The organism is Flavilitoribacter nigricans DSM 23189 = NBRC 102662, from assembly GCF_002646595.1.
Classification (GTDB): Bacteria; Bacteroidota; Bacteroidia; order Chitinophagales; family Saprospiraceae; genus Flavilitoribacter; species Flavilitoribacter nigricans.
Genome location: NZ_PDUD01000021.1, coordinates 1 through 115,343 on the forward strand (window position 1 = coordinate 1; position 115,343 = coordinate 115,343).

Annotated in this window: 75 protein-coding genes (1 of these 75 running past the window's edge); 37 read left to right on the plus strand and 38 right to left on the minus strand. The window is 51.0% G+C overall.

From position 1 onward, the window contains the following. Window positions 1–31: 31 nt before the first annotated feature. The 6 genes from tnpA to CRP01_RS15515 all read right to left on the minus strand — a co-directional run bounded on the left by tnpA (window position 32) and on the right by CRP01_RS15515 (window position 5,861). Window positions 32–328, minus strand: a complete 297-nt coding sequence (tnpA, locus tag CRP01_RS15490) for an IS66 family insertion sequence element accessory protein TnpA (RefSeq protein WP_099150980.1) — start codon at window positions 326–328, stop codon at window positions 32–34. Between the two features lie 42 nt (window positions 329–370). Beyond that, complete coding sequence (locus tag CRP01_RS15495) at window positions 371–664, minus strand: recombinase family protein (protein WP_099150981.1); 294 nt, start codon at window positions 662–664, stop codon at window positions 371–373. A gap of 538 nt (window positions 665–1,202) precedes the next feature. Further along, window positions 1,203–1,652: a helix-turn-helix domain-containing protein gene (locus CRP01_RS15500; RefSeq protein ID WP_099150982.1), complete on the minus strand. Its 450-nt coding sequence runs from the start codon at window positions 1,650–1,652 to the stop codon at window positions 1,203–1,205. A 71-nt stretch (window positions 1,653–1,723) separates the two neighbouring features. Continuing rightward, window positions 1,724–4,438, minus strand: coding sequence for a sigma-54-dependent transcriptional regulator (locus CRP01_RS15505; RefSeq protein WP_170110388.1), 2,715 nt, complete (start codon window positions 4,436–4,438; stop codon window positions 1,724–1,726). Window positions 4,439–4,525: 87 nt separating this feature from the next. After that, window positions 4,526–4,885: a hypothetical protein gene (locus tag CRP01_RS15510; RefSeq protein ID WP_099150984.1), complete on the minus strand. Its 360-nt coding sequence runs from the start codon at window positions 4,883–4,885 to the stop codon at window positions 4,526–4,528. A 517-nt stretch (window positions 4,886–5,402) separates the two neighbouring features. Then, window positions 5,403–5,861, minus strand: a complete 459-nt coding sequence (locus CRP01_RS15515; protein WP_099150985.1) for a hypothetical protein — start codon at window positions 5,859–5,861, stop codon at window positions 5,403–5,405. Between the two features lie 164 nt (window positions 5,862–6,025). Here CRP01_RS15515 and CRP01_RS15520 point away from each other — a divergent pair, with 164 nt between their 5' ends. Together CRP01_RS15520 and CRP01_RS15525 are read left to right on the plus strand one after the other, a co-directional pair. After that, window positions 6,026–6,556, plus strand: a complete 531-nt coding sequence (locus CRP01_RS15520) for a hypothetical protein (protein WP_099150986.1) — start codon at window positions 6,026–6,028, stop codon at window positions 6,554–6,556. After that, a complete protein-coding gene (locus CRP01_RS15525; protein ID WP_099150987.1) occupies window positions 6,553–6,942 on the plus strand; it encodes a hypothetical protein in 390 nt (129 codons plus the stop codon). Before CRP01_RS15520 ends, CRP01_RS15525 begins: the two co-directional genes overlap by 4 nt. Before the next feature lie 292 nt (window positions 6,943–7,234). Here the strand turns inward: CRP01_RS15525 and CRP01_RS15530 are convergent, their stop codons facing one another. Then, window positions 7,235–8,758, minus strand: coding sequence for an alpha-amylase C-terminal beta-sheet domain-containing protein (locus CRP01_RS15530; protein ID WP_099150988.1), 1,524 nt, complete (start codon window positions 8,756–8,758; stop codon window positions 7,235–7,237). A 336-nt stretch (window positions 8,759–9,094) separates the two neighbouring features. Between CRP01_RS15530 and CRP01_RS15535 the strand changes: the two genes are divergently transcribed. From CRP01_RS15535 to CRP01_RS15545, 3 genes are read left to right on the plus strand one after another with little or no spacing between them, the layout of a single operon-like run. Further along, window positions 9,095–11,536 carry a hypothetical protein gene (locus CRP01_RS15535; protein WP_099150989.1) on the plus strand — a complete coding sequence of 814 codons (2,442 nt, stop codon included), beginning with the start codon at window positions 9,095–9,097 and terminating at the stop codon, window positions 11,534–11,536. Window positions 11,537–11,596: 60 nt separating this feature from the next. Beyond that, the gene (locus CRP01_RS15540) at window positions 11,597–12,427 is read left to right on the plus strand and encodes an HpcH/HpaI aldolase family protein (RefSeq protein ID WP_099150990.1); all 831 of its coding nucleotides are present in this window, start codon (window positions 11,597–11,599) and stop codon (window positions 12,425–12,427) included. 10 nt (window positions 12,428–12,437) lie between these two features. After that, complete coding sequence (locus CRP01_RS15545) at window positions 12,438–13,799, plus strand: FN3 domain-containing metallophosphoesterase family protein (protein ID WP_099150991.1); 1,362 nt, start codon at window positions 12,438–12,440, stop codon at window positions 13,797–13,799. Here CRP01_RS15545 and CRP01_RS15550 read toward each other — a convergent pair whose 3' ends face one another. Further along, complete coding sequence (locus CRP01_RS15550) at window positions 13,800–14,156, minus strand: winged helix-turn-helix transcriptional regulator (RefSeq protein WP_099150992.1); 357 nt, start codon at window positions 14,154–14,156, stop codon at window positions 13,800–13,802. Between the two features lie 127 nt (window positions 14,157–14,283). Here CRP01_RS15550 and CRP01_RS15555 point away from each other — a divergent pair, with 127 nt between their 5' ends. Further along, window positions 14,284–15,150, plus strand: coding sequence for an SDR family oxidoreductase (locus tag CRP01_RS15555; protein WP_099150993.1), 867 nt, complete (start codon window positions 14,284–14,286; stop codon window positions 15,148–15,150). A 101-nt stretch (window positions 15,151–15,251) separates the two neighbouring features. Here CRP01_RS15555 and CRP01_RS15560 read toward each other — a convergent pair whose 3' ends face one another. Then, window positions 15,252–15,962: a 3-keto-disaccharide hydrolase gene (locus CRP01_RS15560; protein WP_099150994.1), complete on the minus strand. Its 711-nt coding sequence runs from the start codon at window positions 15,960–15,962 to the stop codon at window positions 15,252–15,254. Window positions 15,963–16,241: 279 nt separating this feature from the next. Here CRP01_RS15560 and CRP01_RS15565 point away from each other — a divergent pair, with 279 nt between their 5' ends. Next, window positions 16,242–16,580 (plus strand): PadR family transcriptional regulator, encoded by a 339-nt coding sequence (locus CRP01_RS15565; protein WP_099150995.1) that lies wholly within the window; start codon window positions 16,242–16,244, stop codon window positions 16,578–16,580. Window positions 16,581–16,602: 22 nt separating this feature from the next. After that, the gene (locus CRP01_RS15570; protein ID WP_099150996.1) at window positions 16,603–17,292 is read left to right on the plus strand and encodes a hypothetical protein; all 690 of its coding nucleotides are present in this window, start codon (window positions 16,603–16,605) and stop codon (window positions 17,290–17,292) included. Window positions 17,293–17,298: 6 nt separating this feature from the next. Here CRP01_RS15570 and nudK read toward each other — a convergent pair whose 3' ends face one another. After that, complete coding sequence (gene nudK, locus CRP01_RS15575; protein WP_099150997.1) at window positions 17,299–17,877, minus strand: GDP-mannose pyrophosphatase NudK; 579 nt, start codon at window positions 17,875–17,877, stop codon at window positions 17,299–17,301. 251 nt (window positions 17,878–18,128) lie between these two features. Between nudK and CRP01_RS15580 the strand changes: the two genes are divergently transcribed. The 3 genes from CRP01_RS15580 to CRP01_RS15590 all read left to right on the plus strand — a co-directional run bounded on the left by CRP01_RS15580 (window position 18,129) and on the right by CRP01_RS15590 (window position 22,670). Further along, complete coding sequence (locus CRP01_RS15580; protein ID WP_099150998.1) at window positions 18,129–19,817, plus strand: amidohydrolase family protein; 1,689 nt, start codon at window positions 18,129–18,131, stop codon at window positions 19,815–19,817. Between the two features lie 125 nt (window positions 19,818–19,942). Continuing rightward, window positions 19,943–21,295, plus strand: coding sequence for an amidohydrolase (locus CRP01_RS15585; protein WP_099151205.1), 1,353 nt, complete (start codon window positions 19,943–19,945; stop codon window positions 21,293–21,295). Window positions 21,296–21,362: 67 nt separating this feature from the next. After that, complete coding sequence (locus tag CRP01_RS15590) at window positions 21,363–22,670, plus strand: amidohydrolase family protein (RefSeq protein ID WP_099150999.1); 1,308 nt, start codon at window positions 21,363–21,365, stop codon at window positions 22,668–22,670. Between the two features lie 96 nt (window positions 22,671–22,766). Here the strand turns inward: CRP01_RS15590 and CRP01_RS15595 are convergent, their stop codons facing one another. Beyond that, on the minus strand, window positions 22,767–23,999 hold the full coding sequence (locus tag CRP01_RS15595) for an ABC transporter permease (protein ID WP_099151000.1): 1,233 nt from the start codon (window positions 23,997–23,999) through the stop codon (window positions 22,767–22,769). 155 nt (window positions 24,000–24,154) lie between these two features. Between CRP01_RS15595 and CRP01_RS15600 the strand changes: the two genes are divergently transcribed. Then, window positions 24,155–24,739 carry a DUF6940 family protein gene (locus CRP01_RS15600; RefSeq protein WP_099151001.1) on the plus strand — a complete coding sequence of 195 codons (585 nt, stop codon included), beginning with the start codon at window positions 24,155–24,157 and terminating at the stop codon, window positions 24,737–24,739. A gap of 14 nt (window positions 24,740–24,753) precedes the next feature. On the opposite strand, the gene CRP01_RS15605 is transcribed toward CRP01_RS15600, so the two are convergent. Together CRP01_RS15605 and CRP01_RS15610 are read right to left on the minus strand one after the other, a co-directional pair. Continuing rightward, window positions 24,754–25,503 carry a LytR/AlgR family response regulator transcription factor gene (locus tag CRP01_RS15605; protein ID WP_099151002.1) on the minus strand — a complete coding sequence of 250 codons (750 nt, stop codon included), beginning with the start codon at window positions 25,501–25,503 and terminating at the stop codon, window positions 24,754–24,756. A gap of 5 nt (window positions 25,504–25,508) precedes the next feature. Next, window positions 25,509–28,667 carry a sensor histidine kinase gene (locus tag CRP01_RS15610; protein ID WP_099151003.1) on the minus strand — a complete coding sequence of 1,053 codons (3,159 nt, stop codon included), beginning with the start codon at window positions 28,665–28,667 and terminating at the stop codon, window positions 25,509–25,511. Between the two features lie 283 nt (window positions 28,668–28,950). Between CRP01_RS15610 and CRP01_RS15615 the strand changes: the two genes are divergently transcribed. The 5 genes from CRP01_RS15615 (at window position 28,951) to CRP01_RS15635 (ending at window position 33,211) form a co-directional block, all read left to right on the plus strand. Continuing rightward, entirely contained in the window at window positions 28,951–29,724 is a 774-nt protein-coding gene (locus CRP01_RS15615; RefSeq protein WP_099151004.1) for a methyltransferase domain-containing protein, read from the plus strand. Window positions 29,725–29,856: 132 nt separating this feature from the next. Then, a complete protein-coding gene (locus tag CRP01_RS15620) occupies window positions 29,857–30,657 on the plus strand; it encodes a LytR/AlgR family response regulator transcription factor (RefSeq protein ID WP_099151005.1) in 801 nt (266 codons plus the stop codon). A 69-nt stretch (window positions 30,658–30,726) separates the two neighbouring features. Then, a complete protein-coding gene (locus CRP01_RS15625; protein WP_099151006.1) occupies window positions 30,727–31,905 on the plus strand; it encodes a dioxygenase family protein in 1,179 nt (392 codons plus the stop codon). A 55-nt stretch (window positions 31,906–31,960) separates the two neighbouring features. Then, window positions 31,961–32,530 carry an AAA family ATPase gene (locus tag CRP01_RS15630; RefSeq protein ID WP_099151007.1) on the plus strand — a complete coding sequence of 190 codons (570 nt, stop codon included), beginning with the start codon at window positions 31,961–31,963 and terminating at the stop codon, window positions 32,528–32,530. Window positions 32,531–32,653: 123 nt separating this feature from the next. Further along, window positions 32,654–33,211 carry a hypothetical protein gene (locus tag CRP01_RS15635; RefSeq protein ID WP_099151008.1) on the plus strand — a complete coding sequence of 186 codons (558 nt, stop codon included), beginning with the start codon at window positions 32,654–32,656 and terminating at the stop codon, window positions 33,209–33,211. A gap of 27 nt (window positions 33,212–33,238) precedes the next feature. On the opposite strand, the gene CRP01_RS15640 is transcribed toward CRP01_RS15635, so the two are convergent. The 4 genes from CRP01_RS15640 to CRP01_RS15655 form a co-directional block, all read right to left on the minus strand. After that, window positions 33,239–34,825 (minus strand): DUF1501 domain-containing protein, encoded by a 1,587-nt coding sequence (locus CRP01_RS15640; RefSeq protein ID WP_099151009.1) that lies wholly within the window; start codon window positions 34,823–34,825, stop codon window positions 33,239–33,241. Between the two features lie 103 nt (window positions 34,826–34,928). Next, a complete protein-coding gene (locus CRP01_RS15645; RefSeq protein ID WP_099151010.1) occupies window positions 34,929–36,596 on the minus strand; it encodes a DUF1800 domain-containing protein in 1,668 nt (555 codons plus the stop codon). A 238-nt stretch (window positions 36,597–36,834) separates the two neighbouring features. Then, entirely contained in the window at window positions 36,835–37,938 is a 1,104-nt protein-coding gene (locus CRP01_RS15650) for an Ig-like domain-containing protein (RefSeq protein ID WP_099151011.1), read from the minus strand. Window positions 37,939–37,967: 29 nt separating this feature from the next. Then, window positions 37,968–39,125 carry a hypothetical protein gene (locus CRP01_RS15655; protein ID WP_099151012.1) on the minus strand — a complete coding sequence of 386 codons (1,158 nt, stop codon included), beginning with the start codon at window positions 39,123–39,125 and terminating at the stop codon, window positions 37,968–37,970. A 92-nt stretch (window positions 39,126–39,217) separates the two neighbouring features. On the opposite strand from CRP01_RS15655, the gene CRP01_RS15660 reads away from it, so the two are divergent. Then, entirely contained in the window at window positions 39,218–39,601 is a 384-nt protein-coding gene (locus CRP01_RS15660; RefSeq protein ID WP_099151013.1) for a DUF2237 family protein, read from the plus strand. A 79-nt stretch (window positions 39,602–39,680) separates the two neighbouring features. Here CRP01_RS15660 and CRP01_RS15665 read toward each other — a convergent pair whose 3' ends face one another. The 7 genes from CRP01_RS15665 to CRP01_RS15695 form a co-directional block, all read right to left on the minus strand. Continuing rightward, window positions 39,681–40,559 carry a 3-keto-disaccharide hydrolase gene (locus CRP01_RS15665; RefSeq protein ID WP_099151014.1) on the minus strand — a complete coding sequence of 293 codons (879 nt, stop codon included), beginning with the start codon at window positions 40,557–40,559 and terminating at the stop codon, window positions 39,681–39,683. Window positions 40,560–40,660: 101 nt separating this feature from the next. After that, window positions 40,661–41,662, minus strand: coding sequence for an alpha/beta hydrolase (locus CRP01_RS15670; RefSeq protein ID WP_099151015.1), 1,002 nt, complete (start codon window positions 41,660–41,662; stop codon window positions 40,661–40,663). Between the two features lie 10 nt (window positions 41,663–41,672). Then, entirely contained in the window at window positions 41,673–42,137 is a 465-nt protein-coding gene (locus CRP01_RS15675) for a hypothetical protein (protein ID WP_099151016.1), read from the minus strand. A 114-nt stretch (window positions 42,138–42,251) separates the two neighbouring features. After that, window positions 42,252–44,276, minus strand: a complete 2,025-nt coding sequence (locus tag CRP01_RS15680) for an OmpA family protein (protein WP_099151017.1) — start codon at window positions 44,274–44,276, stop codon at window positions 42,252–42,254. A gap of 67 nt (window positions 44,277–44,343) precedes the next feature. Further along, window positions 44,344–45,300: a PorP/SprF family type IX secretion system membrane protein gene (locus CRP01_RS15685; RefSeq protein ID WP_099151018.1), complete on the minus strand. Its 957-nt coding sequence runs from the start codon at window positions 45,298–45,300 to the stop codon at window positions 44,344–44,346. 47 nt (window positions 45,301–45,347) lie between these two features. Beyond that, a complete protein-coding gene (locus CRP01_RS15690) occupies window positions 45,348–52,520 on the minus strand; it encodes a T9SS type B sorting domain-containing protein (RefSeq protein ID WP_099151019.1) in 7,173 nt (2,390 codons plus the stop codon). Between the two features lie 421 nt (window positions 52,521–52,941). Continuing rightward, the gene (locus CRP01_RS15695) at window positions 52,942–54,525 is read right to left on the minus strand and encodes an amidohydrolase (RefSeq protein WP_099151020.1); all 1,584 of its coding nucleotides are present in this window, start codon (window positions 54,523–54,525) and stop codon (window positions 52,942–52,944) included. A 400-nt stretch (window positions 54,526–54,925) separates the two neighbouring features. Here CRP01_RS15695 and moaC point away from each other — a divergent pair, with 400 nt between their 5' ends. Both moaC and CRP01_RS15710 read left to right on the plus strand, forming a co-directional pair. Continuing rightward, window positions 54,926–55,405: a cyclic pyranopterin monophosphate synthase MoaC gene (gene moaC, locus CRP01_RS15705; RefSeq protein WP_099151022.1), complete on the plus strand. Its 480-nt coding sequence runs from the start codon at window positions 54,926–54,928 to the stop codon at window positions 55,403–55,405. Between the two features lie 25 nt (window positions 55,406–55,430). Beyond that, a complete protein-coding gene (locus CRP01_RS15710) occupies window positions 55,431–55,622 on the plus strand; it encodes a hypothetical protein (protein WP_099151023.1) in 192 nt (63 codons plus the stop codon). Between the two features lie 92 nt (window positions 55,623–55,714). Here the strand turns inward: CRP01_RS15710 and htpG are convergent, their stop codons facing one another. From htpG to CRP01_RS15730, 4 genes are all read right to left on the minus strand, one after another. Further along, window positions 55,715–57,595, minus strand: a complete 1,881-nt coding sequence (gene htpG, locus CRP01_RS15715; protein WP_099151024.1) for a molecular chaperone HtpG — start codon at window positions 57,593–57,595, stop codon at window positions 55,715–55,717. A 735-nt stretch (window positions 57,596–58,330) separates the two neighbouring features. Then, on the minus strand, window positions 58,331–59,950 hold the full coding sequence (locus CRP01_RS15720; protein ID WP_233752689.1) for a M28 family peptidase: 1,620 nt from the start codon (window positions 59,948–59,950) through the stop codon (window positions 58,331–58,333). 159 nt (window positions 59,951–60,109) lie between these two features. Continuing rightward, entirely contained in the window at window positions 60,110–60,550 is a 441-nt protein-coding gene (rpiB, locus tag CRP01_RS15725) for a ribose 5-phosphate isomerase B (RefSeq protein WP_099151025.1), read from the minus strand. Window positions 60,551–60,793: 243 nt separating this feature from the next. Further along, window positions 60,794–63,958, minus strand: coding sequence for a glycosyltransferase family 117 protein (locus CRP01_RS15730; protein WP_099151026.1), 3,165 nt, complete (start codon window positions 63,956–63,958; stop codon window positions 60,794–60,796). Window positions 63,959–64,207: 249 nt separating this feature from the next. Here CRP01_RS15730 and CRP01_RS42305 point away from each other — a divergent pair, with 249 nt between their 5' ends. From CRP01_RS42305 to CRP01_RS15740, 3 genes are all read left to right on the plus strand, one after another. Then, window positions 64,208–64,384: a hypothetical protein gene (locus CRP01_RS42305; protein ID WP_170110389.1), complete on the plus strand. Its 177-nt coding sequence runs from the start codon at window positions 64,208–64,210 to the stop codon at window positions 64,382–64,384. Window positions 64,385–64,800: 416 nt separating this feature from the next. Next, on the plus strand, window positions 64,801–68,133 hold the full coding sequence (locus CRP01_RS15735; protein ID WP_099151027.1) for a SusC/RagA family TonB-linked outer membrane protein: 3,333 nt from the start codon (window positions 64,801–64,803) through the stop codon (window positions 68,131–68,133). 18 nt (window positions 68,134–68,151) lie between these two features. Then, window positions 68,152–69,840, plus strand: a complete 1,689-nt coding sequence (locus CRP01_RS15740; RefSeq protein ID WP_099151028.1) for a SusD/RagB family nutrient-binding outer membrane lipoprotein — start codon at window positions 68,152–68,154, stop codon at window positions 69,838–69,840. A gap of 141 nt (window positions 69,841–69,981) precedes the next feature. On the opposite strand, the gene CRP01_RS15745 is transcribed toward CRP01_RS15740, so the two are convergent. The 4 genes from CRP01_RS15745 to CRP01_RS15760 all read right to left on the minus strand — a co-directional run bounded on the left by CRP01_RS15745 (window position 69,982) and on the right by CRP01_RS15760 (window position 75,345). After that, entirely contained in the window at window positions 69,982–71,169 is a 1,188-nt protein-coding gene (locus CRP01_RS15745; protein ID WP_099151029.1) for a CehA/McbA family metallohydrolase, read from the minus strand. 70 nt (window positions 71,170–71,239) lie between these two features. Then, the gene (locus tag CRP01_RS15750; RefSeq protein ID WP_099151030.1) at window positions 71,240–72,640 is read right to left on the minus strand and encodes a purple acid phosphatase family protein; all 1,401 of its coding nucleotides are present in this window, start codon (window positions 72,638–72,640) and stop codon (window positions 71,240–71,242) included. 204 nt (window positions 72,641–72,844) lie between these two features. Further along, window positions 72,845–73,690 (minus strand): glycerophosphodiester phosphodiesterase family protein, encoded by an 846-nt coding sequence (locus CRP01_RS15755; protein WP_099151031.1) that lies wholly within the window; start codon window positions 73,688–73,690, stop codon window positions 72,845–72,847. A 140-nt stretch (window positions 73,691–73,830) separates the two neighbouring features. Then, window positions 73,831–75,345: an alpha-isopropylmalate synthase regulatory domain-containing protein gene (locus CRP01_RS15760; RefSeq protein ID WP_222845746.1), complete on the minus strand. Its 1,515-nt coding sequence runs from the start codon at window positions 75,343–75,345 to the stop codon at window positions 73,831–73,833. A gap of 392 nt (window positions 75,346–75,737) precedes the next feature. Here CRP01_RS15760 and CRP01_RS15765 point away from each other — a divergent pair, with 392 nt between their 5' ends. The 6 genes from CRP01_RS15765 (at window position 75,738) to CRP01_RS15790 (ending at window position 83,828) form a co-directional block, all read left to right on the plus strand. Next, on the plus strand, window positions 75,738–77,441 hold the full coding sequence (locus tag CRP01_RS15765; protein WP_099151032.1) for a peptide MFS transporter: 1,704 nt from the start codon (window positions 75,738–75,740) through the stop codon (window positions 77,439–77,441). A 161-nt stretch (window positions 77,442–77,602) separates the two neighbouring features. Further along, a complete protein-coding gene (locus tag CRP01_RS15770; protein WP_099151033.1) occupies window positions 77,603–79,159 on the plus strand; it encodes a peptide MFS transporter in 1,557 nt (518 codons plus the stop codon). 399 nt (window positions 79,160–79,558) lie between these two features. Then, window positions 79,559–79,768, plus strand: a complete 210-nt coding sequence (locus CRP01_RS15775; protein WP_099151034.1) for a dodecin family protein — start codon at window positions 79,559–79,561, stop codon at window positions 79,766–79,768. Window positions 79,769–79,840: 72 nt separating this feature from the next. Beyond that, entirely contained in the window at window positions 79,841–80,857 is a 1,017-nt protein-coding gene (locus CRP01_RS15780; RefSeq protein WP_099151035.1) for an SPASM domain-containing protein, read from the plus strand. A 672-nt stretch (window positions 80,858–81,529) separates the two neighbouring features. After that, entirely contained in the window at window positions 81,530–82,477 is a 948-nt protein-coding gene (locus CRP01_RS15785) for a tetratricopeptide repeat protein (RefSeq protein WP_099151036.1), read from the plus strand. A 91-nt stretch (window positions 82,478–82,568) separates the two neighbouring features. Beyond that, a complete protein-coding gene (locus CRP01_RS15790; protein ID WP_099151037.1) occupies window positions 82,569–83,828 on the plus strand; it encodes a DUF4440 domain-containing protein in 1,260 nt (419 codons plus the stop codon). A gap of 145 nt (window positions 83,829–83,973) precedes the next feature. Here CRP01_RS15790 and CRP01_RS15795 read toward each other — a convergent pair whose 3' ends face one another. Both CRP01_RS15795 and CRP01_RS15800 read right to left on the minus strand, forming a co-directional pair. Next, window positions 83,974–86,235, minus strand: a complete 2,262-nt coding sequence (locus CRP01_RS15795; protein ID WP_099151038.1) for a S9 family peptidase — start codon at window positions 86,233–86,235, stop codon at window positions 83,974–83,976. An 87-nt stretch (window positions 86,236–86,322) separates the two neighbouring features. Beyond that, entirely contained in the window at window positions 86,323–86,679 is a 357-nt protein-coding gene (locus tag CRP01_RS15800) for a hypothetical protein (RefSeq protein WP_143473400.1), read from the minus strand. A 485-nt stretch (window positions 86,680–87,164) separates the two neighbouring features. Between CRP01_RS15800 and CRP01_RS15805 the strand changes: the two genes are divergently transcribed. Beyond that, window positions 87,165–87,884: a hypothetical protein gene (locus tag CRP01_RS15805; protein WP_099151040.1), complete on the plus strand. Its 720-nt coding sequence runs from the start codon at window positions 87,165–87,167 to the stop codon at window positions 87,882–87,884. Between the two features lie 171 nt (window positions 87,885–88,055). Here CRP01_RS15805 and CRP01_RS15810 read toward each other — a convergent pair whose 3' ends face one another. Both CRP01_RS15810 and CRP01_RS15815 read right to left on the minus strand, forming a co-directional pair. Next, window positions 88,056–88,574: a YdeI/OmpD-associated family protein gene (locus CRP01_RS15810; RefSeq protein WP_099151041.1), complete on the minus strand. Its 519-nt coding sequence runs from the start codon at window positions 88,572–88,574 to the stop codon at window positions 88,056–88,058. 45 nt (window positions 88,575–88,619) lie between these two features. Then, window positions 88,620–91,655, minus strand: a complete 3,036-nt coding sequence (locus CRP01_RS15815; protein WP_099151042.1) for a M1 family metallopeptidase — start codon at window positions 91,653–91,655, stop codon at window positions 88,620–88,622. On the opposite strand from CRP01_RS15815, the gene CRP01_RS15820 reads away from it, so the two are divergent. The 6 genes from CRP01_RS15820 to CRP01_RS15845 all read left to right on the plus strand — a co-directional run bounded on the left by CRP01_RS15820 (window position 91,654) and on the right by CRP01_RS15845 (window position 105,940). Further along, the gene (locus tag CRP01_RS15820; protein WP_099151043.1) at window positions 91,654–92,250 is read left to right on the plus strand and encodes a hypothetical protein; all 597 of its coding nucleotides are present in this window, start codon (window positions 91,654–91,656) and stop codon (window positions 92,248–92,250) included. The genes CRP01_RS15815 and CRP01_RS15820 overlap by 2 nt on opposite strands. A gap of 62 nt (window positions 92,251–92,312) precedes the next feature. Further along, the gene (locus CRP01_RS15825; protein ID WP_099151044.1) at window positions 92,313–92,789 is read left to right on the plus strand and encodes a transposase; all 477 of its coding nucleotides are present in this window, start codon (window positions 92,313–92,315) and stop codon (window positions 92,787–92,789) included. A 591-nt stretch (window positions 92,790–93,380) separates the two neighbouring features. After that, window positions 93,381–95,306 (plus strand): YgiQ family radical SAM protein, encoded by a 1,926-nt coding sequence (locus CRP01_RS15830; RefSeq protein WP_099151045.1) that lies wholly within the window; start codon window positions 93,381–93,383, stop codon window positions 95,304–95,306. A 70-nt stretch (window positions 95,307–95,376) separates the two neighbouring features. Beyond that, the gene (locus CRP01_RS15835; RefSeq protein ID WP_143473403.1) at window positions 95,377–99,531 is read left to right on the plus strand and encodes an ATP-binding protein; all 4,155 of its coding nucleotides are present in this window, start codon (window positions 95,377–95,379) and stop codon (window positions 99,529–99,531) included. A 373-nt stretch (window positions 99,532–99,904) separates the two neighbouring features. Beyond that, window positions 99,905–100,036: a hypothetical protein gene (locus CRP01_RS43180; protein WP_262510327.1), complete on the plus strand. Its 132-nt coding sequence runs from the start codon at window positions 99,905–99,907 to the stop codon at window positions 100,034–100,036. A gap of 90 nt (window positions 100,037–100,126) precedes the next feature. Then, complete coding sequence (locus tag CRP01_RS15845) at window positions 100,127–105,940, plus strand: T9SS type A sorting domain-containing protein (protein ID WP_143473404.1); 5,814 nt, start codon at window positions 100,127–100,129, stop codon at window positions 105,938–105,940. A gap of 98 nt (window positions 105,941–106,038) precedes the next feature. Here the strand turns inward: CRP01_RS15845 and CRP01_RS15850 are convergent, their stop codons facing one another. Next, complete coding sequence (locus tag CRP01_RS15850) at window positions 106,039–109,260, minus strand: hybrid sensor histidine kinase/response regulator transcription factor (RefSeq protein WP_099151048.1); 3,222 nt, start codon at window positions 109,258–109,260, stop codon at window positions 106,039–106,041. Between the two features lie 236 nt (window positions 109,261–109,496). After that, window positions 109,497–113,642 carry an ATP-binding protein gene (locus tag CRP01_RS15855; protein ID WP_143473405.1) on the minus strand — a complete coding sequence of 1,382 codons (4,146 nt, stop codon included), beginning with the start codon at window positions 113,640–113,642 and terminating at the stop codon, window positions 109,497–109,499. 406 nt (window positions 113,643–114,048) lie between these two features. Between CRP01_RS15855 and CRP01_RS15865 the strand changes: the two genes are divergently transcribed. Continuing rightward, window positions 114,049–115,343, plus strand: partial view of a T9SS type A sorting domain-containing protein gene (locus CRP01_RS15865; RefSeq protein WP_099151051.1) — the start only. 3,580 nt of this gene lie beyond the right edge of the window; only the first 1,295 of its 4,875 coding nucleotides appear in the window; its start codon is at window positions 114,049–114,051; the stop codon falls past the right edge of the window.

The following is a 115,343-nucleotide window of genomic DNA, read 5'->3' on the forward strand; positions in this document are numbered from 1 at the left end:
CCGACTGCCTGATCCGCCTTAATGCTATCAATCATTTCTTCTTGGCGTCTTGGGCCTGGTACTTTTTTATCATCTCATAGCCTTGTTGCAGTATATTATGGTTGATGCTCAGTTCAGCAAACATTTTTTTGAGACGGGCGTTCTCCTCCTCCAGTTCCTTCAATCGACGTTTATCCTCGTCCTGTTCGATAGCCAGATCCTTCTTCCATTTATAAAAAGTAGCTGGGCTGATCTGATGTTTTCGGCAAATTACTTCTACCGATTGACCGGCATCTTGTTCAGCCAGGATCGCCAGACGTTGAGATTCGGTAAAATCACTCTTACGCATCTGATAAGTTTTTTGAAAGTTAGATAATTTCTTGCTAACTCTCTACTCATTTTTGGTTGCGCGATTTGGGAAGAGCACACCTGCGCCTTTTTCCTCAATCTCATTGACCAGGTTGATCAGATCTCGGAGGGATCTGCCCATCCGGTCTAATTTCCAGGTAATAATCACATCACCTTCTCTGAGCTGATCGATCATCCGTCGGAGTTCCGGCCGCGCCGCTTTGGCACCACTGATCTTTTCCTGATAGATCTGTTTGCAACCTTCTTTCTGAAGTGCATCCAGTTGAAGAGAAAGATTCTGCTCTTTGGTGCTAACTCTGGCGTATCCGATCTTCATGAGTGTTTGCTAAAAAGGTTATGGCAGCAAAATACCATACGCTGATTTGAAAAACTAGTTTTTTGTACGAAACTTTCGGGAAAAAGTTCCGTAAATTATTGAAGAAGAAGTGTTTGAGAAAACCTCCGTTTTTTTTTGACGGGCAACTGAGAAGCGATAATGGTTATTTGTTTTAAAACATTTCAATAATCGGCAGTTACAATTCCATTTGATATATACCTTGTGCCAACTTGTGTAGATGTTATCATCAAAACAGTCTAATTAAAAAAAAGAAAGGAACAGTTAACGTTCCTTTCTTCGAAATCAGATACGGACTCTGATGGTAAGGATTTCGGCAACGGTTTAGGCCCCGTCAAATAGTTTGCCAAAATCTGAACTTTAAATTTTCTTTTCTTTTAGGTCATCCCCTAGAATAATTTTGGGCAATAATGACATCAAGGTTTATTTGTTTTCAGTTTTGCTACTGAGAGTTGCTTCTTATTTCTATGAAATAAGATTGACTTTAAAGGTTTCAGAACAAAGTTGAATAACCTAGGCTTTAATTTAAAAGTTCATGACTAGATAGCTCTACTTTATTCTTTAGCAGTTCTTCAAATTCCGATTTAAGGTTTTTCATATTAGAAATTTCCTCTTGAATTTTGATTTTGTCATCCTCTAATTTCCTTAACTGATTTTGCTTTTCTCTTGCTAGAAGAGCCTTGAAATAAATAGTCTTCAAGAAATCAAAGGTATCATGTAGTAACACAGAAAATTCATCCGATTCATCTTTCAAATCACCTTGAGCAATAAAAACAAGAAGATGTGGTGGAATTCTTAAACCATTCTTGGCAATGACTTCCAAATTCTCAAGATTTAGATTTCGTTCTCCTCGTTCGATCTGTGATAAAAAGCTTTGTGAAATCTTATTATCACACCTTTCAAGAAGTTGTTTCTGACTAAGACCTAAAGTTTTTCTAACTCTTACAATTGCCTTACCGATTTCGATCATGATCTTTTTTTTTGATTTGGAAAAAATTGGACTTTACGTAATTCTCCATCATCTGCAAGATGGTAGAAGAACTAAGCCCTAATTTGAAGGTCAAAGTTATCTTCTGATTTAAGAAATAAATCTAGAAATCTCGGCTTAAATTCTGAGATCGAAATAAACTTTTTGACCTGGTGATTGAAATAAGTTTCTTGAATTGCAACTTGAGAAATCCTCTCAAAGGAATCAAAAGATGCACTTATTTCATGTTTATACCTTAAAAGCAAAACTTCTTTCGTGAAAGAAATTTCCTTATTCTTTTTACTAACTTCAGCTTGAAGTATTTTTGAATCAACTGTTATCAAAGCCCGCTTATCCTGTATCTTAACAATCTTTTTTTCAAAAAATTCCCAAACTTTCTGTACACTGTATCTTCGATTTTTAGTAGGTCCATTTAAGAGTTTATTGATTATGATTGGATCACGACCACTAAGTCTTTTCTTGTTGAATGGTGTATTAAGTAGGCAATTCATCAAATTTAGCCGTCTAGAATTAAGTTCTTCCTCGATTTTATCAAAAACACACAAGCTCTTCCTAAAGGCCTCTACAGTTCTATTACTATTACTATATTGAATATGAATAGCAAAATTCGGATTCGATTGATTGGGAACTCCAAAAACGTGAGAGAATTTTGGAACGTTATCGCTTTTTTCTAGAATTTTTATCTCATTGTAATAATCAAACTTACTTTGTACTAACCAATCATTAAAAAACTCAAAAGCACATATCTTATCCTGATATATAGCAAATAAGTTGAGTTGATGAGTTTTATCAAAAATACAAATAGGAATGTTCAAAAAATTTTCCATTATCAGATTCACGGAATATATTCCATCCCATCGGGTCTTTCTATCTAAAAAATTTTTAACCAGAGTATTAAGTGAATTTTTTAAAGAAATTAACCTATTATGAACATGACTAATTACAAGCTTCTCTTTTCGTATTTTTAACAGCTGATGGTCATACCATTTAGCCGAAATACTCTGAATAATTTTTTTTAGCTCTGGCCAATTGAAGATTTTGAATGATTCCTTTTTTTGAAAAGTTGCAATTAGAGTTTTACAATTTTCAATTAGTTGATTGTTTCTAATATTCTTTGATACTCTATTCCCTATGCGCTGCTGATACCACCATTTGAGGACGGTTAAACTATGAGCACTAATATTATAAGCATAAGAATCGATTAGAATTGAGATTATCGCCCTTTCCCTATGCATTCTTTCCAGTTGATTAGAAATTTTATCAGAACGTATACTCTTAATCAGCGAAGAATTTGAATTAGAAAGAAAAGTTAAAGGATGTAATAAGAAATGGGGCTGATACACATCAAAATATCCTTCTATAACTGAAGATTTCAATTTTTTTGCTACGTCACTGTCTTGCTTTGTTTTTCTTAATTCCCGTACATTACCACTCCAGTCATATTCTGCTAGAAAGATTCTATTGACTTTATTAATAAAAAAATTCTGTAGCCTTTCCGAATGGTAATACCCACATAGTGGAATCTCAATGGGAAAAATATTTAACCTTTCATAGAGACCTTTCCGAAAGCGCCCTTCCGCTACTTCAGTTGGCATTATCTTATTGGTAGCGGTCAGCACTTGCACATCCAGCACGATATCCTGCTTGGCGTCCAGCGGCCAAATGGTTTTCTTTTGCAGAAACTGCAGCAGTTTGCCTTGGCTGTTGGGGTCTAGGTCGCCGATCTCGTCCAGAAAAACAATTCCCTGATTGGCCAGTTCCAAACGGCCGGTGCGGTCTTCCTTCAGATCGGTATAGCTACCCTTTTTTGCGCCGAATAACTCGGCTTCCAGCATCCTTTTCGCGATATTGGAAATAAAAATCTCTTCAAAGGGATGCTTGTGCCTTTGCGAACTATTGTAATGCAGCGAATGAGCAGCGATGCTCTTGCCAACACCAGTATCCCCAGTGATCATTACGGTAAGATCAGGTTTTTCGGCGGCGATTTTTAGAGACCTTCTCAGTCTTTCCATCTGTGGTGAACCACCAATTATCGGAAAATCCGGATGCTGGATAAACTCATGACGATCCTTTATCTCTTGCAGTTTCTTGTTTTCTTTTTCCAGTTCTTCGACCTTGCTCTTTAGATTGGCATCCCGTATCACCTGCTGGAAGGTGGCGTCCCAAACCTCATACTTGTAATCTCCCTTGTACAGGAAATTTTGAGCGCCCCGGTAAAGAGCCTCTACTGCGGTTTGGTAGTCGCTATTCCCGGTAACTACAATGATCGGAATACCTGGCCGCTTTTCCTGAATCTCGGGAATGAGATCCAAACCGATCTTCTCGCCGCTTTTTTCCAAGACCAAATCCAATAAAATAAGGTCAAAATGCTCCTTTGAATTTAGTTTTTCCCTTAGCTGCTTCACCCCGGCCGCTTCTTCAAAGTCATAATGTTTTCGAAAAGCAAAACTCAAGGCATGAATATATTCTAAGTCATCATCTATCAGCAAAATCGTAGTTTTTTGTTGCATCATGTTCTTAATATTCTTTTCATTTTTCACATCAATATGCGATTGTCTACCTTGAGGATTAATTAAACACCGTTCTTGTGGAAATTCACAGCAATCATCTGTTGAATCTATTCCAAGGGATGTAATACTGGATAAGAGATCCATTCCTGAACTAGTTAATAGAAATTTCAGATTTCTAATAATATTTCCACCTGTTCCGCCCAAGCCTATAAAAAGTGTAGGAGGTTCTAATCCATTTAAAAATACCTTGTTATTCATGCTCATAAGCTTTAGCTGATATTAACTTAACAGTATGTTCTTTAAAAACTTCTGCCTGGTAGAAAGCGATGGTTTAAACAATTTATTTCATTGCAGTAAGTGAGCTAATGCCTCATAAGTGGCAATTGCTTTTCCAATAATCTCCAATGCTTTGGCTATCGCCTGTAACGTATCTTCGTTCATATTTACAAGTGTATCATCATCGGGATTCTCATTTTCCGATAAAACCCCTCTAACTAGCTTCAATGTTTCAATTGTGATTTGACCTAATTGAAGCAATTCATCATGTGAAAATTCAATTAACTTGTCTTTCTCCTTAGGTAATTCATTTGGAAAGCCATTTTTGCTTAAAAAGTTTTCCCATTTTTCGATAAGCAAATCACAGCATTCGACGGGGCCTAAACCGTTGCCGAAATCCTTACCATCAGAGTCCGTATCTAAGTTCATAGGCAAGTAGGTTTTTATCTTTCGCCAATACCAGACAGAAATTTTCAAAGAACAAAAAAGCAATATAGTATATTGCAAATAGCAATTTATGTTATTACAAGGATAAATTCTTGTTTTAACTTTTTTTTAACAATTGTTAAAATATTGATTTGATCTTAAAAGCTCGCTAGTTCAAACTACGCCCTTTTAGGGAAAGAGATTTCAGTTGATACTCATCTTAAAGACGCATGAAAGGCGACTGGCCTCTGGGCTAGTCGTTTTCTTTAGTCGAATTTCATTCGATTCCAAACGTTTCATTTTATATGGCTAGGCTTCGAGTTGGATTGACAATGAGCCATTTAAACTTTTCTACTGGTATGCGCATCAATCCTTAATTGAATCTCGCTTCTGTATTTACTTCATTTGTCTTTCGGGTCTGCATTTGAGAACTTAGAAGGGCTGGCGTTCGCTGGTATAATAAAAGTTTAAATCACTTCAATAAATTAATTTTAGATTTTCACCGGATCTAATATCAGATTTATCTGATGACTACTCCAACCGAAAACCCACTCTCCACCACAAAATCAAAAAATCCAATCTCCACCATCAGCTGCAGGCCCTGGTCGGTAGGGTAGCCCTCTTTGATAAAAGTATAAGCCCTCCGGAACCAGGTCAAAGCCTCCTCCCGCATTGCTTTTTCGGCATAGATCATGCCGATCTCCATGAGTGTCACAGCACAGGTATATGTATCCCTTTCTGCCGGGAAGTTTTCCACCAGGATGGATTTGTAGTAAAGCGCACCGTCCAGATCTTCCGAATAGCCTTCGTGCGCATAAAGATATCGGGATAGCTCAAAGACGGCATTGATATCGCCGGCACGGGCCTGTTGCCAGTAGGGGCGAAGTCTCGGATCGATGAGGGTTGATTGAGCGCCTAGGGTTTGGTTACTTGCAGAATAGTTGTCATACTTTTTACTCCCTTTTTGGTTGATACTCAAACATTCCAATAGAAATAACTTAATCTGTAATATAAAAAAATAGGTAAACGTGTAAGCGTATTAGTTAATGAATTTATTTTTTGAACCAGAAAAGTTTGTATTTATTTTGTTATGTGCTAATTTTACTGATGTGACATAGATTTATCCCTTTTAAATAGCCCCATATGGTTCAAAAAATTTCTAAAGGGTTTTCAAAAAGTAAAGAACTTAGGAAAAAGACAAACCCCTTTATCATTTCCATAATATTTCTTTTTGGTGTCGCGATATATTTTGGATTACCACCATTTTTAGAAAAAGGTCAGGATGGGGGTTATATACTTTCCAGACAAAGGCAGGAGGATTTTGATAAAAAGCCATTGAAGTCAGAAAATGTAGAAGTGTACCGTTTGATTGCAGGCCTTAGGGGTAACTATCCATGTATCAATTGCAATAAGGGTATCCAGCAAATTCTTTTATTTCCAGGAGAGGTTTGGAAATATGGAATAAGCAGGAATGGACGAAAAAGATACAATGAGAACTTCTACTCGTCAAGTAATTTGGTTTATCAAACAATTACTATTACGGATATTTTGAGCGCTGAAAAACTTGAATTAGAATTGATAATAGGATATCCACTCTTGCCAGAATGCCAAAAAAGAATGAAATTGCAACAAATCTTTTTGAAACGACCTCCAGGAAATGCAATAGACAAATGACCACCATCCATCTCAACATACCGGGTATTGACGCACATGCTTTAAGCATCCACCTGCTGGTAGTCATTAAAAACTATATCGAAGGTAAAGAAGCCGGCAGCATTCCAGCCCAAAAAATGGAATACCTGGAAGCGATGGATCGTTCTTATCTCAAATTAGACCAGCTTAGCCAATGCCATGATGACGAAACACCCCAACCGCTTGCATTAACCACGGAAGAAGCCGAGGCTGTGATCCGCGCCTTTACCGATGCAGAATTCCAGGAGCTGGCATTGCGAGATGAATACTACCAAAAAAATTCCTATACCAGTTATTTTGGATTGATCTACGCTAAATACCTGAAGAAAATTTCTGAGGCTTATGTAGACGCCTTGGCGTCAGCCTGACTTGATCCATCTCAACGCGTCTCCACGACCTCCCCATCCACTGCTGCAGAGTAAAAAGTAGTGCCGATCGGACCGGGGCGGACCTGCCCATCGGCGCTCAGCCCCATTTCCGATTTTTTCCAAGCCGATTACGGCTTCAACGCAGGATCTTTACTGGATGCCGGTCCGAAGCAACTACACGCTACGGCCTCCGGGACCGCACCGAGTGCGGGGGGAAGGCCTGGATAATTCCGCGTTGCTGTACAAAGACACATCCACTTACGTGAACGTTGAGAAAGACACCGGAATTTCCTTAATTCAGATCCCCATCACTCACCTCAATACTTTCCGGCTCCCGGTATTCCGGTAGGGGGAAAGGGCTTTTCAGATTTGCCTGCCGCACCTCCGGATTACCCGGCAATTTCACCCAAACCTTCCAGCCATTACCAGCCGCATATTCCCGGTAATCCTGGTAGCCGGAATAATGGGGTTGCCAGTCGTCGTCACTGCCGCCGATACGGACGTAGAGGGCTTTGCCGTCCCGTCCTTCCACGAAAGCAGCATAGATGCCTTTTTCCCGGGCATTATCCTGCGTATGGATCTGGCTGCCGCTCGTCACGCCGGCCACCTTGCGGGCGTTGATCAACGCTTTGATCTTTTGCTGCAGATCGTTCCCCCAATCGAAATAGTGTTTCCAGAATACACTGGGCACGCCCGGATGGGTCAGCAGATAGGCGTAGGCCTGTTCGATCTGCCAGTTATTCGCAAAATTGTCCCGCTCGTGGTTTTGCTGAGGACTGCCGTCCTCATTAGTGCGATAGCCGGTATCGTGATTTTCGAGGAAGGTAACGGCCCGGTTGCGCCAGTCGTGATTATCCGTATTATCACCGATCAGGCCCGGACCATTGCCAAAGCCGTACCAGGCCGTGTAATTGCCTTTGTTGTCTTTGAGGGTGAAGAATGAAGAGAAATCAAAGACATTGCTGGCGGTGGTCAGGTCGCCTTCATTGGTGGCGGTATGCCAGACCCAGCCGCGCTGCTCGGCCTGTTTATCCCAATCGTACTCTCCAACCGAAAAGGTAGGTTGACTGGCGCGATTGTATACCCCGATCCAGCGGGCGTGGTAGCCGTGGACCATATCGTAGCGCCAGCCGCGGTAGCCGAAGGATTTTAGCTGTAATAAATAGCGGATCAGATCCCGGCGAACTTCGGGATTGGTATGGTCCAGGTCCCGGAAGGCGTTATAGGAGTAGGTAGTGCCCTGGTGTTGGGCGTAGGGAGTCGGCTTTTCCTCGGGAGCGCCCCGCTGGGCGACCGGTGTATTGTAGACTTCGGAATTGCTATTCAGAAAGGCTTCATCATCGCGGCAAATGGATTGGGTATCCCAGGCCGGATCGACAAAACCCGCCCAGCCGTTGGTCCCGTCCCGGTGATTGATCACGATGTCGGCGACGGGTTCTACGCCGTTGAGCAGCAGGGTTTCCAGCATGGCCCGGTGCAATTGCTGGTCGCCGTAACTATTATTCAGATTGAAATATTCTTTGGGGTTGTATCCGGCGCTGAGTCCTCCGGCGTAAGAAGGCGGTGGCAGCCAGATCAGATCGAAGCGGGCGTCCCGGATCGCCGGTGCATTTTCCTGGATGATCTGATACCATTTTTTGGTGCCGAACTCCGGAAAACGGTCCGTATGGCCGTGCCGGTAGGACTCCCAGTAAAAGCCCTGCAGTAAAACCCGGTCGTCATCAAAACCGGCCGGACTAAAACGCATTGGATCGGATACGAGATCGCAACCGATCATAGACACCAATAGGTGGATGAGAATGATAAAGTATTTCATGAAACTCCTCATTTAGATGATTGTACAAGAACAGCTCCGTTCTGCCAGGAAAATGTAGAAAAGGATTCGTTCGCCGGTGTATAATGGGGCAAACATTATCTAAGAAACTGCTTTTACCCCAAAAATGATTGGCGAAGCGAAAAATTTATCCGCTTTTATCATGAAGCCAGGTGATCGATTAGGGGATCGGATCCTTTATTAAGTGCTGAGTAGCGCGTACCCCAATCCCTGATTCCATACTTACTTATATCCGCATCGCTGGTAAAGACATTGGGGGATAGCGGACTTTAATTCGTCTATTAAATATTCTGCTAACGAACCCTTATCAGCTCGTTTATGCCTAACACCCTACACCTCCCCATTTTGGGGCTACTGCTCTGGTGGTCCACTGCCCTGAGCGCCCAGGATTCAACCAGCCCTTTGGATCTTTCTAAAGCATCGGTATACGTATCGCCCGTACAACGGGCCGATTGGCAAAAGGTAACGGCGGTCCTGCGGGATGAAGTCTCCCGGCGCAGTACGGTGCAATTGCCGGTACGCAATGCACTGGAAAGTAATGATGCTCCCCAAATTGTGCTGATCACGGAAGCTGAAAAAGCGAAATTACCGGACGACTGGTTACGGGAAATACGTACACTTTCCCCGATCGGGCCGGAAGGCTATCAGCTCTTCACCATACCTTGGGCCCGGAAAGTAGTACTGGTAGCCAACGATAAGAGAGGAGCCCTGTACGCGATGGGTAAACTATTGCGCAAGCTGGAAATTCATCCCGACCGACTGCTACTGTCAGGCCATCTAAAACTTTCCAGCACACCGCGCTACGAGATCCGGGGGCACCAGTTGGGGTATCGCCCGAAAACCAATGCTTACGACGCCTGGTCGGCCGACCAATTCGATCAATACATCCGTGAACTGGCGATCTTCGGTGCCAACAGCATTGAGATCATGCCGCCGCGGACCGATGATGATTTTACCAGCAGGCACATGCCGATCCCGGCCATCGAAATGATTGCGGCCCAATCGGCTGCCTGTGCGGATTACGATCTGGATGTCTGGATGTGGTATCCCAACATGGGGACGGATTACGAACATCCTGATTCTATCGCCAAGGAAATAGCAGAGCGGCACGAAGTATTTGCAGCCGTTCCCCGGCTGGACCATTTGTTCGTACCCGGTGGGGATCCCGGCGATCTGGCGCCGGATATCCTTTTTGCCTGGCTGGAACAGGTGGCTACGGTACTGCACCAGTACCATCCGGAAGCTAAGATCTGGGTCTCTCCGCAGGTGTTCCGACCAACCCGGCTCTGGCTGGGCTCCTTTTACCAACACATCAACCGGAAATACGACTGGCTGGGTGGGGTCGTGTTTGGCCCCTGGGTGAAAACTCCGTTGCCCGAGATCCGGCATCTGATCGATCCGGACATTCCGATCCGGCGTTATCCCGATATTACGCACAGTTTGAGTTCGCAGTATCCGATTCCGCACTGGGATCTTGCTTACGCCATTACGCTGGGACGCGAATGCATCAATCCGAGGCCGGAAGACCAGAAACGTATCCACAATGCTCTCGATGAATGGGGCAACGGCAGCCTGAGTTATTCGGAAGGTACCAATGATGATGTCAATAAATTCATCTGGAGTGATCAGGACTGGGATCCGGAAACTCCGGTGATCGAAACTTTACGGGATTACGCCCGCTTCTTCATTGGGCCGGATTACACGGAATCCGTAGCGCAGGGACTACTGTCATTGGAACGTAACCTGCGCGGCCCGCTATTGACAAACGAGCAGGTGGAAAAAAGTCTCTGGCAGTGGCAGGCCATGGAGGCCCGGGCCCCGCAAGCAGTGCGTTCCAATTTCCGTTTCCAAATGGGAGTCATTCGCGCCTATTTTGATGCCTATATCCAACAGCGACTGATCCGGGAAACCTACGTGGAAAATCTGGCCCGGCAGCAGTTGGGAGATTACGGTAGCAATGGGGTAAAGGAAGCTATAAATCGCTGCGAAGAAACCCTGGCCGAATATCGAAAACAACAGGGTGTTCACCCTTTCAAGGAAAAATGTGAACAAATGGCCGACGATTTATACGAAAGCATCGGTGCCCAGCTTACCGTGGAAAAGCACGGGGCGATGGGTGGTCGCGGTAATTTTATCGACAATATTGATAACCCACTGAATGATATCGCATATATCTATTCCGAGCTGAATAAGATCAAGGCACTTCGCACCACCGAAGCGCAAAGAGCTGCCATTGCGGCCCTGTTGCACCGGGAGAATCCGGGAGAAGGGGGCTGTTACGATAATTTTGGCGATCCGGCCAGTTGGGAGCGGGTGCTGGTGCGAACTCCGCTTACCGAGGATCCCGGTAATCTGAAAACTCCACGGGTAAGTTTTGGGGTCGGACTGATCGGAGAAGAGTGGGTACACGAAATTACGGCCACGGGTTTTTCCGGTCAGGCGACACCCCTGGCCTGGGCCAATCAGATCACTACCTTGTACGATCAACCTCTGGAAGTACTCTACGAAGATCTCGATCCGGAGAGCAGTTACCGCATCCGGGTGGCCTATACCGGGCGTTTTAAATCCCGGATGAAATTGACGGCCGACGGCCTACCGGTACACGATTTTATCCAAACCGGCACCCAGCCCCTGCACGAATTTGCTATTCCGGCCGAAGCAGTACAGGACGGGCAGGTCCTTTTCACCTGGACCTGCGGGGAGGCGGAGCGGGGCGCACAGGTATCGGAAGTGTGGATCATCAAAGCGCAAAAAGAATAAACGGTCCGAAAGTGATTGATCTACTGCAAACCGGAATTCCCTTAAACAAAGCCACCCATCATGAGTTTTCAACGCGATGATCTGAAGCGAAAACTACAGCAGGGCCGGAACGTCTACGGCACCTGCATCACGGTAAATGCGCCCCGCTGGCCCGAACTGGTGGCCGGCACTGCTCTGGACTTTGTATTTATCGATACCGAACACATCCCGCTCGAACGGATGGAACTGGCCCACATGTGCCGCACTTACCAGGCCTACGGGCTCACGCCCATCGTACGCATCCTGCAGCCGGATCCTTACCGGGCGGGGCAGGTGATCGACGATGGGGCGATCGGTGTCATTGCTCCTTATCTGGAACAGCCGGAACAGATCCGGGAGCTTGTTGGAGCCATCAAGTATCGGCCCTTAAAAGGGGAGCGGCTGGACGCCGTACTGCACGGCAGCGCTACCTTGCCCGCGGAAATGCAGACTTACCTGGAACGGCATAATTTCGGCAATCTGGTGATCGCTAATGTTGAAAGCGTCCCGGCATTGGAACGACTGGATGAACTGCTAACCGTCGACGGCCTGGACGGGGTTTTTATCGGCCCCCACGACCTGTCGATCAGCATGGGTATTCCGGAGCAGTACGATCACCCGGATTTTGTAGCAGCGGTAAAAACGATCATCCAGAAGGCACGAAAACATACGCTGGGGGTGGGCATTCATTTTTCCGAAACGCCCCAAAGGCAGATCGACTGGGTAAAAGAAGGTGTAAACATCGTCATCCACAGTTCGGATATGAGCCTGTTCAAACAACGACTGTTGACCGATATCGGAGCGATCCGGGCGGCGTCGGGTGATGGCGGCAACGGTTCGCAAAGCAATGATCCTGTAAACGAAGTCATATAAATGAGTAAGCATGTTTAAAAAAATTATCCTGGCCGCAGCGCTGATGGTCGGTGCACTGGCCTACGGCTTTCGGCCGCAACCGCAATTAGGGAACGATAAGTATCAGTACCCGCATCACATCAACATCGCCTGGGAAAGCGCTCCGGCGACGAGCCAGTCGGTCAACTGGCGAACGCATGAGTTGCAAAAGGAAAGTTTTGTGGAATACCTGGAAGCAACCGCCAGCCCCTTCTTTGCGGACCAGGTGCAGCGGATCCGGGCGGAAAGTGACGCCCATCCGGCGGACGATGGGGTGTGGAATTACCACAGTGTCAACATTACCGGCCTGCAGCCGAATACGCTCTATTCCTACCGGGTGGGCAACGGGAATTTCTGGTCCGAATGGTCTGAGTTCCGCACGGCTAGCGGAGATCCGGAGGAAACTTTTTCTTTCCTGTATTTTGGCGATGTGCAGCGGGATATCTTTTCCCTGGGGAGTCGTACTATTCGTCAGGCCGTATTGGCGCAGCCGGATGCCAAATTCCTGCTTTTCGGGGGCGATCTCGTACACCGGGGTGGCCTGAACAAAGAGAACTGGAACGAATTTTTCCCCACCGGCGGCTGGATCTTCCAAAATTATCCGATGCTGTCCACCCCCGGCAACCACGAGCATCTGAACGCAAAGAGCGGGATCGATATGTCCGAGCACTGGTATTATAACTTCACTTTTCCCCGCAATGGACCGGAAGGGCACGAAGAAGAGACTTTTTATGTGGATTACAACAACATCCGGGTGATCTCTCTCAATCTCAACCGGTATCGCTATCCGGAAGACCGGGCCGCCATCTTAGCTTGGACCGAGGAGCGACTGAAGGAGTTCAAAGGAGATTGGGTATTCATCACGCACCACCATGCCATGGATGCGTCGGCCCGTAACCGGAAACCCGGTATTCGATTCCCGGAATTCAAGGCGCTGTACGAAAAATACCAGGTGCCGCTGGTACTCACCGGGCATGAACACCTGTACGCCCGGGGCAGGATAGACCATCCGTCACCCATGTACGTGGTATCGGTGGCGGGGCCGTTCCAGAATGCCATTCAGTTTGGCGACTGGATAGAAAGGGCGGGCACTTCGCTGCAATTGTACCAGGAGATCGAGGTGAGTCCGGAGGCTGTTCACTATGTGGCCAAAACTGTAGTAGGAGAGGTGTACGATGAATTTACCATCAGCAGAGATGCCGGTGGTGATCTGCAATATACGGTCCATCCCGACCTGCACGCAGAATCGCTGCTCCCGCCGGCATCGTTTGAGGAACGTTATGATGCCGAACTGGTGGAATCCTGGGATGCAGATCTGAAAAATTACCTGAGTAAGAAAAGCACGGATAAGTAATCAGCCGATATTCCGGTCGCGATGATCGAGGCCCCATTCGATCATCGCTTCCAATACGTCGTGGAGCGACTGGCCCGATTCGGTCAGTTCGTACTCTACTTTTACGGGCATGGTATTGAAAACCGTTCTTTTCACGATACCGTTGGCCTCCAGATCTTTCAACTCTTTCGACAACATGCGCGGGGTAATCTTCGGGATCTCGTGACTGATCTCCTTAAATCTTTTCTTACCGAACAGCAACACGCCGATGATTGGCATTTTCCATTTTCCCTGGAAAACATTAAGGGCGTCATTGATGGCCAGCACATAAGTAGTGGAACATTTTTTGATATCAGACAGGCTGGGTCGAACGGTCATAATTGCGGTATTTATCCAGGCTGGTATACAAAAGTATAGCGCTATACTTTTGTATACTAATATACTTTTGATACCAAAGGTACCATAATTTTGACCCATCAGAAATATTAATCACAAAAAGAATAAAATGATATTAGTAACAGGAGCTACCGGTAATTTCGGTAGCGCAGCCATCGATCACTTACTGGATAAAGGTGTAGCCCCGGAAACCATCTCTGCCCTCGTGAGGGATACGGCCAAGGCGGAATCTCTGAAGGAAAAGGGAATTCATATTAAAGTTGGGAATTATGATGACCCCGCTTCTCTGGTCGCAGCCATGGAGGGAATGGAAAAATTATTACTGGTCTCCGGATCCGATGTGGGCAACCGCCTCGATCAGCATAAGAGAGCCATCGATGCGGCCAAAGCAGCCGGCGTCAAACACGTGGTGTACACCAGTTTTACCAGAAAGAACGAAACGGACAGTAACCCGCTGGGTATTTTGGGCGCTTCGCATATCGAAACGGATCGCTACCTGCAGGCCAGCGGACTGAATTACACCATCATGCTGAATTCGCTCTACGCGGACGTCCTTCCGATGTTCCTGGGCGAGCAGGTGCTGGAAAACGGTGTTTTCTACCCGGCGGGTGACGGTCAGGTTGCCTTTGTAACGAGAGATGACATGGCCGAAGCGGCCGCTGCGGTACTTACCACAGCTGGTCACGAAAATAAAGCCTATAAGATCGTCCATACCGAAAATTATACGTTCCAGGATGTGGCCGATTACCTCTCGGAGATCACCGGAAAAACCGTACCCTACCTCAAACCGGATATAGAAGTCTACCGGGAAGCGCTGACCAACGCCGGTGTTCCGGCGGAATATATCGGCATGTTCGTTGCTTTCGGAGAAGCGATCCAACAGGGCGAATTTGCGAGCAACGGATCGGACCTGGAATCGCTGCTGGGAAGAAAACCGACGGACCTGAAGACTTATCTGCAGACGGTCTACGGATAGTCAGCAGAATTTAATCTGGGCAAAACTGCAGCCCGTGAAAATTGAAAAGCGCAAGGGAAAACCATCTCTTGCGCTTTTTTTGCTGGACCATGAAGTTAGCCTCAGTTCAACTCCCGGATGCGAACGTTCCGAAACCAAACGGGGGCACCGGCGTGTTTGCCCTGCAATCCAATGTATCCTTTGGTTGGTAATTCGGCAAAAGGCGTACTCAACCATTCGGGAATGGGGCTGCCGTCGGGATTGGTAGTCGCGGAAGTCCATTTGCTCATATCCATATTAGTAACTTCCTGCCCGTTCAGTTCCACTTTGATCTGCTGATCGATGCAGGTGATGGTATAATGATTCCATTCTCCCGGCGGGTGGACGACTTGCTGTTCTTTGGCGGGCAGGTGACCGAAGATGGCGCCGCATTGCCAGTCTTTCGGAGATTCGGCCCATTGCTGGGCGTAGTCATCGGCGATCTGTACTTCTACGGAATTCGGGATCCAGTCCTCTTTATCCGTACAGTAGACGATGACCCCACTGTTGGTGCCCGGTGCATTTTTAAATTCCAGGTCCAGCACGAAATTATCGTATTCCCGGGTCGTCCAGATCGCCTGGTCTTCGCTGGCGGTGAGTTCACCGTTCTCGACAGTCCAGACATTTTCCTGAAACTCCGCGTTGGAGAGATCTGCGGAGAACAGCGGTTCCCAGCTTGCTTCGGGAGCGGCTTCCGGTGTTTCGGTTTCGGTTGCATCCGCCGGGGGAGGAGTGTTGTTGCATGCGCTTAGCAAGAGCAATAAAAGGAAGGTAAAAGGTAATCCAGATTTCATGTGCCTGTTTTTGAACAAGATACAAAACAATGCCCGGGCTGCGATGCAGTTGAGAAAAGCATGATGGAAAAAAGTTGTGATGCCTAAGAAATTTAGGTATATTTGTGATGCCTAAAAAACTTAGGTATGTATGGTAAGTGCCCGGGCAGTGATAACCTTTTTCAACCTATCGTATCCCGGCACCGAAATGTATGAACGTGGAAATGTGGAAACGTTGGGCAAGTTTTAAATGCCTGGCAAACTCAACCTTTCCACATTTCCACATTCGCACGTTGGACTATGGCAAACAATAAATTATACAAAGGTTCTTTATCCACCATCATCCTGCGCCTGCTGGAGGAGAACGAACGTATGTACGGCTACGAGATCTGCCAGAAGGTCAAGGAACTGACGGACGGGGAACTGATTGTTACCGAGGGCGCCCTGTACCCGGCTCTGCATAAACTGGAAGGTGACGGTTTCCTGAGGGTAGAGTATCAGGAAGTCGACGGCCGCACACGGAAGTATTACCTGCTGACAGAATCCGGGCTAAAAGAAACGGCCCATAAGATGGACGAATTACAGGCCTTTGTGCAGCAGATGCAACAATTGCTGGATCTCAAACCGGGAATAGGATAGCGCTCCCCAAAACGTGTTTTTGATGAAGACCAAAAAAATAAACGAAGAACAATTAACGGAACTGTTTGCTTTCATGCGCCGCAAACGCGTTCGCTACTACGACCTGCAGGTGGAACTGGTGGACCATTTCGCTTCGGCTATTGAAGATATCTGGCGGGAAGAGCCCCGTGTTTCTTTCGAAAGTGCGGTCGAGCGGGTTTACGGTAAATTCCCGATCACCGGATTCTGGTCGCTGATCGATCAGCAGACCCAGGCGATCCAGAAGGAAGCCTGGCGATGGGTGTTTCGCAGCTGGACAACCTATTTCCACTGGCCCAAAGTACTCCTCTCGATAGCGGTCCTTTTGGCGATCCGCTTATTGTTTTATTTGCCGATCCCTGCGGAATGGCTCATTTCCATCGGTTTTCTGCTGATTTTCGGCTGTGGGATCCGGACGATCTACTTCTCCAAAAAGGGGATGGTAAAAGACGGAAAGCGCTTCCTACGACTGGAAGCCACTTACGGGGTGATCGCCAATGTGATCAATGTGTTTAATTCGTGGTTTTACATTTACATGATTGGTTCTCATGACTTCACCCCGCTGGCCGACTGGGTGGCCTGGCTCCTGGCTTTTTTCTTTACCTATTCCGGTTTTTTCATGTATATCCTTTTCTTCCAGTTACCCAAAAGGGTAAAAGAAGATCTGCATCGATATTTTCCCCGCTATGTCTAGAGGGCTTTACTGGAAGTGGTGGATCTTCAGGTACTGTAGTAGCATGATGGTTTTTCCGTCCCGGATCTGGCCGTTTTCCAGCATGCGGTAGGCTTCATCAAAGGCGTATTCCAGTACTTCGATGTCTTCTTCTTCTTCATCCAACCCGCCGCCTTCGTGTAGTTTCATATCTTCCGTGTAGGCAGCCACGAAAAAATAGAGCAGCTCCGTCACCGATCCCGGCGACATATAGGCTTCAAAAACCTTTTCCACTTCGGAGATCTGATAGCCCGTCTCTTCTTCCGTTTCCCGCTTGATACAGGCTACCGGATCGGCTTCGTCCAGGATGCCCGCACAAGCCTCGATGAGCAGACCTTCCGGATTGCCGTTGATGAAAGTGGGCAGCCGGAACTGTCGGGTCAGGATCACACTGCGCTTCTGTTTATTGTACAGCAGGATCGCCGCGCCGTTGCCCCGGTCGTAGGCTTCCCGGGTCTGGGTATCCCGGCTTCCGTTAGCTTTCAGAATGCGGTAGGTGATCTTCCGGAGTACCGCCCAGTTTTGGGCAATGATGGTATTTTCGAGGATCTCGATATCGGTGTTCATAAATCTTATTTACAGGGATGGTTAAATGGCAATGTACAAAACCGGTCGCGACAATTATGGTAAATTTTATATTTTTGAGCGTGCTACATTGACAAAACACTTCTCTTCTTTAGGCGTGAGCCATTAGACATAACTAGAAAATCTGGATCCTGGAATGCCTTTTTCATTGGCTTGCCGGCTGGCTGTCGGCACGCAACAATGTAAGGCTGTGATGGTTATAACATTATTGCTCATAAATTTTTAATACTAGTATGAAAAAAAGTCGATTAATTGGGGGCCTGCTATTGCTGTGCTTCCTGCCGTTCCTAAGCTACGCGCAGGATGACCAGGAGATAGCCCCCGTCACCCGTACTTTTGTCCTGAAAAACGCGACCATCATTACCCAGCCGGGGCAGATGATCGAGAATGGACAGATCCTAATTAAAAACGGCCTGATCGAGGCCGTAGGCAAATCCGTATCCGTCCCATCCAATGCCAAGGTGATCGATGTGGATTCCATGTACATCTATCCGGGCTTTATCGAAGGCCTGTCCCGCACCGGTGTACCCCGTCCGAAAGACGAAGAGCGCCGGGAGATCAAAGATCCGGGCAATCCGCCGAACGACGCGGCCGGCATCCAGCCGGAACGTAGTGTAGTCGATCTGTTGTCTGCGGATGATTCCTCCATCGAAAGTATGCGTAAACTGGGCTTTACCGCCGCCCACGTAGTGCCGCACGGTAACATGCTGCCCGGTCAGGGAGCCATCATCCTACTGGGCGGAAGCAGTCCGGAGGAAATGGTGCTGGCGAGTAATACCTCGCTGTTCTCCCAGTTGGAGGGGGCCCGTCGTGTCTATCCGGCCACCACGATGGCGGTAATGTCCAAGTGGCGGGAATTGTACCAGCAGGCCAAACAGGCCCAGCAGCACGAAAAAAATTATAAGAACAATCCCCGCGGGATGACCCGCCCGTCCTACGATGGTACTTTGGAAGCCTTTTATCCGGTACTGGACCAGGAATTGCCGGTATTTTTTACGGCCGAAAGCGTCAAGGACGCCTACCGTGTACTGGCTCTCCAGGAGGAACTCGGCTTCCCGCTGGTACTGGCCGGACTGAAGCAGGGATTTTACATGACGGATGAACTGAAAGCCAAGGGCTTTCCGCTCCTGCTTTCGCTGGATATTCCGGAAAGCAAGGAAGAAAAGAAGAAAGAAGAAGGAGAGGAGGAAGATAAAGAAAAAGCTAAACCGGATCCGGAAAAAGAGGCCCTGAAAAAACGCCAGAAAGAAGCGATCGCCAAGCATCAGAGTCAGGCGGCTACTTTATCCGAAGCCGGACTGACTTTCGGATTCTCTACGCTGGAAGTAAAGAGTGGTGACGTGAAAAATAACCTGATGACCATGATCGAAAAGGGGATCAGCGAGGAAAAGGTACTGGCTTCCCTCACCACCATCCCGGCCAAAATGCTGGGAATGTCCGATATGTTGGGCACGCTGGAAAAAGGCAAGATCGCTAATCTTGTGATTACCGATAAGCCCTATTTTTCCAAAGAATCCAACGTGCGCTACGTGTTTGTAGACGGTGCGCCCTTTGAATACGAAGCCAAGAAACCCAAAAAGAAAGGAGATGCCAGCGCCAAAGTTTCGGCGGCCGGCGAATGGAGTTATACCATCAATATTCCCGGACAGGCGATGAGCGGGACCTTCAAGATCAAGCAGGACGGCGACGGCCAGATCAGTGGTACCATCACCAGTCCGGATGACGGCTCCGAAGGCGAGCTGCAGGAAGTGGTCCTTTCCGGTAATAACCTCAGCTTTTCCTTCCCCTACGATGCGGGTGGGCAGGCCATGAAAGTATCTTTCGACGTGATCATCGACGGAGACGAAGTGGAAGGTACGGTTACGGCCGGTAGCTTCGGAACTTTCGATGTAGAGGGCGAACGGATCGGTGTTCCGGACTAAAGACCACTGCAAAACAGTTTCCGGATAACCGCTAAGCTTGCTAAATATTGCAGCGCGGTTTATCCGAATTTTTGAAATCATCAAAACGGGCGATCATTTTCGCTTTTCAGATAAAAAAGATAATCATGAGATCAATCATATTGCTCTTGCTGTTCGGGATCATTGCCAGTTGGCTACCGGCACAGGAAGGCACACTACTCATCAAGAACGGGACGGTCCTTACCGTTACCAACGGAACTTTAGAAAATACCGACGTGTTGGTCGCGGACGGTAAGATCCGGCGGATCGGTAAAAGCCTGAGCGCTCCGGCCGGAACCCTCACCATCGATGCCACCGGCCAGTTCGTGATGCCGGGTATCATCGATGCCCATTCCCATTTGGCGCTGGACGGGGTCAACGAAGCGACCAATCCGGTTACCGCCGAAGTCTGGGTAGGTGACGCTCTGGATCCCCTGGACGTAGGGATCTACCGGGCGCTGGCCGGTGGAGTAACGGCCTCCCACGCCATGCACGGATCGGCCAATGCCATCGGCGGACAGTGCGAGACCATCAAACACCGCTACGGAGTCTACAATCCGAATGAACTGCGGATGGAAGGGGCTCCCCGGACCATCAAATTTGCTCTGGGTGAAAACCCCATGCGCGTACACGGTGAAGGGCGCAACATCATGCCCCGCACCCGGATGGGGGTGGAGCAGGTTTTCCGCAATGCCTTCTCGGAAGCTAAAGTCTATATGGCCGCGCAGGAAAAATACGAGCAGGAGCGTCGCTCCAACGCCAATGCCGTACCTCCCAAATACGATCGCCGGATGGAAACGCTGGCGGATATTCTCCGGGGCGATATCATCATCCACTGCCACTCTTACCGGGCGGATGAGATCGCTATGCTGATGGAAGTATGTAAGGATTTCGGTGTGGATCGGCTGTGTTTCCAGCACGTGAACGAAGGCTTCAAAGTAGCTCCCGAACTGGCCGATTTCGGTGCCGGCGCTTCGGTATTTGCCGACTGGTGGGCCTACAAATTTGAGGTATACTATTCCACCGCTTACAATGCGGCGATCCTCTCCAAGAACGGCGTGGTTACTTCGATCAATTCCGACGACAGTGAGCTCATTCGTCACCTTTACCACGAGGCCGCCAAAACCCAGCGTTACGGAGGCCTGAGCGACGACGAAGCGCTCGCCCTAATCACCATCAATCCGGCGAAACAATTGGGCATCGCCGAGCGGACCGGATCACTGGAAGTGGGTAAAGATGCGGATATCGCCATCTTCAGCGCCCATCCGCTTTCGGTATACGCTATTCCGCAAAAAACGATCGTAGACGGGGTGATCCGTTTCGACATTGAGAACGATCCGGATGATATGCGCTTAGATGTGAATCCGGCCGAGGACGTTCCGGCGGTGTACCTGCATACCGAAGAGATCGACAATTGCATGGAAGGTGTATTCGAGCAATTGTTCATGGGAGAAAAGTAAGAAGAGCCGGCTGCGGCCGGACCCAATTAGTCCATTTAATTAGGGACCATTTTAAAAAAAGAAAACAATGAAATCCATTATAAAAAATATAGGGATCAGCTTGCTGGCGCTACTGATGAGTCACCAGCTTCTGGCCCAACAGGTTTCCAAAGCCTCGACCGGTACCTTTGCGCTGACCAATGCAACCATCGAGACCGTGACCAACGGCACCGTTAAGGGCACATTGATCATCAGTGACGGCAAGATCGCCGATATCGGCGGTAATCTTCCGATCCCTAGCGGAGCTACGGAGATCGACTGTGCCGGTTTGACTATTTATCCCGGTCTGATCGACGGCGGTACCCGCCTCGGTCTGGCGGAAGTAGGCTCGGTGAGTCTGACGGAAGACTTCAATGAGATCGGTGACGCTACGCCGCAAATGCAGGCACTGACGGCCGTGAATCCTAACTCCGTAGCCATCCCCGTAACCCGGGTGAACGGCGTGACCACGGTGATCACCAAGCCAAGCGGCGGCGTTATGCCCGGCACGGCTTCCCTGATCCACCTGCTGGGATATACACCTAAGCAGATGTACGGAGACTTTCAGGCGGTAGTGATCAATTATCCGTCTTCCGGCCGTCGCGGACGTTTTGACCGTCGCTCGGATGAAGACATTAAAAAAGCCGAAGAGAAAGCCCTGAAAAAGCTCAATGATGTTTTCGATGAGGCCTACCTCTACCACCGGATCGATTCCGCAGCGGCCGGAAAAGCCGAAATGATGCCGGATTACAATCCGGCCCTCGCGGCCCTACTGCCGGTAGTGCGGAAAGAAATTCCCGTAATGGTCGAAGTGAATGCAGCTAAAGACATCCAGTCGGCTCTGCGTTGGGTAGAGGAAAAAGACCTGAATGTGATCTTCACCGGAGTTGCGGAAGGCTGGCGCGTGGCCGATGAGATCGCTGCGGCCAAGATCCCGGTGATCACCGGACCGGTACTTTCCCTGCCGACCCGGCAGTCGGATCGCTACAATCGCGCTTACACGAATGCCGCTGCGCTGCACAAGGCCGGTGTAAAGGTAGCGCTGCGTACCGATGATGCCGAAAATGTGCGCAACCTGCCCTTCAATGCGGGCTTTGCGGCTGCCTATGGCATGGGCAAAGAAGAAGCGCTGAAAGCCGTAACCATTGTACCGGCCGAAATTTTCGGACTGGATGATCAGATCGGCTCGCTGGAAAAAGGCAAGATCGCCAACCTGTTCGTCACGGACGGTGATCCTTTTGAGCCCAAAACTCAGATCAAACACCTGTTCATCAGCGGATACAATATACCGCTGGATAGCCGGCACATTCGTTTGTATAACGAGTTCCTGGATCGGGAACCGGGCCTGAGCAAGTAATTTTTCATAAACCGATAAGGATCTATCGCAAAGGTGGGGGCAATCCACGCCTTTGCGATAATCTATTTCTTCTCCGCTTTTTTATTCCACTCGCGATCACTCCCGTCGAATAGCATCTACCGGATCGAGTCTGGCCGCCCGCAGGGCCGGGTAAGTCCCGAAAATAATACCGATCAGCACCGCTACCAGAGCCACCACCAGCATGGTACCCACCGTAAAGGAAGCGGTGAAGGGAATTCCCAGGATCATTTTGACGATAGGTGCCGCCACGAGACTCATGAGGATGCCCAGGATCAGTCCCAGAAAGCTGCCCAGAGAAGATACCGTTATCGATTCCGCCAGGAATTGCAGGCTGATGTCTTTCCGTTTGGCGCCCATCGCTTTGCGCAAGCCAATTTCTTTGGTTCGTTCCGTAACCGAGATCAGCAATACGTTCATAACACCAATACCGCCGACCAGCACGGAGATACCGACGATCATGCCCATGATGAGCCGAAACAGCACAAAGCCCTGGGCCACCTGATCCACCCGGGTTTCGTTGATAATAAAATTCAGATCGTCGGTCTTGCCGGGAAAAACCGTCTGTAGAGCCGTACGCACACTGTCCCGCAGGGCGGGGACCTGCTCAACGTTCTGCGCCCGGAAAAGCAATTGCAACTGTTGCTGCTCAAAATAACTTTGGTCCAACAGAGTGATGGGGATGGCCGCCCGGGGTGGATCTTTCGGTCCTTCATTTTCCACCACGCCGATCACTTCCAGTTCGAAGTCATCCAGACGAAGGCGCAGACCCGGGAGACTGCTGTCCTCCTGATCGGGGCGGAGTTTATCGGCCAGAGTCTGATTGATGACAATGACCTTGGTACTATCCCGCACATCACCCGTGCTTAGGCTGCGGCCGGCAACCACTTTTTTCGGCTGGATCGTCATCGGCACGGGAGTAGCGCGGATATAAGCGCCCACTTCGGTCGTGTCTTCGCTGACGGATAGTACGCGGTTGAGATCCAGCCAGGCGAAGGAGGCGGTAGTGGGCGAAATTTGTTGCTGTACGTGCCGGAAATGATCGTAATGCAGCGTGGCCACGGAATCCCTACGGACAAAAATGCCGTTGACCCGGTCGCCGGTTTTGGCACTTACCATCACCGCTTCCAGACTGGTCGTGCTGGAGATCTGATCGTAAGCATACTGTTCCATTCCGTCGATGAGCGAGAGAATGGTGACCAGCGCGCCCACCCCGATCACGATTCCCAGTATGGACAAAAAGGTGTGAAAGAAATTGGTGCGAATATTTTCAATGGCCTGTTTAACAGAGACTAGTAGCGTTTTGAGCATAATGCTTGTACATTTGTTAGGGCCAAAAGTGCGCAACCGGAAAAAGGCCGCCAAAAAGATTGGACGAAGGCAGTCAATTTGGAGATGTAAAAAACTTCACCTTTTCGATCGCTGGTCTTTTAATCCCCGACAAATACCCATTTCATCGATCAATTATGTGGAACAGTAAGGAAACAAAACTCAACCCGCAGACCATACACTTTCAGCTGGAAAAGTCCTATCGACTCCTGTCCGTGCAGGAGGTGATCGATGCCTGGATAGCGGACCGTGAATTCAGGAAATTTTACAATGATCTGCTCGCAGCAGCGCCTTTTCCCGCTTTTTTCTGGGAACTCCCGCCGATCGTCCGGTCAGACCTTGACCGGCCATTTGAGTTTGTGCTGGTCAACAGCAATGCGCTGGCCCGGGTGAGCCCGATGGGGCAGGCATTTCGGTCGTATTTTCATACGGAAGAACCGGTCGTGGTTTTTGACAATCTCGGAGGAGATGCTACGCTGGTGGTACCTACGCCCAAAGGGAAGAAGTCCGCTTATCCGCATCTGGGACAGTTTGTGCGTCACGGCCCGGAAAGCCAGGTGGATGCTTTCTGGCAGGAAGTGGGACGAACCTATCGGCAAAAAATATCGGACACCGTGCTTTGGTTGAGTACTTCCGGGCTGGGAGTCTACTGGCTGCATGTACGCCTGGACTCCTACCCGAAATACTATACCCACGGTCCTTACCGGCAGTCCCGATTTTGAGTGGCCTGCCGACCTTAATTGGATAACAACATCAGGAGTTCCTCCTTTTTGCTTTTGGATACCGGCACCTTCACTTTGTTTTTCATGATGAGGTAACCGCCGTCCGAACGGACATATTCTTTGACGTGGGCCAGGTTGATCACATACGAATTGTGGGCCCGGAAAAAGCCAAAGGTTTGCAGCATGGTCTCAAATTCCTTGAGGGTTTTGGAGATCAGGCGGGTGGGCTCTCCCATCAGGTGAATGAGGGTGTAATTACTGCTGGCTTCACAGAGAATGATCTGTTCGGGATCCACGTATTCAATGCTGTCCCGGGAGATCAGCCCTACTTTACCGGGCCGGCCGTTCCGCTCCGCTCTTACATTCTGGAAGAGCTGATCCATCTGCATGGAAGACAGGCGTACATCCCGATGCTGGTGTTTGTTGACGGCGGCCACGAGTTCCTTATTCTGCACCGGTTTTAGGAGGTAATCCAGCGCACTGAATTTGATCGCCCGGATCCCGAAGGAGTCGTAGGCGGTCACAAAAATAATGTCAAAGGAAATGGATGGGCCGATCTCTTCCAGCACATCAAAGCCACTCAATTTGGGCATTTCAATATCCAGGAATAACAGGTCAACCGGGTTGTTCTGCAAAAATTCCACGCCCTCCACCGCGTCGGTGAAGGCCGCTTCAATAGAAACATCCGAACAATAGTGTTGTAGTTTCCATTCCAGTGTGTCGATGCTGTGCTGTTCATCGTCGATGATGACTGCTTTAATCATATTCTTTAGATTGCAATAGTTAAGGTAACCTGGGTGCCGGCAGCTTCACCCTGGCTGTCATAGAGGTCGGAGATCACCACCGAAGCCTCTGCCTGATACAATTTGTTGATCATTTCGATGCGGTTCTGCGTGATCTGCATCCCCATCGATTTTTTATGGTTACCGGATTTTCTTTTCTGTAGAATGGCCGACTGCACCCGGCCGATGCCGTTATCCTTGACGGCAATGCGCAATTTTTCCTGGTGCATGTCGAGGGAAATATCCACCCGTCCTTTTTCCCCGCCGTTCAGGTGCCGTAGTCCGTGCCAGATCGCGTTCTCCACGTAGGGCTGGATCAGCATGGGCGGGATCTCTATGTGGTGGACATCCACATCGGGAGCAATGTTGATATTATAGGTGAAGCCGCCCGCCGATCGCATGCATTCCATTTGCAGGTAGAGCTCGAGACCGGAGATCTCGTTTTCCAGACTGATGTAGGTCGTGCGGGAATTTTGGAGGATCAGACGCATCAGATGAGCAAACTTGTTTAAATATTCGGAAGCTTTGAAGGACTGATTTTTGATAATGTAACTGTCAATGGAATTCAGACTGTTGAACAGGAAATGGGGATTCATCTGGGAAACCAGGGCACTCATTTCCACGCCCGCCAGTTTTCGTTCGTAGGCGGTTTTAATTTTTTCCTCTTTCCGGATCTGCTGGATGCGGTACTGAAAAATGCTGTAGACCAGGACGGAAAGGCAAAGGGCAACGAGCGTCAGAAACCACCAACTTTTAAACCAGGCCTGATTAACAATTACGGGCACTTCCAGGATGGCCTCATTCCAGATGCCTTCGTTGTTGGCCGCCATCAGTTGGAAGGTATAATCCCCGGGCGGAACGCTGGTGTAGTTGGCCACCAGTTGGTCGCCGGCATCGATCCACTCCTCGAGTCCCTTCAAGCGGTATCGGAAACGGATGTTTTCCGAAAAAGTATAAGCCTGAGCGGCGTAGGCGAGGGAAAAGAAATTCTCGTTATTACGGAGTTCCAGGGGCGCTCCGCCAAACATCGGGTAGGCCGCGTTGTGGGGCTTTTGCCGAACGCTGATCTGGGTCAGGTAAGGTTTGGGGACCTCCTTATTCCGGGTAAGACGCAGGGGATAGGTCAGCGTGATCTCCTGTCGCCCACCGATGACCAACTGGCCGTCGGGAAGCATCGACATTCCGAAAAAATCGATGGGGAAACTGCTGTATTTCAGACTGAAATGCGCGACCACCCGACCTTCCCGGTCAATGCGGAAGATCTCCTTATTGGTCGCTCCCCAGATGTTGCCCTCCGGATCGCTGATCAGCGCATAAATGTGGCCTTCCACGCCGGCATCCCGGATGCTGGTTTTCGCAATTATCCCTTTTTCCGGATGGGCTACTTCCATATATGCCATCCGGCCCTCTTCGCTACAGGTCCATACCCGGCCGTATTTGTCTTCGGCGAAGCCGTTGACCACCGCGAAGCTTCGGGCCGGGTCAACAGAAAACAGAAAGTTGTGGATCTTATCATCTTTCCGGCTGTAGACGCTGAAACCGTCCATTCTTTTCATCCAGACATTGTGCGCACTGTCTTCTAAAAGATCCCCGATGCGGGAGACCAGTTTGTTATCGATGAGAAAATCATTGACAAAAGAGGAATAGGTGCCTCGGTGGGGATCCACCAGGAACAGGCCGGCATCGAGACTACCGGCCCAGAGCTTACCGTCTTTACAGATTTCCAGGGACGTAAACCAGATATTTTTGGTAGCCGGATCGTTCAGAATGGGGCTCAGCAGTCCGCTGGAAGGACGATAAAGAAACAGCCCCTCCTGAGCGGCTAGTACATATTCGTCCCGTCCAAGCTGACCGAAGCCATAGATCTGAAGCCAGTTATATTCCTTTTTGTAGCGGGAAAGATTTCGGAAAGGGTAGCTGCCCCAGGTATTATTCTTTCGATTAAAAAAGTAAAGTTCTTTAGTCACCCGGGGGCAGATAACGATCTCATCCTTTTCCGCATCGTAATCCTGGAGAAACACGAAATTCGTTTCCCCGTCGGTGTGGGGCGCAAAAGAATAAGTATGGAATTGCTGGATATAGGGGTCGTACAGAAATAATCCCTGGTGGTTGGTATACCAGTAGCGCTGGCCCTTGTCGAGTAATCGAATACCGTAGTAACGTTTATTACGGTTGTCGTTGAGTGTCTTGTAGAGTATACGGTTCTCTTTGGTAGAGTAGAGGAACAGCCCCTTACCGGTAGTGAGCCAGATGGTCTCATTGGACTGCGGGACCACGCTACTTACCGGAAGCGCGCTTAGAAGCTGGGCGGTATCGTTAACCGCCTGGATCAGGTTCATCTGTTTCGTGACCGGATCGAAGTAATAGGCCCCTTTGGCCCAGGTGGAGACATAGACCCGCCCGTCGTCGTGATGATAAAGACTGCGGATCGTATTCAGGCCCGAATAAGTTGCCTTATCCTCGTGGAGGAAATGGTGGAACTGAAGATCACGACTGTATTTGTTGAGCTCCATCAGACCGGTAGACGTACCCGCCCAGATGATCGAATCGTTGGTGCGGGATTGTTCGATAGAACCCACCATCCGTGCTTCAAAATTGCTGGTAAGATAGTCCGGGTAATAGGAGGGCGCGTAGAATTCAAAATCATCCTTTTCCGGATCGTACTTCCAGAGGCCCATGAATTTGGTCCCGATCCAGATATCTCCCTGACGATCTTTGAGGATCGCGAGTACATCCTTGCGGGAACTGGTGGTGAGACTGTCTACCTTACCGGATTCACCAAGCTGGTAATTGCGAAACTCGTGGGTATGAATATTCAGTACGGAAATTCCCTGCAGGGTTCCGGTCCAGATCTCATCTCCGATCGGTAAGACCGTGAAAACCTGATCGGAAAAAATGGAAGTAGGGTCCTTCGGATCGTTTTTGTAAAACTTGAACCTCCGGCCGTCGAAACGGCAAAGCCCATTATCGGTAGCCATCCAGATGAAGCCGTTCGCACCTTCCTCAATAGAAGCACGAAGTGTGACGTCCTCACTACTGTTGATCTTTACAAATTGCTCAAAGTGATAATCTTCCTGGCCGGAGAGGTGAGGTGAGAACTGGAACCCCAGTATTGCAAGGAAATATATCTTTAGTGGGCGAAGCAATGGCGTTGAGGATTTTAGAGACCGTTAGCTTACATTGAAGGTATTACTTATTGCTTTTCTTTCCAAAGTTAATGAGTGAAAATGCCTTATCGCTTAGTAGAAGTAAATGTTCACTGATTCTAAGTTCGGGCTAAAGCGTAATTATTGCAGATTAAGCCCCGTTCGGCAAGATTACGCTTGTAAAAAGCCAAAGCACAGAACGGCTAAATGGCCGCTATAGGAAAGCCCGGCGGGGTGTAGCTTTGTAATTGAAACCGAATGGAAACTATTTAAAATCAGCCGAATGAAACCTCTATTAGAACGGCATGAAGGAGAAAACTTACGTAAGATAGAGCCCCTCAAAAGTGACCACCAGCATCTTACCTCACCTCCAAAAGAAGATCTGCGGCGCCCCACGGCCCGGCAAATGGGATACCCGGATGCCCTGATCAGTCGCATACCCGCCGGGGCGATCTCATCGTTTACGGGTGTCGGTTACTTTTTTCACCTGGTAGAACTCCGCCCGGGAGAGCGGGTGGTAGATCTGGGTTGCGGTTCGGGGACGGACAGTTTTATTGCCGCCCTGTACACCGGAGTGGAGGGAAGTGTGGTCGGACTGGATATGTCCACGGAACTCCTGGAAAAAGCCCGGAATATCCGGGATGCCCACCAACTGCAAGGTATCGAATTTTACGCCGCGAAAATCGACCGCCTACCTCTGCCGGACGCCTCCACGGATATGGTGATCAGTAACGGGGCGATCCACCGGGCATCCAATAAGGCGGGGGTGTTCCGGGAGATCGGCCGTATTCTGCAGCCGGGCGGACGACTGGTCTTTGCCGATATTGTGGTCCGGACTTCATTTCCGGGGCAAGGAGAAGCGCGCGAGCTATACCGGCCGGATCATTTTGACGGAGCGGTAATGCTGGAAGCGTACATCCAGTGGATCGAGGCTGCCGGTATGAAAATGGTGATCGTGGAGGATAATTCCCAGTACGGGCAGTTATTGCGAAAGAAAGAGAATTGCCTGAGCCGATACGGACTTAGAAGTATCTCCCTGCTGGCCATCAAACAATAGGGAACGATGGGACTCCGGTAAGGCTACGGCCATCGGTAGCAATTGGGTGAAATTTAAAGTATCTTGATCCTTTCCGTTGGTACGGAAATTTCGTTGTAATTTTTCGGATCCATTCATCTACACCCAATTGTTATGCTCCTCACCAAACAAAAACTGGAATACGGATTGCCGCTGGCGATCACCCTGTTGGTCGTGATCACGGTACTCCAGGACCTGATCGCTTCCATTCTACTCGACCGCGGATTTTATCTTTCCGAATCACTCCTGTTCAAGATCGTCTGGATGCTTTTTCTGCCGGCGGTGTTTTTGCTTTGGTATGGTCTGAAACGCCTACCCTACAGACCTACCCGGCGCTGGTTGTATCCGGGGATCGCCCTGGGAATGGCCGTCGGACATTTGCTGCTGGCCGGTGCCCTGACCGCCGGGATCGCTCAATTGTTCATGAGGCGTCCCTTTACTTTTAAGGGCGTGGAAGAATACCTGCTCTCCCACCAGGGACTGCCGGTTTTATGCTGCTATCTGATCATGGTCGCCGGGATCGTCTACCTCCGGCACCGGCGACGCCAAGCCGACGAATTACCGGCATCGCCACCAGACTATCCGGAATTTTTAAGTGTCCGGCAGGGGAAAAAGGTTATTCCCGTTCCGGTAGAAGCGATCCAATATATCCAATCCGAAAATCCCTATTGCCGCCTGGTGACCCATGGTGGGAAATATCTGATGAGCACCAGCCTTAAACAACTCCACTCGGAGCTGGACCCCGGTCTTATGCTGCGCGTACACCGGTCCACGATCGTGAATGTGCGGGAGATCCGGGAATTGAGGTCCCGCTCCAACGGTGATTATGATATCCTGCTCCACAGCGGAGTAATGCTGCGGTGGAGCCGCAATTACGCCGACGGCCGCAAAGAACTACTCCACTTAGCCCGATAACTACTCAGGATAGCCGGTTTTTGTGGTTTGTCGCCTTTCCGGGGCTTACTTTCAACCGAAAAAACCGACATGATGAAATTGTTGATCCATGTTTTCTTTTTGTGTTTGGTGGTAGCCTGCCAGTCGCAACCCGGCAGCGGACCGGCACCGAAAAAAAGCCGTCTGGTGGGCGGGCCGTGTGAAATCTGCCATGCTATCGAGGGGTACGATTACGCCGCACTAAGGGCGGTGGATACCCTGCCGGATTTTGCGGGCAGCGCCCAAAAATTAAAGATCACCGGTATCGTTTATCAGGCCGATGGGAAAACCCCGGCTCCGGGTGTAGTGGTCTATATTTATCATACCGACGAAAAGGGGGTATACCAAAACCGGTCGAACGCTAACGGCCCGGGATCCTACACTTACCACCAGGGCTGGGTGAAAACGGATGAGAACGGGCAGTATACCTTCTACACATTCCTCCCGGGCACTTACCCCAGCCGCACGGAACCCCGGCATATCCATCCCCTGATCCAGGAGCCGGACGGCAAACGTTACTGGATCGATGCCTATTTTTTTGACGATGATCCTCTGCTGAACTCTGAAGCGCGCAAGGGGCAGGAAAATCGTGGTGGCAGCGGGATCCTGCGGCTGCGCCGGCAGGGCGATCTGCTGGTAGGTCGGCGGGACATTATCCTCGGACTGAATGTGCCGGGTTATACCCCCACTACGGGGCAGGTATTACCTTCCGGGAAAGCGGTTGGAGAGGAAGTCTTTTCCTTCACGCCTTACCACGTCTGGGGGCCGGACGCCGGATCCAAAACCTGCCCGGTGTGTAAATACGGACGGTACCACGGTCTTTTGTTCTTTGTGGGGCACAACAACCAGGATTGGGAAGAAACAGGCAGATGGCTGACGTATCTGGAAAACGAAAGCGCTGCCCGCCAGCAATACCTGAAGGTATATTTGATCTACGAAAATGAGAATGCGGGGGAGGCCGAAAAGCAATTGAGGCAGCTGGGCGAAGATCTCGGCCTGGAACGGGTAGCCCTTACCTACGTGCCTTCATTTGCCGATAAAAAATCGGAAGTGGATCTGATGGAGATCAATTCCAAAGCCGCCAATACTATTGTGCTCTACCGGGATAGCCGCATCATTGATAAATTCGTAAATCTAAGCGCCACAAATGAGCATTTTGAGCTTATCTCCTCCCGGCTGGATGCAACGGCCGACGATATCTTTTATCTTCCGGCGTTTCAAAAACATTAGAAATAGGCTAACTTTATTCTGCGGCCAAATCTAGAGTCCGCAGAATAAAGTTACCATGAATTTCATCTTGATTACCGGCCCTCCTGCGGTCGGAAAAATGACGGTAGGTGAGCATCTGGCCGAACGGCTGGATTACAAACTGTTCCACAACCATTATTCCATCGAATTGGCGCTTAGTATGTTCCCCTACGGCACAGAAGATTTTGAAGCCGTCAATCAGGGCATCCGGGATCTGGTATTTAAAACTGCCGCGCAGAGCAAATCGCTGAAGGGCCTCATCTTCACCCTCGTCTGGGCTTTTGATCTGGAAGAAGACTGGGAATACGTCCGGAAGATCAAGGCGCACTTTGAACCCCACGATTGGGATTTCTACTTCGTAGAGCTGTATGCCCCCATGGATGTCCGGCTGGAAAGGAACAAAACGCCCCGGCGACTGGCCGCAAAAGCGAGTAAGCGAGACGTGGAAAGCTCCGACCGGGGCGTACGCGAAATGGAAGAAGAATTTGAGATGAATACGGACGGATCGGGCATCGGGGAAGCAAATTATCTGTGGATCGATAATTCCGATCTATCGGCTACCGCCGTAGCGGAGCGGGTGATCCGGGAGTTTGGCCTTGGCGATTAGCATAGCACTACAGCTTACCAGCGTATTCGGAATTTGGCACGTATCAACCCGGCAATTCAACAGATTCCTTGTTGGATAATGTGAAAAGTTTCAGATAAATTTGGTGGGAATATTTCGCGCTATATGACTGAAAAAAAGGACAAAAATCAACTGCCGGATCTTCTGTTGGTCGTAGTGCCTGCTTTGTTGTTACCCGCTCTGGGAGAAAGCCTCGACTTCAACATTCCGGAGATGGTCTTAAGGATGGTATTGACCGTCATGGGCGTGGCGTTGGGTGGAGGCCTGTATCTGATCCTGCAGGGGCGTCCGGCCTGGCTTAAGATCGGGAGCCTGCTCCTGATGACGATATTAGTTTTCGGCCTGATCATCGGCCTGAAACCGGCTCCGCAGGAAGAGGTCCTACTCACCTGTGAAGTATGTGGTTATCAAGCCTTATACGAGCCGGCGGATATTTGCGGGGTCTGTTACGTAGAGCTCAACCACGCCACCATGGAGGAAGAAGGCTATACTTCCAGGGCTGAAATGGTCCGAGAAGAACAACTCCTTTTCTTTGCCACGGAAGAAGGCGTTTCCTTTTTTGAACCCCAAACTTACCGGGACGAGGAAGAAGTATTCCATAAAGACCCTGACTGGAAGCCGCTCGTAAGTGCGGAAGAAGTACAAGCTTACCGGGAAGAGTAACGGCTGGAACTACCGAATCTCAACTACTTAATTCCTTACCTTCAAACACCCCCGCACCTGCTGCAATCCTCCCAATTGAATACGGATGTAATACTGCCCGGCGGGTAGTTCTTCCGCGTGCCAGTCGACCTGGTGTTCTCCCCGGGGAAATATACCGTTGGCGGGATTGGCAACCAACTGGCCGGCATTGTTGAATACCTGGAGGATGACCGGCCCTCCGTCACTCTCGAATCGTAGGCGGGTCCAGGAAGTAAACGGATTGGGATAGATATTGAGTAGCTGCCGACCGGCCTGGAGGTTACGATCCCTCACCGATGTAGGCAGGCAATTCACGGTGGAGAATACCGGCAGGTCCTGGTAGTCCCGGTACAGAATATCCCGGAGTGTATCCGGTGGCACGCAGAACCAATTTTTAAGCACAGTAGCGTATACAGACCGGAAATCGTACTGCATGGGCAGGTTGCTTTCAACGGTCGCATCCACCGGGATATCGGGATTATCTCCCAGTACGCCACCTTCGATCGCCTTGCCGAATAAGAACAGGGGGGCGGCAGCGCCGTGATCGGTGCCGTTGCTAAAGTTGGAAATAATGCGTCGGCCAAATTCCGAAAAGGTCATTCCGGTGACGCGATCGGCCACCCCCAGCGCTTCTATATCTTTTTGGAAAGCGTTGATCCCTTCCGAAACCCGTTTCAGCAGTTCGGCGTGTTCTCCCTGGGTCGTGTTATCCGTGACCACCTGGTTGTCGTGCGTGTCAAAACTACCGATGGATACCATATAGATCCTGGTTTTTAAGCCGCCGGCGATCAGCCGGGCCACGATCTTGAGCTGTTCGGCGAGGAAGTTCTCCCCGGGGTATTCGGCAATATTTCCGGCTTTACCAAAGGCCTGCACGATCACCTGTCCGTAGGCATTGGACTGTCTTTTGACAGTGCGTACGTGGCTGAGCAGTTCGCCGGCTGGTGTGGCGGGAGCCGGGGTTTGTACGCCATTGATCAATTCGTAAAATTCCGCCGGATTGACTACGGACATGCCCATGGCGGCAAACGGCCCCTGTAGAGCCAGGGAAACCGTTGCGCCAATTTCCAAAGAGAGCGGGTCCGGCATATCCTGATTGGGAAACTCTGCCGGGAAGTTGGGAAATTCTTCGTGTAGATAGCGCCCGGCCCAACCGGAGTTGACCAACTGGTCGGCGTCCGATCCGCTCATCCAGATATCAGTAGCCCGGAAATGGGAATAATTAGGATTGGGGTAGCCTACGGACTGGATGATCTTGAGCTTTCCTTCATTGTAGAGGGACTGCATGCCGGACATGGCCGGATGGAGTCCAACGCGATCCTGGCCTTCCAGTTGGAGCGTACTGTTTTCGGGCAGGACGACCTGAGGCCTTACCTGCGTCAGCTTGCCGTATTGATCGAGGGGGACAACGGTATTCAGGCCATCGTTCCCGCCGTCGAGCCGGATCAGCACCAGTACTTTGTCCGTATCCGTTGTGGTATTGGTCAGGGCGCTCATCCAGGGATTGGCACCCAGTGCTTTTATTCCAAACCCGTTGATCAGATTGGGTAATACTACTCCCGCTGCGCTATATTTTAGAAAATGTCTTCTTTTCATTGGTTTGTTTTCATTGATCTGACTTATCGAAAAATACCCGGTATTCAGATTGGTTGCTTCAATCCAGTATTGGCATCGGATCCGGCCCTTTACCGGCTAAGACTCAGCACAATTGATATTCTTCCTGGTGTAAAAAGGTATAAAAGAAGGCCAGCAGACGATTGCGAACGGTCTCCCTTTTCATTTCATCGGTGGGGTCAGCCGTATAGGCCAGCCAGGCGTCGGTCCAGTAATAATCACTGATCTGCCCGGAGAGCAGGATGGATTTCAGGCGACTGCGCAGTGCACCGCTGATATCGATACCCAGTTGCCAGGACGCCAGGATATCGACCAGCGCATTCGGATCTTCGGCATTCGGTAACAGGGCCACGGTGCTGAGAATATCGAGCGGCACCTGGGTATTGTCGGTGGCAATGCCACTCCAGAGCAACCAGTCGGCGATCAGCCCCCGGCGCGGCAGGGAATCCGTCGTGATCCAGGATTTATCAAATACCGGAACCTGGTAGTAGGCCGGCCAGCCCGAAACGCTGGGTGGGTCGCCGATACTTTGCTGCTGGATGTCTCCCATCCAGACGATGGAAAGATTGTGCTGCAAGCGGTCCCGCAGCATAGACCGGTCGGGGATTGGATTGCCGAATTCCCGCAGCATGCCGATGTGGTAGTCGAATGGACTTTTCAGCATAGCTCCCCGTCGGCTGGTATCAAAAAAATGGGCGCTGGAAAACAGCGTTTTTAATACCGGTAAGATCTGATAGTCACTGTTCCGGAAGATCTGGGCCAGAGGCTCGATCACCTGTTCTTCCGTAAGCTCATCAATGTCGTGGTGGACAAAAAAGCGATAGATCTTCCGGCAGATAAACAGCGCACATTCTTCGGTAGCAAAGAGCATATCCAGCAATTCGGAGAGCTCCTGTACGCCGGCTTCTCCCGACCGTCCCGTGATCAGCCGGTTGCCGTAAAAGGCAGAGAATTGTTTATCCTCCGTATCGTGTTCCCAGAAGGCAAAATAGATCTCATTGGTATCCCAGTTGAAACGCCAGCCGGTTAGTATCCGGGCGGCAGCCTGCACGTCGCTTTCGGTGAAATTTGCGCCGGGGCCTTTACCGATACAGAACAATTCCTGGAGTTCGCGGGCATAATTCTCATCCGGAGCACCTACGGAATTGTACTGCCCGTTCAGATAGAACAGCATGGCCGGATCCAGGGTAAGCGCGAGGATGAGTTCTTTGAAGTTACCCAGAGCCAGTCGCCGGATCGTCATCAGGTAGTCGTAATTGCGACGGGCGTGAAAAACGGCATAGAACTGTATCGGGATATGATTGTGCCAGAAAACGACCATCTTTTCGAGAATGGACCGGTCCTGCTCGATCAGATTACCAACCCACCAGGCTTTGAGGGAGCCGATACGGCTGGCCTCAATATCAGTATTGAAAGGGGCGTTGATCCAGGTTGCTCCCCAGGGCACATCCGGATCATCGATCGTTTCTTCGTTGAACCCATTGTAGTCGTTTACCGGCAGGGGAGGAGAGGCTGCGTTCGGGCTCAATAGCTCCGTCACCGCTTCTTCGGGCGTTTTGCTGAGCAGGTAAGTTACATCTTCCGCCTTCGCCCCGAACATCAACCGACGCAGGAGGTGGGAAACCTGCAGTAGCCCCCAATCTCCGCTGTAGGGTTCAAGCCCCGGTGGGGGATTGTCGAAAGCCTGTACGCCTGCTGCATCTTTGGAATAGAAGGTGGGGGCCGTCCGTTTTCGGGAATTTTTGTAGCTCATCAACTGAAATTATGGTAAGGCCGGCAGCGATCAATGTTCCTGCGCAAGTCGCCAGGCATTGGCCATCCGACCGTAGACATCGAATAGAAAGACTATTTGATTGGTAGTAATTTGTGATGATAATTTGTCCGGGAAGGATGGTAAAGATAAGGAATTCGGGAGCCGGAGTCCAGGAGCAAGGCGATTTTTAGATGAAGGGGCAGAGCCGTGGGATGAAAGAATACGGAACGTCGGAAGTTTACCGGACCGTAAAGACCCGTTCGAAATAGGGCGGAGCGGCCTGGTTACCGGTTTCGGTTTCGGCCGGCGCATCGAATAGCCGGACAAGGTTATTACCGGCGAGATCCTCCACATCCGTACTGATTCGCAGGCGATAGGTGCCGGATTGCCAGGTTTGGTCGGGGTGCCAGCTCCAGCTCTTTTCTTCCGGCCCGACCCGGATCTCGCCCTCCAGGAGGTTTCCCTGGTCATCGAATACGGCGAGACCACTCTGCAACAGTGCCCTATCCATCGCTTCCGGGAAGTGTATCCTCAAGGGGGTTTTGCTCCCGGCCGCCGGGCAGAGGATGTCCCATGTAGCCGGATCCGGTTTCTGGCTGTCTTTGCTCCCCGTGCGAAAGACTTTGATCTGATCTTCGGCCAGGGGAATGCCGCCGGCAGCCGGCCAACCCTTGCGGATCACCAGCCGATACGTGCGCCTGGGCCGGAGTGGAGGTCCCATTTCCCGGTTGGGGATCAGCAGGCTTTTGATGCGACCGGGATCAAACCACACGGTTAACCTTTGTTGTTCCGGATCCCACAGTTCCTGGGCCATGTCGAGAAAGGGGGCGATGACTTCGGTCCCTTCGTCATCGAAAAGCTGCAGATAGTCCGTTAGATATCCGGCCCGCATCCGCTGATCGAAGTGAATATAAAATTTGAGCTGATTAGCGGGCCAGAGATCCGCACTCGGGTAAATAGCGGTTACCGTGGGCGGCGCTACGAGTTGCGACTGGGGAATAAGGACCGGTATGACTTGTGCCGTCTCATTCCCAACGTACCAGATGTAGTAGGTGCGACCGGCCAGAAAAGGGAAACGAGGCCGAAAAAAGAGGGTGTCGCGATTTTGTGAGTAGCGCCCCATCACCGCCGGCAGATCCAAAGATTGCCCGGGAGCCTGGGTGTAAACGCGGAGAACGGCCGGACCCGCATCTTCGGCCAGTGGTGCGTGTCTGACGGGCAGGACCCAGCGAACGGTCCCGAATTGATCGTCCTGTTTCGAAACGACCAATTCGGGTGCCGTCGGGGATTGGGCTGCCAGAGGGAACAACCCTCCGGACAAAACTACCAACACGGTAAACAATATGCTTATTTTTCTGAGCACTTCGTTGCTTACATCCACTGATTCGGATAGGTATTCAGATTCAGATCGCCGTTCGGCATCCGCTGGAGCGTCAGAATATTTTCTTCGTTGAGATTGTCGATGTGGGTAATGCCCACGCGGGAGAGCACGGAGTGCTCCAGGCCAACGGCGTATTCACCATCCTTGAGCGGTTCAGTCAGCCCTTCTTTGATCTTGGTAATATCCTCCGGGTCGATCTTGATCAGCGCTTTGGAGGTATTGGACATCAGGATGTAGGATTTGTCGCCCTGCTTGTAGGTGATGATGTCGATCGGCATGTTACCGAAGCCAAATTCGCCCAGGGTTTTACTGACTACATGCTGACCGTCCTTCACTTCGGAAAGCGGAATACTGACGAAGGGCGTGCAGGTGTAGGTCGCCAGCAGGTAGGTTTCCCCGTTAAGGTCATACGGGATCAGTGTCCGGATCGGCGCCTCGGTTTCGGACTTCCCGTGGGCCACGTGGAAGACCTCAATCGTAGTGGTGGTCGCTTTCTTCTTAAATGGGAAGTTGAGCACCCGGAGCGCCGAGGCGAATTCTTCGTTGCTGAGGCCGGTAACGAAGAGCTTGCCGTCGTGGTAAGCAATATCGGTGATCGCTTCGGTGCGGTTGTCGCTTTTGCGCCAGTTTTGTTCCCCTCCCTTGACCACGCTGGGTACATCGGCCATCGAATGCCGGATATTATCCAGGGAAACTTCACTGATGTTGCCTTCCGGATCGATCCGCAGCAGTATGCCGGCGTAAGCCAGATCATTTGGGGTTTTCCAGAAGCCGAGCGCTTTGGCATCCGAACGGGAAACCGCCAGATAGATGTGCTGGGAAAGCGGATTGACCGCCAGATCGTGGATCACCACGCCTCTGGGGTCCGTGCCCAGCAGGGCGGCGAGTTTGCCTTCCACGTCTTCCATGGAAAAAGGTTTGCGTTCGGCGGGCGCCTCGCGATCTTCCAGGTCGAGTGCGAAGACCTTACCGGCTTTGGAATCACCGATAAACAGAATGCCTTCCGGGCCGAAGGTCAGCACGCTCATGCTTTGTACAGCGGCCTGTCCGCGCACAAAATCCTTGGTTAATCGTTCGTAATTTTCGGGAGAAGCGTAGGACCACAGACAGGCCACTACCAGGCAAAAGCTTAGGAGTTGTCTTTTCATTACAATCGGATTTTTGATGTGATTTCTCTTGTAATATCGTAAATTCCCCCATCAAAATATATACTGGCCAAGAAAATTGTGGAATCAAGATCATGGAATCTACCTTAAATGTACTCGGTGAACCCCTCGAAAGTTGTTGTAATAATCCCCGAACCGGATTCTACCGGGACGGCAATTGCCGGACGGGTCCGCAGGATACCGGACGGCATCTGATCTGCGCCCGAATGACGGCTCCGTTTTTGCGATTTAGCTTTCTGCGGGGAAATGATCTGACTACACCCCGGCCGGAATTTCAATTCCCCGGTCTGAAACCCGGCGATCGCTGGTGCCTGTGTGCGCTGCGTTGGGTGGAAGCTTACGATGCGGGATTTGCGCCGCCGGTGATCCTGGAGGCTACGCATCAGGATGCACTGCGCTATACCTCACTGGAAGCGCTGCGGGAATACGCCATCTTTAATCATCCGCAGGAGACGTAGGAAAGTGCCTGAACGGCACAGATCCCTGTAGCTTTCGAGCTGCAGGGATCTGTGGACCGAAATAGACTGCCCATAATTTTTAATATTCACAGGAAGCCGGATCGTGTTTCACGATGTAGGACTTGTAGTTTTTCGCTTTTGGGTCCTTACAACCTTCCAGATTTAGCAATTCTACGGTCATGAATTCTACCGGATGGCTTTCGCTCTGTAGAGAAATGGAGCCGCCGGACAGCAGTTGTCCATCCACCTTCAGAGCCGGATCATGACCGGATACGCTACCGCCGCCAATCTGCGGATTGTTGTAAGTCAATACTTCTTCACCCTCTACAAAATGCTGGATGAGCGAATCCCCCAGGGCGATCACTTCGGTCGTTACCCACTGATCACCGTGGTAGGTTTTTGAAGAAGAATTGATACAATGGTTGGTGAACAGGGTATCGCCCATCACCACGTTCGTACCCGGCGTACAGAGATTGGCCGTGGTCCGTGGGTCGGTACCGTTACCACCCAGCAGCTGCACTTCGATGGATATCGGGAAATCCTGATCGACGCCCATCGTCTTACCATCCTGTCCGTGGATCATGAGTCCGCTGTTGCGATAGGCCCAGCCCGGTCCGCCTGGACACTGGTCGCCTACAAAGCGGTACTTAGCCCGAAGTTTGTAGTAGGAAAATGGCTCTTTGTAAAAGATGTGGCCAAACTGGCTGTCAAAATCGGTATACCCGTCATAATTTACGGTAAGCAGGCTATCCTTCACCCGGAAGGTATTCCCGAAATTATCTCCGACTTCGTGCTGGCGGATCTTGATGATCCAGTCGTCGAGATCTTTGCCGTTAAATAGTTGTATCCATTCTTCTTTTTCCGGGTCATTAGCGGCCTGTTCCGGCGAAGAGGTTGATTTACAGGCGCTCCAAAACAGACTGCCGCATAGGAGCAGCAAAAAAGTTAGGTTTCTCATTTCTTTTGTATTTAATGAATTCACTGGCCCGGTAACGATTACCGTTCCCACCCGCTAACTTAAAGTTTTCGGATAAAAAAACACCATCCCGTATCGGGGGATTAATTCTCCTGAGGTTTTAAGCGGAGCACTTCTTCGGCAAAAGAGAAGGTCGCGGCGCGTACGGTATCGAGATCCTGGGACTTCAGATAAGAAGCGAGAATGTGATCGCCGACGGTGGGAAAGGCCACTTCCCGTTTCTGTTCCGGAGGCGTATGGATCTGCCGAAACATTTCCTGCATGGCCGCTACGGAAACTACGGGGTCCTGTTCTTCTTCATTTTTATAATAATAACCCAGAAAAAAAGGCTGGGTGACTTTGGCAAAGGTCGCTTCCGTCATGCCGTATTCCAGCAGATTCTGCAGTTCCACCAGAGCTTCCAGCCGGTAGGTGGTCGACCAGTATTTTTTGTAATTCTCGGGCGCATCGTAGGTCCGGTATTCTCCTTCGTAGACCATCTGGGCGATGTTGAGCCCCCAGGGGCCGTTCAGCAAAAAAGCAGCGGAATTGGCAATGGCGATATTCGGTGAGTAGGCAATAATGCCGGCGATCTCCGGAAATTTGGCCGCCAGCATCAGGGAAAGCGTACCGCCGGTGGAGGTCGACATCAGGATCACTTTTTCACCGATTTGTTTCCCAACGGCAAGAGCCGCCGCGGCGGAAGCCAGTAAGCTGTCGGAATCGAAGGTCAGCATAGCATCTTTATCGCTGAGGCCGTGGGCGTACAGCCGCGGTATGTACAGATTGCAGCCGTAGCGCCGCGCAAATTCCCGGTGAATGGGTTCGCCTTCTGCCCAACTGGCGGTAAAACCGTGCAGGTAAACGATACTGTAGGGCGTCTTCTGCGGAATGGAGTCCCGCCAGAAGATCCGGCTTTCGTTGTCCGGTTTCAAGCCGGTCACCTGCCGTTCTGCATCCCGGATCGAAGTTTCCAGTGCGCCCAGGTCATTGGATACCTCGGGTAGATCAATGCGGAGAGATGGCTTGTCCGGACTGGGGCCAAGCGCGAAAAGGATCATCAAGGCCAGCAGGACCAGTCCGATGATCATGAAAAACTTTTTCATAAACAGACCTTTACTGGTAGTTAAATTCGGCTTGCTCCCCACTGTCCAGCTGGTAGTGTTGCAGGAACTCATTCATAGACGGCCGGAAGTACAGGAACAACAGCAGACCGGCACCGAAAAAGATCAGGAAGGTTGTGTTGTTTTCCAGGAGCAGGATCACCAGACTGAAGAGATTAACCCCTTCGATGAGCGCCGAACGGAGAATGACCAGCGTTCGGTAGTGGGCCATTTTGGCCGGAAGATTTTCCTCTTCCGAGCCCTGGCTCAGTTGCCGGTTGTTGATGAAAAATACCAGTGGGAGCACGCCCACCAGTATGGCCGGTACCAATAGGCCATAGGTGCCTTCGGGCCAGCCTGTTTGACGGGTTTCCGGATTTAAGATGGCGAAAACGATCACGGAGCAGAACAAAACCTGCCCCGCTAGAAGGGAAAAGTACAGGATATTGGTCTGGCGGAAAACTTCTTTTGCGTTCATATTTGACGATTGACAATCAACTGGTGAATAGGTCAGGGCTGCAGCAATTGCAGAAAAATAGGAGTTTTCCAGCTTATTGACAAGCGCGGAAGCTTTCCGCCAGGGAAAATAAGATTATCGACGGTAATTTACGGTCACCGCTTCGTCGATCCCGATGATCCTGACTTCGGTACGTCGATTGTACTGATGTTCGGATTCCGAGCACTCCACAATGTCGCAGTCACAGCGGTTGCGCGGCTGGGTTTCACCGTAACCGAGGGTTTTGATGCGGTCGGCCTCAATACCCCGGTCCACCAGGAATTGCTTCGCTGATTCCGCCCGTTTTTCGGACAGCTTCAGGTTGTATTCATCCGTTCCCCGGCAATCGGTATGAGCGCCCAGCCGGATCTCCATGGATTTGTAGGTATCCATCAGTCGCACCAGGCCTTCGAGTTCGCGGGCCGCACCTTTGCGTATGGCAGATTTGTTGAAATCGTAGTAGATGTTCTCGAGAACGATAACGGTCCCCTTGCGAATGGGTTCCTTTTCGGAAAATTCGTCCATGGGAGTCATCTGCATTTCCACTTCTGCGGAACGTCGGCCGCGGATCTTCTCCATGGAGATCCGGGTAAGCTGCGGTTCGTAGCCACCCCTTTCGGCAATAATGGTGTATTCACAGCCGATCTCCAGACAGGCTTCAAAAACCCCGTCGAATTTGGTCCGGGTGAGTATTTCGGTATTGTCACACTGGTTGAGAATACGTACCAGTACTCCCGGGATCAGCTGCTTACTGGCCGCCGCCGAACGAACGGTACCCGTCAGTTCTATGCAGTTCTTCGGATCGAGCACCACTTCCAGCGGGCGCAACGGAGCATCTTTTTTCAAAGAATACGCGATCTCCTTGGAGGTGTAGCCGTCTTTCGAGACCAGTATCACATATTTTTGGTCCTCTTCGATCTGGAGCACTCCTTCACCGTTTCTATCGGTCTTGACATCCGGATCCCCGAGGAATTTCTCTTTTTTTCGTACCAGTTTCATGACCATTTCCCCGTAACCCTCACTGGGTAGCAGTTCCAGATCGTATAAGCTCTGATCGTCGATCAGTCCATCGTCCGTTCGGTAGAAGATCCGGATATCCGCACCGGGCAGACGGCGGCTGGCCTGACCGTCGTATACCGTCGCAACTAAACCGAAAGTTTCGGGGAGTTCGATCCCACGAATACCACCGGCGGCTTCGAAGAAATAGATATCGTCACCACCGGCACCACCTTCCCGGTTGGAAGTAAAGTATCCCTGTTCGCCGTCCTTGGTGAGAATAAGTCCCAGGTCATCGCTGGCTGAATTGAAGGGTTCTCCGAGGTTGATCACCCGGCCCCATTTCCGGCCGCTGATGTCGATCATGAAAATATCGAGACCGCCAAAGCCTTTATGATGATCCGAAGTGAAGAACAGCATACCGCTCTCGTGCAGGAAGGGAAATACTTCATTGCCCGCCGTATTGATATCCGGTCCGAGGTTGAGGGGCTTTTCCCAGCGACCTTCTTTGCGTTCTACGGAGTAGAGGTCCATGCCCCCGTATCCGCCCGGACGGTTGGATGCGAAGAATAGTTTATTGCCGTCCGGCGAAAGCGCAGGGTGCATACAGGTAAAATCGTCGCTGTTGAACGGCAATTCCTTCTGGTGCTCCCAGTCGAATTCACCCCGCTGGGCTTCGTAGATCTTGAGGTGGACCTTTTTATCTTTTCCGGCCCGGGTCACGCCGTGCTTTACGTTACTACGCGTAAAGTAAATGCGGTCAAACTGGCGGTTGAGCGCCACCGGTCCTTCGTGCCGTTCGGAATTGATCTCGACCGAGAAATTGGAAGGCCGGATCGGCAGTCCGTTCGGATCGAGGTCCGCATAGAATAATTCATTGAAAGTCTGGCCGGTCTTTTCATCAATGAGTCCGTTACGGTTCTGAGAAACGTACATACCTCCCTGGTAAAAGGAAGGAGAAAATTCCATCCGCGAGGAATTGATCGAACTGGCGTTATACACCCGGATATCCCGGTTGATATCTTCCCGCTTGTAGAGCGATTCGATCTTTTTGTTTCTATTCTGACCAAAACCAAGGCTCACTGTGAAAGCAAGCAGTAGCATCATTGATAAGGACCGTCTCATTTTATAACGTTTTGGAGGGCAAAACTACCCCTTTTGACGTAGATAAGCTGAACTCCTGTCCAGCCTGTTAGAAAAACCTTGGACTTACGAACTCTGCCGCATCATCCGACTGGCCGCCGATGCAGTAGCGCACCACGGCTTCCACCGAACCGCCGGTTGTATAACGAATTTCCGAAAGGGTATAGTCATAAGACAAACCCAGAAACAGCTCATCGGAGATCTGAATGCCGCCGATCAGACCGACCGCTTCACCGATCCCACTGCGCTTGGAACCGCCCAAACGGTAGGAAACACCGGTAGTGAATCGGTTCATAAAAATGAAGTTGACGTTGGCGTCTCCTTCAAAGGGCGCATTGCGGACGTATTTCAACAGTACCTGGGGCTGAAACTGCAAATTGGCATTGAGGTCCCAGCGCATACCACCGGTAAAGTAAATATGGGGCACTTCGCGGGTAATGATCACATCATCTTCCGCCAGATCGATGCTGTTGCCCAGCAGTCGGGGAGCGGAAACGCCAATGAAGAAGCGGGTGTTGTGGTAATAAAGCCCCGCCCCGAAATTGGGGATGTATTTACTTTGCAGGTCGCCGGGAATAGCTCCGTCCGTACCGGTCGGCTGGGTCGTAACTGCTTCACTGAAGTTGATGCGGATGAGCCGAACCGAACCCTGGATCCCCATGCTCAGATAACCCAAGGCTACTGGAATGCGGTAGGCGTAGGATACCTCGGCGGAGATGCGTTCCGTCAGACCGATCGTGTGCCGGGATACGGTTGCTCCGAGCCCCACCTTCCGGCCGAACATCGGCATACTGAAGGTCAGTAACTGACTCTGCGGTGTTCCCTCCGGACCACCGATCCACTGGTTGCGGGATACAGCGGTGAAACAAATACCGTCTTTACTCCCCGCGTAGGCGGGGTTGAAAGCCAGTTTGTTGTACATGAACTGAGAGAACTGCTCTTCCTGCTGTGCGTTCAGCGCGGAAAAAACAAAGCAGGAAACAAGAATGATATATAGCTTTTTCATGGTCGTAATGTTGGCGTAATTTTGAAAAAAATGGTGATGAAAAGTCCCTAGCGCTGGATCATGACAAATCCGGTCTGCCGGGGCTCACCGTTCCCAAAGTTGATTACGTAAAAATACGTGTCGGCCGGTAGCTCCTGTCCGTTGAAACGGCCATCCCAGTTGTTCTGGTAGGGCATATTCGATCGGAATACCTCATCTCCCCAGCGGTTAAAGATGATCACCTGACTTTCCGGGAAGCGATCCAGATCCAGCAGACAGGGTACGGTGAACGTATCGTTGATATTATCGCCATTGGGCGTAATTACGTTCGGTGCCTGACAGCGGGCATCGGTGCCTACCATAAAAGTTGCCGTCCCTTCGGCGGTGATACAACCTTCGCTGATCACGGCGTAGTTGACCTGGTCAAAGCCAACAAAGTTGAAATTCGGGACATATTCAAAATTACCATCACCCAGGCTTTCCAGAACGCCCTGGTCCGGACCACTCACGATCTCCGTACGGGTACCCGCCGGGACCTGGTCGTTGGCCAGAAGGTTCACTTCGGTAGCCTGTTGAAATTCTATTTCAAAACTCTCGTCGTTCACTACGGGCGGGAGTTTATACGTCACTGTAACGGAATCTGTGGATCCTTCTCCACAGTATCCTTCATCCACGGTCCAGTAGAATACGTTCTCTCCTTCTCTCAGACCGCGTACTTCCGTAACGGGCTGATTGGGGAAGGAGAATATCGGATCTCCGTCTTCGGAAGTCCACTGCCCGGTACTGCCGGAGGTAGGTCTTGCGGCTTCGAGGATAAACACTCCCCGGTTGTTACAAGCCACCGTATCCGGCCCGGCATAAGGCGCGGGATCCGAAATAATGACGTTTACCCGGTCCTCGCTGACACCACATTCGCTGGTGACGGTCCAGGTGAAAACGTATACGTTATCCGGCTCCAGACCCTCCAGTAAAGTGGTCGGGTTATTTTCTTCTACGATATTTACACCCAAAAGGTTCTGAGCTTCCGGTTGGGACCATCGACCTACGCTGGTATTGCCCGATACGGGGTTCGCACTCAGGTTGACGATCTCGTCGGCACAGGCCAAAATGTTGTCGCCGGCCTGGGCGGTTTCGCCGGAGCTGACGACCACCTGAACTTCATCGAACGAATAGTTCTGACACGCACCGTTAGACAGGGTCCAGCGGAAGGTATATGGTCCGCCGTCGATGGTCAGGGTCTTTACCGGAGAACGCGGATCATTCGGGTTGGCGATCGTTACGCCTTCGGACGAACCGGCAACCTGGGTCCACAGACCGACCCCGATCGGCGGAGCCGCTCCCCGCAGGGCAAAGTCACCCGAGCAGATGGTCGTATCCCGTCCGGCAAATGCCTGACTGGTCGGTACGGTATTCAGCGTAACGCTTACCGGATTGGAAAGCGTCGATGTACAGCCGTCGAGATTCGCCTGGACAAAGAAATCGTAAGTGCCGTTCGAAAAGCCGGTAAAGGTGCTTACTTCCAAAGTCGTATCGGTAGTAGGCGCTCCGATCGGGTTTTCGGTATCATTCAGGTACCAGCGATAGCTGGCGCCATTGGTAAAGCTGCCGGGGGTTACGGAGAGTTCCAGAACTTCTTCCGAACCGCTAATACAGAGGGGGCCGTTGGATAGCCCGGATGGTTTCCGTGGGGAAGGCTTCACCGTTACGTTCACAAAAGCAGTATCGGATTTACAACCGTTGAGGTTGGCGATCACGAAATATTCGGCCGTAGGCATCAACTGATCCGCGGTACTGAAAGAAGGATTGCGCAGGCTGGAAGTGATCGGTCCTCCCCAGGCGTAGGTAGCACCCTGAGCCGAATTGGCCATCAGTTGGATGTTACTACCCGCACACACCGGACTGTTGCTGGCCGCAGTGACGGTCGGGATCGTGCTTACCGTAACGTTGACGGCCGGGGAATTCAGAGACGTACAACCGTCTATGATCACATAAACGCTGTACTGACCGCTATCGTCGATCTGAGCATCTTCAATGATCAGTTCGGGAACAGTGGTCGACATCTGCTGGTTATTCTGCGCTTTTACCCAGTAATAGGTAACCGAATTCCCCTCGCCGGCAAAGTCGTTGGTCCGGAGCACGATATCGTCTCCCAGACAATGTTGGAAGGAACCGGTCGGTGAAGTGGGGACACTCGGGGTTAGCGGAGCATTTTTCAGGTCAAGCGTATAGGTGACGAAGCCGGAAGAACAGCCGTTGCCGGTGGTTACTTCCAGGGAATAGTTATCACTGTCCGCTTCGGTTGCGTTGGGAATTACGGCCGTTTTTTCCGTGGAGAAAACCATGCCGTTCCGGCGCCAGGTATACATATAGGAGCCATCATCAGCCGGGAAGACTGACGGTACCAGATGAATATCGGTCGGACCGGTCAGGCAGCTCGGCGCATCATCTACAATATCGATGGAGGTGATCCCGTCCACTACCCGTACTTCCACGCTGGCGGTGTCTTTACAACCGGGCTGACTGGTGACCTCCAGGATAAAGGTGCCGTTATTTGCAGGACTGGCCTGATTGATCACCGGATTTTTCGAAAAGCGCGGCTGAATGCCGGGGCCGGTCCACTTATAGGTTACCCCACTGATATCCGAATCTCCCATCAGCGTAACCGCAGAACCAACACAAACCGGAACCGGATCGGCGTCGGCAATGGCATTCGGAGCCGGATTGACGATCGCATTGACCGGATTGGCCGGATCGGAAGTACAACCGTTACGGGTTATCGCTACCTGCCAGTTGCCGCCGTCCGACGGGTCGGCATCCGCTACGGTGTAAGACGGTACGGTAGTGATGAATTCGTCGGTGTTGTGCAACCAGTGGTATGAGCTGGCCCCGGTAGATGTGGTGGTCAGCGTTAGATTCATTCCTTCACAGATCGGACCATTATACGTGATAGCCGGTTTTGCCGGTTTCGGGCGTACGCTGATCAGTACGGAATCCGGCGCCGATACACATTCGTTGCGCGCCACGGTCAGGTAGTAATGCCCGGCCTTGGTAGTGGCCAGGGGACCCACATTGGGCGACTGCTGGGTAGAGGTGAAATTATCGGGTCCGCTCCATTTGTATCCACTGATCGTAGGTCCGGCCACCAGTGTGCTCAGAGTGATCACTTCGCCGGCACAAACGGAGGTGTCCATTTGGGTGATATCCGCCACCGGCCGGGTGACGATATTGACCGTTTTGGTCTGACTGGGCCGCGAAGTACAACCATTGGCTTCAACGATCAGGTAGTACTGTTTATTCCCCAGTGAATGGGGCGGCGGTATGGTATATTCTGCTTCCTGGGTCGTTGCCAGTAGCGTTCCGTTAGGCGCTGTACCCGAATACCAGTAAAAATTGATATTGTCGCCGTCATCGGGAATGTTACCCGAAAAACTGAGCTTCACAGACTCCGAACTACAGAAGGTAGACTGGGTCACCAGCTCTGGTTGCAGCGGAATGGAATTCACTTCTACAAAGACGGAATTTTCTGCACTACATCCGTTAAAGATACCCTGGATCTCCACGGTATAGAAATCCTCAAAAGTGGGATCTACGTTTGAGATCACCGGATTTCGTTTGGTGGAGATCACCGCACCCGGATTGGATGCCCGGTACCAGCGGTAGGTATAGGCTTCCGGACCGGGAGCCGGCGGATTGGCAAAGAGGAAGAGCGAATCTCCACCGCAAAGTCCGTAGTTATAAGTAGGCTCGGGTCCCTGGAGGGTGATCCCGAGGGTCGTAGTACATTCGCTGCTGTTGCCGGCTGCATCCTGCACCGTCAGCGTGATGGTTACCGGTTGGCCGCCGTCGGCACAGGTGAACGTATTCGGTGAAATAAAAGCGGTATCGATGCTGCAGTTGTCGTAACTGCCGAAATCCACATCCGAGACATCAAATACTTCTACCTGCAGACCGGATGGGTTGATCGGTAACGCGCCCAGCGGTTTACACAAGGCTTCCGGGGGAATGGGGTCTTCTACCGTCACTTTAAAGCTACAGGTATCCGGATTGCCGGCAAGGTCCCGTACAATGTAAAACACATCGGTTTCGCCCACGGCAAAATCAATAGTCGGTGAAACCATCGGTTCCGCCATTACCGTGAGTGGGATCTCCGTAGCTCCCGTTGTATAATAGCTGGGACGCAGGAGACCGTAGTCCAGAGTGAGGAAAACGTAGCTCAGCCCGTCGTTATCCCCATTCATGCTGACCGAATCCGGCTGGCAGGGGTTGATCCCGTCTCCGGGAACCCCGGGCGGTACCGGTACATTGAGCGGTTGCAGGCGAATATCGAGCGTCCCGTCGCTGGCCCAGCTGTTGAAAGTGGCGGCCGGGATCGTGAGATTCAGCTGGCCGGGAGTACTGCAGTTGGCCGCACCGGCCGTGGTTTGTCCCAGCAGCGTATTGCCCTCACCGTATACCTCCATGACGGCCCGGTTGCCGGTGAAATCTCCGAGGAAATCCATCGTCAGGGCGATATCCGTCACAGCGTTGGCCGCTACTCCCGTAAACGAGATCGTTCGGTTTTCCGCCAGATAATCAGTCAGGTTGGGATCAAAAGAGAAGGTCAAAAATGCGCTCGCAGTATCGTTAGGCTGTACCTGATTACCGTCCACGTAAACACCGCAGTTGTCGGTAATATTCGGAGGCAATGGCAAAGTATAGGCAATATCGCAGGAATCTCCCAGCAGATCCAGCGTAACATCCGGTGGGCAGGTCATCATCGGCGCTTCCACATCTTCTACGGAAATGACGTATACGCAGCTATCTACGTTGCCGGCGCAGTCAGTCGCAAAGTAGGTAACGGTGTGGTCGCCCTGCGGCAGGGTTACCGGAATGGGTGCGATCGGATCAACCACGGTCGAATCGATCAGATCATCGATCCGGTAGGCAAAAACGATGGACGGGAACTGTTTGGTCTCAAAAGTGATGTTCCCGTTCACCATGCCGGTGGGTGAACAAATGGCGTTAATAGCAAAACGTCCGTCCATGCCCGCCGGAATATTCGGCTCCAGCCGGATCGTAATGACCCCGTCTACCGCCCAGTTATTGATCGTGGAGGCGGGCAGGGTAAATACCGAGGTTGAATTGCCGCACTGAGCGTTGGTACCTTCCGTGAAGCCGATCAGGTTGCCGTCTTCACCCAGTACATTGAAAAATTCATTGATCTCTTCGCCGTCTACGTTGACGAGATCAATGGTCAGGGTGGCATCGCTGTTGGCATTGAGCGGCAGTTCGCCGGCCAAGGCGAAACTCAATTCCACCGGATCAACCGGCGTATTCCCTTCTTCGCCGGGAGCCGCCTGACTGGTGAGGGTAGCCGATGCGGAGACATCTTCATTCCCCGTATTGAAAAAGCAGTTCTCTTCGATCACCGGCGGCATCAGTACAAAGTCCGCTTCGCAGGTGCCCGGATCGTTGGGAATGGAAAATGATTCCGGACAGTTGCTCAGCACGGGCGCCTGGTCATCGATCAGGGCGAAGGTAGCGGTAGTGGTATCGCTCCGGCCACATTCGTCCGTAACGATAAAGTCAATCGTCTGACTGCGCAATACACCTCCGGTAGCCGGGCAATCCAGGGCCGGAAGGCTCGGAGGATTGCTGGTGCCGGTATTATAAGCCGCCCAGCTCAGGTCTTCGGTATCGGAGCAGTTGTCAACGGCCATGGCGCCGCCGCGGCTGCTCAGCCAGTCGGCAAAGGCCTGGTTAATATCCACTCCTTCCATACAACTGATCTGCTCATCGGCCGCATTAACCGTAATATTCGGATCCTGCTGATCCTGAACGGTAATGATCTGATCTTTACTGGTGACATTGTCACAGCGATCGGTTAGCGTCCAGGTCCTGCGGATGGTGTATTCACTGGGGCAGGAGCCCTGGGTCAGTACATCTTCGTAGGAAATATCGGGATCCGGATCACAGGCATCGGTAATATTGGTAGGCTGGCCGGTGAGGCTCAGGTCATTGGCTTCCGTACAGTCTACACTGATATCGGCCGGTACATCAAATTCCGGACCGACACTGTCTTCGATGGTAATTACCTGCTGGCGGACATTGAAGTTGCCACAGCGGTCGGACGCCCGCCAGGTTCTTACTACGGTGAAGTTATAAGGGCAGTCGCCACCGGTGATGTTATCGGTGAAATTGACGGTGATCTCGTCTACCGTCGTACAATTATCCGACAGGTTACTGATCTCACCGGTGAGTTCCAGATCATTGATGTCGTCATCACAGGTAAGTGTGATCGGTGCCGGCGGGTCGAAGGTAGGACCCGTTTCATCCTGCACCATAATGATCTGAGTATCCCGGGCTTCGTTGCCGCAATTATCCAGCGCCGTCCAGATCCGCAGGATGTTGTACTCGTATTCCAGGCAGTTACCGCCGATAAACTGATTGTTCTCTTCTCTGTAGTCCACCGGAACCACTCCGGCACAGTTGTCCAAAGCCGTTACGGTTGGTGCGGTCGGGATCGGATCGGCACAACTCAGGACCAGATCCGCGGGTACCCCGGTCAATACCGGCTCCTCCGCATCAATTACGGTATAGGTGGCAATCCAGTCGGTAGACCAACCGCAACTGTCCGTGGCGGTAAAGGTAACGGTAAGCGTACCGCATTCTTCCTCGTAATTGGCCGGAGCGTCATTGGTGAAAGTTTCCACCCCGGAGCAACCATCTTCCAGGCGGGTAGCCAGGGCGGCCTGCAGATTGCTGATCCAGTTGATGTAGCGATCCGGAGACGCCGGGGCGTCCATTTTACTTACCTCACAGGAAACGGTATCATTAACCGGAGAGAGGTCGAAGACCGGTCCGGTAACGTCCGCCTGTACCGTAATGATCTGGGTTGCGGTGGCCGTCAGATTGTCGGCCGTATCCACCGCCGTCCAGGTACGCGTAATGGTCGCATTGGAACAGGCACTCAACGTATTCAACGGAGGATTATCGACGGAAACGATTAATTTCGGAAAAGATGGATCGTTATCATCCGTTGCGTTGAGGGAAACCGGTGCCGGTACATCATTGATACAGCTGACTGTAATGTCCTGAGGGATTGGGTCCGTGAATACGGGTGGTCCTACGGGCAAGGTGTGATTATCGGTGCGGTTTGTATTGCTTTTTTCATCAGAGGGCAGCCAGGCGGTGTTGAGCACCAGGCTAAAAAGCATCAACCAGATGATCGATAGTTTTGGGATGCGTAGCAATTTTCTCATAATGCTTTATATGTTTGACAAGGGATTATATACAATATCTGGCCCAAACTCCAGGAGCCCAATTTACCGGTAACTCAGTAAGTGCTTGATTGTAAGGGTAGGAATGTGGTAAGTGAAGTTCCGGTAAAGGTTTTGGAATTCAGGAAATCAGGCTTAACCTATTCGGTATGTTCCTGGTGGTCTGTTAAAAATGAAAATGAGAATTTCAGGCAAGGACAGACGAAATCCTTTAGCGGTTTTTTGACGTTCATGGGATATATCGGTTTGTGGTACAAAAACAAGCTGCAAAATAGGAAATATTCTAGATTATTTATAGTGGCAGAACCACTTAAGTGGCAGAACCACTATATATTAGCATCAACGGGCCGGAAGATGACAATACTTCCGGCCCGTTGGCGACAATTCAGATACCGACTGCGGACTAATCTTCCCGCACGGTTGGGTATTTTATGCCCAACTGTTCAAGATAGGTGTCGTATTTGGTCTCATCGTAGTACAGTGCTTCCATTTCCTTTCGGTAGGTTTCCATGATGTCCTTGTTGAGATAAGTGGCCGGTTTGTCTTCTTCGGTCACCATGGGTACGTACTTCTGTTTCATCCCCTGCTCGTTGCGGAAGTATTCCCAGGCCTGATCCACCAGTTCCGGTTTCAGGAAGAAATCGAGTAGCGTCATGGCTTCTGCTTTGGCGCCCGCTACTACGCCTTTATGGGCGATCGGAGTGGCCATGGCCACGGCATTGGACCAGTGGTGCCCCTGCAGTCCGGGAATATTGGCCGGGAAGCGGAGGGTGACGGTCGGCAACTTCCAGGAAATGTCCCCAATATCGTCGGAACCACCGCTGATCGGGCGACTGATCGGCAGGCCAATCGTATCCAGTTTGGTGCTCAGCCCGTTGGTGTCCCGGGGAGAATTGACCTCACGCTGCAGCGCTCTGGCCAGCGTCTGATCGGCTTCGCTCCACTCCGGCAGGCCCACCTGGCGGATATTCTGGTACATGGTTTCGGCGATCACTTGGTTAAAGTGCCGGGGCCAGGCAGAACCCAGTACTTTGCGTTTCACTTCGGTGCCCGTCATCAGGGCAGCTCCATCGGCGATGTTATTGCACTTTTCGTACATCTCCATGATCCGGGGATAGGTGACGTTGCGCAGGTAGAACCAGATAGAGGCTTCGGAAGGCACCACGTTCGGTTGGTCTCCACCGTTTTTGATCACGTGGTGCGAACGCTGGATGGGATCCAGGTGCTCGCGCTGGTACTGCCAGCCGATACTCATCAGTTCTACGGCATCCAGCGAGCTTCGGCCCCGCCAGGGAGAACCGGCGGCGTGGGCCGCTTCCCCTTCAAAAGTATATTCCACGGAGATCAGCCCGGTACCACGGGCCTGTCCCCAGGATACGGTCATATTGTTGGAAACGTGGGTGAAAATGCACATATCCACTTCGTCAAAGTAGCCGTCGCGGGTGAAGTAGGCCTTGGTACCTACCAGTTCCTCCGCTACACCGGGCCAGAGGATCAGGGTACCCGGGATACCTTCGCGCTCCATGATCTCCTTGACGGAGATAGCCGCAACGATATTGAGCGGAATACCGGAATTGTGCCCTTCGCCGTGACCGGGAGCTCCTTCGATCTGCGGATCGTGGTAGGCCACGCCGGGTTTCTGGGACGCTTTCGGGATACAATCCAGGTCGCTACCGACAGCGATCACCGGTTTGCCGTTGCCCCATTTGGCCCACCAGGCGGTCGGCACATCGGAGATCCCGTGTTCGATGGTAAATCCGTTCTCTTCCAGGATGTCCGTGAGGTATTTGGATGAGGCGTACTCCTGAAAGCCGAGTTCGGCAAAACTGAAGATCTTATCGACCATTACCTGAGCCATCTTGGCCCGACCTTCGACTTTCTCCTGCACTTCTGCCTTCAGTTTTTCCAACTTCCGGTCCTCGCCGGATTGTGCCCAAAGTGTCATTCCGGTGCACAATAACACCCAAACTAGTAAGCATTTTCGCATAATGATTTGATTTTATTATTTACGGTGAAAAATGGTCTCGGTGATCCGGTAAGCGCATAGTGGTTTCTTGGCCGGTGGCCATTCAGTTCGGATGTACAATCAGAGCGTCGGATCAAAACAATTTGCTGGCAGGGCGGAAAAAGATACAGTTCCGGTGGTTTGTCGGGGTGGTTCCGGTTGAATATCGCCTAATAGTTTACTCCGGTGATCTTTTTGCTGCTTATTTTCGCCGGCTAGCCCAAAAAAGGCTTACCATTGGTGGCGAAATACCCGGCGCAATTCCAAAAGCGGTACCTGACGAAAATTGAGTGGGACTTCCCATGCCAATTTATCTCAGTACAAACCAGAACCGCATTTTACATTTCTTTACCTTTAATTCACTGAGCCAAAATACAAAAACATGTCAGATCAATTTACTCATCTGGATGCAAAAGGAAATCCATCGATGGTGGATGTGGGAGAAAAGCAGGTCACCCGGCGGGAAGCGGTCGCGCAGAGCATTATACAACTGACCGAAGAGATCATGGATCTGCTGGAAGATGATGAATTGCACACTAAAAAAGGCCCTGTATTCCAAACTGCGATCCTGGCGGGCATCATGGCCGCCAAACGCACCTCGGAACTGATCCCACTGTGCCATCCGCTGCCGCTGGAAAAGATCGGTATCGACATTCAGGTAAATGAAGAAAGGGAAGTTGTGATCATCTGTACCGCGATCATCACGGGAAAAACCGGGGTGGAAATGGAAGCACTCACCGGCGCCTCCGTGGCGGCGCTGACAGTGTACGATATGTGCAAAGCTTTCAGCCACGATATCGTGATCCGGGAAACGAAACTAATGGCCAAATCGGGTGGGAAAAGGGATTTTAAGCGGAATTAATGGATGCTTATAACCAGAAAAACGCATGAAAAAGATCTGGCTGATCCTGACGACGAGTGGCGTGATCACATTCCTGTTGCCCGCTGCCTTATGGCTACAGGGGCTTATCTTTTGGGAAGAATGCCGGCTACTGATGGCGCTGGGAGCCGTGCTGGCCCTGGTGGGATACTGGGGAATGAAGAAAGTGAAGGCAGGTGGCGACAAAAATCGGGATTAGCCGCTCGTTTGTAGCCCCCCTGCCAAAGCTAAAAATAACCCGGAACCCAGTAGAAGGCGAAGGCCATCTACCGGGCACCGGGTGTGAAACGTCTATTTCAGAAACTCTAAACTCTTATTGATAAACCGCGTCAACTCGGCTCCCTTGAGCATACTCTGGTTGAGGCGGGCCAGATTGTAAAGGTATTCCGCCAGTTCTCGCTGCTGGTCGGCGTCTTTCTCACCGACGAGCTTGGAGGCGATCAGCGGGTGGTTGGTATTGACCACCAGATTGATCGAATCCGGGAAAGCATCCATGCTCATCCCCTGCATGGCCTGCATCTCCTTCATCCGGCGCATGAACTCCGGCCGGGTGATCACCACCGGCTGGTCATCCGGTGACATAGGTTTGAGTACCACCTGATTGCCGGATTGTCCGGCCAGTACTTCAAATATCGTTTTAACCTGGCTCTGTTCGTCTTCGCTCATCACCGATTCTACTTCCTCGTCCTTCTGCACCAGTTGATCCACGGTGTCGGAATCCACCCGTACGAAAGTGACATTATCGAGTTTGTGTTCGAGGTGATTGACAAAGTGGTTATCGATGATGTTATCCAGTTCCAAAACGTCGTAACCACGATTTTTTGCCGGCTGGATCAGACTATCGTGCTCCTTGGCATTATTGGTGTAGATATAGATCACCTTATCGTGCTTATCCGTTTGAGTGGGTTTTACTTTCTCCTGGTATTCGTCCAGGGTAAAGTGTTCCCCGTCCACGTTTTTCAACAGCACAAACTTGGTGGCTTTATCGTGGAATTTCTCTTCGGAGATCATACCGTACTTAATAAACACTCCGAGGTCCGGCCATTTGGCTTCGAAATCTTTCCGGTCGGCCTTAAACAGTTCCTGCAGTTTATCGGCCACCTTCCGGGTGATGTATCCGGTGATCTTTTTCACGTTCTGATCGGCCTGCAGATAACTCCGGGAAACGTTCAGCGGAATATCCGGTGAATCGATCACCCCGTGCAGCAGGGTCAGGAATTCCGGTACGATCTCTTTCACGTCGTCCGTAACGTACACCTGGTTGCTGTACAGCTGGATCTTATTTTTCTGGATCTCAATCGAGTTGCCCACTTTGGGGAAGTACAGGATACCCGTCAGATTGAACGGATAGTCGATGTTGAGATGGATCCAGAACATCGGCGGGGTACTGAAGGGATAGAGCTCGGAATAGAAAGAACGGTAATCCTCATCCGTCAGCTCGTTGGGCTGCTTTTTCCAGATCGGGTTCGGATTGTTGACGATATTGTCAACTTCGATCTCCTTGGTTACTTTTTCCTCGCCTTCATCTTCGCCTTCGCTTTCTAATTCTACAGTTTCCGTGCGAGTACCGAATTTGATGGGCACCGGCAGGAATTTACAGTATTTCTGCAGCAGCGATTCGATACGGCCCTCTTCCAAGAATTCCTTGTTCTCCTCGTTGATGTAGAGGATCACATCCGTACCACGCTCTTTTTTATCGTTCTTCTCAATGCCGTATTCGGGGTCCCCTTCGCACACCCAGGTCACGCCCTTACTCCGCGGCTTCCAGGATTTGGTGCGTACTTCCACTTTGTCGGCTACCATAAAGGCGGAGTAGAATCCCAAACCGAAGTGGCCGATGATATTGGCATCGTCCTTATATTTTTCCAGAAATTCGGCAGCACTGGAGAACGCTACCTGATTGAGGTATTTCTGTACTTCTTCTTCCGTCATCCCGATACCGTGGTCGCGGATGGTCAGGGTGCCGTTGTCTTTATCGATGATCACTTCTACCATCAGATCACCAAGCTTGCCCTTGAATTCACCTTTGGAAGCCAGCGTCTGCAATTTTGTCGTGGCATCAATGGCATTCGAGATCAGCTCCCGGAGGAAGATCTCGTGATCAGAGTACAGAAATTTCTTAATTATGGGAAAAATGTTTTCCGTTTGTACGGATATAGTACCTTTTTGCATAGCTATTTCTTTTTGCCTTTGAAGTAACAAAGCCTATGCCAGAGCGTCGGAACTGACAAAATGACGGATTTTGCCCTCCGTACGTAGGGTCAGTAAGACAGTAAAGTCCGGTCGAAGCAGCAGGCGCAGGGCCACAACGGAAAAAAACGGGGACAGATATTGAAAATTAAAATAGATTTATTTAATTTGCAGCATAATTGAGAGGGACTTAACAAAAAAACATTTTTTCTTTCCAAAAGAGCTTTGAGACGCTGCTTGACATTTCCTACGTCAAAGCGTCCAGTAATTGCTTGATTGCCATTCTGAGCGTACCGCAAATTCATTTTTTAATAAAATTTGAATTTGTTCCAGCTCGTTTGTAACCTTTCTATGCGATTATCGTAATACTGATCACATACTTTGACAAATGCAATTGCGGTTGAAGTGACCGTATGCATTTATCCAGAAAAGCTTTTTGCGTATGTAGCAATAAGCCTGGCTTCTGGGGGGTAGCCGGGCTTTTGCTCATACGAAAATAATATAACCCTGTGCGGTAATGCGAAAAGCAGCCGCTGACAAAAGGGTCTAAAAAAGTTAGTGAGGCGGGTAGACTCACGGGGGGGTAAGAGTCCACCTCAACCTCACTTTCAACCACAAGGCCGGTGGGATTCGTCTCACCGACCTTTTTTTTATTTTAGGACCCCGGTGCGGGCAGCAACCTGGCTACACGCACCGAGCTAAAAATACAAAGTATTTCTAGGGTCTGACATCCACCTTAATGCGATCATCGCGGTTAGCCAGTTCCCAACTGGTATAAAATACCAGGCGACCGATCTTTTCCATCTTTTCAAAATTGATCTTATCTACCGTATCGCTGGTGCGGTGATAATCCTCGTGCGTACCGTTGAAATAAAAGATCGCCGGAATGCCGCGCTCGGCAAAGTTGTAGTGATCCGACCGGTAATAGTAGCGATTCGGGTCATCTTCGGCGTTGTAGGTATAGTCCAGTTCCAGTTGGGTGTAGCGCGCATTGGCATCTTCATTGATCTGATGCAGTTCGGTGCTCAGCCGGTTGGAACCGATCACGTAGATATAGTCACTGTTGCCTTTTTCTTCGTGCTTGGGATCGACACGTCCCACCATGTCCACATTGACGTTGGCAATGGTGTTCTCCAGCGGGAAGATCGGGTATTCGACGTAGTACTGTGAACCGAGCAGGCCTTTTTCCTCACCGGATACCAGCATGATTAGGACGCTTCGGCGCGGACCCCAGCCTTCGCTTTTAGCCTGGGCAAATGCCTGGGCCACTTCCAGAACTGTGGAGGTGCCGGATCCGTTATCGTCCGCACCGAAGTAGATATCTTCCCCGCGTTTGCCCAGGTGATCGTAGTGAGCGGTGATCACCAGCAGTTCGTCCTTCAGTTCGGGATCCGTACCCTCGATGTAACCGAGTACGTTTTCACCGACCAGACTGCGTACGGATTTCTCCTGACGAAGCCGGAGGTTTACCGGAATGCTAACGCTGCGGAGTTTGCCTTTTTTCTGGATGCGCTTCCGGGCTTTCACCACTTTTTTAAACTCGCCGCTGATCATTTTTTTAGCTACCTCAGAAGAAAGGAAAACGCTATTGGCCAGGTTCCGGTCTTCGGGCAATGACTCTACCATCGCCAGACGACGGTTCAGGATCTCCCTACGCGCATTGCTGACGTTCTGTTTGAAGTCATTGTCGATGATAAAGACCACTTCCACACCGTGTTGTTTGGCTACCTGCAGCTTTTTCTCCAGATTTTCAAACCAGTCCGAAGGGTTAGAGGTGCCGCTGACCAGGTAATTCCCTTTCCGGTCTTTAGGCTCGTCCGGGTAGATCAATATGGCCTTACCCGCTACATCGGTACCCTTATAATCGCTGTAAGCAGGATCATCAATACCGTATCCGAGGAAAGTGACCTCGTCGATATCCTTCCAGTCCCGGCTCTCGTTATCGGCCGGCATGGCGTAGTAATCCCAGAGATGGCGCAGTGGCGTTCCGTCCATTTCCAGGTCGATATTTTCCCAGTTTTCCGCAAAGAAATTGATCTGCTGAAAGTAATTGCCGTCATTACCGATGGCTGGAATACCCAGTTTCTGGAAATACCGGGCAATGTATTCGGCGGCCTTCTTCTGACCGTCCGTACCGGTTTCCCGGCCTTCGAATTCGGTGCTGGCAATGGTGCTCAGGTGCCGCTTCATATCCTGGGCGGTAATCGTCTGAGCGAGTTTGGTAGGCGAGGGAGCATCTTTGGCTCTTTCGGGGACCCGGTCGGAACTCATTTGCGCCGTTAATGCGGGCACAAAGAACAACCAGGCACCGAAAAATGCACTCAAGTATCTTTTCATGTTTAATTCAGTTTGTAAATTAAAAATACCATTTCCGGCTAACTTATTGTCTTAAAGCCTGATTTCTGTCTTTTGCCGAACAAGAGTCAGGCATTTCAAGGAGAGAAAATAGAAGTGGGTATAAGCAGGTCATATCTTTTACCTTTAGCCTAAATACGATCAGCAACTGATCTTACCTACGCGTCGTGCGTGACGTCCGCCCTCAAAGGTACTGTCGAGGAAGGCATCCACGATCTGCAGTGCGGTTTCCTCGGATACAAAGCGTACGGGCAGGGCCAGTGCATTGGCATTATTGTGTTGGCGGGCCAGGGCGGCAATCTCCGGTAGCCAGCAGAGTGCAGCCCGCACGGACTGGTGTTTATTGGCCGTGATCGCCACGCCGTTGCCGCTGCCGCAGAGCAGGATGCCGAGATCCACCTGTTCGGTCTCGACCGCTTTGGCGACGGGGTGGGCAAAATCCGGATAATCTACTGAATCGGCAGAGGGTGCGCCAAAATCCTGTACGCTGATCCCCTTTTGTTCCAGATGGGCAATGATGGCCGCTTTGTAGGGAAAGCCGGCGTGGTCACATCCGATAGCGATATTGTTTACGTTGGGCATGATCGTTTTACGTTGAACTGTAGACAATTAAAAATCGCTGCAAGATAAGGTAATTTGCCAGAGCGTGGGCGGGAATCCCGGAAGGAATGTTTGGATACGGAAGCTGGCTACTTTGAATTCGGACTGTGCCGGGCTATGGTGGCGGACTTCGGGACACTCGCGTGTTTCGTAACGAAAAAAGCCGCAGCCGGTATCTTCCGGCCGCGGCTTTTTTGCACGCTAACGATCGTAACCGACTACACCTTAGTTAATGGTCGTATCGGAAGGATCGATAGAGATCGGCTGGGGTGCCGTATCCTGCGGCGTGTCCAGTACCTGCGGTGTGGCCGGCATATCCGGAGCGTTCACTTCATTAAAGAAGGAAAGACTGCCGAACAGGTTGTTGAGTTCCTGGCGGTAGGCAGAATCTCCCGCCCGGCTCGCTTCGTTGAGCAGGCGCTCCATCACGTTGAAAAAGGCACCGAATTCTCCTTCGTAACTGTTCAGCGTGGCCTGATCCAGCGAGTCGATGTACTCCAGAAAATCGTAAGTACTCTGCGCCAGGATCTCCATATGCGGTTTGGCTTTCTCATACTCGCCGGCCTGGAAGTATACATCCAGCATGGTCAGGGTCCGGTAATCGTAGGGGAAGTTCATCGCCGGGAAAGCTTCGAAATATTGATCGACCAGTTGGATCGCCTGTTCCTTTTTGCCTTCCGCCAGCATAGCAAATGCGCCCCGCCGCATGGCAAACTGCATACTTTGCAGGCTCGGCATATAACTGCGATCTACGTAGGATTCGTGCGTATCGAAATTGCCCCAACGGAATTTTTCAGTAATATTCTCGAAGAGCTTATCCGTCGCTACCCGGCCACTACCCAGCACGCCGTAAACGCGATCGCTCTGGCTGCGGACCGGTACCAGGCGCAGGGCCAGACCTTCCAGTTGCATATAGTCATCCATCCCGAAGAATTTCTCCGGACGGCAGGTAACGGCAAAGTAGATCGGGCGCTCCCAGAGGTTAGACGCCAGGATGTCCAGAATGGCGACATCGTCCTTGATCAGCTGGCTCCGGTTCTGGATATTGATCGGGATCTGAGAAACGATCTGGTTGGCCAGTTCCGGTGGTACAACGTTGTTGGCCAGCACCTCTTCCCTGTTCACATTCATGTAGACCTGATCCGTTTCGTAGAAACCTTCCGCGAAACGTCCGCCTACCAGCGGTACCTGCCGCGGTTGCGCGATCAGCTGCATGAATTGCTGCAGATCAACCGGCCGGTTGGTAAATGGCGTATTGGCGCGATTATTGAAAAATACCTGGGTCCGTTTGTTACCCCGGTAGCCTTCCTGCGGAATGGTCATCTTAATGGCCGGCGAATCATTGACCTTCCGTCGCAGCAGATCAATATACCAGTCGACGGCGATCAGGCTCAGGTTGACCACCCGTACGTCCGTACGAATGCCCTCCACCTCCTGGGCGTACCAAAGTGGATAAGTATCATTATCACCGTAGGTAAATATGATCGCGTTCTCTTCCACCGAATTCAGGAAGTTGGACGCATAATCCCGGGAGGCTTTGTGGTAACGGCGACTGTGGTCGTCGAAATTCTGAAAGCCCATCAGCAGCGGCGCGATCAGCACAATGGCGGCGGCTACCCCGGCGGCTACCGGACCGCTTTGTTTCAGACGGTTCTGCAAGAGCCGGAAGAGGGCTAGTACAGCCATCCCGATCCATATACAATAGGTGAATATGGACCCGACGAGCACATAATCGCGTTCCCTGGGTTCTCGCGGTGGCTGATTGGAATAGATAATAATACCAATACCGGTTATGACGAATAAGGCCAGTAGCCCCAGAGCATCATTACTTCGATTCTTAAAATGGAAGAATATACCTAAGAGCCCGAACAGGAACGGTAGTGCAAAATAGGTGTTGCGGGCTTTATTGTCCAATTGTCGCTCCGGCAGTTCGGCCTGCGGACCCAGTCGGATCGCATCCAGGAACTTAATACCGGTGATCCAGTGGCCGGAAGATTTATCCCAGGGTTCGTATCCCTGTTCTCCGTTCTGGCGCCCCGAGAAGTTCCACATAAAGTAGCGCCAGTACATCCAGCCGAATTGATAACGGAGGAAGAAACTGACGTTATCGATTTGGTTGGGTCGCCCGTCCGGTAATGGCCCGTCGGGATTCAGTCCCATCCACTGTTTATAGTAGCGAGGTCGTCCCTGGGTGCCGTCTCCCATCCGGGGCAACAGCATTTTATCCCGGGAATCGTATTCCACATCGATCTTATAATCGGTTACTGCGTAGCGATCTCCAACCCGTCCGTAGCGATCGGACAGTTCCGTGTTGGACGGGCGGGCGTCGAAATCCGGTCCGTACAACAGGGCGCGTTCACCGTATTGCTCGCGGTTCAGGTAAGGGATCAGTCGCATGGCGTCACTCGGACGGTTCATGTTGATGGGAGGGTCGGCATTGGCCCGAACGACTACCACGCCAATGGTGGAAAAGGCAATGATCAGCAACAGGGCGCTAACGGCCAGGTTCTGTACCAGTGCATTGTTGTTCTTCTGCGCGTAGTATAGCGCATAGTAAAGAATACCGCCGATGATCAGCAGGGTAGGGATCAGTCCGGAATGGAACGGCAGTCCGAGCGTATTGACCGTGAACATTTCCATCCAGCTCCAGAGCGTCGGAATACCAACGATGATAAGCTTCTGCACGGCTGCGATGATCAGTACACCGGCACCGGCAGCCAGGGCGATACCTTTCCAGGTAATGGTCTTATATTTCTTGAAATAGTAGAACATGGCCAGGGCCGGAAAGGTCAGCAAACTCAGCAGGTGAACTCCGGTAGACAAGCCGGCCGCATAGATGGTGAAAAACAACCACCGGTCCGCTTTAGGAGTGTCCGGCAGCGTATACCAGCGGATCATTGACCATAAGGTTAGCGTGGTGAAAAAGGTAGACATGGCGTATACCTCCCCTTCGACTGCGGAAAACCAAACGGAAGTAGCAAAGGCCGTAGAAAGTCCGGCGGCAAGTCCGGCGCCGGCCAGGGCAATATTCTGACCGGTATCGGTCTCTTCATTGCGACCGACGAGGGCGAGTTTGCCGAGCATCATCGTTACCCAGGCGATAAAACCCGCCGCAAAAGCGGAGCAGATCCCGGACATCATGTTGACGGCAAAAGCAATATCTTCGGGGTTATCCGACAGGATTTCGGCCACCCATGTAAAGAGCCGGCCGATGAGCAGAAATAAAGGGGCGCCAGGTGGGTGAACTACCTGTAACTTATTGGCACCCAGGATGAACTCTCCACAATCCCAAAGGCTGCCGGTTCTCTCCGCGGAAAAGAAATATACCGTGAGAGCGATCGCGAAAACCAGCCAGCCGGTTATTTTATAGAGTCTGTTATAAGATCCCATGCAGTTTCATTTAAAAAAAGGAACTGCAAAAGTAATAAAATATTGCCAAGGAATACCCGGTTTGCATTTTGTAAACATTTGATTAACCCTTGCCGGGGGCAAGCCCGGCGGGCACCGGGATGGATCGGCCCGTAAGGCCGTCTGTTTCAACGGATAAGGCACCGGATCGCAGAAAGGAAAAATGCGTCTACCCAGTGCAATTATAAAATGCTTACATTTGCCCGTGTATTGTATTCGAAACGAAAAGCTATGCTTAAATTACTAATTACCGCCGCCATCATCTACGGAATTTATCGATTTTTCATTGCTCCGCCTCCGGCCCTAAATCGCCGGCCCCATCAGGACGAGCTCAACAATCGAGCTACGACCGATCGGAAAACAACCGATGAAGACGGGGAGTACGTCGACTACGAAGAGGTCGATTAGGCCGGGTCTGTACACATTGTTATTTATAAATTCCTTTCCTCCGAAACGGTTTTCAACCAATTCTCAGGTACCTTTCTATTGCCGGGAACCCGGCAGGTCCGTTTCTTATCCTTTTTTTTCCATACCTGTTTCTGACTGATATACATTTCGTTGTATCCGGTTCTGCATGGCTAACGTTCCCGATCCGGAATGGTGTTGCACTGTGCCATTTAAAATGGGCCGAAAACGGGACCTGTTTCTCCGCTACTGTTAAAAAAACAGATGAATTAGGTAAAAAACTAATAGGGTCCGGCCGTTAAATGTCCGTTTTTTGTAAAACCACAACATCTGAGATCCATGTCTACGGGTCTCACCTATTCTCTGTTTCTTTTCTGCTATCCGGTTGACTTTCAATTAGTAACATAAAACAATTTATCATGAGAAAAATCGTAACCAGCGTTTTATTGATTTTCTCAGTTTTGTTTTCCTTCGGTGCTTTTGCTCAGAAAACGGTTTCTGGGTTGGTTACTGATGAAAATGGCGAGGCTCTCATCGGAGTCTTCATTTTAGTGGAAGGCTCACAAACTGGAACCACCACCGAACTGGACGGTACCTACCGGATACCCGGTCTGCAGGCCAGTTCGGTTTTAGTATTTTCCTATGCGGGAAAAGAAACCCAAAGCCGGACGGTAGGCGATGCCAATGAGATCAATGTAGTCCTGACCAGCCTGGTACTGGATGAAGTGGTCGTAACGGCACTCGGTATACCCCGGGAAAAACAATCCCTGGGCTACGGCGTCAGCGAAGTAGAAGGGGAGGAGCTGCAAAAAGTCCCCCAGGAAAACGTACTGAATGCCCTGGCCGGCAAAGTGCCCGGCGTAACGATCAACCAGACTTCCGGTCCGGGATCGTCCGTGTACGTACTCATTCGGGGGATGACCTCCCTCACCACCGACAACCAGCCCCTGTTTGTGGTAGACGGGGTACCTATGTCCAACGGTGTTAATAATATCGTACAGAACGGCGACCGGAACCAGGTAGACTACGGCAACGCCATTTCGGACATCAACCCGGATGATATTCAGAATATCTCCGTATTAAAAGGACCGAGTGCAGCGGCCCTCTACGGCTCCCGCGCGGCGAACGGGGTGATCCTGATCACTACCAAATCAGGCGCCTGGACCAAAGGTTTCCGTGCTTCCTTTTCTACCAATAATGTTTTCGAGACGGCCGGCACCCTGCTGGATTATCACTACCTCTACGCAAACGGAGAGCGGAACGCTGTTCTGGATGAAGGTTCGGCCTACTGGGGAGGTCCGCAGATGGATGTCGGCAACACCGCGATCCAGTGGAACAGCCCGGTAGACGCCAACGGCAGTCCGATCCCGACGGAACTGAAGTCCTACCCGAATAACATGAAGGAATTCCTGCAAACGGGCATCACTTCCAATAATAATATCGCCATTAGTGGTGGTAATGAAAACGGGAATTTCCGCCTGTCCTATTCCAATATGTCGCACCGGGGACTCATTCCCAATTCCGACCTGTACCGGAATTCTTTGAGCACTGGTATCGACTACAAATTGAACAGCAAGCTTACCGTTAGTTCCAATATCAATATCGTGCGCTCCGAATCCAACGACCGGCCCAATACCGGTAACCGGGGAGCCAACCCGCTGCAGGCGGTTTACGTCTGGCCGCACGTGGACATCCGCGATCTGCGGGATTACTGGGTGCCCGGTAAAGAGAATATCGAGCAGTTTCGCCCCAGTACGGAAGGCAACAATCCGTATTTTATCGCCTACGCGCTGACCAATAGTTTTTTGCGGGACCGTTTGTACGGAAATGTAAAAGTCAATTACGACCTGACGCCGGAGATCTCCCTGTTTGTACGCCACTCTCTGGATAAGAGCAATGAGAACCGGGAAACTAAGATCCCCTACAGCTACAGCCGCCACAGCAACGGTGGTTATTACCTGAGTGATCTGGCGTATCAGGAAAGTAATACGGACTTTTTGGCTTCGTACTACAAAACGCTGAGTAAGTTCGATTTCAATGTATCGGTCGGCGGGAACTACATGCGCCGGAAGAATACCAGCAACTGGATCGGCTCCACCAACCGCCGGATCGGTCTGACGGTGCCGGGCCTCTACACCGTAGAGAACATCAACCGGGATAACCTGGGCGTAAATAACAGTCTCGCCGAAAAGGCCATCTATAGTGTCTACGGAATGGCTTCTTTCGGATACGACCACAAACTATACGTGGATATCACCGGACGGAACGACTGGTCCAGCACTCTGCCGGCATCCAACCGCTCCTATTTCTATCCTTCGGTTTCCCTGAGCTGGATACTGAGCGAAACGATAGATCTGCCCTCAGCAGTTTCCCTGTTTAAACTGAGAGCCGGCTGGGCTCAGGTAGGTAACGATACGGATCCTTATCGCCTGGAACCGACTCTGGGTACGGGAAATTACAACGACATTACCACCACCAGTGTGCCGGCTACACTACTGAATCCCAACCTGAAGCCGGAGATCGCTACCTCCACGGAATTCGGTCTGGATTTCAGCCTCTGGAACAATCGCCTGCGCCTGGATGCGACCTATTATATTATGGAAAATGAGAACCAGATCTTTTCCACGGCCTTGCCCCAAAGCTCCGGATATTCCGGAAAGCTGATCAATGCGGGTCTGATCGAGAGCTCCGGCTGGGAGATCAGTCTCGGACTGACGCCGGTTCGGAGAACCAATTTCTCCTGGGATGTCAACTTCAATTTCACCAAGAACAAAACGGTACTGAAAGAATTGACCGAAGGCCGGGATTTCATCGATCTGTGGCAGGATAACAACGGTGGCGCCTTCACCTTCGTAGGGGATGAGATCGGGGATATCTACAGTGCCGGTTACGCCCGGGTAACCGACCCCAACTCTCAGTACTACGGCTGGCCGATACTCGATAACAATGGCGGCTGGCAGGAATTGCCGAGCGACCGTGAGAACCGGATCAAGGTCGGTAACTTCAATCCGGACTTTTTGCTGGGCGCTCAGACTTCTCTGAATTTCAAAAGATTTACGCTTTCCGCCAGCTTCGACTGGAGAAACGGCGGACAGTTCCAGTCCTATACGTATCGCTACGGTGAATCCGACTGGAAGTCGTCCCGGCAACTGGAAAACCTTATCCCGGGCGGCAACATGACCCAGCAGGAACTGATCGATCTGTTGCGGTCCAATCCCGATCAGTACATCATTCCTCAAAACGGTAATTTCCCCCGGGTGGGCGGTCATACGCAGGCTACCGGCGGGTTCTATTACGATGACGGTGGGAACGCCGTGGCCGGATACGACGGTGCCTTCATTCCGGGCGTATTCCAGGTGGCCGGTGCCGATACGCCGGACGATTTCTCGGACGATGTTTACGAAGAGCACCTCTATCCGACGGAAGGCACCTTGCACCCGATCACGGATACCTATCCCTGGGACTTCAACCAGGCGATCACCTTCGATGCTTCTTTCGTGAAGCTGCGGGAACTGTCCCTGGCGTATCAGATCCCAAAATTTGCCGGCTTGCGGAATGCTACGGTAGCGGTGTTCACCCGCAACCTGATCCTGTGGACTAAAGCCAAGGTTGGTATCGATCCCGAAAGAGCATTTGAGGCTAATTCAGGTTCGCAGGGAGATACGCGGATGCAATTCCGTCAGGGGCTGGAGCGGCAGAATATCATGCCCTTCACGAATCCGATCGGCTTCAAGCTTTCATTTGATTTTTAACCGAAAAACCACAGCGAAATGAAAATCTCCATATATATGTACAGGGTATTTTCCCTGTGTTTGATCTTACTGACTTTTTCGGCCTGCGAAAAAGAACTGACCGAGCTGAATCAGAATCCCAACGGGATCGATCCGGCTACGGCCAATCCCAATATGATCATGCCGATCGTACTGGGAGGTGCCGCCCAGAATTATCTCGGACTGGGCTACGGCAACATTGCCGGCGTGGTACAACACACGCAGAAAGATGGCTGGTTTGACGGCCACAACCAATACAACTGGAACGCACAGGACTGGACCGGCTGGTTCGGACTGCTGCGGAATAATAAACTGATGTACGAACGGGCGGTAGAACTCGACTGGGAATTTCACCAGGGCGTGGCGCTGACCATGAAATCCTTCATTTTCGGTGCGATCACCGACCTCTGGGGAGATGCGCCCTATTCGGACGCTCTGCAGGGAGACGAAGGCAGTCTACGCTTCGAATACCCGGTATTCGACAGCCAGGAAACGATCTACAACGGCATCATTGAAGACCTGAAAGCGGCTGCTGCACTTTTCGCGAATGCGGATAATACCGGCATCAACAGTTCCAACGACCTGTATTATAACGGTGATATCAAGAACTGGGAGCGTTTTGCCAATTCGCTCTTGCTGCGGTATTACATGCGCATTTCCGGAAAGAATCCATCTCTGGCCCAATCCGGTATTGAGGCGATCTACCAGACCGGTAACTACCTGCAATCCGCGGACCAGGATGCGACCCTGCCCTACACCGGCCAGGGAAGTGATGTCTGGCCAACGGAATATTCCGGTGATTCCGGAAGTAATTTCAGAAGACTGAAACCCTGCCAGACCCTTATCGATCAACTGACATCCACGGCTGATCCGCGACTGGAGGTCTGGATCGATCCGGTACATTGCCAGTGGGTGGAAGACGAAAGTCTGACGGATGAGGTAGATCCTTTTATCCGGAAAAACGGGGTGATCATGGAAGGCATCGCGGCGATGGAAGATGTAGAGTATATCGATGCGATCGCTCAGGGTGATATTTTCACCCGTCGCTACAATCCGAATCTGACTGCCGCCAGTCTGAACGACGCGGTATACGTAGGATTGCCCGCCGGACTACAGCAACCTTCTTCCTACAACCTGAATCCCACGCCGGGGCAGAGTGTGGAGAACCAGCACGTTTCCCAATTGAGTGAAATGTACCGGGAAGGCGGCGGCGACCTGCTGCGGGCCCGCCTCATTTCTGCGGCCGAAGTTCATTTCATTCTGGCCGAAGCGGCGCTGAACGGCTGGTCCGTGGGTGACGCAGCGGCGCATTACCAGAACGGTGTAAAAGCCTCTCTGGAAACCTGGGAAGTTGGCGATCAATACGACGACTTCATCGCCAATGTAAGCTTTGACGGTACGCTGGAGCAGATCATTCAGCAGAAATGGGTAGCGAGCTGGACCGCCGCCACCGAAGCCTGGTTTGATTTTCGCAGAACGGGCCTGCCCGCGCTGACGGCCGGCCCGGCGGCCGCCCAACCAGTATTGCCCGTACGGTTCAACTACGGGACCGACGAATTGAATAATAATGAAACGAATGCTCTGGAAGCGGTAAGCCGCCTGGAAATAACGGATTACTCCGGAGCACGCGGAAAAGATAGCCAGTGGTCGAAGCCGTGGTTGCTGCAAGGCACCGGCAAACCCTGGTAAGCGGATTTATACTGACCGGAGTGTTTTCGGATTTTCCCGAAGCACATTGCGACCAGTAGAAACGGACATTAATGTTGTGGTAAATAGCATAATAGTCGAGGTGGTGAATTTTCACCACCTCTTTTTTTATGCCTGGAAAGATCAATGATCGTGGCCGTGCTCGTGGTCATGATCGTGATTCGGTGACCAGACCTCATTGTTGTCCAGCATGCCGGCGCGTTCATCGAGAAAGCGCGGCTGGGTCCAGGCGTAGAAGGTCTCGAATTGCCCGTCCGCCAGTTGGCGGGTAAAGCTGACCTTTCCCCGGACGTAACCTCCCTCGTAATCGATCGGGAAATCAATCTGAAGATCCGTGCTGGTATGCAGTAAAGCCCCACCATCTCCAAAGAATTCTACCTTGAATCCGGTAGTGCCTTCTGTCGTTTTTTTACCGATGATATAGGGCGATTCCATGGCCTGGCGGGTCCAGTTGGTATCGATCTGGATGACGTAGCGATCCGCACTGTGGTGCACCTCGGCCAGCATGACGCCGTTGGTAGCGTAAAAATTCCCGCGGGCCATGGCCTGGGTGATCGCATCCGGCGTAAGCTCTCCTTCACTGTCGACCATTACCCAGCCGCGACCGGGATTGGAGACATCTTCCGACCAGGTCTGGAACTGGTGGGCATCATCCGAGGACACGCCCAGGATGAGCATACCCGATGTGAGCAGGCTGTCCCATTTTGCTTCTACCGCAATGTGTTGCTCATTACCGAAATTGTATACCGCCGGATGGCCGTTGTACAATTCGAACAGATGCAGGCGCTTCACCGGACGGATATCACCGACCTGAGCGCCGGAAACGAAATTCGGATGATTGAGAATCGGTAATCCTCCGGCGTGTAATACGCTGTCGGTATGCTGTTGAATGACGGAAGTTTTAGTTTCCGGCGGCAGATTTGGATCGTCGGCTGACAGACTGGCGTCGTAGGGATAGCTCGGCTGCCCCTCTACGTAGTGCTGCACATTCATCCCAGTGGTGTGAATGGCCTGACGGCCGGTAACTTCTTCGCCGGGCACCAGGATGAAATCCGTTCGATGACCGGCCGGCAGGTTGACGCTGTCCGGATCGATGAAGTTGTTGTGCTCACTCAGGATGAGGAAATTGTAATCGCGCTCCAGGTACCAGAGCGCTACGCTGTCCGGTGAGGTGTCGGCATGGCCGCACACTACCGTGTGGGCGTGGGTGTTGCCCTTGAACCATACGGTCGGTTCTTCTTCGGCCATTTCCGGTTGGGAGGAACAGGCAAAGAAGAGGGCAGGAATGAGGAAAAAATAAAGCTTTTTCATGGTCTGATTTGATACTGTTTTAGGCGGAATACGTCGCTAAACGAATGATTGGCAGGAAAAACTTCCTGCTTTATTTCTTCTTTTTGCCTTGCCGCTTTTCATTCCTTTGTTTGTAGGCTTTGAACCGGTTCTGGTAAGCCTGTATTTCTTCTTCGGTGAGCCGCTGCTGGTAGCGGGGCGGCAGCTCGATGCGCTCCGCCATCCCTGCCGGAGCGAGATCAAAGAACAGATTATTACCGTTTTTCTTTTTCCGGAGTTCGAAAGCATCGTAAAGCTGGTCGTCTACCGTGTAGGCTTCGAAACGCAACAGATCGCCATCTACCTTGATCAACTGATAAAGCTGGGTGTTGGAAGCGCCGCGTTGCATCCAGTCGTCGAGACCCAGTGTATACATTTTAGGACCGCTGACACTGACCACGTAAATGGGGCCGTCCAGAGAATTCTTTTCCGTTTTGCCGATCGGCAAGTTGGTGCCGCGACCGTAGGTATGATCGTGTCCCTGCAGGACCAGATCCACTTTATAGTCTTCAAAAATGGGCTGCAGCTCTTTTTTCAGAATTTCGTTGTTCCGTCCGGCAGCCGTGGAATAGATGGGGTGGTGCATCGTGACCACCGTCCATTTCTGATCGTTTTCTTCCAGTACCCGTTTGAGCCATTCCGCCTGTGCGGCCGTATGCTCGGGTGATTCGTCGAACATCGGTGAATTCAGGGAAATGATCCGCACATCCTGGTAATCGATGTAGTAAACGGTTTCCTCGTATCCTTCCGGACCGTTTTCCGGTAGCGTAAAGGACGGTTTCCAGTGTTCGGTGAGGGTATACATGCCTTCCGAATTATTGTAGTATTCGTGGTTACCCGGAGTGGCCACGCTGGGCATGGTACCGTAGATCCAGCCGCCGGCGTAGAACCATTCTCCCCATTCCTGGTCCCGGTTGCGGGAGTTGATGAGGTCGCCGGCGTGCAACAGGAAGTCCGCTTTCGGCAGTTGACTGTAAGCGCCCCGGATGGTTCTCGACCAAAGCGATTTAACACTGTTCTGAGCGTCGCCGAAATAGATGAAGGACATGGGCGCCGCGGTGGTATCCGCCGTATCGAAATGGGCCCATTCACTCCAGTGGGTGCTATCACCGACCCGGTAGGCGTATTTGGTATCCGGCCGGAGACTATCCATGACCGCCGAATAGAAATTGGCCGCGTTCAGATCGGTGGTATAAGTGGTTTTAGTTGCCGGAAATACGCGAACGGAATCCAGTAGATCGGGAGAAGGATCGGCTTCGGCAACCTGCACGAATCCCCGCTTTACAAAGACGGCATTACGCCAGGTAACGGCCATGCTTTCCGTCGGATTTTCCGTCAGGTTAAGAATGATGCGGTCGGGAACGACCGAAGGTGGATAATAATCCCGGTCCTGCGCCGAAAGGGTAATACCGAAACATACCAACAGGAAGGATAAAGTGAATGACGATTTCATATAGTATGGTTAATTTATTCCACAAATTAAAAATAAAGATCGGGTCCTATACCTAGTAGGACGGCAGGCGCTGTCGGCCCCATTAATTTTGTTGTTGTGGTAAAACAGACTATATGTGAGTCGGCCTCAAGTTAAGGCATTCTGAATGATCCATAATCATCATAGCCGGAATTTCGGTCCGGCCTGCGGATAGAAAGAGATCCCTCAGGGATGCAGGCCCCGACTGCGCAAAAGATCGATCAGTTCCCGGGGGTTGTCCGTCTGCACCACGTTAGCGCCGAAACGCAGTAGCGAATCCAGGGCATTTTGTTCTCCGGTAGTGCCGATCGCCCGGTCAATCCCGCCAAGGGCATTGATCCAGATGCGGGCGCGGTTTTCCCGGATGAGGCGCACCGTTTCCCGGTCGTAAAAAGAAAAATCAATATGGACGATCTCCGGAGAAAATGCGGTGATGGCGGAATCCGCCATTTCGTATGAATAGGCTCTCGGCATCAGCAGAAGTCCGGGGTCTTCTGCCTGGATATAGTGCAGCGCCTCATAATCACTGTCAAAAAATACCAGTTGGCGTTCTGTGCCGGTGGCTTTGGCCACCGCCAGTATAGGGGCCAGCTGATCCGTTTTCAGATCTACATCGATCAGGACTTTTTTCTTACTGAGCCGCAACGCTTCCTCGAAAGTAGGGATCAGTTGATCGGTGGTGTCTCCCTGGTGAATAAGACGCAGTTGCCGGAGTTCCTGTAGGGTGTATTCCGGTACCCGGCCCGATCCGGTAGTGGTCCGGTCGATGGTGCGATCGTGCATGAGTACGGGAATACCGTCTTTGGTCACCTGAACGTCTAGTTCAATGATATCTACACCCAGATCGATCGCGTGCTGTATGGCGGGAAGGGAATTTTCGGGATGGATCTGGTGCGCAGCCCGGTGAGCGGCCACCAGTACCTGCGTGGCGTTTTCGTCGAGAAAAGTCTTTCGCAATACTCCGGCCGGGGTATTACAGGCAAAGCATACGGCAAGGCCGCAGATGAAGGTAAGGAAAAGGCGGTTGTTCATGAATTGTTCCAGGTGTCAGCGGGGCCGGCCGACGCTGACCCCATTCGTTCGCGTATGCCGCCAAGGTGTAAACAATTCTTCGGAATCACCGCCTCTTCCGGATTATTTTTTTATTAAAAATCCTGGATAAAGGCTCGTCTTTACTGCTGTTCGATGAGGTTCAGCATTTTGATGGTGGCCTTGATGGCCGCGAGCGCCTGGTCCGAATCCAGACCATTGGTCTTAAACTGGCGTCCTTCCATTTCCCAGGTGATGACCGTATGGCAGAGGGCATCCGTTTTTCCACCGGGCGGAATACTCACGGCGTAGTCGATCAGTTGCGGATACGGTTTTTTCAAATGATCGTAGATCCGGTGGAGGGCATTCATAAAGGCATCGTACTGCCCGTCGCCGGAAGCCGTTTCTTCGTACACCCGTCCTTCGATCTCGATGCTGAGCGTCGCTACCGAACGCAGCCCGGCGGCCACACTGAGCGAGTAATTCCGGATCTTAATGTGCTGCTCGATGCTGCCGTTATTGAGCACATCGGAAATGATGTAGGGCAGATCCTCTTTGGTGACCATTTCTTTGCGATCCCCCAGCTCATTGATCCGGCGGGTAAGTTTTTTCATGGATTCCACATCCAGCTCGATGCCCAGTTCTTCCAGGTTCTTCTTGATACTTGCTTTTCCGGCCAGCTTACCCAGCGCGTAGGTGCGCTTACGGTTGAAGCGTTCCGGTTGCAGGGCGTTGTGGTAGAGGTTGGCTTTGTTGTCCCCGTCGGCATGGATACCGCTGGTCTGCGTGAAAACGAATTCGCCGATCAGGGGTTTGTTGGCCGGAATGCGCACGCCGGAAAAGGATTCGATCATTTTACAGACTGAATACAGTTTCTTCTCGTCTACGTTCATCGTGTAGCCCAGGTGATCTTTCGCTACCCCAACCACGCTGGAAAGCGGCACATTACCGGCTCTTTCACCCAATCCGTTGAGGGTGGTGTGGATGCCGTTGATGCCGGCTTTCAGGGCCGCGTAGACGTTAGCGGTAGCCAGGTCGTAATCGTTGTGGGCGTGGAAGTCAAAATGCAGGTCCGGGAACTGGTCGCGCATCTTTTTGCAAAAGTCAAAGCTTTCATCGGGATTTAGGATCCCGAGCGTATCCGGCAACATGAAGCGATTGACATTTTCCGTCCGGAGCCCTTCGATGATCTGAAAAACATAATCCATCGAATCCCGCATGCCGTTCGACCAGTCTTCCAGGTAAATATTAACGATGATGCCCATTTGCCGGGCGGAGGCCAGTACTTCCCGGATATCGGAGAGGTGTTCTTCCGCCGATTTGCGAAGTTGCTGTTCGCAGTGTTTGCGCGAGCCTTTGCACAGCAGATTGATCACCCGGCCTCCGGCTTCTTCGATCCAGCGCAGAGAGCGATCTCCGTCGACAAAGCCCAGAATTTCCAGTTGGTCCAGGTAGCCGTTTTTGGCGGCCCAGTCCGTAATTTTCTTCACAGCTCTGAATTCTCCGGCCGAAACGTGGGCCGAAGCTATTTCTAAACGGTCTACACCCAGCTCTTCGAGGAGCAGGTGAGCGATCTGTAGTTTTTCACTTTCGGTAAAGGATACGCCGGAGGTCTGTTCGCCGTCCCGCAGAGTGGTATCCATGATGGTCACTTGCATAAGTTCATCGATTTGGCGGCAAATCTGGTTGGGCGGGGGCAGGTGTGGAGTTGGGTGCCGGTAGCGACTCTGGTGAAGTCGTTTTACAGTCTCCGGCAAAATGATCTCCTTCCGTTTCCCGAATCAATGCGTTGTCAGGGGGCGGTAAACGGTCGCCGGGCGGCGGCGATATCGAACGGTCGTTTCTCCTTTTGCCCTGCGTTTAGCGAACCACCTGAGTTAGAAGCGCAAAGATAACAATGGTTTAGCAAAATTGGTGAGAATGGACAGCTAACTGACAATTTCCGGCAAATTAACTTTGCCTTAAGTGGGCAGTAACAAAATTTAGGAGAGCATTTCTACGGGAGTATGGGAAAAACATCTATTTTCACCTCCCACTCAAATCATGATTAATGGGAAACTCTACTCAGGGAAAAACCTTTTTCGGCCATCCGCCGGGTTTATTCACACTATTTTTTACGGAAATGTGGGAACGGTTCAGCTACTACGGTATGCGGGCTATTCTCATCCTGTTTATGACGGCAAGTATTGCCGATCAGAACGGCGGACTGGGCCTGGACGCATCTAATGCTGCGGCCATTTACGGTTTGTACACTGCGAGCGTTTACCTGCTCACCCTGCCCGGCGGCTGGCTGGCCGATAACATATTCGGACAGCGAAAAGCCATCTGGTACGGCGGTATCGTGATCATGCTGGGGCACATCTCGCTGGCCATACCCGGTAGTACTACTTTTTTCCTGGGACTGGGACTGGTAGCCATCGGAACGGGTTTGCTGAAAGCGAATATCAGTACCATTGTCGGTGACCTTTATCCCGAAGGCGGTGCCCGCCGCGATGCCGGTTTCTCTTTATTTTACATGGGTATCAACATCGGTTCTTTTGCGGGCCAGATGGTAGTTGGTTATCTCGGGGAATCCGTCGACTGGCACTACGGCTTCGGCGCCGCAGCGGTGGGTATGTTCCTGGGGCTGATCATGTTCCGGCTAACGGAAAACAAATACCTGAAAGAGGTAGGCACGACGCCCAAGGCGAAGGAAGCCCTGGCGGAGAGTGGGGAATCTGGCAATAGCTCGATGTTGGCCCTGGGCCTGGTTGGAGTTCTGGTTGCCTTTATCCTGATCCTGCAGTTTACCGGAGTGATCAATATGAATTCCATCGTCGGTGTCGCGGAGGGCATGGGGTACATCATTGTAGCCATTGCGGCTCTATACTTTGCCTACGTACTGATTGCCGGTGGTTTGAATAAAGCGGAAAAATTACGGGTGGTGGTGATCATCTTCCTGTTTATCGGTGCGGCACTATTCTGGGCCGGATTTGAGCAGGCCGGATCTTCACTCAATCTTTTTGCCGAAAGGCATACGGATCGGTTCTTTGGTCCGGCGGGACTTCCCGCTATCGTCGCCTGGCTGGTTGGTGCGGCGCTGTTGTTGGGGCTGGGATATTACTGGAACGAATATATCCGTAAACGGGATGATCTGATCGATGTGTTGAAAGTTATCACTGCGGTGGTAGTGGTCGGCCTGGCCCTGTTCGGCTGGTGGATCGTAGACAGTATCAGCGGTGGCTGGGAAATGCCGGCCAGTTGGTTACAGTCGGTCAACCCCTTATTCATTATTATCCTGGCTCCCGTATTCGGTGCACTCTGGGTAAAACTGGCGGCCCGCAATATGAACCCGGCGGCGCCCTTCAAATTTGGCTTCGGCCTGATCTGTCTGGGCCTTGGATTCCTGGTCATGGTCTTTGCGGCCCGCCTGGTCGTTGCCGATCTGCCGGAAACGGCGCGGGTATCTACCTTGTGGCTGGTGATGACCTACCTGCTGCATACTACCGGAGAATTGACCCTGAGTCCGGTAGGTCTGAGTATGACCACGAAACTGGCGCCTAAGAAATTTGCCGGACAAATGATGGGTATCTGGTTTATCGGGGCCGCCCTGGGGAACCTGATCGCCGGATTGTTTGCCGGTAACTTCGATGAGGACAATGCGGCGCAAATGCCGGATCTGTTCATGAGCGTCGTGATGACGAGCGTGGGCGCGGGGATCCTGTTCCTGGTGATGAGCCCGTGGATCAAGCGCTGGATGGGTGATGTGGAATAATATAAGGGAGCAGCTCGGTAATTGAGTACTACAAAAAAGGAAAGATCCGTCGGCGCCCGGTTGAAGAACCGGTAAGGGGCGGACGAAATTTGATACTATGATACCGGATCGCACCGCCGGGATGAGGGCGGTCATCCAAAGATGACAACAAAACACAGCTTATGGAAAAATTTGGTGGCTCGGCCGTAAATCAGAAAATGATCTTGGGGCATCCCGTGGGACTGTTTGTGCTCTTCTTCACGGAAATGTGGGAGCGATTCAGTTACTACGGAATGCGTGCACTGCTGGTGATCTTTTTGACTTCTTCGCTGCTGGATGGCGGCTGGGAATGGTCGCGGGCGGATGCTTTGGGATTGTACGGAACGTATACCATGATGGTGTACTTCACGCCCATAATCGGTGGGTTTCTGGCCGACCGGTATCTGGGATACCGGAATTCGGTAGCTCTGGGTGCGTTCATCATGACGCTGGGGCACGCCTGTATGGCTGTGGAAACGCCCGTATTCCTCTACGCCGGTTTGGCTTTTCTGGTGTTGGGTAACGGATTTTTCAAACCGAATATCACTTCCATTATCAGTGAGATCTATAAAGGCCATTCTGAGAAAAAGGACGGTGCTTACACCATTTTTTACATGGGGGTGAACGCCGGGGCTTTCCTCGGGATCATGCTCTGCGGATACATCGGTGAGAAAGTAGGCTGGAGCTGGGGCTTTGGCCTGGCGGGTATCTTCATGTTCTTTGGCATGTTGCAGTTCTGGTTTGCCCAAAAGGTATTCGGTAAGATCGGTCTGACGCCTAAACAGCAGGCCGTTTACGAGCAGCCGGAAGATGAAGTGGTGGAAGCAGACCCGGAGCCGGTACCGGCCAAAGTACAGCGGGACCGCTTCATCGTGATCGGTATCTTCGCTTTCTTCACGATCTTTTTCTGGGCGGCGTTCGAACAGGCCGGCGGGTCGATGACCATTTTTGCCCGGGACTATACCGATCGTATCCTGACGGGTACTTCGGCGAACACCTACAAGATCATCGATACGCTGCTGACCATCGGCCCATTGGTGGTGATCACCTGGGTACTGGCCAAGCTGTTCTCTAAACTTTTCGAACACTATCCACTGTCTAATATTGCGCTGGGTACCAGTTTCCTCATCATCTGGGGGATCGTCATCTGGAAGGTACAACGGGAGTGGGCTGCGGAGACTACAGAAGTGGCGGCCACCTGGTTCGGCATTTTAAACTCCTTCTTTATTATCACCTTTGCGCCGCTTTTCTCCCGGATCTGGGAAAGTAAATACAATCCTCCGGGATCGGTGAAATTCGGAATGGGACTGGTGCTGCTCGGTATCGGTTTCGGCGCACTGGCCTACGGTTCCATGAGTATTCCGCAGGGGGCACAAACCGCATCGGTGAGTATGTTGTGGCTGATCCTGGCTTACCTGTTCCATACCCTCGGCGAACTTTGCCTGTCGCCCGTAGGTCTCTCGTATGTGAGTAAACTGGCACCGGCAAAACTGATCGGTCTGATGTTTGGTCTCTGGTACATCGCCATCGGTATGGGTAATAAACTGGCCGGCTCCATCGGTGGATTGATCGATCAGATCAGTCAGGCGTATTCTTTATCGACCTTCTTCCTGATCTTTACCCTGATCCCGATCTGTGCCGGTATATTACTGGTGGCCCTTACGCCCATCATTAAGAAACTGATGCACGGCATAGAATAACCTGAGTGTGAAAGTTCTGATGTTTGCATGTGTGAACGTGTTAAGTTGGACACTCTCCTTAACACGTTCATACAAAAACATCACAACACTTAAATCCGTTCTTGTATTCACACCGCAGCCCAACAAAACCTCCCAACATCAACATCTCCACACGTTTCCACATTAGTACCTGCAAACCTCAACACCTCAACACCCTCTTGCAATTCCCTCATTTTTTCAATATATTGACCTATCGACCTACTTGAATAGCATTCTACCGAACATATGCTTTCCTACCTCCGTTTCCAAGGAAATTAAAACCCACGATTTGACATTCAAATCTACTTTACCTTAATCCGCGATCAGCACATTGCGGACAATTCGATTTACTATTTTTCTAATCAATAAAAACCCAATTTCATGGCAGTATTAAAAGTCATTGAGATCCTATCCGATTCCACAACGAGCTGGGAAGACGCTACTAAGCAGGCGATTGAAAGAGCTAATGAATCTGTAAGTAATATTCGCTCGGCCTTTGTGCAGCACCAGACTGTAACCGTTAAGAATGGGAAGGTGGATCAATTCCGCGTCAACCTGAAAGTAACCTTTGAAGTAGGAGAGGCAGGCTAATCAGGCCCTAAACCAAAAAAATTAAGTGGAAGGGTGTTCTCATTTGGAGGGCACCCTTCTTACCTTTGTGGCATGCGCGATATCCTGAACTTTTTATCGAAGCTCACCTGGAAGCGGATCTGGAACGCCGGCCTGGTGGTCAGTTCCTACTACCTCTCGCGGTGGACCGGGAAACCCCGCCAGTGGGGGCAGCCGTTCACGATATCCCTGGAGCCGACCACGGCCTGTAATCTGCGCTGCCCGGAATGCCCCAGCGGTTTAAGGGCTTTTAGCCGACCCACCGGCAATCTGAAGGAAGACTTTTTTCGCCAGACCATTGACGAACTGCACCGCGAACTCCTCTACCTGATCTTCTATTTTCAGGGAGAACCCTACATCAATCCGAATTTTCTGGATATGGTGGCCTACGCTCACCGTAAAGGCATCTATACCATTACTTCCACCAACGGTCATTTTCTGAGTCAGGAGAACGCCCGGCGTACCATCGAGTCCGGACTGGACCGCCTCATCATTTCCGTGGACGGGACCACGCAGGATACCTACGAGAGTTACCGAAAGGAAGGAAAACTGGAAGTGGTACTGCAGGGTGCCCGCAATGTAGTGGCCTGGAAAAAACGGATGAGATCCAGTACGCCGCACATTATTTTTCAGTTCCTGGTGGTCAGACCCAATGAACACCAGATCGCAGAGGTCTACCGGCTCGCGGAGGAGATCGGCATCGATGAGGTGAAGTTAAAAACGGCTCAGGTTTACGATTACGAACAGGGGAATGAACTGATCCCGACCAATGATAAATACTCCCGCTACGCCCGGCAGGAAGACGGTACCTACCGGATCAAGAATTACCTGCTGAACCACTGCTGGAAACTGTGGCATTCCTGTGTGATCACCTGGGATGGCCTGGTGGTTCCCTGTTGCTTTGACAAGGATGCCGAATACCGGCTGGGCGATCTGAAAACAAATTCCTTCCGGGATATCTGGCAAAGTGAAGCTTATCAGGGGTTTCGGGAGCAGCTTTTCCGGGGAAGAGATCAGATCGATATCTGCACCAACTGCACGGAAGGATGTAAGGTTTGGGTAAGCGAATAGGGTAGGACCAACATGGAAGTGGGAAGGTGCACATTTTGCCAAAACGAGCTCACCGAACAGCATTCTTCATAGCAATACATTTCCGCAATTTTATGCCATTTCCCAAAGTTTCTTCCTAACATTTTAAATACTGGCGTTGAACCAAATTGGTTTTCTACACTATCCTAAAAACAAAAAAGTAGGCTTGTGAATAACAATCCACAATAGGTGAATAAAAAAAGAAAGGTATAAGCTTGATTTTTAATAGATTAATTAGCACCTTTGTAATTAAGACCCTTATTAAGTCTGGCATATTAGCGCATTTGAATACTACAATATACTATGACAACCGATTAACCAGGTTGCACATCTTTTCATGCGCGACGACGGCCTAGATCAATACGATAGAGTTACGATTGGTTTAGACCCTTAGAGACAGGTTATTTGGACAGAAATTGACCCGCATTTCCTTGTCACTACGCACGACCAAGTTAATAAGTCAAGCAAATCCTGGAACTTCAGTTTCGAAATGGCAGTGAGCAGTAGATTAATTGCCTTTGTACCCCGAGCGGGGGAGCAGAGCTAACGAAGTACCGGCAGTTTTTAACCCGATAGTAATTTAGAACGAACTAATCCAATTGCAAAATAGTGCAGTACGCACCCAATTTACAAAAGAGCTAAAACAGTAGGGCCATGACACACAAGACTATCATCTCGGGAAGACTGGAATTTGGCAGCAGTCGTAGTTATCAAAAGGTATTGAACATGTTCGAGCACCGCAAGGAGAACTATTATCGCTCGGATATTGCCCTTAATGCTGAAGATATCTTTGTGGAAGAGTCATGCTTCCTGGATATCCCCCGGTTCATTACCCAGACTTCGGAAAAGACCTGGAGAAATACCATCAACCTGCTGCAAACCCTCGCCCAGTTTGCCGTAGCCGGTGATCTGAGTGCCTGGATGACCGATAGTGGGCAGCTGCTGCACCACGTGGTTATTGAGCCTAAAGGCGACAAAACGGCTATCCAGCATTTCCTGCGCGGACGCCAACTGATCAACGAGGAAGGCAAGGAGCAGGAAGCCCGCGACGCGCTGAGCCGGGCCATCGATAAATTTGAAAGACACGCCCTGGCGTACGAGCGCCGTGGTTTCGTCAACTATAAACTGGGTAACTTCAAAGATGCACTGTACGACTACAACAAGAGCATCGATGTTAACCCGGATAAAGCCAATCCATATTTCGGTAAAGCGGTTATTTTCAAAGCACAGGAACGCTGGGAAGAAGCCGTAGAACAGTTCACCCTGGTGACCAAGAAAGCAATGCCATTGGAGCCATTGCACTGGATCGCCCGCCGCATGAAGGGAGAATGCCTCCTGGCTATGGGTAAGGTCGAAGCGGCCAGCCTGGAATTCCGCCTGTTCTCCAACCGCAACTTTACCAAGGACAATCCAAACTACAGCCGTCGTCGTCAGGTTTACTTCCTGTACGCGAAGACCCTGCTGGAACTGGGCCGTAAAGCCGAAGCCCTGCAACAACTGGAAAAAGCTTCCTCCACGGCCATTGGCCGCGAATACGTTTCCGACCAGGAACTGGAAAAATTTCGGGAAGAAAATTTTAATCAGGTGGCCCAGCAGGTGTAAACTTCCTTTGTTAATGCTATAGAGGATTGGTGCAACGACTGAGCACTACGAGCTGTCTTTATGGATATAATTTCATAAAACAAGCCTATAGATGTCGTTCAATCCTTTCAATTTCTCTTTTTCAAAAAACGTTTTTTTATTTTTCCTGCTGACACTACCGGTGGCCCCGGTAGTCGGTCAGGACGGAAATCCAGTAGATAGTCTGTACGAGCTGTCTTTGCGGGACCTGTCTGCATTTGCCCATCAGCTGACGTCCGATGATGAACCGGGCCTGGAGCAGGCCGAAACCATCGTCGAATGGTTTGCGCAACACTTCAACTGGACCTACACCGACTACCAACAGCGAACCATCGAGGAAATACTCGCCCGAAAAGGAGGCAATTGCTACGAGCTGGCCAGGGTTTCCCAGGCTTGCCTGGAATTGCTGGAGGTGCCGATCCGCCGGATTCGGGAGATCAATTTGCACCTGCCTACCCCCCGGCGGCAAGTGGATGCCGAAAAGAAAGTACAGGAACTGGGTGCACGTGCCTCCGTTTTTGGGCATCGCCACAACGACCACGTCTGGCTGGAGATCTACGATCGTGTAAGCGATAGCTGGGTGCCGGCCGATCCCTCACTGGGAGTGGTCGGGATGAGAAAATGGCTGGCGGCCCGCTACGGTTTTGGGAAGCGCTACAGCCTGGATCCCACCTCTGCAGATATGATCGCCCCCTTTGCCGTATTTACCCGGGACGGAGAGGAGTGGATCAACCTGACCCGGAAATACGCCATCGACGGTTTTAATGAATTGTATTACGGACAACTGACGGACCTGGAGTCCTGGCCGAAATGGACGGAAGGCGTGGAAGCGCTGGAGGCCAAAGCGCTCGGTGCTTTCCAGAACAAAACCAATCTGCACCAGCATACCGCCGGGATCAAGGTACTTAGCGAGATCTATCAACAACTTAAGGCTGAATTTCTACAAACGGACCTGGGGCAGATCCATACCGGGATCGATAACTTTTCGGCGGCCCTGATCGCGGGAGAATACGATAAGGTCGTGGGCGCTTACACCGAAGACGGAAAGATCTTTCCGAACAACGCTCCAATTCTGGAGGGTAGTGAACTGATCCGAAACTACTGGACTCCGCGGCCGGGGCGCACCAGCCGTACTGTCCACCACCGCATCATTCCGGAAGAGATACGAATACTGGGGCATGAAGCCTACGACTGGGGGTATTACGAAGGTCGTACCCGACTGGAAGACGGTACCGAAGTCCCCTGGCGGGGGAAATACGTTATCGTTTGGAAAAAGTCGGAAGAGGGAGACTGGAAGATCTATCTGGATATTTGGAATGGGGTAGCGGATTGAATTTTGGCAGCGGAAGGGGCCGATAGGGTAGTGTTACCCAATGGTATAAAAACAGAGCAGCATTTGGCGACGCCAAATGCTGCTCTGTCATATGGATTAATCCTGACTGATCGCGTCCGGATCATCCGGAACGATCGGGATAAGATCAGGGACGAATCGGTTTACCCGCGGTTTTCTCCACACCGCCCGGCGGCGTATGTTCCGTAATGTAGTTGGTGATGAGTCCGTACAGGTGCTTGCGGGTATTCTGCCCTTCGTAGATACCGTGCGAGCGGTTGGGGTAGGCCATCATCTGGAACTGTTTGTTGTGGCGGATCAGTTCGTTGATGACCACTTCGGCGTTCTGGTAATGCACGTTGTCATCACCCGTGCCGTGAACGATCAGCAGGTCCCCTTCCAGGTTTTTGGCGTAGGTCACGGGGGAGCCTTCAATGAAGTCCTCCCGGTTCTCACTCGGCAGCCCCATGTAGCGCTCCTGGTAGATATTATCGTACAGCAACTGGTTGCCGACGGGCGCTACGGAAACTCCGGTCTGGTACAATTCCGGATAGCGGAACAGCAGGTTCAGCGTCATGGAACCACCGCCGCTCCAACCCCAGACGGCGATTCGATCCGGATCGACGAAAGGCCATTTCAGGACTTCACGTGTAGCCATGGCCTGATCCCGCGAATTGATAATGCCGATCTTCCGGTAGATACTTTTTCTCCATTCCCGGCCTTTGAGGGAAGGTGTGCCCCGGTTATCCATCGTGATGATGATGTATCCTTTCTGCGCCATCATTCTATCCCAGAGGGAAACCCAGCTATCTCGGGCGGTCTGTCCGGCCGGTTCGCCGTATACATTGAACAGGATCGGGTATTTCTTTTCCGGATCAAAATCCAGAGGTTTGATCATGCGGCCGTCCATATTCACCCCGTCGGCGGTGGTGATGGTAAAGAATTCTACCGGACTCAACTTCAGCTCCGCCATTTGCTGGCGATAGGTTTTATTATCGATCAGGGTGCGCAGTACTTTGTGGTCCGGCAGACTGATGAATTCGGTAGTCGGCGGCGTATTGGCATTGGACCAGCTATGCACTGCGAATTTACCGTTGGGCGAGATCGTATAACTATGCGTACCGGGCTGATCATCCGGAGTGAGTCGTTTTTTCTTACCGTTTTTCATGGCAACCTGGTACAGGTAGCGCTGTGTAGGATTATCCGGGGAGGCATCCAGATACACGTAATTTTCCTTTTCGTTGATCAGGTACACGGAAGCCAGATCATAGTCTCCCGGCGTCAGCAACTGCTCCTTACCGTCCAGGTCAAAGCGGTAGAGGTGTCGCCAGCCATCTTTTTCGGTGTTGAGCACAAATGACTTACCGCCGGCCAGTTCGTACAGTTCTCCCTGGCGTACACTCACCCATGCCTCGTCCTTTTCGGTATAGATATTTTTCGCTTTCCCCGTCAGAGCATCCGTGAGCCAGATCTTTCTTTCGTTCTGCTTGCGGTTGAGTTGCTGAATCAGGAGTTGATGACTTTCGCCTACCCACTGCATTCGTGGCAAATAGTGCTGGTACGGATCACCGGGAATATCCATCCAGGTGATATCACCACTCGCCAGTTCGATATTCCCGATCTTGGCGGAAGAAGGGGTTTCGCCTACTTTGGGGTACTGCACGGGTATGATCTGACTGTAAATGGAGTCCGTATTATTGATCATCAGGAAGTCCTTGATATCGGTGGCATCGATCTGCCAGAAGGCGATGTGCCGGCCGTCGTAGCTCCAGCGGAATCCGTCGCGGCAGCTAAATTCTTCCTCGTAGGCCCAGTCGAAAGTACCATTGATGATATCTTCCGTACCGTCCGTTGTCAGTTGCCGGATGCGGGTATTGCCGGGATCGAGGCTTTCCACGTAGATATTGTGCTTGCTCACGTAGGCTACGGACTTACCATCCGGAGCAAATTTGGCGAACATCAGGGAAGATTCGGGCAGGTCGGCGCCCAGTTGGGTGAGCGTTTGCGCGTCCCGGTCGTATACCCAGTAATCGCCCCGGGTGTTGGCGCGCCAAACCCGTTCGGTATTGGTAAAGATCAGTAATTTGCTCTGGTCCGTTGACCAGTCGTAATCTGCAATATCGAGCGGTTGTTCGCTGCCGGTGGGTACCAGTTGGGCGGAGGCAATAAGCAGTTCTCCTTCGCCGGTGCGGGAGTCATAGCGCATCAGGTCCTGCCCGGCGCCACTGGCGGATCTTTCGAGTTTCGTGTAGGCCTCGCCCTCTTCAAACCATTTGAACGGGCCTAGATAACCGGTACGAAATTCGCCGGAATAGATACGGTCAAGCGTTAATATTCCCGCATCCTCCTGTGCGTGTAAAGCTGCAACAAATAAGATAAAGCAGCAAAGGCTTAAAATTTTTTTAGTCATCTTGGTGATTGTTTTATAATGGAAAGGGGCGAGTTCGAAATCCGGTAGTGAAGATATAGAATGGTGGGCAATTTTACGGTGTTTGCTTCACCAATCCCAGTCTTCACCCAGCTCTTCGGGTTTTATGGTTATGGTAGCTTTGGTATAATTCCTTTGTTTCTGTCTTTCTAAAACGAGACGGGCGATACCGATATTGGCCGGGTCCGGTGCATCGGGCGCTAAGGCGGCCCGTACCAGTTCTTCTTTTACATCCATGCGATACAACAGGCTGAACAAATGCTCCAACCTGAACTCGATCATATAGGCGACCTGATCGGCTAATATTTCAAATAACTTTTGTTCATCCCACTGCTCTTCATCGATTGATCTTTCGATCTCAAAGTCGCGAATGATTATTTCGCCCGCAGCGCGAATTATTGATTGGTCCTGGGAAGGATTTTCCATGCTTCTCATATTGTCCTGCAAAGATAAGTGAATAAATCCTGGTGGGTAAGTGTAACCATAAATTGCTACAAAAAATACATCTTCTACTAAATTCTTATTATCTTGTTGACTAATTATAATAATTGACAAGCCAGTTTTGACTAGAAATCTAGATTCTAAGTTACTACCTTCAAAATAGCTATAATTGCAAAGTCCTCTGATCAGTATCTATTTAATTAGTATGCAAACCTTTATAAATTAAACCCGTACAGAATACTTATCCTCTCTGCACGTTAATAACTTACACGTATTGCAGCAACACCTGGTACAGACATGGTCTGTAATATTTTCTAAACCCATCTTTATAGGCTCCAATCTGGTCAAAATTCGGTACAAGTCTTAATGGCTCTACCTCAGTGGAAGATATTTTCGGTAATGTTTTACTACCGGGAATGCAATTTTTATTATTCGCCACCTGGCGATTTCTTTCACTAAATCATACAATAATGAAGAAAGACAGCAAGAAGAAAAAAGGAAAGAAAAAGAAGGATAAAAAAGCTAAATCAGTATCTCCTGAATTATCCATGCTAAAAGAATTAACGGAAACCGTACAGAGCATGGCCGGTGAGTTAGAGGAGTTGAAAGAAATAAATAAAGAACTGAAATCCGATCTCAAAAAGATCAAAAAAAAGAATAAAAAGAAGAAGGAAAAAGAACCGGAAGTAGTCACCAAGGTTATGGAACCGCAGGTACTGCCACCGGCCAAACCGAAAGCGAAGCGCACCAGAAAAACGACCGCAGCCAAGGCTAAGGCCGCTCCCGCCGCTGCTTCGGAAACCAAAGCCAAACCAGGACCAAAGCCCAAGGCCAGAAGAGGCCGGAAACCCGGAACGACAACGACCCGCAGAAGTGCTCCGAAAAAAGCAGCTACACCGAATCGTCCGGACAGCCCGGAAGACCTGCGCTTTATCCAGGGATTGGGCGCCAAGATCGAAACCCTGCTGAACGAAAAGGGGGTAAAGTCATTTAACGATCTGGCCAAGGCTTCTCAGACCAGCGTTAAGGGTGTGTTGGAGCATGCCGGCCCGAGATTCAAAAACCAGGATCCGAAACCGCTTATAGAACAGGCTAAACTGGTTAAGCAGGAAAAATGGAAAGAACTGGAAGATTTGCAGGCCGAACTGATGAAGGGAAAGAAAAAACCCGGACCGAAAGCAAGTAAATAATTGTACCCGTTATTGAATTTTCATCCCAACAATTATTCAAAGGATAAACACAAAAATTATTTTTTAAGCCACAATGTTGAGTTGTGGCTTTTTTTATGGTATATCACCGCCAAATGATTACCGACCGCGCCTGGCCAATGATCCGGTAAATTATATGAGATCTGAAGTTCGTCAGAATTTGCGGTTAGAAGTTTTTAATTCTTCGTTTAACTGCCGGAAATTAATTTTTCCGTTCTGCTTTTTTAAATGCTCGATCACGACCAGCGCTTTGTGGATCCGCAGGTCGGAGCTCTTTACTTTGCCAACTATATAAAGCAGATTCCTTTGTTTGCCTGGAGTGAGCGCCTGGAAATGATCATTACCTTCGGGATCCGAAGCCAGCACTTCGGCCAGTTCATCCGGCATGGGCAGCCCGTATTCACTTTCATCCTTTTTTAAACGGACGTCAACCGTTATACCCAGCGTAAGTTTAAGTTTATCACGGATACTTTTATTGAGCATAATAAAATAAGTGCCGTCACCTTTCGGCATCAGGGCGCACTGGAATTCCAATTTATTATTGAGCGTGCAAATGACCCGGCGATCTTTTTGTTCGGCAATGATCGCTTCCGATATATCCACCGGCACGGGTAAATAATAATTCCATAAATTACTGTCCAGTTTGTCGAGGGCGGCGGTGAAATGATCCATGCTGGGTGATATCGTATTTTTTATGTTTGGCTACCGGGAATAAAATTACCAATTATTTTCCCAGGTATCCCGTAGTTTTTCTCCATAAATATCAAACCGGAATGCGATCCGGTTCCAGAAATTTCCTCTTTCGAGCAGGCGATCCTGAATATTTCGTGAATTGATAAGTGGAAAATAAAGTCCGAACCGCCCGTCCATTATTTCCAGAGCGAGTCCTCCGCTCCATATGAACTGATCCGCAAAAGTGGCATTATTTCCCGTCGGCATGGCATTGTCAAAATAACCCAGATCCAGATAGGGACGGATAGGCCACTGGTCGCCAAACGGCAGGTCGGCAGTGAAATTGACAGCCAGAATAAAATTATTACTTTTTCCGAGACTGAAAGCTGGGCTGACGGGAGTCCGAAATCCTCCGTCCCGCTGACTTAGCTGTTGGGACAGGAAGCCCTCCCGTTCACTGCGGCCGAAATAAAAATCGTCATAGCGATAGTCCGTTGCGGCCTGATCGATCAGGCTGAAAGCACCGGGGAAAATGGCCCCGGCCCGGCGTCGGGTATTTTGGAAAAAGCCTCCGACAAAAAGTCGTGTACGGATACTTTTATCGATAGCGTAGTGGAAATGACTCTGCCATTCAACCGACCATTTCAAATAGTTTTGTGGATTGCCGAAGACATCATCGTAAGCCTGTTGCTCCAGTGCAAAGCGGAATTCAAAGGGGTTGACTTCCCGCTTGTTTTGACCGGTATAGGATAACTCGTGGATCAGAGATTGGTCTTTTCGCTTTCCGGTAGTTTCCGTATCCGGGCTTTCGGTCGTTAATCCGATCAGGCGGTAAGCCAGCCCGTGGGAGTAAGTGGAGGCCGGGGAGCGTCGGATATTCAGGGAAATACCAGGTTGCCAGCGTTGGTAGCGAAACTGGCCGAAGGTATCTCGCCGATCGTGGAAAGTGCGGTAATTGACCCCCAGTTCGATCTCACTGAACCAGCCCCGCCGGGGATAGATCCGGTAATCGGCATTACCGATGCCATTCAGCGCGCGGGTACGGAAGCCGTACAGAGGGAGCAGATCAAATTCAAATTGTTTGTGCGGCAGGGTACGATTGTGGAGGAGCATACCAAGCTGCAGGCCGTCGTAATGGTTCCAGCCCAAAGTTGGAAGCACATAGAGACTGGTGTAATGCTCGTTTTCGATCTTGGCGATAGGTGCCAGCCGGAATGTAGACAGTTTCTTAAAGGCTCCTTCGGTTTTGATCTGGTTGTTTTTCCGGTTGATGTCCAGCGTTTGGTGGTGATAATCTAGCACAAAACGATCGTATTCCCCCAGGGGGATCGGGATCTGTTTGGTACCGGTAAAACCCTCGAGCCAGGTGAAAAAGGTGACCTCACCTGCTTGCAGTCCGTAAATCGGAACGGGCGCTGGCATGGCTCCCCGGTTCCGGACTTCAATTATAAATGCAGTATCGGTACGGTTGATGTTTTGGATAGCATAATCAAAAGTCGTGTTGGAATACAGCAGCCCGTTGAACAGCCAGTCGAGCGACTCATCGGTAAATTGTTCCAGACTTTGCCGGAAGTCCTTCGGTTGGGGATGCCGGAATTTCCAGCTGGAATAATAATCCCGTAGCGCCCGATCAAATTTTTCCTCACCCCAGTAGTGATACAACCACCACAGGGTCTTGGCCGGTTTGTAGTAGGCTCCCAGCCAGTAATTGGTGTCCGACAGGTGATCGGAGGGAGTGTCCGGAGCCTGATCGAGTTGCCGGCGGGCCTGCAGGAGGTAGATCAGCTCGGACAGGTCCATATCCGATGGGTCCACCAGAAAATCCGGGATCACCATCTGGCGGGCCGGTGGGTAGTAGGTCTGCATGTACCGCTGTTCGTAAAAAGAGTTCAGGCCTTCGTCCATCCAGGCGTGATCACGTTCGTTGGAGGCAAGAATACTGTAGAACCAGTTGTGGCCGACTTCGTGCGTGATCACCTCATCCAGGCTGTAGGAAGTGCCGGCCAGGTCAATCACGGTTATCATGGGATATTCCATACCTCCGCCGGCACTGAGCGCACTTTGTACCGCGGTAGCCTGCGGATACGGATAATCCCCGAGGAGATCCGAGTAAAACTGTACCGAACGATTAACGTAATCTATGGATTTTCGCCACAGCTGTTCTTCGGTCTTGGTAAACATCGTCCAGGTAGATACGGTACGACCATTTCCCAGCTGCACACTGTCGTGTTGTACCCGGAAGCGCTTATCGGCAAACCAGGCGAAATCATGCACCCGGCTTGCGGTGTACCGGATGGTTTTCCTACTTTCGCTGGAAGCCAGGAATTCCTCGAAAACGTAGCCTTCGTTGGGGCGGACCGGCAGCGAATCCAGGTAGGTGCGGGTTTCGGCTGCTCGCTGCTGCAAAAAGGCTTTTTCGGAAGGGGTTTCCAGATTGCCGGTGGCGCCTACTACATAATTGGCCGGCAGCGTGATCTCAACATCAAAACTGCCGAACTCACTGTAAAACTCCCCCTGGTCCAGATAGGGCATCGGATGCCAGCCGTCGGCATCATAGACGGCCGGTTTCGGATACCACTGGGTGATCTGATAGGATTGGCCCAGGTGCCCGAGCCGGGAGAAAGAAAAAGGGATCTTCACCCAAAAGGGCGTGCGGATTCGGATCGAATCTCCGGCAGCCAGCGGATCCGGTAACCAGAGTTTGGCGATATCGGGATTTTCCGGGTCGAATTCCAGTCGCGCCGGGCGGCCGTCCACCGAAAAATCCAGACTGTCGATAGCACCCAATTGGCTATCTTTGGCATAGTAGAAATCCGTACCGGCGATCCGTTTCTGCTGCTCGGCAAAAGCCGTTGTCTGATCGCGATAAGCATTGGGCCACAGGTGGAACCAGATAAAAGGGAGTGCCTCCGGAGCGTGATTGACGTAGGTGAGGTCCAGCGCACCCCGCAGGGTATGGCGGCGATCATCCAAATCTACCCGGATGCGGTAATGCGTTTCCTGCTGGAAATAAGCGGAGGACTGAGCCGGCAATATTCGAATAGATCCGAAAATCACCAATAGCAAAAATAAATATTTCATGAACCTACATTTGCAAGGTACCAAGTTACAATTCCTCCTACGGAAGCTTTTTACCATGGGTATTATTTTCTGCATTTTCCCCGTTTGGGGCCAGACGGAAGGAGATACTTCCCCTAAAGAACCGGTTTCTTTTCCGGAGGGTTGGGTAGGTATCTGGAAGGGAGATCTAAATATTTTCAACCAATACGGCTATCAGCAGTCACTTCCCATGCAATTGCACATCCTGCCGCTGGATTCCGCCGGGCAATATACCTGGACCATCATTTACGGCGCCGACCTGGAATCCGGCCGCCGGCCCTATGTCCTTAATACCATCGATGCCGAGAAAGGGCATTACGAGATCGATGAGCGAAACTCAATCGCCATGGAAGCTTATTTTCTGGATAATAAGCTGTTCAACCGCTTCACCGTCATGGAAAACCTATTACTCTCCTCAACCGAAATGCGGGACGGGCACCTGGTGTTTGAGATCATTTCCGGGAGTCTGGTTCCTGCCAGTCGCACCGGTGATACGGTAGTGGATGGCGAAAAGATACCACCGGTGGCTACCCTGCCGGTGACGGTTTTGCAGCGGGCGGTTTTGACGCGGGAGTGAATTTTGATTGCATTATCGAAAAATATAATGCAACTTGATAGAGAAATCAATTACGCGCTCTGATGGCAAATTCTTACACCCAAATCTACCTGCAGGTAGTATTTGCAGTCTCCGGACGTCAAAACCTGATCAAACAGTCCTGGAAAGATGAATTGTATAAGTACATGACTACCGTGGTTATGAATAACGGTCATTATCTCCTGGCCATTAACGGTATGCCGGATCATATTCATCTCTTCTTCAGGTATCGGCAAACCGAAACCATTCCCAAATTGATCAGTGAGGTAAAAACTTCTTCTTCTCACTTTATCAAAAAGCGTGGTTTTACGCCCCATGCGTTTAACTGGCAAGGTGGTTATGGGGCTTTTTCCTACAGCCAGAGCCAGGTGAGTCGGGTGATTAATTATATCGAAAGGCAGGAGGTACATCACCGTAAGCAGTCGTTTCGGGAAGAATATAAAAGCTTGCTGGAATCTTTTGAGATTGCTTATCGGGATGAATATTTGTTTGATTTCGATGATGTCTATCGCTGGGAATAAGACGATGGATCAATTGCGTTGCGCTGTATGTCTGGATCTATGACGGTGCGCTGCATGTCTGGAACTATGACGGTGCGCTGCACCTGAAAAATGATGATTGGATCGGTTCTGGAGATAGGGCGGTGCGCTGCACCTTACCATTGCAATATTTTTAAGGGTTATAGATACACAGGTATACCGCATATGGCTATTGATCGGAATAAGGGCCGGCGGCCCGCGCTCTCTCCAACCTCATAATCACCAATATGTAATAGGTGCAGCGCACCGTCCTTTTTGATTATGTCCTTTTTGGGTGATGGATCTATTGCGGTGCGCTGCACCTTTCCGTTGAAATATCTTTTAGGATCATAGACAGGTATACCGCATATGGCTATTGACCGGAATAAGGGCCGGCGGCCCGCACTCTCTCCAACCCAATACAAAATCCTTCCCTCTGGTCCCCAAAAGCAGAAAGGGTGGTTTAACAGATCCGGAAGTGACGAACGGCCCGGCCCGCGTCTAAAACATTTCTCATGCGCTCCGAAGTAAATAGCTTATCTTTGCAAAAATTTGAAGTGCATTATTAAACTGTTCGAAATCAAAAGGTAAAACATGTTTGACGATCGGCCATTATCGGATTGGTTGCCCATTACGGCCAAAGAAGTGGAGGCGAGAGGCTGGGAAGAACTGGACGTCATCCTGATCTCCGGGGATTCCTACGTGGATCATCCGGCATTCGGTACCGCGGTAATTGGTCGTATTCTCGAAAGTGAAGGCCTGCGGATCGCCATTGTGCCCCAGCCCAACTGGCAGGACGATCTGCGCGATTTTAAAAAACTGGGCAAACCCCGCCTGTTCTTTGGCGTGACTTCCGGTTGTATGGATTCGATGGTAAACCACTATACCGCGGCGCGGCGCCGTCGGTCAACCGATGCTTATACGGCCGGAGGGGAAGCCGGTTTTCGTCCGGATTACGCCACAACGGTTTACACCAAAGCCCTGAAAAAACTTTTCCCGGATGTGCCCGTGCTGATCGGAGGCATCGAAGCTTCCCTGCGCCGGGTAACCCATTACGATTACTGGGAAGATAAATTGTTTCCCAATATTCTGACCATGAGTGGCGCCGACATGCTGGTGTACGGTATGGGAGAATTGCCGCTCCGGGAAATTGTGCGCCTGCTCAAACGGGGCGTGCCTTTTGAGAATCTGACCACTATTCCGCAGACGGCCGTACTGACCCCTCGCCACGAGGAATTGCCCGTCAATAAGAATTGGGAGGACTTTATTCTCAGTTCCCACGAGCGTTGCCTGCGGGATAAACGTTCTTATGCGGCCAACTTCAAACACATTGAGCAGGAATCCAATAAAGTAAACGCCCGCCGCCTGATCCAGGGAGTAGGGGATCACAATTTGATCGTCAATCCGCCCTATCCACCGATGAGTGAGGAGCAGATCGACTCGTCCTTTGACTTACCGTATACGCGTCTGCCGCATCCGAAATACAAAAAACGCGGCTCTATCCCGGCTTACGAGATGATCCGTTTTTCGGTGAATATGCACCGCGGTTGTTTCGGGGGGTGCAGCTTTTGCACGATTTCTGCCCACCAGGGGAAATTTATTGCCAGCCGCTCGGAGGAATCGATCCTGAAGGAGGTGGATAAGGTGACGAAAATGCCCGATTTCAAAGGATACATCAGTGATCTGGGCGGTCCGTCGGCGAATATGTACCGCATGAAGGGTAAAGTGCAGGAGATCTGTGACCGTTGCGTGAGCCCGTCCTGCATTCATCCGGTCATTTGCAGTAACCTGGATACGAGTCACAAACCGATGACGGAACTTTACCGGAAGGTGGATGCGCATCCGGAAGTGAAAAAGGCCTTTGTGGGTAGCGGGATCCGATATGACCTGTTGGTGGACAGTTATAATAAAAATAACGACGGCAGTCTGGACGAATACATGGAACAGGTGGTGACCTGCCATATCAGCGGCCGCCTGAAAGTTGCGCCGGAACACACTTCGGATAATACCTTGCGCGTGATGCGTAAGCCTTCTTTCAAACACTTCCACGAATTCAAGAAAAAGTACGACTACTACAATAAGAAGCACGGCCTGGATCAACCGCTGATCCCTTATTTTATTTCCAGCCACCCCGGCTCCCAGGCGGAAGACATGGCCAATCTGGCCGCTGAAACCAAGGACATGGGCTTCAAGCTGGAGCAGGTGCAGGATTTTACGCCCACTCCGATGACGGTCGCTACCGTTATTTACCATACCGGGCTGCATCCGTATACCCTGAAACCGGTTTATACCGCAAAAAGTGAAAAGGAGAAAAAGAAACAACACATGTTCTTCTTCTGGCACAAGCGGGAAAACCACCAGCAGATCCGCGACCAGCTCAAAAGCCTGGGACGGGAAGATCTGATCGAGAAACTGATCGGAGATAAAAAGAAATACCAAAAGCAGGAGGCCATTAAGACCCGGAGTAAAGGGCGGGAAAAATTCAACAGCCGGAGACAGAAGAAACGGCGGAAAAAATAGCCCCGGAAACTTACGGGATGTTTTATTTTGACATTCCAATTGTTCGCAGTCGGAAAACTAAGATCAGCACTTGAAACGAATCGCGGAAATACTACTGGTATTTTGTCTGCTTGTTCCGTCCATGATCCATTCGCAGGGCGACACCAGCTGGCCGGTTCTTGAACCTTCCTACATTCATAATTTCAATGATTTTGTATCCTCCAATGTCCGATCTGTCAAAAACTTTTTTGAGGATCGACAGGGAAGAATATGGCTGGATCCCCGCGTCAACGACCAGTTGATCCGATCTTTGCACCTGTTTGTACTGAATGATTACGATTTCATTCCGGTAGATGTAAAACACCCTTTCCTGACGGGAACCATGTCATTTTTGGCGGGACTGAACGAAGCCCAGGAGCTCGTCCTGTACAATTCCGCCAATCACATCTTCAAATTTAATCCGGATAGCAAAGAGGTAAAAGAGATTGCAGCTCTTCCGGCAGACTTGCCGGAAAAAGCCATTAGAAATGTAACCATCGGCAGCAATGGCGATATCTTCGTTTTGGCAACTTACGATCATAAACTGTTGCTGTATCAGGTCGATCGGTCGGGAATAAAAGAGCTGGCCCGGATTGACCAACAAAATGAGCTGCAATTTGCTTTCAAATTCTTCCTGCAACAGTTGCCGTTGCTCGAGAACGAACGCGGTATCTGGTTTGTCGGAAATACGCTTCCCTTATATCATTATGATCTCCAGTCGCAGACTTTACATGCGTATTCTGTTGACGAGCTTGCTGATCGTTCGTTCTCCGGTTACGATAGTGACAACATGGAAGGAGATGCCAGAATAATGGCCTACCAGGACGACCTGATACTCTGTTTTCCTAAACTACAGCACAAACTCTTTAGGTTTGATCTCTCCAACGCCCGCCTGACTCCCTACTTCGATTTTCCGCTCACCTGGGAACCACATGATATAGCTAAGGACCAGTCCGGCAATCTGTTGTTTTTATTCAAAGATCCATCCGAACAATACCGCGCGATCCTGGAAGACCATACTGGTGCCCGTTTTGATTATACCAGCATTTGCCGGCAGGTCGGTAAGGGGGAGATCGTTCAGATGAAAAGCCGGGACTTTTTCCGGGAAGTGATCATCAATCGGGAGAGAGATTTCTTTTCGGCCGGCGTAAGGCAAACAGCGGGCCTCCGCGCATTTCCGGGAGACCGACACTACCTGTTACCGATGAACATTCCCGAACTTCCTCTTCTGGTACAGGATCGCTCTTTTCATTTGCATCGCATTGAACGGGATCGGATGGTGCCGGTCTCGGCCAGCGCCGTAGCCGAAGACTGTCGCCTGTATTATCTGCAAAAAGCTCACTTCCGACACGCCGTAAGTATGCCGTCGGGTGAAGCCTGGGTGCTGCACAAAGGCGAGGAAGAGGGGCTTGTCGTGCTGGATACGGCAATGAATAGTTGTAAGAACTATCCAATGGATCCCATGCCGGAGCGGATAGCCCGGTGGGATGATACCACCTTATTGCTGTACGGTAATCTACAGCTTTCATTTTTCGATACCCGTACCGGCCGACAAAGAGCGGCTCTTGCTCAGGAACTTCAGTTAGAGGTCAATCCTTACCCCTATCAAATAATGGTGGATAAGGATAGTATCCTGTGGTTTTCAAATAGCAACCGGCTACTGAAGATCGATCTGCTGCGGGGCACCCAGAAGGTAATAGGCAGGGAGGATGGATTTGAAGATTTTCGTTTTCATGAGATCTACCAGTCCCGATCAGGAAAGATCTATTTTGGCTCTGCTACACGGGGTGTACAGATCTACGATCCCATCAGCGGTCAGGTGAAGATCGTGGACTACAACCTGGGCCTGGCCGATAATTCCGTCCGTGCCATTCAGGAAGACGATGCCGGCTTCATTTGGGTAGGAACGGTCAACGGGATCAGTTTGCTCGACCCAGAGGGGAACGTGCTGCGGAACTTTTTTGAGGAAGACGGTTTGCCGGATAATGAAATTATCAGAAATGTCGGTTTGAAAACCGAAAGCGGTCAATTACTCTTCTCCACGCGCACGGGGGTAGTGATGATTGAACCGGAAATCCTCAAAGCGTTTCTATACGAAGAAAATGAGGACAAACCTTTCCTCACCCAAATGGCTTACTACGACCCGCGCCAGCAACGTAAAGTAAGTGTCAATATCTATTCTGACCGAACGCAACTGGTAAGCCTTCCGGCAGACCACCGTTATCTCCAGCTAAAATTTGCCATTCCCAATCTGGTGCAACCTACGGCCAACCGGTTTGCCTATATGCTGGAAGGCAAGGATGAAGACTGGACCTTCCTGGGAAGCCAACACGAACTCAATCTCAGTCACCTGCCGGCCGGTAAGTACCGAATGCTGATCAAGGGTGCCGACTATCTCAATAACTGGACCCGTGAATCGCTGGTGGTGCAAATACACGCCCGGGAATTTTTCTACAAGCAAGATTGGTTTTATGCGCTCTGCGGTTTGTTTTTGGCCGGACTGGCCGGCATTTGGATCATCTGGCTGCGATTTGAAAAGCGGCGCCTGGAAAAGGAAGTGGACAAACGGACCACAGAGATCCGAACCGATAAAGAGCTGATCGAACAGCAGGCGGAGGACCTGCAGCGGGCCAATCAGATGCAAAGCCGTTTTTTTACCAATATCTCCCACGAGTTGCGGACGCCCGTTACGCTGATCGGTACGCCGGTGGAACAGATCCTGCAGAAATATGACGGAGCATTACCCCCGGCGCTCATTCGATCGCTGCATATGGTACGCAGCAACACCCAAAAGCTCAACGGTCTGGTAGAGGAGATCCTGGAGTTGACCAAGCTGGAAAGCGGCAATGTGAAATTGAAGGAGACCCCGATACCGATCAGACTATTCATCAGGCAATTATTCAGCGCCTTCGAAAATCAGGCTTCACAGAAGCATCTGGATTATACCTTTATCTCGGATGTTCCGTCGGATCTATACTTATCGCTCGATCGCAGTCGCCTGGCCAAGATCGTTAATAATCTATTGAGTAACGCCCTGAAATTTACCCCCGAAAATGAGACGGTCCAATTGCATCTGTCGGCGGAAAACCAGGGAAGCGTCGTGAATCCGGAGCAGTATCACCTTCGTATTTCGGTGGCAGATTCCGGCCGGGGTATACCACCGGAGGATCTCCCCCGTATTTTTGACCGTTACTTTCAGACCGGGCGATCCTCCTTACCCACAGAAGGAGGTACCGGCATCGGTTTGGCGCTAAGTCGTGAACTGACTCGGGTAATGCGGGGCGAATTGACCGTAAATAGCGACTGGGGAAAAGGAAGTACTTTCACCTTATCCATTCCTGGCCTTGCAAAGGTGGATGCCCCACTGGATCACGGATCGCCTGCACCCAGTCCTGCGGAGGCAGTTAGCAATAATTTACAGCCCGACATACAAAACCAGCAGCAGATCCTGATCGTCGAAGACAATCCCGATATGCAGGAACTTTTGTTGTCCATTCTGAGTGATCACTACCCATGTGAATTAGCTGGTAACGGAGCGGAGGCCTGGAAGATCCTGCAGGATAAAAGACAGGCTGAGGCCATTAAACTGATCATTTCCGACATCATGATGCCCGAAATGGACGGCTATGACCTGCTGGAACGCATCAAAGCGACACCTCACCTGGAAACCATTCCAGTGATCATGCTAACGGCGCGTACGGGAGAAACCGATAAATTGCGGGCCTTACGGATGGGGGTGGATGATTATCTGGGAAAGCCCTTTTCCGTCAGTGAGCTGTTGGTGCGCAGCCAGAATTTGCTTCGTCGTTATCAGTTGCGCCGTCAATATCAACAAGAGGTTACTGTAGAGGAAGATGTTTCCACCCCGCCCGACGCCAATCAAACCTGGCTGCTGGAAATAGAATCCCTGATCCTGGAAGCCATTCACAAAAAGATTGAGCTGAACGTCGCTTACCTTTCCCATCACCTCAACCTGGGGGATCGACAGCTCTTGCGCCGGCTCAAAGCCCTGACCGGTCTCACCGTGAACCAGTATATGCTGGAAATCAAATTACAATACGCCCGCAATTTGCTCGAAGAACGGGCTTTCTCCACCATTGCCGAAACCGCGTATGCCAGCGGATTTAAAACACCGGCTTATTTTTCCCGGACTTATAAAAAGCGCTTCGGTAAGAGTCCGAAGGAGTATTTTGAGGCTTTAGGATAATTTATTCAAGTTGTAATGCAACTTGGTAGAAGGTGTAGAGTAGAGGGACTGCCAATCGTTAAAATGAGCGATTTAGCACTATTCTTCCAGTCTCTGTCTCTCCACGCTCTACCATCTTATCTCTACAATTCAAGTATTGCAACTTGAAGTAATTAAATAATTGATCGTTCGGAAACCTTTTATGCCATTCTCCGGAATGCATAACAGCCTCCACGCTTGGGTACAAATCGCCGTATTATCACATTGCCTAAGTCGTAATTTTCAAAATGTCGGATTCGGGCAAGGATATGTCGGATTTGTGATTTTCGCGCGGCCTATCTTGCCGTCGAATTAGAAAAAACGGAGATACGGCCCCGCAAAACTGCGTTGGGGAATGACAAAGCAGTTTGCCGCTACACCCCACTTTACTCCCCTGTATTCTCCGCCATCCCTTACACTGGTATTGCAATACAACGGTCCCGTTCGCAGCTACGCGAATGGACGGAAAGAACTACGCTTACCCTGAAGCGGCCTGGTGAATGCCAATCCGTTCCGGTCGGTTTGGCGGCAGTTCGGAAAATGAATATGGAACTAATTGAAATTTAATATTATCCACATGAATCGAATCAAGCTCTTTCGGGAAATTTTATGTCTAGGGTGGCTGATTTACTTTGGCCCTCTGCTCTACGGCCAGACTTCGGAAAATTTACAGATTGATGGAAATACCTACAGTTTCGGTTACGATAAAGATGCCAAGTACCGGGATTTTATTATTCCGGAAAATTACGATCCGGGTACCCAATTCAATCAGATCACCTTTTATCTGCGCGGTGGCGACGGTGGCCGTCGTCGGATACCGGGCCTTTGTACCGAACCGGGCGGTAACGGAGCCAAAGTAACCGCCTCTTTTGAGATCGGGACCGGAGCTGGGAAACTGGAACCCGGTGGCATCATCCGCCTGATCGTTGGGCAGGAAGGCGAAAGTAATAAAAGCAACGGGCTATCCGGGGCCGGCGGTGGCGGCGGGACGGCAGTACTCTACCAGGGGCCCGACTACGTCGGAGGGACTGAATGCCGGGCCTATTACTACAATAGTGATGCGAGTGGTTACGGGCCGCAAGCCTCCCCCGATTGGGATGAAGATTGTTGGATCATGCTGGCGGTAGCCGGTGGCGGTGGCGGAGCCTATGCAGCGGGGGGCTGTGCGGAAAACTCCTCCGGAAAGCCCGCTAATGCGGGAGAAAACGGTACTGCGGGAAAAGGGCTTAACGGCTGGCCCGGTGGTGTAGATGGTGGCCGGGGTGGAAGTAATAGCATGGGCGGCGGTGGCGGTGGTTACAAGATCCGCTACACTGAGGGAGCGGATGGCAGCTACGGTGGAGTAGAAGGTGGATCCGGAGGAGATAATGGCACCTTTTACGTTCGCGGCGGTTACGGGTTTGGTGGAGGTGGCCCTGGTTTGCGTGGTTCCGGCCTCTTTGTCTGGGGCGGCGGCGGTGGTGGTTTCTCCGGCGGTGGCGCCGGTGACCAGTACGAAGGTGGTGGCGGTGGCGGCAGCTTTGTCAATGATTATGCCGTGCTTTTTACCAAAACCGATGGCAATGGTACCGACCGCACCCCCAATAACGGAGTGATCACCTACCGCCTGGAAAATAATGTAAACCTGGCGGAAGCTCCGGTGGCCGTCTGTCAGGATGTAACCATTGAGGTCGGGGGCAATGACGCCCGCCTGACGCCCACCCACGCGGATGGCGGTAGTTATGATCCCGATGATCGTCCGCTGGAACTGTTGATCTGCGATCTGGAAGGTAACTGTTCCCGGGGTTGGGGATTTACCTGCCGCGATATCGGTGAAACGCGGTCTTTTACGCTGCAGGCAGACAATGGCATACTGAGCACTAAATGTGACTTTACGGTTGAGATCGTGCAGGGACCTACCGAGACGATGACGTGTCCGGAATCCGTGACGGTGGTTCCCCGGGATTGCGATCCGGTAATCCGGGACGGCGTGTTGTATTCTAGCAACGGCGAATCGGTACGTCCCGATTTTGAACTGGCCAGCGTACCCGCCTGTGATTTTGAGCTAGAATATTACGCGGAACGTCCCGACGGTACCATCGATCTCTATCCACAAACTTTTGTGGCCAGGGAAGGTATGAGGGCGGATACTTTTCAGGTGGGCACCACCAAAATTGTATACACGGCCAGTTACGAAGATGAAAACGCCGTAGATCAGGTGCAGACCTGCTCGTTTACCGTTACCGTAATCAAGGGTGAAAGCCCACTTGAATGTAGGAATGACATTTCGGTGGAGGTGCCACCCGCTAATCCGGACTTCCTGAACGAATGTAAAGTTCATATCTCCCGACGTTCCGACGATCCTTATAACTACAGTTTATCATCCCGATACAGTGAAGATGACTGTGGGATACTGACCTATTCCGTGATCGGGCCGGGAATTGCGCCGACGGTCACTACGGGTAGCGGTAATCTCGACAGATTTGATTTTTCGGTCGGTACCAGCACGGTGGTTTACAAATTAGAGATCATTCCCGGAATTGTGCATACCTGTTCATTTACGGTGAGTATCGACGCGGATACCGAACGGGATCCTATATTTACCCAGTGCCCGACCGAAACCGTCCTGCTCGACATCTATGAAGGCATTTCGGAACAGGAACTCCTGGATCAGATCGATTTTGCCGTGGCCGAAGATGATTGCTCGATCATTATGGATTATGAGTTTTCGGGACTGGATCTGGACTGTTCGGCACTCGGCGATATTCAGAATGGGGTGTCTCTCATTGCTTACAATACTTCCGGCCGAACGGAATATTGTAATTTTTCGGTACAAACCCAAAACGTGCAGGGTGTTTTTTGCCCGAATGACATCACTATATATTTGGAAACGGGAGCGTGCGAGGTCTTACTTGGCGCTGAACAACTCGCGCCGGTCGGAGTGGGCTGTAATGAAGTCTATAATTACGAACTGCTTAATGATCTGGAAGAAATACTGGACTCGGGTGCAGAAAGTTCGCCCGAACAGCTGCTAAGTGCAGGTACTTACGCACTGAGGTACAAATGGACGGAACAGCGTAATAATGGCGGACTCACGGTAGATGTCCCATTGTCCTGTAGTTTTACCATAGAGGTACCGGACGAAGAAAGCCCTATAGCCCAGTGCCAGTCGCAAACCGTCAATCTCAGCTCCATTCCGGCCAATCTGGCGGAACTGGTCGGAGCCAGTTCCACCGATAACTGTGCTATTGCCAGCTTCAGTATTGACCGGGAAAGCTTCGATTGTACTGATGTGGGCAACGTGCCGGTGACTCTCACGGTAACGGATGCGAGCGGTAATAACGATGCATGTTCGGTCAACCTGACCGTAGTGGATGATCTGACCATCACGGCCCAGTGTCAAAATGTCACCGTAACGCTGAATGAAAGTGGAACCGGACTGCTGACGGTAGCTATGGCCGACAATGGTTCCTACACGTCCTGCGATGGAGGAGCGTTGGAATATAGTTTTGATGCCGGCACTCCGGAAACAGAGATCAATTACGCCTGCCATCAGGTCGGTATTCACAATCTGGTATTGAATATAAAAGATGAAAATGGATCAACCGCATCGTGCAATTTCACCGCTACGGTAGTGGATCTTACGCCGCCGGTAATAGCCTGTAACGACATCAGTGTTAATTTGGATGCGAGTGGTGATGCCTCCATTACGCCAGCTGAACTCCTTGGCGCATCTGCCGATAATTGCAGTACCGCTATACCGTTGAGTGCCACCCAAACTGTTTTCGATTGCAATGATCTGGGACTGAATACGGTAACCCTGACGGTAGCGGACGCAGCGGGTAATGAAAATACCTGCGAGGCTACGGTAACGGTATTGGATAATCTGGCACCCACGGCCGTCTGTGTGAATGCGAGCGTCTATCTGGATGCCAATGGTGCCGGTTCGGTCACCCTGGCGGAATTACACGGTGCTTCTACGGATAATTGTAGTCCGGTAAGCCCACTGAGCGCCACCCAAACCAATTTTGACTGTACCGATCTGGGTGCCAATATCGTGACACTAACGGTGGCGGACGCCTTGGGAAATGAAAGCACCTGTGAGGCTACGGTAACTGTGATCGACAACTTAGGTCCAACGGCCGTCTGTATGAATGCAAGCGTTTATTTGGAAACCAACGGTGCCGCTTCGGTGACGCTGGCAGCGCTGCACGGTGCTTCTATGGACAACTGTAGCGCAGTAAGTCCGGTGAGTGCCACCCAAACGGTCTTTGACTGTACTGACCTGGGATCGAATACTGTTACGCTGACGGTTGCGGATGGGCTGGGCAACGAAAGTACCTGTGAGGCTACCGTTACCGTGCTGGATAACGTAGCTCCTGTGGCAGTATGTGCGAATGCCACCGTCTATCTGGATGCTAACGGGACCGGCTCAGTGACTCCGGCGCAAGTGCACGGTGCCTCCACGGATAACTGTGGGGTAGTCAACCCACTGAGTGTCAGTCCGGCAAATTTTGATTGCAATAACCTGGGACTTAATACGGCCACTTTGACCGTTACGGACGTCTCGGGTAATCAAAGCATGTGTGAAGTCATCGTAACGGTGGTGGACGGCATCGCGCCGGTGGCAAAATGCAATTTCACCAGCATCAATCTGGATGCAAACGGATCTGCTTCCCTAACCCTGGAACAACTGCACGGTGCCTCTACGGACAACTGTGGGGGCGTCACTCCGGTGAGTGCCACTCAGACCAATTTTGATTGTACCGATGTGGGCATCGAAAACGTCACACTCACCGTCGAGGATGGTTCGGGCAATCAGAGTACCTGTTTGGCCACCGTGACCGTTTTGGATCCCATCGCCCCAACGGCTGTCTGCCAGGACATCAGTGTGGAACTCGATGCCAACGGTGCGGCTTCCATTACGCTTGACCAGATCCACGGTGCTTCTACGGATAATTGTACGGTCGTTACTCCGGTAAGCGCCACGCAAACCCAATTCGACTGCGCTGATCTGGGTGCCAATACCGTTACACTTACTGTAGAGGATATTACCGGTCTACAGAGCACCTGCGAAGCGATCGTTACGGTGAGTGACCAGATCGCACCGACGGCTATTTGCCGGAATACCAGTGTGTCTCTAGACCAGAATGGAATGGCCATAGTAAATCTGGCCCAACTGCACGGCCCTTCCACGGACAATTGTGACTTTGTGACGCCGGTAAGTGCGACCCAAACGGAGTTTGACTGCAGTGCACTGGGTAACAATACCGTTACCCTCACCGTGGGGGACGGTTCGGGAAATACCGCAACGTGTACTTCCACCGTAGAGGTACTGGACGAACGCTCACCGGTTATCGGGTGTAAGTCCAGATACACAATAAATCTGGACCTGAATGGTCAGGCTACAGTGGCGGCGGAAGATCTTCTATCCAACGTTTCTGACAACTGTACATCAATCGAAACTTTGGTATATAGTCTGTCCAATCCGGACGGTAGTGTATTTGGCAGGACCGTTGATTGCAGACTGCTGGGCGACAATCAGGTCGTGGTGACGGTGGCGGATGGGGCCAATAACGAATCCAGCTGCGAACTTACGGTGGACGTACAGGATAACCTGATCCCTCAGGCCCGCTGCCAGGACGTCATCGTTTCCCTGGAGCAGGACGGGACCGCCCGGATAACAGCCGGAATGATCGATAATGGTTCCAGCGACAACTGTGAAATAGTATCCGTCAGCTTCAGTCCGGACGCCGTGGTGGAAGAACTTTTTTTTGACTGTACCCAGCGGGGCAACCACCTGTCTCCGATCACCGTTACCGACCAATCGGGCAACCAGGCCATCTGCCTGGCCACCATCCGGATCAGAGATGATTTCGATTATTGCGGCGACTGCGAACCGAATCTGACCCTCAGCGGTACGATTGATCCTGGCATCTACCGGTCGGAGGACTGGATCGAAGCCGATGGCGTAGTGGAAGCAAACACATCGGTGAGATTACGGGCTGGAAGTACCGTTCGTTTGCTACCGGGTTTTCGTGCGGAACCCACCAGCGATCTCATCATTCGGATCGAGGACTGCGACCGGCCGGGCATTAATTCCCTGAATATGGCCGATGAAACGCTGGAAGCACCTATTATCCGGGACCAGAGAGGTGATCTACTGGTATATCCTAATCCCTTCAGTGATCAGGTCCGGTTATATTACGAACTGGAAGAGGAAACAGAAATAGAGATCCGTCTGATCAGTGTAGACGGTAGCAACCAAAAACAGGTGCTACGGCCGCAATTACAGGATATAGGTACCTATCAACTGGAATGGAGCGGCCGGGACTTACTTCCTGGACTCTATATCATCCAGATGCGTCAGGGCAATGAATGGAGTAGCCGGAAACTTGTCAAGATGAGGTAAACCGAAGGAGTTTATGTCTTCTATTTGCACTATATAAAACGGTGAAAAATTAAAAAAATCGGGTGGCTCCTGCGGGGGCTACCTTTTTTTTTGGCTACTTACAACCATTCCACCGGGCGCTTTCCGTAACGCATCTCATAAATTTTGGAAAAATATTTAGTCGTATCGAATCCAACGGCGTGAGCCACTTCATTGACCGTGCGGACCTGTCCCGACTCCAGGAGCTCACGAGCTACCTGCAATTTGATCTCCCGAAAATATTTATTCGGCGTAAGTCCGGTGATCTTTTTGATGCGGCGTTGTAGTTGGCTGCGACTGATAAAAAGTCGGGATTCCAACTGGATAAAAGTGAATTCCGGATTGCTGACCTCTTTCCTGAGGATCGTTTCCAGTTCTTCCAGCCACAGTAGATCGGCTGCGGAAACATCCGCTTTAGCCGGCAGTTGCTCCGGCAGTTCTCGCTGGCGATTCTGATAATTCCCCAGAAGATTTTGGACCCGACTCAGCAGTTCATCTTCCACAAATGGTTTGAGCAGATAGTCATCTACACCGATCCGGAGTGCCTTGAGTTTGTCCTGCATTTCGCTCCTTGCGGTCAACATCACAACGGGTATATGGCGGTATTCGTCCGAATCCTTTAGCTTTTTGAGTAATTCGAAACCATCCATTTTCGGCATCATCACGTCGGAGATGATGAGGTGACCGTTCCAATCGGTGAGTTTCCGAATAGCATCTTCTCCGTTGCGGGCCGTCGTCACCCGGTAGCTGTCACTAAGAATGAGCTGCAGGTAATCGCGCAGTTGCTGGTTATCTTCTACCACCATGATCCGGGGAAGATCCAGGGCCGATCCGGCGGCGGGTAGAATGGATTCCAGTCTGACCGGCCGTTCTGCCGATGGGAGGTCCACCATTTCCGAAATTACGCCCATCACCTCCCGGTACGGAAACTCAAAATAGAAGGTACTGCCTTCCCGCCATTCACTTTCCACACGGATATCGGCCCCCATCGCCTCGGCTACTTCTTTACTCAGGGCCAGTCCGATGCCCGAACCACCGGCCTTGTTCTCGCGCTGATCAGCCTGGTAAAATCGATTGAAGAGATGGGGCACGTCCTTTTTCCGGATACCAATACCATTATCCTGCACTTCCAGAACTAATCTCCCGGGATCGGTATTTTTCTTTTCGTACAACGCTACGATGATCCTGCCCGCTTCGGGCGTGTATTTGATGGCATTGGCCAGGAAATTATTAAAAACATGGCTAAATTTGGTTTGGTCCAGCAGGATATTCAGGTCCTTATCCAGCCGGTAGTCAAAGAGGTATTGCTGCTGTTTTTGCTGGGCGAAGCTTTCAAAATTTGCCGCCAGGCGTTTGGTGAATGCATAGAGTGGGGTAGGGGTCTCCTGCAACTGCATCTGCCGGGCGTCAAATTTGGTCAGGTCCAGGATCTCGTTGACGCGCTTCAGTAAAAAACCGGCATTCTCCCGGACGAGCTGCAACTGGGTGCGGAGCGGTCGATCCAGGTGCTCTCTCTTCAGGATACGGTGGACCGGCCCTAAAATAAGGGTGAGCGGCGTACGCAGTTCGTGGGAGATATTCGCAAAGAAGCGGGACTTGAAGGTATCCATTTCCTGCAGGCGCACCCGTTCTTTCTGTTCGAAATTTAGCTTTTGCAGATTGATCTGATGGCTCAGTCGTTCTTGCTCCAGTGCCGCGCTTTTCCGGAAACGCAGGAAGCGGTAGAGTAAAAATAAAGATAGTAGGCTCAAGATCAAGGCACTCCAGAGCATACTTTGCAGACTGCGTTGCTGCCGGATCTCTTCATCCAATTTTCTTTTTTCGGCCAGATTTTGATCTGCTATCTCTTTTTTCTCCTGTTCGAAAGCGTATTGTGCTTCCAGTTGCGCGATCTTTCTGGTGCTTTCTTCGTTGAATAGGGAATCCTGTAGTTCGTGGTGACGTTCCAGGTAAGCTAAGGCTGCCGCCGGTCGGTTTTGCTGCTTAAAAACTTCGTACAAAGCTTGGGTAGCTTCCATTTCTTCCTGTCTCATGCTTTCTATTTTGGACACGGCTACTGCTTCCGTAAAGAGGTCTACCGCCTGGTCCAAATCGCCGCGCTTCCGGGCCACCTTCCCGAGACTGGTCAGCACCAAGGATTTGAGATAGTACTGGTCCAGGCTATCTGCGATCTCGTAGGCGGTTTGCAGGTAAAAGATTGCCGAATCGAGTTGATCCGTCTGTTCGTAGCTATCCCCCAAATTGTAATAGGGATAAGAGATGGTGGTAAGATCACCCGTTTGCCGCCTAAGGGAAATAGATTGCTGAAGCTTATTGCCGGCGGCTTCGAATTGTTTTTGGCGCAACAGGTTTCGCCCCATGGAATTCAGGGCGCTGGCCTGCATCCGGAGGTTTTTCTGCTCAATAGCTATAGCCAGGGCTCTCTCATAGTATTGCTCCGCCGCTTCGAGATTGTCGTTGTCTTGCTGCAATGCCCCTATTTGGTGCACGGTCCTGGCTATGTTAAGTTGATCGCCCCGAGCTTCGTAGATAGAGAGTGCATGCTGCCAGGCTTCCAGACTCTTTATGAAGGAAGCCCGGTTGGCGTAAGCTTTCCCCATATACCTGTAAAAAGTGGCCATCCAGGTAGAGTCCTGCAGGGAGGTAGCTATTTCCAAACCTTTTTCAAACGTAGCTACTTCCTCGTCAGTCTGATTCAGTTTTCGGTAGTTATCTCCCAGGTTGAGGAGGGTAGGTAACTGCGCCCGGCGATTATTGATGGCCAGTTGCAGCGCCAGACTGCTCCGGTAGGCTTGGATTGCTTCCCGAAATTGCTTCATTCGGCTGCGCGCACTTCCTATATTATTGAGCGCATCCATCCAGACCACAGTATCCTGTCGTTCGCTAAGTCGAAGTGCTTGCTGGTACCTTTCCAGCGCTTTTTTAAAATCTTTCCGGTAAAATTCTACATTTCCCAGATTGATCAACAAGCGAGCTTCCCGGAAATGAATACGTCGGGCCAGCCGATAGGAGCGCTCAAAATTATCATCGGCCTCCTCCATGCGCTGCTGCCCGTAATGTACCACGCCTTTGATCCGCCAGAGACTGATCTGCGCCTGCGTATCCCGGATCGTTTCGGCCAGTTGCAGGGCTTCGTCCGCGAGCAGGAGGGCGCTATCCGGTCTACTTGTTCTCAGGGAAAAAGCCCGGTTCCCGAGAGCGTAAACGGTGATCGAGTCGGTCTGATAGCTGTTTTCCTGAGCTTGTAAACCAGATAAGCCGCTAATTATCACCAATGCACTAATAAGAATACTGTTGTTCATGCTGCCTGTAGTACTTCGGTATCAATTTTGATTTTTCGGGTAAGGATCGGTAGGCTGTGGCATTCCCCGCAGACAGGGATCAGCAACCCCTCGTTGCGAAATACCCGCCAAACACCGATTCTGTTCTTTGCGGTAAAATAGCCCCGGATGGAGGGAAAAGATCCGCCATTTTGGAGTACAGAATGGACACTTCACAGAAATTGGGAGCAATGAGGGCTAGAGGTCAGATCTGCAGCTTATCCGAGCGGTTCAAAATAATTTACGGGACGTTTGCCAAAACGTTTTTCGTAGGCCTTGCTAAAATACTTTGGTGTATTGAAGCCACTCGCGTAGGCCACTTCGGCTACCGTGTAAAAAGTCTGTTCTTCGAGTAAGGTACGGGCATACTGCAGTTTAATCTCCTGGATATACTGATTGGTAGTCAGGCCGGTGAGGGATTTAAGGCGCCGTAACAATTGCCGGCCACTTAGATTGAGGTGATGTGTCAGGTAATTGACGTTGAGCTCGATCTTTTTATCTACGGCTTCCAGGATCAGTTGCTCTATCTCCTGGAGCCACCGTTGGTTAGCGGAAGGTGGGGGAGAATCGACGGAGGTTTCCTCCTGATAGTCCAGTCGGTACTGATAGCGGCTGATCAGGTTGTCGATGCGCACCAGCAGTTCACTGGCGGAAAATGGCTTGCCGAGATAGTCGTCAACACCCATGCGCAGTGCGCGCAATTTGTCGGGCTCATCGGTACGTGCGGTAAGCATAATGATCGGAATGGCCTCCAGTTCCGGGCTTGCTTTGATCCGGTCCAGCAAGGCGTAGCCATCCATTTCCGGCATCATTACATCCGAAATGATCAGACGAATGCTACGGGCTGATCCGGTTGGTTGCAGTAGGGCCCAGGCTTCTGCGCCGTTGTTGCACAGGCGGCAGGTATAACGATCTTCCAGTATGGACAGCAAAAGCGTTTGCATGTCCGGATTGTCCTCCACAATCAGGATCTGACCTTCCGTTGCTTTCCTGATTGGCGAAGGTATAGCGGTCGATAGGGTACCGGCCACTGTCGTTCCTGACTCGGCGGCTTGTAAGTCGGTAGCATGTTGTACACCGGGCAGGAACAGGGTGAATGTACTACCCGTTCCCCATTCGCTTGCTACCTGGAGCGAGCCTCCCATCAGATGGGCCAGTTCTTTGCTCAGCGCCAGACCGATACCTGCTCCCCCATCTACCGTGAGATCGGACTGTTTGGTCTGGAAATAGCGTTCGAATATGTGGGGCAGATCTTCGGCGGGGATCCCTCTTCCCGAATCCTGGACCCGGACGGAAACCGTATAAGTGTCTATCTCCGGCCTCCCTTCCTGTTTTTTCGCCGATACATGTAGTTCTACCCGCCCGTTGCCGGGTGTAAATTTCAGGGCGTTTCCCAGCAGATTATTGACAATTTTGGCCAGCCGGCCCCGATCGAGCGACAAAAACAATTCCGGATCTACATCCGAACTGAGTTGGTAATTTATATGCTTGAGTGCGGCCTGACTTTCGAATGAGCTGAACAGTTGCCGGATAAAGAGGTCTAGCGGCACCGGGCTGCGTTTCAGTTCCACCTTCCCGGCTTCCAGTTTTGAGAGTTCCAGTATTTCTTCCACCAGCGCATTGAGTTTTTGCGCGTTATTGCGGACCAGGTTTAGCGAACGGATAATTTGGGGCGACAAACTGGCCCCTTCCATTGCCAGAAGCTGCTCAACCGGGGTGCCGATCAGGGTGATCGGCGTGCGCAACTCGTGGGAAATATTAGTGAAAAACCGACTCTGTAGCTGATTGGATCGCTGCAAGGCTCCCGCCTGCTGTTCGATCAGTTCCTTATCGGTCCGGATCTGCCGCGTCTGCTTGTCCACTTCCCGGGCCAGATGGTGTTTTTCAAATCGCAGACGACGGATCCAGATCCCGGCCAGGAAGACTACTACCAGTGCGATCAGTGCGTGAAACCAGGTCTGCTTATAAAAAAATTCCCGGGCCCGGATAGCAATGACCAGCGGTTCCTCGCTCCAGGTATTGAGATAGTCGGCCCCCCGGATCAATAGGCGATAGCGGCCGGCCGGTAATTGGCGAAGATTGAGTTCGTGCTGAGTGCCGATATAGGTCCATTTTTCGTCCAGCCCCTCTAATTTGTAAGAAAAGCGATTGGCTGTTGGCTGAACGATATTCGGAAGGGCAAACTTCAGCCGTAAATAACGGTTCGCAGCGGCGAGATCGACGGTGTTTTGCGCCTCGTGCCAGGTCTTGACGCTCACTTCCTTTTTTTTCTGCCGGTCGTAGAACGTCATTTCGGTAAGAAAAGGCTTTTCAACTCTCGATTGGCGCAATTGGGCCTTAATGATCTTCGGGTCGATCACCACGGGGCCGTTTACGCACCCAAATATAAGTTGCCCGTTCTCACTGCGGTGGGCAGTACCGAGTTCAAAAGTATTACCGGGTAATCCGTCCTCTACAAAAAAATTACGGAGCACTTCTCCTTCCGGTGAGAGTAGGCTGAGCCCATTCATCGTACCTACCCAGATGTACCCTTCCTGGTCTTCCAGGATCGCCCGCACCCCATTATGGGCCAGGCCCAGGCTGTAATTCACGATCTGGACGTGCCCGCTTATCGGATCGTAAATATGCAGCCCTCGGGTAACCGATCCGAAATACAATCTTCCGGAAGCTCCTTCGTAGATGTCGTGAAATCTGAAATCCAGAAAGCCGTCCTCAGGTCCTATAGTTCTTTTTGTTTCTTTTTCAATATCCACCTGCAGCAAGCCGGAACTACCCGCTATCCACAATTTTTTCCTGGCGTCCAGAAGAAAATCGTAGTTGTATCCCTCGTACTTAAAGAGGGGCTCGTTGCCCAGAGCCGGAGTAACTTTACCCGTCCGGGTATGAAAGTTAAATAACCGCCGTTTTTGGAGAAAGATCAAGGTCGAGTCGTTCAGATAGGCTATCCGGCTGGGAGGGTCCTTCATGGGGAAGATCCGGTAGGACCCTTCGCTGGGATTTACCCCAACCAGTCCTTCCGTGCTGATTATATGCGGAAACCAGGCTTGCCCGGTAGGCGTCTCCTTCGCCAGTCGTAGGGGACTGTTCTTTAGCAGATAGAGCATACTATCCCGGGCAATTTCTTCCGGAGTATAAGCCGTAAAAGCTCCGTTTGTGAATGTATACAAGCGTCTATAGGGCTCCTGAATGAGGAAAGTATTGCGGGCCATGCTCAGAGGGGGAACGATAGCAGGATACACCCGTTTGGCCATGATCCCCGACGGATCCCTGACGCCGGCCGACATAAATTCCTGGGTGCGGTTGATGATAACTTTTTGGGTAAAGTTGCTACTTTTCATCTGTCGGATTTCCCCCTTCCCGCTTAGTTGTGCGAACCTGGAGTAATCCAGTTTTCTGCCATTTGCATCGGTCAAGATAGCCCGATAAGTGTCATTCTGATCGCGGAAGAGTTGCAGCAAATTGCCAACCGTATCGATAGCCAGATACTGCATCCGCCAATCATCAGGATAGCTTTGTTCGGGCAGGAACCGGCATCGGACGGGATCAAAATCAAGTACTTTATTCCTGTAAGCAGGATAATAGAGTTTTAATCGGTCACCATGACGAACCAACTGCGTTTGTACATTAGCTCTGATGTTGTTACGTACCGGCCAATTGGCTACCTGCTCGCCTTTCGGTAAATATTGTTGAACCCGGTGAGTCGACCGGTCGAAATAATGCAGGGGCAACTGATTTCCGGTGAACCACACTCCCCGCTCATCCTCCAGGAGTGGTAATTTTTTCATGCGCCAGCTGTAGAAAATCTCTGCCTCTTCCCGGTAAGCCACCGTAACCAGCCGTTCAATTTGTTGATCCCGTATGGTGAAAAGTTTTAAGCCGTCCCGATCGTAAACCAGTGCAATGAGCGATCCGTCCTTGGCCTGGATCGCATTTTTTACATTGCCTCCGTCGATAAAGGGGCTGAGGTCATACTTCGTTACCTGCCGATCGTGAAGATTTACCGTAAAAACATAATTCCGATCAGGATGATAGCCAATGATCCGATGGCCGGCTACTTCCGTAAATATGGTCAGGTGGCCGGTAATGTCGGGATCATCCAGGTCGACCATTGAAAAATCGTAGCCGTCGAGCACGGCCAAATGAACGACCTGCAGGAGATTTTCATTGGGCCCTGCGTCCAGCCAGATCCGGCCACGCTCATCTTCCAGGAAATCCTTAAAACTGCTGAGCGTATTCCGGGAGTTTTCGGTGAAATTGTACAGGTAGGAAGGTTCCAGGACAGGCAGGATCGTATCTCGCTGGGCGATCCCGGCGGGAGCGAGAACGACAAAAAATACCCATAAAAGCACTGTTAATCTTTTCAAGTTCCAACTTTGGTTTTCTGACTGCAGAATAAACGATAGGGACCAACCGGATGAGTTTTCCCTAATGGAAACACCGCTGAAGTGGAGCTTTTAGTAATAGATCTTAAACTTGACAATTTGTTCAAATATAAGCGCTAAATCGCTCATTATGTTCGTATTTGGCCATTTTGTACCCTAAAATGGCCACTTTGTTCCCTGGCCCGACTACTATATTTGTATCGCCCCTCTGGCAAACTGCCGACCAACCATATATATCATTTTCTGATCTACGGCTGTCCTCATCGCCTAGCCCGTTGGGCAACCCAAAATCATCATTATAACTGGTACTGCTGATCAACAGCAGCATGGATGGTATTGCCTGTGGTCGACAAACACTAATCATACAGAAAAGCTAAAAGAGATTTTCATGAAGCCATTAAATCGCATCATCTTACTATTACTGCTCGGCTGCTGTCTTTCGGGCGGAGTGCTGGTACCTGTGCAGGCACAAAAACTGCTACAGGCCGATGAGCAGACCTACGAGTTTACCTACGATCAGGATGAAAAGGTCCGGGATTTTATCATTCCGGACCTGAATACCAGTGACGGCTACGCACAAATTGACTTCTTTCTGCTCGGCGGCGACGGTGGCCGGCGGCGGATATCGGGTATTTGTACGGAACCGGGCGGGAATGGCGCACGGGTAAATGCCTCTTTCCAGATCGGTAGGGATAGCGGGCAACTGGCACCGGGTGGTACGGTGCGATTCATTGTCGGCCAACAGGGTGGCAGCTTGCGGTCGAGTGGTTTGTCTGGTGCTGGTGGTGGTGGCGGTACGGCTATTTTGTACAGGCCACCGGGAGTAGATGGAGATGGAGAGAGTTGCACGCTTCAGAAAGTTAAACTTAGTTCTGGTACCTACGAATATGTGGCCCATCCAGGTCGAAAATGGAGCGACGATTGCTGGAACTTACTGGCGGTAGCCGGCGGCGGTGGCGGGCCTTATGCCCCTGGCGGATGTGCTGAATCATCTTCCGGTAAACCCGGGAATGCCAGCGAAGATGGATCTGACGGAAAAGGAGTTGGTTCTACAGGTGGTACTGATGGATATTGGGGCGAGGCGGATATCGGTGGAGATGGTGCCGGATATTGGAATCGGGTAAATCTTCTTAGCAACGCTAACGGTCAGGCGGGGCTGATGGGCATAGGTGCCGGTGGGGTGACTAACACCCTTAACGTCAGAGGCGGAGATGGTTACGGGGGGGGCGGGTCCGGTACGCGCGGAGTATATCTTGTGGCCGGTGGTGGTGGCGGTGGCTATTCTGGTGGTGGTGGCGGCGGTAATTATAATGGCGGCGGCGGCGGTGGCAGCTTTGTGAATCCATACGCTTTTTACGAGCTAAAGCGCGATGGCAATGGTACCGATAGGACGCCAAATAATGGTAAGATCACTTACCGTTTCGGTCTTGATCCGGCAGCAGTCGGTGCACCGGTTGCCCGCTGCCAAGATGTGACCATCCTCATTTCCGGCGATCCCGTTGCCCTACGTCCGTCGGATGCAGATGACGGCAGTACGGACCCCAATAACGAACCGCTGCAGTATAGACTTCGCGAAGCAGGGATTGCCGAATGGAATAACGGTACTATCTTCGACTGTAGCCATATCGGTGATGTATATACCTATAGCCTACAGGTAGATAACGGCATCCACGCCAGCGAATG

Coding starts and splice junctions, on each gene's coding strand:
- CRP01_RS15675 (WP_099151016.1), bottom strand. CDS start 42,137: ATGAACGCAAAAGAAGTTTTCCGCCAGACCAATATCCTGTACTTTTCC.
- CRP01_RS15600 (WP_099151001.1), top strand. CDS start 24,155: ATGTGGAACAGTAAGGAAACAAAACTCAACCCGCAGACCATACACTTT.
- CRP01_RS15710 (WP_099151023.1), top strand. CDS start 55,431: ATGAAAAAGATCTGGCTGATCCTGACGACGAGTGGCGTGATCACATTC.
- CRP01_RS15560 (WP_099150994.1), bottom strand. CDS start 15,962: ATGAAATCTGGATTACCTTTTACCTTCCTTTTATTGCTCTTGCTAAGC.
- CRP01_RS15630 (WP_099151007.1), top strand. CDS start 31,961: ATGAATTTCATCTTGATTACCGGCCCTCCTGCGGTCGGAAAAATGACG.
- CRP01_RS15795 (WP_099151038.1), bottom strand. CDS start 86,235: ATGACTAAAAAAATTTTAAGCCTTTGCTGCTTTATCTTATTTGTTGCA.
- CRP01_RS15760 (WP_222845746.1), bottom strand. CDS start 75,345: ATGCAAGTGACCATCATGGATACCACTCTGCGGGACGGCGAACAGACC.
- CRP01_RS15765 (WP_099151032.1), top strand. CDS start 75,738: ATGGGAAACTCTACTCAGGGAAAAACCTTTTTCGGCCATCCGCCGGGT.
- htpG (WP_099151024.1), bottom strand. CDS start 57,595: ATGCAAAAAGGTACTATATCCGTACAAACGGAAAACATTTTTCCCATA.
- CRP01_RS15545 (WP_099150991.1), top strand. CDS start 12,438: ATGTTTAAAAAAATTATCCTGGCCGCAGCGCTGATGGTCGGTGCACTG.
- CRP01_RS15540 (WP_099150990.1), top strand. CDS start 11,597: ATGAGTTTTCAACGCGATGATCTGAAGCGAAAACTACAGCAGGGCCGG.
- CRP01_RS15500 (WP_099150982.1), bottom strand. CDS start 1,652: ATGATCGAAATCGGTAAGGCAATTGTAAGAGTTAGAAAAACTTTAGGT.
- CRP01_RS15620 (WP_099151005.1), top strand. CDS start 29,857: ATGCTCCTCACCAAACAAAAACTGGAATACGGATTGCCGCTGGCGATC.
- CRP01_RS15845 (WP_143473404.1), top strand. CDS start 100,127: ATGAATCGAATCAAGCTCTTTCGGGAAATTTTATGTCTAGGGTGGCTG.
- rpiB (WP_099151025.1), bottom strand. CDS start 60,550: ATGCCCAACGTAAACAATATCGCTATCGGATGTGACCACGCCGGCTTT.
- CRP01_RS15625 (WP_099151006.1), top strand. CDS start 30,727: ATGATGAAATTGTTGATCCATGTTTTCTTTTTGTGTTTGGTGGTAGCC.
- CRP01_RS15820 (WP_099151043.1), top strand. CDS start 91,654: ATGAACCTACATTTGCAAGGTACCAAGTTACAATTCCTCCTACGGAAG.
- CRP01_RS43180 (WP_262510327.1), top strand. CDS start 99,905: ATGACAAAGCAGTTTGCCGCTACACCCCACTTTACTCCCCTGTATTCT.
- CRP01_RS15580 (WP_099150998.1), top strand. CDS start 18,129: ATGAAAAAAAGTCGATTAATTGGGGGCCTGCTATTGCTGTGCTTCCTG.
- CRP01_RS15770 (WP_099151033.1), top strand. CDS start 77,603: ATGGAAAAATTTGGTGGCTCGGCCGTAAATCAGAAAATGATCTTGGGG.
- CRP01_RS15805 (WP_099151040.1), top strand. CDS start 87,165: ATGAAGAAAGACAGCAAGAAGAAAAAAGGAAAGAAAAAGAAGGATAAA.
- CRP01_RS15495 (WP_099150981.1), bottom strand. CDS start 664: ATGAAGATCGGATACGCCAGAGTTAGCACCAAAGAGCAGAATCTTTCT.
- CRP01_RS15735 (WP_099151027.1), top strand. CDS start 64,801: ATGAGAAAAATCGTAACCAGCGTTTTATTGATTTTCTCAGTTTTGTTT.
- CRP01_RS15830 (WP_099151045.1), top strand. CDS start 93,381: ATGTTTGACGATCGGCCATTATCGGATTGGTTGCCCATTACGGCCAAA.
- CRP01_RS15685 (WP_099151018.1), bottom strand. CDS start 45,300: ATGAAAAAGCTATATATCATTCTTGTTTCCTGCTTTGTTTTTTCCGCG.
- CRP01_RS15555 (WP_099150993.1), top strand. CDS start 14,284: ATGATATTAGTAACAGGAGCTACCGGTAATTTCGGTAGCGCAGCCATC.
- CRP01_RS15570 (WP_099150996.1), top strand. CDS start 16,603: ATGAAGACCAAAAAAATAAACGAAGAACAATTAACGGAACTGTTTGCT.
- CRP01_RS15640 (WP_099151009.1), bottom strand. CDS start 34,825: ATGAAAAGAAGACATTTTCTAAAATATAGCGCAGCGGGAGTAGTATTA.
- CRP01_RS15695 (WP_099151020.1), bottom strand. CDS start 54,525: ATGCGAAAATGCTTACTAGTTTGGGTGTTATTGTGCACCGGAATGACA.
- CRP01_RS15815 (WP_099151042.1), bottom strand. CDS start 91,655: ATGAAATATTTATTTTTGCTATTGGTGATTTTCGGATCTATTCGAATA.
- nudK (WP_099150997.1), bottom strand. CDS start 17,877: ATGAACACCGATATCGAGATCCTCGAAAATACCATCATTGCCCAAAAC.
- CRP01_RS15800 (WP_143473400.1), bottom strand. CDS start 86,679: ATGGAAAATCCTTCCCAGGACCAATCAATAATTCGCGCTGCGGGCGAA.
- CRP01_RS15755 (WP_099151031.1), bottom strand. CDS start 73,690: ATGAACAACCGCCTTTTCCTTACCTTCATCTGCGGCCTTGCCGTATGC.
- CRP01_RS15645 (WP_099151010.1), bottom strand. CDS start 36,596: ATGAGCTACAAAAATTCCCGAAAACGGACGGCCCCCACCTTCTATTCC.
- CRP01_RS15565 (WP_099150995.1), top strand. CDS start 16,242: ATGGCAAACAATAAATTATACAAAGGTTCTTTATCCACCATCATCCTG.
- CRP01_RS15810 (WP_099151041.1), bottom strand. CDS start 88,574: ATGGATCATTTCACCGCCGCCCTCGACAAACTGGACAGTAATTTATGG.
- CRP01_RS15785 (WP_099151036.1), top strand. CDS start 81,530: ATGACACACAAGACTATCATCTCGGGAAGACTGGAATTTGGCAGCAGT.
- CRP01_RS15850 (WP_099151048.1), bottom strand. CDS start 109,260: ATGAACAACAGTATTCTTATTAGTGCATTGGTGATAATTAGCGGCTTA.
- CRP01_RS15550 (WP_099150992.1), bottom strand. CDS start 14,156: ATGACCGTTCGACCCAGCCTGTCTGATATCAAAAAATGTTCCACTACT.
- CRP01_RS15740 (WP_099151028.1), top strand. CDS start 68,152: ATGAAAATCTCCATATATATGTACAGGGTATTTTCCCTGTGTTTGATC.
- CRP01_RS15730 (WP_099151026.1), bottom strand. CDS start 63,958: ATGGGATCTTATAACAGACTCTATAAAATAACCGGCTGGCTGGTTTTC.
- CRP01_RS15775 (WP_099151034.1), top strand. CDS start 79,559: ATGGCAGTATTAAAAGTCATTGAGATCCTATCCGATTCCACAACGAGC.
- CRP01_RS15780 (WP_099151035.1), top strand. CDS start 79,841: ATGCGCGATATCCTGAACTTTTTATCGAAGCTCACCTGGAAGCGGATC.
- CRP01_RS15525 (WP_099150987.1), top strand. CDS start 6,553: ATGACCACCATCCATCTCAACATACCGGGTATTGACGCACATGCTTTA.
- CRP01_RS15535 (WP_099150989.1), top strand. CDS start 9,095: ATGCCTAACACCCTACACCTCCCCATTTTGGGGCTACTGCTCTGGTGG.
- CRP01_RS15530 (WP_099150988.1), bottom strand. CDS start 8,758: ATGAAATACTTTATCATTCTCATCCACCTATTGGTGTCTATGATCGGT.
- moaC (WP_099151022.1), top strand. CDS start 54,926: ATGTCAGATCAATTTACTCATCTGGATGCAAAAGGAAATCCATCGATG.
- CRP01_RS42305 (WP_170110389.1), top strand. CDS start 64,208: ATGCTTAAATTACTAATTACCGCCGCCATCATCTACGGAATTTATCGA.
- CRP01_RS15690 (WP_099151019.1), bottom strand. CDS start 52,520: ATGAGAAAATTGCTACGCATCCCAAAACTATCGATCATCTGGTTGATG.
- CRP01_RS15615 (WP_099151004.1), top strand. CDS start 28,951: ATGAAACCTCTATTAGAACGGCATGAAGGAGAAAACTTACGTAAGATA.
- CRP01_RS15605 (WP_099151002.1), bottom strand. CDS start 25,503: ATGATTAAAGCAGTCATCATCGACGATGAACAGCACAGCATCGACACA.
- CRP01_RS15505 (WP_170110388.1), bottom strand. CDS start 4,438: ATGAATAACAAGGTATTTTTAAATGGATTAGAACCTCCTACACTTTTT.
- CRP01_RS15595 (WP_099151000.1), bottom strand. CDS start 23,999: ATGCTCAAAACGCTACTAGTCTCTGTTAAACAGGCCATTGAAAATATT.
- CRP01_RS15825 (WP_099151044.1), top strand. CDS start 92,313: ATGGCAAATTCTTACACCCAAATCTACCTGCAGGTAGTATTTGCAGTC.
- CRP01_RS15660 (WP_099151013.1), top strand. CDS start 39,218: ATGGAATCTACCTTAAATGTACTCGGTGAACCCCTCGAAAGTTGTTGT.
- CRP01_RS15670 (WP_099151015.1), bottom strand. CDS start 41,662: ATGAAAAAGTTTTTCATGATCATCGGACTGGTCCTGCTGGCCTTGATG.
- CRP01_RS15790 (WP_099151037.1), top strand. CDS start 82,569: ATGTCGTTCAATCCTTTCAATTTCTCTTTTTCAAAAAACGTTTTTTTA.
- CRP01_RS15720 (WP_233752689.1), bottom strand. CDS start 59,950: ATGAAAAGATACTTGAGTGCATTTTTCGGTGCCTGGTTGTTCTTTGTG.
- CRP01_RS15680 (WP_099151017.1), bottom strand. CDS start 44,276: ATGAGACGGTCCTTATCAATGATGCTACTGCTTGCTTTCACAGTGAGC.
- CRP01_RS15745 (WP_099151029.1), bottom strand. CDS start 71,169: ATGAAAAAGCTTTATTTTTTCCTCATTCCTGCCCTCTTCTTTGCCTGT.
- CRP01_RS15590 (WP_099150999.1), top strand. CDS start 21,363: ATGAAATCCATTATAAAAAATATAGGGATCAGCTTGCTGGCGCTACTG.
- CRP01_RS15635 (WP_099151008.1), top strand. CDS start 32,654: ATGACTGAAAAAAAGGACAAAAATCAACTGCCGGATCTTCTGTTGGTC.
- CRP01_RS15655 (WP_099151012.1), bottom strand. CDS start 39,125: ATGAAAAGACAACTCCTAAGCTTTTGCCTGGTAGTGGCCTGTCTGTGG.
- CRP01_RS15510 (WP_099150984.1), bottom strand. CDS start 4,885: ATGAACTTAGATACGGACTCTGATGGTAAGGATTTCGGCAACGGTTTA.
- CRP01_RS15750 (WP_099151030.1), bottom strand. CDS start 72,640: ATGAAATCGTCATTCACTTTATCCTTCCTGTTGGTATGTTTCGGTATT.
- tnpA (WP_099150980.1), bottom strand. CDS start 328: ATGCGTAAGAGTGATTTTACCGAATCTCAACGTCTGGCGATCCTGGCT.
- CRP01_RS15665 (WP_099151014.1), bottom strand. CDS start 40,559: ATGAGAAACCTAACTTTTTTGCTGCTCCTATGCGGCAGTCTGTTTTGG.
- CRP01_RS15520 (WP_099150986.1), top strand. CDS start 6,026: ATGGTTCAAAAAATTTCTAAAGGGTTTTCAAAAAGTAAAGAACTTAGG.
- CRP01_RS15585 (WP_099151205.1), top strand. CDS start 19,943: ATGAGATCAATCATATTGCTCTTGCTGTTCGGGATCATTGCCAGTTGG.